Origin of the sequence: Vibrio sp. ArtGut-C1 (genome assembly GCF_002105475.1) — a bacterium.
Taxonomy (GTDB): domain Bacteria; phylum Pseudomonadota; class Gammaproteobacteria; order Enterobacterales; family Vibrionaceae; genus Vibrio; species Vibrio diabolicus.
The window spans coordinates 115,344-198,293 of the sequence record NZ_NCTH01000008.1; the positions used below are offsets into that span (position 1 = coordinate 115,344).

Below are 82,950 nucleotides of genomic sequence, written 5' to 3' on the forward strand. Positions count from 1 at the left end.
GAGAAGTTAATTGGGATTTCCAATGGTCGAGTCTACTAACTGGTAAAGCTGAGTTTGCCGTACGCTTTGGTCGTGGTAGTGAAATGGACGTTCGTGGTCGCGGTTTTGTTGGCTATAGCTTGAGTGGTGGTCCTTATGCCAAAAACTTAGTTGCCTCGATTCCGGCAGTAAAAGTTGTTGAGCAAGCACGTCTCCCTGTGCCCGTCGGCGTTGATGGGCAACTTGAGTTAAATATTCGTCATGCGACTTATGCCGCGCCTTGGTGTAAGAATGGTGAAGGCACTTTGGTATGGAATGCGAGTGGTATTCAAAGCCCTGTTGGTAGCCTTGAACTCGGCCCTGTGATTGCCGTTCTAAACTGTCAGGACAGTGTGTTGACAGCGACTGGTGAGCAAAGCAGTAAACAAGTCTCAGCGGCGTTCTCAGCAGAGCTTATGCCTAATCAGCGATACTCAACCAAAGCCTGGTTTAAACCAGGAGCTGAGTTCCCATCCAGCATGAGTGAGCAACTGAAATGGTTGGGCAAGCCGAACCCTCAAGGTCAATACGAGTTTAATTACCAAGGTCGCTTCTAACCTATCGCGACAAAAACCAAAATTCTCAAAGAGCTGCGATTGTGCAGCTCTTTTTGCTTTTGGATCATAGTAGGCGAAACCCTCTATTCGCTGTACAAAGATCGTGGTGATAATAGAATACAATTCTAAGATTCTGATTTTGAGGGATCTGTTTTCTTGTGTTCAGCACTTTAAGCGATTGGAACATAGTAGGCCAAATGCTCCTAACGCTGTACAAACAGGTCAAAAAGAAAAGGCCACGAACATATTCGTGGCCTTTCAATTGCTAGTACTTAGGCGCTAACTTTACGGATAGAGCGCTTAATCTTTGCGTTGTAAAATCTCATTCCAAGGTAAATCCGCGTCACCAAGCACAATAAAGTTTGGGTTCTCTAGCGTTTCCCGCTCGTTATATGACAGCGGCTCCAATTGCGTGCTGAGAATGCGACCGCCCGCTTCTTCAACAATGCACTGTGTCGCGGCGGTGTCCCACTCACCTGTTGGACCTAGTCTGAGATAGCAATCCACAGCGCCTTCTGCAACAAGACACGCTTTTAATGCCGCAGAGCCGAGCGGAATTAAATCGTAATTCCAAGCACTGCTCATGCGGCTAGTGATGCGATTGATATCTTGACGGCGGCTAATAGCAATCGCGATGCTTTGCCCTGGCTGCTCGTGTTTGTGCGTATGGATTTTTACGCTGTCCGACATGTCGGGAATTTTCCAGGCACCTTTGCCACTATAAGCGTAATAAGTCACGCCAGAGACAGGGCCATAAACGACCCCCATGGTTGGTTTATTGTTGTCGACCAGTGCAATAATAGTCGCAAAGTCGCCGCTGCGAGCGATGAATTCTTGAGTACCATCGAGAGGGTCGACTAACCAATACCGTTCCCACTGAGCCCGTTGCTCGAGGCTGATGTCTGCGTCTTCTTCTGACAATACGGGAATGTCGGGTGTGAGTTCACTCAAGCGTTCTGTGATGAGCTTGTGAGCCGCGATATCTGCGCTCGTTACCGGAGTCTCGTCACTTTTTGTGTAGGCCTCGTACTGTTTTTTTTCATATATTTCGAGGATCATTTGCCCGGCACTACGGGCAATTTCGATGACTTGAGGAAGCAGGTGAGATAGATCTTTTGTCATTGGCATAAGTGATAGTCCTTACTCACAGTATTATTCGGTTCTCATGACCGTTATTGGTTATGTTTGTGAGTGGTGTTTGGTAAGTGTTTCAGTGCCAACATTAGCGCGGTGATGCTTCGTGCTTCACAGAAATCCATGTGAGTTAATAACTCTTCGGCTTGCGCAAGTGGCCAACGCACAATTTCCAGTGGCTCAGGCTCATCGCCTTCTTGCTTCTCTGGATAAAGCGCCTGTCCTAAAAATAGAGTCATTTTGCTCGAAAAGTAAGACGGCGCGAGGATAACTTGTTTCAACGGAGTCAGCTGATTGCAGCCAAAGCCGATTTCTTCTTTTAACTCTCGATCCGCAGCTTGGTGTGGGGTTTCACCTGGATCAATCAACCCCTTCGGGAAGCCCAACTCGTAGCGTTCAGTCCCAGCGGCGTATTCACGTACCAGTAATAAATCGCCTTGCTCAGTCACAGGAACCACCATCACCGCATCGCGTCCACTTGGCTTCATGCGTTCATAAGTACGGTGTTCACCATTAGAAAAACGAAGGTCGAGCGCTTCCACGGCAAACAGTTTGGATTTTGCGACCGTTTGGCATGAGAGTATCTCTGGTGGGGTCCGTTTCGACATGGCGCTGGCTCCTTGGTGTCGTTGGCGTTTACGAGATGCGTAAGATTCTTAATATATGAGAACTCCGCCTGAGTTTCTAGCGGATTTTACGGGCAGAACTAAGCATCTCAAGGTTACCTCAGTATCGATACAAAAATGGGAGACCGAAGCCTCCCATTTTCTGACCGTATTTACTCTTAGTAGTAAGAGTGATCACCACGGTCATGTTCTGTTGCATCACGAACAGCGGTGAGTTCACCAACGAATTGGTTTAGCAGTTCTTTCTCGATGCCTTCTTTTAGTGTTACGTCAACCATAGAACAGCCATTACAGCCGCCACCAAATGCAACAATAGCAATGCCGTCTTCAGTGATTTCAACCAAGTTTACGTGACCACCGTGGCCAGCAAGCTGTGGGTTGACTTGAGTTTGGATAACGTATTCAACGCGCTCAACCAGTGGCGCGTCGTCCGCAACTTTACGCATTTTAGCGTTCGGAGCTTTTAGCGTTAGCTGAGAGCCCATTTTATCGGTAACAAAATCGATTTCAGCGTCTTCAAGGAATGGCAGACTTAGCTCATCCACGTAAGCTGAAAAACCGCTGTAAGGGATTTCAGTGTCGGTCGCTTCTACTGCTTCTGGTGGGCAGTAAGACACGCCACACTCAGCGTTTTGTGTACCTGGGTTCACAACGAAAATACGAATGTTAGTCCCTTCAGGCTGTTGACCTAAAAGGTTAGCGAAATGCGTTTGCGCAGTTTCTGTAATAGTAATATTTGACACGACGAATACCCGAGTAAATTTGTAGGTTACTGCTGCTATTCTACTCTTGTTGACGTATGGGTCTAGTCTTTTTGATGCTAAGGCATGGCGAAGCGATCTAGAGAGAACGAGGAGCAGGTGTTCTGCAGATGCAGTAAATATCGATGCTTTCTACGCCAACTTCAAGTAGTAAATGACATAATTGTCGGACGGTACTGCCTGTGGTGACCACATCATCGACGATGGCAACGTGGGAAGATGGCGGTCGCTTATTGAGAACAAATGCGCCTTTTAGGTTTTGTTCACGGCTCGCTTTAGTATTGCCGCGCTGTGATTGGGCGAGTCTGACCCGGCGAAAGACCTTCGCGTCGAAATTGGTTTTCAATTGCTGGGCGAGGTGTCGGGCTAAAACATCACTTTGATTAAATCCCCGGCGTAGGTAGCGCTGCCAGTGCAATGGTACACTGGTAATGATTGGAGCTGGTGTTGTAATGTGCTGCGCCAGTTGCTGGGTTAGTGCTTTTACATGCCAAGACTCTCCGTGATCTTTAAAGCGTTGTACTTCCCGTGAAAGGGGAAAGTCGTAATCGCCTAACGTATATAGTCTTTGCCATGGCGGTGGTTCTGAAAGGCATTCACCACAAATACTATCCGTACTCATTTCTTCTTTCTGTAACGTTAAACCGCAACGTTGGCATCGCTTGATTGGAGTTAGGTGTTGTAAACAGTGCTCACACCAACGCAGAGCATGCGTGTGGTTTGGTGTTTGAATCGGGAACCGACACAGACCGCATTGACTGCTCAACACGCGATGCATGATGTTTTGCCAGTGATGAGATAACATAGCGCTTATTCATGGTGATATTTTACTCAGCCTAACGCTTGGCTGATGGCGTAGGGAATAAAATAAGTGGGAGAGATTGAGAGCATGAGCACGAAATTACATTGGCAGTCGTTTGGTGAAGGACCTGATCTGGTGTTGTTACATGGTTGGGGTATGAATGGCGCGGTTTGGCAGCAAACCGTCGAATCACTTCAAACCGATTTCCGTGTTCATGTTGTTGACCTTCCGGGCTATGGACACAGTGCCGAGCATCATGGTGAAGATTTAGACCATATTGCTAACTTGGTCGCGCAAAGTGCGCCAAAGAAAGCGATTTGGCTTGGTTGGTCCCTCGGAGGTTTAGTGGCGACGCATGTGGCGTTAAATATGCCCGAGCGTGTGGCTAAGTTGATTACGGTTGCCAGTTCACCAAAATTTGCCGCAGAAAAACCGTGGCGCGGCATTCAACCGAATGTACTGAGCGCGTTCACCTCTCAGTTGTTAGAAGATTTTTCACTGACCATTGAGCGCTTTATGGCGTTGCAAGCGATGGGCAGTCCATCTGCACGCAAAGATGTGAAACAACTCAAGCAAGCGGTACTGTCGCGCCCTCAGCCAAACCCTGAGTCGCTGTTGGTTGGACTAAACATCCTTGCTGATGTGGATCTGCGCGATGCGTTGACGTCTCTTTCTGTACCAATGCTGCGTCTTTATGGTCGTTTGGATGGATTGGTGCCGATTAAAGTGGCGAATGATTTAAGTGAACTGTTACCTCATACCCAGCAGTTTGTTTTCAATCAGTCCTCTCATGCGCCCTTTATGACCGAACATGACGAGTTTTGTGCCCAAATTCGAGAGTTTGCTCACGATTAATCAAATACGAGCGGAAAAAGCTCAAGCTGTTTAAAAAGTGGTCGACATAAAGGTTGGTGAGGTTTTATTAGCCAATAAAGCTAAGCCATATTGACGAGTTGGGCGACTCTGAGGAGGGTTCGCAATGATTGTGTCACCGACCAACGTAAGTGTGCCACTGATCGCCCCATCCGTGAATGTGCAGACGGAACAAGCAGCTCGCGACAATAAAGTCCGAGAGCCTGTGACGCCAACGGTCGCATTGGCCAAAACCAATGCAGAGCGAAAAGTAAAAGGCGATGACAAGCGCCGACGTCAGTCTTCTTGGGATCCTTCAGAGCATCCTGATTATGACATGGAAACAGAAGTCGACACGCGTTATCAAGAAGAGCCGGAAGATACACTAGAACGGCTTTTTAGTTTGCTTGCGCTCAAGTCGTACAGTGAAGACCAAGGTAAGGGCTACGCAATTCGTTTTCGCTTACCAAAGCGCATTTTGGATGCTGCGATCAATGAAGGATTAATGGAAAAGCGCAGGAAGGTGATCAAGTTTCATTATGGTCATGCAGTCGCTCCCCATACCCCGTCAGAAGTGATAGCAGTATTATGACGACTCAATATCCTACTCAAACAAAAACGCTCCAAGCAGATTGAACTGATTGGAGCGTTTTCTTTTTAGCTATGAAAGCTCGTTAGCGGTGAGCCTAGGCGAGATTACTTTTTCGCTTTAGCAAACGCTGCCGCAAAAGCACCGCCCATTGCACTGTTCGATGAAGACTCATCGCGGCGAGGCTGACGACGTTGTGCTTGGTCATTACGACGCGGTGCGGCTGAAGAGCGTTGGCTTCGGTTATCTTGACCCGGTTCGTCTTTCATACGCATCGATAGACCAATACGCTTACGCTGTACGTCCACTTCCATCACTTTCACTTTTACGATGTCGCCCGCTTTCACCACTTCACGTGGATCCGACACATAACGATCTGTCAGTGCAGAGATGTGTACTAGACCATCTTGGTGAACGCCGATATCAACAAAGGCACCAAAGTTGGCTACGTTAGACACCACGCCTTCTAGGATCATGCCCGGTTCTAGATCAGAAACTGAGTTTACGCCTTCTGCAAACGTAGCGGTCTTGAATTCAGGACGTGGGTCACGACCCGGTTTATCCAGTTCTTTGATGATATCGGTAACCGTTGGGACACCAAAGTGTTCATCGGTATAATCCACAGCGTGTAAGCCTTTAAGGAATGCTGAGTCACCAATCAGTGCCTTGATGTCTTTACTGTTTTTCTCAGCAATTGCTTTGACTACTGGGTACGCTTCCGGGTGGACTGCTGAAGCATCAAGTGGGTTCTTGCCGTCCATAATACGTAGGAAGCCCGCACACTGTTCGAACGCTTTAGGACCCAAGCGAGGTACTTTCTTCAACGTCGTACGTGCTTCGAAGCGGCCATTTTCGTCGCGGAAGTCGACAATGTTCTGCGCGATGGTGCTTGATAAGCCCGCTACACGCGTTAATAGTGCGGCAGAAGCCGTGTTCACATCAACCCCAACCGCGTTTACACAGTCTTCCACAATCGCATCTAGGCGTTTTGCCAACATAGATTGGCTTACATCGTGCTGGTATTGACCCACACCGATCGATTTCGGATCGATTTTCACGAGCTCAGCCAATGGATCTTGCAAACGACGCGCAATCGACACTGCACCACGCAGTGATACATCCATATTCGGGAACTCTTTCGCTGCGAGTTCAGAGGCCGAGTACACCGATGCGCCTGCTTCGCTGACGATGATTTTCTGAACTTTTAGGTTGCCGCGTTTGATTACGTCTGCGACAAAACTATCGGTTTCACGAGAAGCCGTGCCGTTACCAATCGCAATTAAATCCACGTTGTACTTACGCACTAACTGGTCAACGATTTGCGCTGATTTGTCGTATTGTTTTTGCGGAGGGTGAGGGTAGATGGTTTCCGTAGCGAGAACTTTACCCGTTGAATCGACAACCGCGATTTTTGAACCGGTACGCAGACCAGGATCGAGACCAAGTGTTGCACGAGGGCCTGCTGGCGCCGCCATCAACAAATCTTTTAGGTTGGTCGCAAATACTTCAATCGCTTCAATTTCAGCACGCTCTTTCATTGCGCCCATTAGCTCGGTTTCCATGTGCATCGATACTTTGATGCGCCATGCCCAGCTGATCACTTGTTTGCGCCATGCATCTGCTGGTGCGCTACTTAACGTCACGCCATAATGGTCGGCAATGATGGTTTCACAGTAAGATTGGCGAGCACCTTCTTCCTGCTCTGGATCAGCGTTCATGGCTAAAGTCAGGAAGCCTTCATTGCGGCCGCGTAACATCGCAAGTGCACGGTGAGAAGGGACTTTGCTCAGCGGTTCGTTGTGATTGAAGTAATCTTTGAACTTCTCACCCTCTTGCTCTTTTCCTTCAACGACTCGTGAGACAAGTTCCGCATTACGATTTAAGTGGTTACGGATTTTTTCCAGTAAGTTTGCGTCTTCAGCAATGCGTTCCATGATGATCGCACGGGCACCGTCTAGGGCGGCTTTGGTATCTGTGATGCCTTTGTCGGCATCAAGATATTTGCTTGCTTCGCTTTCTGGCTCGGTTTGCGGATGATTCCACAGCATGTCAGCTAGCGGTTCTAGGCCGGCTTCAATGGCGATTTGGCCTTTAGTGCGGCGTTTAGGTTTATAAGGTAAGTAAAGGTCTTCAAGACGAGTCTTGCTATCGGCTTGAATAATTTCTTGCTCAAGCTCAGGCGTCAGTTTGCCTTGCTCTTGGATCGATTTGAGAATGGTTTGACGGCGGTCATCCATTTCACGAAGGTAAGACAGACGGCTGTCCAGAGTACGCAGTTGGGTATCATCAAGGCCACCCGTCACCTCTTTGCGGTAACGTGCAATAAAAGGGACGGTGTTACCGTCATCAATTAGGGTGACAGCGGCGTTGACTTGCTCAGGGCGAACATTCAGTTCTTGAGCAATCATACGACAGATAGCTTGGCTCATCCGTGTTTTCTCTTTCAATTCGGTTTGGGTTGTATAGAACATTGGGGTCGTTCGAAGAATTTGCAATGTTTTAAATTAACGAGACAAAAATTTACCGGGCGCTGGTGGACATCAGTCAGATTTGTGTCAAAACTGTAATTAAATTGAGAACTTATATCCGCAACTATCGACTAACCTATATCCACGGTTATTGATATAACTAAATGTACCTCGGCTTATACGGATAATCATGATGAAAAAAATGTCTTTGGCGTTAGCGCTTACGAGTGCCTTACTTGTCGCCCCGCTTAGTTGGGCACAATCCATATCAGCAACCACACAAGACCCTGTATATCAGCTTGATGACAAGTTGGTGCTTGGACGAGTGGAGAGCGTTTACTACAGTGATATTCCAGAGCTAAAAGCGGTACCATTTATTGGCAAGATTGATACTGGTGCTGACACCACGTCTATGCATGCAGAGAACATCCATGTCAGTAGCTCTCATCCTGACTACCAGAACTTGAAAGACAACGAGTTGTTGTGGGCGATTGTCGATGATTTAGGTGGGACGAAGGCGAAGTGGGATGCCGATACTTTTAAACCATATCAAGTGAAGGTGAGCTTTACGGTTCCTCATCCTTACACAGGAAAAGAAATACAGATTACCGACGATCTGGAGCGAGTGAGCGCCATTCGTAGTCGAACAAGCAAAAAGCCTATTTTACGCCCGACAATAAAAATGCCGATGACGATTGCAGGCCATACCGTTGATACAGAAGTGAACCTGACCAAGCGCACGCAATTCTCTTCTCCTATCTTGATTGGTAAAACCTATCTCGATAACAATGCGTGGGTATTCGCTGGCTACGATTATCTTCAAGAGCAACCAAGCGCAAAAATGATCGGCAAAAAAGAGACGGTTGAAGTCGAGGGCGTACCATACAAGATCAGCATCTCAACCACCAGCCGCTACACCAACGTTCACGCACTGGATATCAAGGTTGATAAAAAGAACAATGAAGTTTCTTTCACGCTAGAAGGTGAAAACGGCAAGCGCCATCCAATGACGTTACCTTTGGTACGCATGCTGAAAACCACCAAAAGCGAGCGTCCGTTGGTCTACTTACCAGTGAAAATCGACGAAAACGAAACTCAACGTTGGTTAGTCTATTTACGTGACCGCAGTAAGTTCAGTTCACAAATTCGCTTGGGTCAGGATGTCGCGAGCCAACACTTTGTGATTGATACCGACAGAGAAAACCTATTGGGCGGTGTTGAAAAAACGTTCAAGAGCGCACTCAAGTCAAAGCCCCTCGTGATTTCACCGGAAGAACAAGTCACCATTGATGGTTATACCGTTCCTGCTTACCCCACGTTTACGGTGAAAACGCCATTGCTGCGTGTAAATGGCTTTGAAGTAACAGAAAAAGGTAAGGATGAATCCGTCACGTTTTATTTAATGAACGATGAGGGTAAAGAAGAAAAAATTACCAAGCCTGTGGTGAAAAAGCTCAAAGTGGGTAGCACTGTGCGTCCCGTTGTTGATGGCGATTTCCTTTTCGGTAGCAAAGAGACATCAATGGAATTTGCACTCGACGTGCTAGATGCAGACGAGACGCAACCATTTTTCGTCTTTGGTCATGATATCGCCAAAGGCGGTGTGCTGCTGAATACTCGCGCCGACCATTTACTAGATGCAAGGCCACTTTTCAAAGCTGGTCATATCGAAGTGGCTGAAGTGGAAGGGATGTCTTTCCCTGTTAAATTGGACACTGGTGCTGACGTGAGCTCGATTAATGCCAAGGACATCAAGCGCTTTCAAAAAGATGGTAAAGATATGGTGAGCTTTACTTATGAAAACGATCTAGGCATGACCAAAGCGTTTACCCGTGAGGTAGTGGATGTCATGCGTATAACGGCCAAAAAAGGAGAAAAGGCCAACGAACGGCCTGTAGTAGAAATGCACGTTAAGCTTGGCGAGTTAGAGAAGAAGATCCGAGTCAATTTGCAAGACCGAGGTCGCTTCCATTACAGCATGATTTTAGGTAAAAACTTCCTAAAACATGGCGCGGTTGTTTCGAGTGATACGAATTACATCGTGACGCAAAAACCAGATTACGAAAAGTAGCACTCTGGCCGCCTTATTATCTTGATACCCAAAGCCCGAACGAAGCCAGTGCTTTGGGTATATCATCTCCTTAATGCTGCTCAAGAGCGGCATTTTTTAGTTGAGATAGGAGTTAACTTGAAAACTAAGCTGATTACCCGTGAAGGTTATAACAAACTCAAACAAGAGCATGATTACCTTTGGAATGAAAAGCGTCCTGAAATCACCAAAATCGTCACTTGGGCGGCGAGCCTGGGCGATCGCTCAGAAAATGCGGATTACACCTTCAACAAACGTCTGCTTCGTCAGATCGATCGTCGTGTTCGATTTCTTCGCAAGTTTCTGCCTGAAGTCACGATCGTTGACTATTCTCCGCAGCAAGAAGGCAAAGTCTTTTTTGGTGCTTGGGTTGAAATAGAAAATGAGGCTGGAGAGGTGAAGAAGTTCCGCATAGTTGGGCCTGAAGAGATTTATGGAGATGCGAAAGACTACATCTCTATCGATTCACCTATGGCGCGAGCGATGTTGAAAAAGCAAGTGGATGAAGAATTCACGGTACGCACCCCAGAAGGTGAAAAAGAGTGGTTCATTAACTCGATTGAATACAACAAACCAGCCTTGGAAGACTGAGGCTTTATCACTGATTCAAGTCTCTTGAAGTTCACTAGAAGTGACTTGAGTCTCAACGTCAGCTTATTGGATACAAAGGCATGGTGCCTTTATCGGAGAAGTAAAATGAACAAAGCAGTCATGTGTGGTGCTGCACTAACAATAGGATTCTCACTCTCAGTTTTTGCTCAAGATGAAGTGAAAGGCTGTGACGCCAAAGAGTTAGCGGTAGAACAGCAGCTTGAGTATGCGAAAGCACAAGGTAATGAACATCGAATTAAAGGCTTAGAACAGGCACTTACCGCTATCCAGAATGAATGCTCGGAAGGTGAACTGCGTCAAGAGCTGCAAGCGGAAGTGGACGAAAAGGCGCGAGACGTTGAGGAGCGTGAGCAAGAACTAGCGGAAGCGCAGCGCTCAGGGAAAGCAGACAAAATCGAGAAAAAACGTCACAAATTGGCAGAAGCACAACAAGAGTTACTTGAGGCCAAACGTGAACTGGAATGGAATTATGGCCAATAGTAGGTGCTGAAAATACCTACTAGAGAGAAAATAAAGCGCTTAAGATAAAAAGAGTAACAATTTGCTTGAGCACGTTAGGAAAAACAGTGATACATTTTCGACAATAGATGCTTCTGAAAGGATGTTTCAATGCAAGAAAATCATAAAATTTTAGTGGTTGATGACGATGCTCGTTTACGTGCTCTATTGGAGCGTTACCTTTCTGAGCAAGGTTTTCAGGTCCGAAGTGTCGCCAATGGCGAACAGATGGATCGCCTACTAACGCGCGAAAACTTTCACTTAATGGTGCTGGACCTAATGTTGCCAGGTGAAGACGGTTTGTCGATTTGTCGTCGCCTACGCCATGCAAACAACATGCTGCCAATCTTAATGCTCACCGCGAAAGGTGATGAAGTGGACCGCATTGTGGGTCTGGAAGTGGGGGCGGATGATTATTTGCCAAAACCATTTAACCCACGTGAATTACTCGCTCGCATTAAAGCCGTATTACGCCGTCAAACCGTAGAGTTGCCGGGCGCGCCAAGCACCGAAGAAAAAGTAGTGGAGTTTGGTGAGTTCCGACTCAATCTAGGCACTCGCGAGATGTTCCGCGGTGACGAGGCAATGCCACTGACCTCAGGAGAGTTTGCTGTCCTGAAAGCGCTCGTGACGAATGCGCGAGAGCCGATGTCACGAGACAAATTGATGAACATGGCACGTGGCCGTGAATATTCTGCGATGGAACGTTCTATTGACGTGCAAATCTCACGTTTGCGTCGCATGTTAGAAGACGATCCAAGCAAGCCACGCTACATTCAAACCGTGTGGGGGTTAGGTTACGTTTTCGTCCCAGACGGCAAAGAGGTGTAATCTCCTCACTCCATAGCCAGCACTTGGCTATAGCAACTTCAGCCTTCAAGTCCTTCCCTTCGAAGGCTGAAATTTCGCGATTAGGACCACCAGGAACGTTCCATGCGCATCCGAAGTTCACTGACACAATCTATCCTACTGTTCATCTCTTTGCTCCTCGCTAGCCAAGTTTTCTCTTACTACGCCGTTTTTAACTACGCGTTGATGCCGAGTTTGCAGCAGTTCAATAAAATTCTAGCCCATGAGCTCAATTTGGTGCTTGATGATGAAGGGCCATTAAAATCTGATGCACCGCTGAGACGTCAATTATTAGAAAGGCTGGGGGTGACGGTTCACAGCCTCGACAGCGATAAAGCGGTTGAATTTCATCACGCGATGTCGATTGATTTGATGTCTGAAGAAATGAGCCAAGAGCTAGGCTCGCCCACCGAAGTGCGCTTATTGCTTGGCGATGAAAGTTACATCTTGTGGATGCACATCGAAAAGTTGCCGAACTCCATCATTCGTATTCCTTTATCTGAGCTGCAAGAAGAAGATTTTGCACCGCTGTTTCGTAACAGCTTGATTATGGCGCTGCTGATCATTGCTGGTGGTTGGTTGTTTATTCGTTTACAAAACCGCCCACTTTTGGCTTTAGAGAGAGCCGCGAAAGACGTCGGTCGGGGTGAAATCCCGCCACCGTTGGCAGAAAAAGGCGCATCGGAGATTCGCTCTGTAACCCGAGCGTTTAATCAAATGTCCAAAGGCATTCAGGAGCTCGAAGAAGATCGCGCCCTATTAATGGCGGGGATTAGCCATGACTTGCGAACACCGCTGACGCGCATTCGCTTAGCGACAGAAATGATGTCTCCCGAGGACAGCTACCTTGCTGAAGGGATCATTAGCGATACGGAAGAGTGTAATGAGATCATTAGCCAGTTTATGGACTACCTCAAACCGGTGAACAAAGAATCGTTTGAACCTGTAGATATCAGTACGATTGCCAGTGATGTAGCCAGTTCGGAAGGTGGTTATGAGGCTGAAATTGAAACGGATCTTAATCCTAACCTGCCACCAGCCAAAGGAAGCGCCATTGCGATTAAACGGGCGATCAGTAATTTAGTTGTCAATGCACTGCGTTACGGCAATGGCTGGGTCAAAATCAGTACCGGTGTGACGGCAGATAAGCAGCTAGTGTGGATATCGGTAGAAGACAACGGACCGGGTATCGAGCATTCTCAAATCGCAAAATTATTTGAACCCTTTACGCGTGGTGATACAGCTCGTGGCAGTGAAGGTACAGGGCTTGGGCTGGCGATAGTGAAGCGTATAATCAGCCAGCACTCAGGCTCTGTGGTGATGCGTAATCGCAGTGAAGGCGGTTTAATCGCTCAAATCAGCTTTCCTACCAAGTAAGTCGGTGACTGTACCATTTAAAACAAAAAGCCCAACCTAAACAGGTTGGGCTTTGCTTTTCTCTACAATCTTATTAAGACTCTTTCACTTCTTGAGGAAGTTCATCTTCGTCTTCCAGTTTCTCTGGCAGAAGTAGGTTTAAAATGATCGCTGTGATACCACCTGCAGCAACGCCAGTGGAGAAAATACTCTTAATAAATTCTGGCATGAATTGCAGAATCTCTGGTTTTTGCGCGATACCAAGCCCCATTGAGAAGGATAAGGCCATGATCAGAATTGCGCGGCGATCGAGCTCAACACGAGAGATAATACGTACACCAGCGGCAGCAATCGTACCAAACATGACAATCGTTGCGCCGCCAAGTACTGGCTCAGGAATCAGCTGAACAAAGCTAGCGACACCAGGAAACAAGCCAAGAATCACTAACATGCCAGAAATAAAGTAACCCACGTAACGGCTCGCGACCCCTGTTAGCATGATGATGCCGTTATTCTGGCTAAAGGTGGAGTTCGGGAAACTGTTAAACACGGCTGCGATTGCAGAGTTTAAGCCGTCTGCTAGTACACCACCCTTAATGCGTTTCATGTACACTGGGCCTTTGACTGGCTCGCCAGACACTTCGGATGTGGCGGTAATATCGCCGATGGCTTCTAGTGCGGTAATAAAGAAAATCAGCACCAGCGGAATGAACAGAGACCAGTCAAACGATAAGCCATATTGCATTGGTACCGGTAGTGCTACAAGCTCGGTTGTGCCTAGCTGAGAAGTATCTACCATCCCCATAAAATACGCCATGATGTAGCCTACTAGCATCGCAATCACAATCGAAGCCACACGGATGTATGGGTTTTTAGAGCGGTTTAATATCACAATTAAGCCAAGTACCGTTCCTGCGAGCGCAAGTTTGTCTAAGCTGCCGAATGTGCCTTCATTTAATGCTGCGTAGCCACCGCCCATTGATACTAAGCCGACCTGAATCAGTGTGAGGCCGATAAGAGTGACGACAATGCCTGAAACGAGCGGAGTGATAATGCGACGAGCATGCTCTAATACGCGAGATAGGAAAATTTCTGCAAATGATGCGACTAAAATCGTACCAAAAATGGCTGCCATCATGGTGCTGATGTCTGCACCACCAGCTTTCAGCGATAGGCCTGCACCAATAATAGGGCCTAAAAAGTTAAAGCTGGTGCCTTGAACAGAGAGTAAACCAGAGCCAATTGGGCCAAAGGTGCGAATTTGAATAAACGAAGACACGCCTGACGCAAATAAAGACATGCTGATGATGGTATTCGTTTGGTCTGCTGGTACACCCAAAGACTGACAGATGATCAGTGACGGAGTGATAACCGCGACGAACATCGCCAATAAGTGCTGAAGTGCGGCAAAAATGGTTTGAGGCAAAGGTGGTCGATCATTGAGTTGATAAACCAGTTCCGAAGATCGGTTTGAAGTTGTCATTGTTTGTCTCGCTAGTCGCAATATATTCCCAGATCTCGCTGAATGGGAGAGCAGGGTGGAGTTGACGTCGTTACCTGTGATTGCTGTTAATCAGAGTCAACTCAGGTTGGTGGAGTGTGATGCAACACACTTAAAAATTTGTGCGCGATTATAGAGAGATCTACCTAAAAAGCAAACGATTGCTTTGGTTTTTAGCGTATTAAAAAACGAGCCATTTGGCTCGCTTTTAATCACTATGCTTTGGAGTAAATATCCCGCTCCCCCAACCAGCGATCAATAATTGCTGTTGCGTTAGTCGGGTAATTGTCATGAATATGACGCGCAATGCGCTGAACTTCGGGAATCAGACGTTGATCTCGAACTAAGTCTGCGATTTTGAAATCAGCAAGACCAGTCTGTTTTGTACCCAAGAGTTCGCCTGGGCCACGAATCTCTAAGTCTTTTTGTGCAATGACGAAACCATCGTTACTTTCACGTAGTACTCCGAGACGTTTTTGCGCGGTTTTCGACAGTGGAGAGTGGTACAGCAGCACACAATGGCTAGCAACGGAACCTCGGCCCACGCGACCTCTCAACTGGTGTAATTGTGCCAAACCAAGACGTTCAGGGTTTTCTATGATCATCAAGCTAGAGTTTGGCACATCCACGCCAACTTCAATCACTGTTGTTGCGACCAGCAAATGCAGTTTATTGTCTTTGAAATCTTGCATCACCGCTAGTTTCTCTGCCGGCTTCATTCGGCCGTGTACTAGACCAATTTTTACGTCCGGTAGCTTACGTTGAAGCTCTTCAGCGGTATCAGCCGCGGCTTGCGCTTCTAATACTTCCGACTCATCAATCAGAGTACACACCCAATATGCCTGCTTACCTTCGTTTAAACAGGCATTTCGGACACGCTCGACGATGGCGTCACGTTTTGTGTCAGGAATGGCGACGGTTTGAATCGGCGTTCGACCCGGAGGCAGTTCGTCAATCACGGAAGTTTCCAGGTCAGCGTATGCGGTCATCGCTAACGTGCGAGGAATAGGCGTTGCCGTCATGATCAACTGATGTGGGTAGGCGCCTTGTTTTGCGCCTTTTTCACGTAACTCTAATCGCTGATGGACACCGAAGCGGTGCTGTTCATCAATGATGACCAAAGCAAGGTGATGAAATTCAACGTGCTCTTGGAATAGCGCGTGAGTACCCACTACCATTTGTGCTTCACCACTGGCAATGCGAGCCAGCTCGGCTTCCTTTGCCTTACCTTTGAGTTTGCCCGCTAACCAACCGACTTGAATGTCCATTGTTTCAAACCAGTTGGCGAAGTTGATCGCGTGTTGCTCAGCCAATAGTTCGGTTGGTGCCATGAGTGCCACCTGATAGCCGTGCTCAATGGCACGAACGGCGGCCAGAGCGGCAACCAACGTCTTCCCCGATCCCACATCGCCTTGCACTAATCGCATCATTGGGTGGGGTTTTTCTAAATCGGTTTCAATCTCTTGTACTACTCGGGTTTGAGCGTTTGTAGGAGAGAAAGGCAGTTGGGCTAAAAGCTGCGTTTTTAGTTTATTGCAAGGACCGAGAGGTAACGCTGAATCCTTCTGGCCTTTGCTACGCACCGCCAGCATCGATAAGTTTTGTGCGAGCAACTCTTCCATGATCAAGCGGATTTGAGCAGGATGTTTGCCTTCGTCAAACTCATCTAAATTAATGGTTGGTGGTGGGCGATGAATGGTGTGCAGCGCTTGCGACATCGTGATTTGATGGTTATACAGCCCGGCTGGAAGTAATTCCTGCACTGCGGTTTTATCAAGCAGCGCTAAAGCTTGTTCGGTAAGGTTGCGCAATGTGATTTGGCGTAAACCATCTGTAGTGGGATAAACAGGGGTTAAGCTCTGTTCTACATCGGGCTTTTGATCGCTGACGTAAAACTTGTAGTCAGGATGAACAATTTCCAAGCCCATGCCACCGCGCTTAATTTCACCGTAAGCATGTACTAACTTACCTTGTGTGAAATTGTTCTTCATGGCCGCGGTAAAGTTGAAAAAGCGCAGCGTGATAGTGCCATTACCGTCGCTGATTTTTACCGTTAACATTTTGCGCTTACCGAAGATGGTGTCGACTGCCATGACCTTGCCTTGCACGGCCGCCCAAAGGCCAGCATGCAGTTTAGCAATAGGATAAATACGGGTACGATCTTCGTAGCGCAGTGGAAGATGAAACAGCAAATCTTGAACGCTATGTAAGCCAACTTTGGCGAGTTTTTCTGCGACTTTCGCGCCAACCCCAGAAAGGGAGGTTAATGGGACGGCAGATAACATTTGGGCGGACATAGAGGGCTCAAGAAAATGGTTAACATAGCAGTATGTTAACCATGGAGCTGTGTTTTTGTACAGGAAAAAATAGTCATGCTTTAGTTAGTGTCATGATCTGACTGATAACCTGTCATTCCGAGGAGCCTAGCGACATCAGGAATCTATTTCCAACAAGTATGTCGTTGAAGTTAACACTATCAGCATCTGTATATTTGAGAATTAGATCCTGAATCACGCTCCTTCGTCGCTGTTCAGGATGACGAAAGTCTGTTACTTGCTTTGCATCTCTTGCCACCACGCATCATCGGCGATGATTTGGCCTTCGTCATCGAGTGGCGGGTAAGCGAGCCTTTTGCGTTTCGCGACTTTTGCCAGCACTGGGTGACCACGTTCAAAGAGAATACGGTTGATTGTCTCTTTAGGTAGAGCGCTTTCTTCTCGGTCGTACATGCCTGCGGCTTCACGTTGACGTTGCGCTTCATACAAAATTACGGCACTGGCGACCGATACGTTTAGTGACTGCACCATGCCCACCATCGGGATAATTATGTCTTGATCGGCAAGTTGTTTGGCTTGCTCTGAAGCGCCAACTTTTTCGCTGCCTAAAATGATTGCCGTTGGTTTGGTATAGTCGATTTCGCGAAAGTCGACGGCGGTGTCCGAAAGGTTGGTCACCAAAACCTGCATACCTTGCGTTTTAAGTTCGGTAATCGCAGTTTCAATCGAATCGTGAGTATCCACTTCAACCCAGTTACGCGCGCCAGCTGAGGTATGGCTCAGCGTACGCATTTTGTCAGGCCAAATGGCATGAACTTTGTGTAAACCTGTCGCGTCAGCGGTGCGGATCACGGCAGAGACGTTGTTTGGCTTATGCACTTCTTCGAGACAAAGTGTCAGATCAGTTTGGCGAGTTTTTAGGACTTGGTGAATGCGGTTGTAACGTTCTAGGTTCATATTTATTGAGGTATAAAAAATCGCCACCTAACAGAGTAGGTGGCGATAGAGGTTAGTTCTTTCTGCGTCTGACTCGGGTTGCTTGAGGCATTGCCTTAATCTTACGCATGATGCCAGCAAGGTGGACGCGATCTTTCGTCGTCAACAGCACAGTCACAGTGTACAAACGACCATCACGCTCTTCCGTTGAAAGACCATGAATGTTTGACCCTGTTTTCGAGATCACGTTGGTCAGTTCTGCAAGAGCACCTTGGTTGTTAAGCATGTCGACTTTAAGTTCAGCAATGAACTCTTTATCGTAGTCGTCAGACCAAGCGACAGCCATATAACGGTCTGGCTCTTTCTGATAACCGCGAACGTTCGGACATGTTTCTCGGTGAACAACCAAACCACGACCAGGCGATACGTGAGCAATAATGTGATCATCTGGGATAGGATGACAACAATTTGCAAACGTCAGCAATAAGCCTTCTGCGCCACGAATCGGAAGCTTCTTCTTCGAGTCCGTTGGGATTGAGCTTGTTGTCGTGAGTTCTTCGGTGTCACCAAGGAGACGACGTGCGATCACAATGCTCATCAACTCACCCAATCCAATAGCAGCCAATAAATCATCGATGCTTTCTAGGCGAAGATCATTCAAGACTTCTTGGATATTTTCTGGATAAATTGAATCAATCGAGTGGCGGCCAAGTGCGTGATTAAGTAGGCGACGACCTAAAGTAATCGACTCTTCACGACGCATCGTTTTCAGTACTTGACGAATCTTAGTGCGGGCACGAGAAGTCACGACATAGTTCAGCCATGCCGCATTCGGACGCGCACCAGGGGCACTGATAATTTCCACCGTCTGACCGTTTTTCAATGCCTTACTCAATGGGTAAGGGTTACGGTCAACACGAGCACCAACACAAGAGTTGCCTACATCGGTATGTACGGCATAGGCAAAGTCGACAGCCGTTGCGCCTAAAGGCAATTCAACGATACGACCTTTTGGTGTGAAGACGTAAATCTCATCTGGGAAAAGATCGGATTTTACGTTTTCAATGAATTCGAATGAGTTACCCGCGCTTTGTTGTAGCTCTAACAGGCTTTGCATCCAACGCTGAGCTTTCACTTGCGCAGTGGTGCCAGACTTGTCGCCTTTGTCTTTGTAAGACCAGTGTGCCGCGACACCTTTGTCTGCCATTTGATCCATATCTTCAGTACGGATCTGAACTTCAACAGGTACGCCGTGTGGGCCAACCATAGAAGTATGTAGCGACTGGTAGCCGTTCGCCTTTGGTACCGCGATGTAATCTTTCATGCGACCAGGACGTGGCTTATACAAGCTGTGTACTTGGCCTAAAACGCGATAACAAGTATCAGCGGTATCAACAACGACTCGGAACGCATAGATATCCATGATGGTGTGAAAGCGCTGTTCTTTGGTTTTCATCTTGTTGTAGATAGAGAACAGGTTTTTCTCACGACCAACGACGCGAGCATTCAAGCCGAATTCTTGCAGACGGCCTTCTATTTCGCTGTGAATGCGTTGGATCATCTCTTTACGATTGCCGCGTGCCGCTTTTACCACTTCTTTTAGTACGCGGTAGCGGTTGGGATATAGCGCTTCAAAGCCCAGCTCTTCGAGTTCGGTTTTGATATTGTGAATACCAAGACGATGAGCGAGTGGCGCGTAAATCTCTAACGTTTCACGAGCAATACGACGCTTTTTATCTGGTCGAAGCGCGCCAAGCGTACGCATGTTGTGCGTGCGGTCAGCCAGTTTGATCAGAATGACGCGGATATCTTGCACCATGGCCAGAACCATCTTACGAAAGTTCTCGGCCTGAGCCTCTTTCCTATCGCGGAATTTGAGTTTGTCCAGTTTAGATACACCATCAACCAACTCTGCGACAGTGTTGCCGAATTTCTCTTCGAGATCTTCTTTAGTTACATCACAGTCTTCAATGACGTCATGCAGCAAAGCAGCTTGGAGGGTCTCGATATCAAGGCGCATTTCGGCCAAGATACGAGCCACAGCGACAGGGTGGATGATGTATGGTTCACCGCTAGAGCGGGTTTGCCCTTCATGGGCATCTCTCGCTACCACATAAGATTGACGCAGAGCCTCAATCTGAGGCTCTGTTAGGTATTCTTGGGCAACGTCTTTGAGGCTATCGAATAGATACAAATTATAGGCCCGGGAGGTTGTTGAATTCTAAAGTCAGAATTAACGGTTGTGAGCGATGCTGCTTACTGCCGCTAGCTCTGCCGCTTCTTGCTCTTGCTGTTCTTGACGTTCACGAGCGTCTAGAACTTCTTTAGTAATTAAACCTTCTTCGATTTCGCGTAGAGCGATAACCGTTGGCTTATCGTTCTCTTCTGGCACTAGTGCATCTTTACCGCCAGTTTGCATTTGACGAGCGCGGCGAGCCGCAATCAGTACTAGGTCGAAACGGTTGCCAACTTTTTCAACAGCGTCTTGAACAGTTACGCGTGCCATGAGGACTCCAAATAGTTAACTAAAATTTTAGAATGACGAGAAAGTATACAACCTAACTACTTTATTTACTAGCAATTAGACAAGCCACCGTTTGTGGACTTTCTCAGGTAGTTTATTGTGTTTTTCGCACTGAGCAAAAAACGAGAAATTCTTTATGTTTTACAGCGTGACTTTTTTGAAGTTACTCTGCTAACAACGCGTCAAGCATACCTTTATATTTAGCAGCTTGCTTTTCTTCCTTCAATCTCTCTGCACGCAAGATGGCTTTAAAGTCCATCAAAGCGGTATCAAAATCGTCGTTTACGATCACGTAGTCGTATTCGCTGTAATGAGAGATTTCTGACTTGGCTTCAGCCATACGTTTTGCGATCACTTCATCGCTATCTTGACCACGAGTGTTCAAGCGACGCTCTAGCTCACCGTTTGATGGTGGCAGGATGAAGATGCTTTTGGCTTCAGGCATTTGCTCACGGATTTGGCGTGCGCCTTGCCAGTCGATATCTAGAAAAACGTCGATACCTTTATTTAGCGTTTCTTCAATCCACACACGAGAGGTGCCGTAATAATTGCCAAACACTTCTGCGTATTCTAGGAAATCACCTTTAGCGATCAGGGCTTCAAACTCATCTTTCGCTACAAAATGGTAGTGGACACCATTTTCTTCACCAGGTCGCATGTTACGCGTGGTATGAGACACAGACACTTTCATTGCGTAGGTTGGATTGCGTTCCAACATCGCTGAGATCAAGCTAGATTTACCTGCGCCGCTAGGTGCAGATACGATATAGAGAGTACCTTTGCCCATTGTACTGTTCCACTTTTGATTGGATTGATTGAGTGCCGAAGGAAAGTCCGACATTCTTATAACGATAGCACTGGCAATGATAAATCAACCACCAAAGGGATGGATATTGGTGATAATTCCGCCAGAAAAATGGAGGCGAAGAGTATCATGATCTCTATTTTGTTACCAGTTGATCTTTTCGTCTTACTTAAATGTTGAAAAGAGCTCGCATGCGCAAAAACAAACGAAAAAAGGGGAAGCTTTCACTTCCCCAGGCGTGCGACTGACTCACACTTAATCTTCAAATTATCCTTGGGATTCTAGGAAATTTATCCAAGGGCTAACGGTAGACCTAAATTTTGGCGATTGAGCCGCGCCTTTCATTGCCTGTAAGGCCTTTTGTGGCTGCTTAAGCTCGAAATAGGCCATTCCGCGAATGTATTCAAGTTCTGCCTTTTGCTCTTTAGAGGCATTCGATGCTGCGTTTTCTACAAAGCGAGTCGCTTCAGAATACTGCTTGTCTTGTACCATTAAGCGAGCAATCTGAATTTGCGTTTTAGCAGAAGGAGCGATGTTATATGACTTTTTATAAGCGAGAATCGATTTATCTAGCTCTTTAGCTTGCTGCCAGAAGCTGGCCAAGCGATCATAGTTTTCCTTCGTCTTTTCAATGTTTCCAGCTGCCATCTCCTTCTCAAGAGTTTTGGCCGCTTTATATGGAATACCTTGGTAAGCTAAGAAGTTTACAAAACGTAAGTACTCTTTCTCTCCTTCCAGTTTCCCCATTTTGTAAACCATTTCTAAGGTTGCTAAAGAGTTTTGCTCTTGACCCAACTCCATATAAACGCCAGAAAGTTGCATCCAGTAACGCTTTTTCTGAGGGTACTTTGAAGTAAGGGTTTTTAGCACACTGGCAACGCTTTTCAGCTGGCCTAACTCGTAGTGAGAGGCAACGAGAATTAAGTACCAAGACTCACTTGGGTTCTTGCTCATCGCAATTGCTTTTTTGGTTGGTGGGATTGCATTTCTGTAATCTTCCAACTGGACATAAGCGCTTGCTAACGTGATATAAGCATGAGCTTGAGGTTTTTCTTTGGTTGTTTCTGCTACCTTGAACCATTCCTTCATCGTTTTTACAGACAACGTGTACTTCTCTTCAGCTAGGTAAAGCTGAGCTAAGCTGTAGCGAACTTGTTGAGCGACTGGAACGGGAAGCGCATCGAGCTTTAATGCTTCGGCAAAGTATTTCGCGGCTTGCACATAATTGTCTTGTAGCGAATACAAAAAGCCCGTTTGCTGAAGTAAAACTGCTCGGTCGTATTTTTTCGAACTTGTGCTTTCTAAAGCGCTTGCTAGTTTTTCTTTCGCCGCTGAATATTTTTCAGTTGCGATCAACTCTTGCACTTTGTTGACGGTTCGAAATGTCCGATCTGATAACTGAGGAGCTTCTTTTGCCATCGTAGGAGCGGCAAATGCCACTCCTGCGAAGAGAATTAAAGAAGCCACTTTGCTTTTCCATAAACTTTTCATCGTGACTCCTTAATTGGTTGAGAACTCTATTTCTTGCGATAGGCGCGAGCTAACAGGTTTCCCGTCAACCAATTTTGGTTTAAATGTCCATTTAGAGACTGTTTTTCTTGCCGCTCGACCGAGGCCTAAGCGTCGTGGTTGCTCTTTAAGAACTTTGATGTCCTCTACGGCACCACGTGCATTTACAGTAAACTCTAGTAAGACAACCCCTTTTTCAATTCCTGCTTTCGCAGCCTTTCTAGGCATTTGAGGCTGGAATGTTGCAAGAGGGGTCGGACCTCCGCTACCCGCTAATTGTGCACCTCCACCCTGGCTATAATGTCCAAGCACCGAGCCACCTGTAACATTTACGGGTAGGTCAAGTTTTGGCATGTCCATTGGGGTCTGCTCCATCACCGGTTTTACTGTCGCTGTCACTTTCATTTCTGGTGGCGGCGGCGGACGCTTAGGTGGTGGTGGTTTTGGAAGTTCGCGTTTTTTCTCCTGTATTTTTTCTTCTGGTTTAATGCGAATAAACTCGACCATACGCAGGTCATCATTCGACACTAACTCGTGGCGCTCTTTGTTTACTAGCTTGTCCATCCCCCAGAACAACCCGAGGGAGACAATGAGCGCCAGTGCAATTGAGGCCAGATACCGCATAAGCTTAATCCTTATTGGTTGCGGCAATGGAGATGCTTTCTACACCTGCCATTTTGATCTGGTCCATAACCTTCACGACTACGCCAGCATTTGCTTCAGTGTCGGCTTGGATAACAACTGCGCCATCAGGACTTTCTGCACGAAGACGTTCAATGTTCGCGCGAACCGCGTCCACTTCGATGCGGCGTTTATCAACCCAAACATCACCCGCCGCACCAACTGCGACCATGATGTTACCTTTCTTAACGGTTTGCGCTGAGCTTGCCGTCGGACGGTTTACTTCCAGACCTGCTTCTTTTACGAACGATGTTGTTACGATAAAGAAGATCAACATGATAAATACGATGTCGAGCATCGGTGTCATATCGATAGCGGTTTCATCACTGCTATCACTGCTATAGCGTCTTTTCATGACCTATACCTCTAATTCCATTTACTCAGGCAATATGCTTTAGCTTATCTTCCAGCTTTTGCGTTGTGACTTTGGCTAAATGATCAAGACGTGAACTAAAGAACAGTCCTGATAGAGAAGCCACCATCCCGGCTAAAGTTGGGATTGTTGCCTTTGAGATCCCCGAGGCCATTGCTCGAGGGCTTCCTGTTCCTGTTACCGCTAAGATGTCGAATACTTGGATCATGCCGACAACGGTGCCGAGTAGACCCAGTAGGGGACAAAGTGCAATCAACACTTTCACGATTGGTAGTCCCTTTTTATTCTCAATATCCTGACGAGAAACGATTTCTTGTCGGATCATCTTAGCGTTCCAACTTTGATGCTCTGAGCGCTCTTGCCATGAGCCAACGGCTTTTTTCATGGCTTTTGGAGCGACGGCAGCAAAATAGAACCAACGTTCTAACAATACTGCCCACAGCATAAAGCTGAGGATGAAGATGGCGACGAGTACATCGCCACCCATTCCCAAGAAGCGCCTAATTGATTCAAGTTCTCCAACTAACCACCACATAACGCCTCCTTAGCTTTCGGCTTTATGCAGTTTTTCCTGATAGCGAGCGATGAAGCCTGCACTCTGTTCTTCAAGAGTTTGAACCAAACGACGACCTTTGCTGTGTACGATGGTGTAAAGGAACAGCAATGGAATTGCGACAACCAGACCTAGCATAGTGGTAACAAGAGCTTCAGAAATACCGCCAGCCATCAGTTTAGGGTCGCCGGTACCGAACAGAGTAATGGCTTGGAATGTGCCGATCATACCCATTACCGTACCCAGTAGACCAAGTAGAGGCGCTACAGAAGCAAATAGCTTGATTGAGCTGATGAAGCGTTCAATGCTTGGAGCATTACGTAGAATGATTTCGTCCAGCTTCGCTTCCAGATCTTCAAGGTTGTCACCTTTGTGCTCTTGGTAAGCTTGGATAACTTCACCCAATGGGTTGCCAGGAATCACGGTTTCTGATTTTGCTTGCTTACGCATTTTGCCGCCAATCACTTGAAGGCGTAGGAAGCAAATTAGAGCAATGATAGCGCCAACTGCACCCATACCTAGAATGACGTAGCCTACGATGCCACCTTGATCAATACGTTCTTGAACGGTAGGACTTTGCACAAGTAGAGACAAAATGACGCCACGGGATGGGTCAATAAACAGTGGCTCATAGCTGTTTGACGCTGACTCAAATCCTGCAACATGACGTGTAATATTGGTGCGAGGCTGTCGAGAGAGTTCTTCGAACTTACCTGTTTGAGGTACATAAGTGACGTACTTACCATCGGCAATCGCGTTAAACTCACCGACGAGAGTGACATCGCGAACCGCTTCTTTACCTTCGCCATAAACAACCGTTGCTTGGGTTGTTGCAGTTTCGCCAGAAGCAACCACTTGTTGAAGAATGGTATGCCAGAAAGCTTCTAGCTCTTGTGTTGACGGCAGTTCTTTACTTTCAGCCAGTTTCGTTAGTAGAGCGTCACGCTCTGGGAACTGAACAGCGTTTTGAGAGGCTGCAAATAAGCCCTTAAACTCTCCCGCATACTGGCGGACCACACCAAACATTTCGCCCAAAGTACCAGAGCGAACACGTAGGGTTTCTGTTAGTTCAGTTAGCTGCTTATCGTTTTCATCAAAGGTTGCTTTAAGTTGATCGCCCAGAGCTTGCTGCGCAGCTAACTCTTCGCGAGCTTGTTGCAATAATGCCGCTTGCTTATCGCGGTTGTTCTTGAACTCAGCTTCACGGGCTTTGTTCTCTTTCGACTCAACGATGCTTTCTGATTTTACGTTTTTAAGTAGTTCAGATAAGTTTTTAGGCGCTTCTGCTTGTACGCCAGAAACCATAAATAAGCTCGCTAGTAGGCCAGCGGCTAGAGTTTTGAATCCTTTCATCTCTTATTCCTCCCCAGCAAATACAGGCAGTTTGATTAGCGCTGGTGGCGCTTGCTTCTTCGCGATACGAAGGCCTTGCTGTACCGCGATGCGGTAGCTTTCTGGTAATGTTTCCCATTGACGTGTTTGTTGGTTCCACATACCTGTCTCACCACCGTCTGGAGATTGGAATAGAAGTGCTGTGCGACCAATACGTAGGAAGTTGTAAGTCACGATTTCACCATTTCGGTCTAGGCTAGCTTTGTAAGATTCGATTGAGCGAGAGAAGCCTTCTTCAATTTGGTACGCTTCCATTACTTTACGGAATTTTTCTGAAGTTGTTACGTCGGCGCGATCCATGAGACGACGCAGTTCTTGAACTCGCTTATTACGCTCTTTTTTCTGGAAAGGCAGATCGAGAGTCACAAATTCGTCGAGTGCATCGATCATTTTTAATGTAAGTGGCACCACTTCTGTTGCCGTTTGATCGATTTGAGCAATTTGGTTATTTAATGAGTCCAACTCGCCTTGCTGCGATTGAACCATACGGTTAATTTGCTCGTTGTAGACTTTCATACTGTCGATTTGACGAAGTAAGCCTTTGTATTCTGCCAACATGCCTTCAGTGCTTTCGGCATAGTTGTCGATTTTTTGTTGCGAAGCTTCTGAAGATTGATTTGCTTTTGCTTGTGTGGAAACGACAGCACCAGAGTTGGCCGCTACAGAGCTACTACTGATAGTAAGCAATGCTGCAGCTATGGCACTGAGACCAAATTCCTTGAATTTCATGGTTGCATCCTTGTCAGTGTTTTAGTCAGTCGAAAAGGGCGCGGAAAACCCGCGCCAAATATTTTTTAGAAGTCGTATGATGCCTCGATGTAAAGCTGACGGCCGATTGGATCGTCATATCCAGTTGCATAGAATGGAGAGGTATCATTTAGAGGATCGGCAGGCGGTACCTTGTCAAACATGTTGATAGCACCAAGAGTTACACGACCACTCTCGTTGAATTGGTAAGAAGCCGTTAGGTTCCATGTTGTCATGCTCGCGATTTCTGCTTTGTAACCAGCTTTCTTAGCAGAGTCACAGTCATCAAAGTAGTAACGGTTCGCATAGCTTGAACACATACGGTCGCGGTATTTACCAAATAGGTTGATAGCGACATCTTCGTATGCCCAGCCAAGGTTTAACGTTGCGGTGTATTCAGGCATGAAATCTCTTTCATCTGTTACTGGCTCACTGTCGTTTTCTTGATATTCAGCAATCAAGATCTTAGTTACAGCTACGCGCGTATTGAATGAACCGAACTCATTAGTGTCGTAAGCATATTTCACAGCAAGGTCAACACCAGAACGCTCTTCATATGACTGGTTGACTGGGCCGTAAGATACGGACTTGATTGTACCGTCTGTATTACGAACTACTTCTGTGCCTGGGTATTTACCTGGATCGTTAATTACGTCTTGGTAAGTTGGTGCTGTTACGACGTCTTCCATCTTGATGTGGTACCAGTCAACGGTTACGCCAAGGTCATCCACAGGTTCCCAAGCTAGACCCAAGTTAATGTTTGTACTTGTTTCTTCTTTCAGCTCAGAGTTAGGGCCGTTAAGCGTATCGAAGTATTGAGTATCACACTCTGGGTACTTATCTTTATCTTGTGGGCCGCTACCACCAGCGTTGGCACAAAGCACAGGGTCAAAACCAGAGCCAAAGCCTCGAGTTTGATCGCCAAATAGTCGTTTCAAGTCTGGAGCTCGGAAACCTAGACCGTAGCTACCACGAAGCAATAGAGTGTCAGTAGGACGGTATGCTAGTGCTACTTTAGGAGTGAAGGCTCCGCCTGTTGCCGAGTCGTCGAAGTAGTGGTCATAACGACCAGCGACAGTCATTTCCAAATCTTCAATGATAGGAATTAGGGCTTCGACACCAAGACCAATCTGATCACGGTCACCGCCACCTGATGTTCCGCCTAGACCAGAGAAACCACCAGCCGCTGTTGTCGCATCAATCGTTTCGTTGTAGTCAGTACGGTTCCATTCACCATAAACAGCAAAGCCAGACATACCAGCAGGCAGTTCAACCAAATCACCGGCCAGTGAGCCGTTAACAGAGTAAAGCTTTGAGTAGGCTTCTTTGCTTGATGTGCCGCTGTATTTGTTTACAACGTCTTGAGAGATAGGCCCTAGAAGATCGACATCGCCATTTTGTACGGCTTGATCAAGAGTTAGGAAGATTGCTGGATTGCTTGTTTCAACGCTTTGCTCAGAGTAACCAGCTGATAGGTCCCAATCATACGTATCAGCAAGCAGGCCGTTCAAGCCTAAGGTTAAGCCAAAAGAATCGGCTTCAGTGTTACTTTCGCGTGGGCCAAATTCGACCATACGGCGAGTGTATTCACCTTCGCCGCGGAAGTGAGTGGCATCAACTTCTACGCTGTAAGGGTTAGGTTCGAATTCAGATTCTGTAGACTTGTAGCCAAAACGGGCTTCTGCCATGGCAGTGACATTGTCGTTAATGTCCATTTCACCACGTAAAAGCAGGTCTACTTGTTTATTTTCTGGTTTCAACGTTCGGTATGCAGAGCGGTTAACACCACACTTGCCATCCGCTCGTTCAATAGCGGCATCACCAACGACTTCTTTACATGAAGAACCAACATCAGCTGGTGTTAGAAGTGTTCCGTTTGCGCCTTCAAAGTTTGCACCGTAGCTAGAGTAACCACTTAGCTGAGAACGGCTTGAACCGTCATCGCCAGCCCAATCATCTCGGTCAGATTGCTTAAGCATTTCGTTGCCCGCAAATTGGCCAACGAAGAGAATACGTTTATCGTCAAAATCTTTACCGGCAACAACGTCTAAACGGCCATTTTGGTAGCCACCATCTGTTGCGTCACCCGCACGTACTTTTACAGAAACGCCATCAAAGTCTTTCTTTAAAATGAAGTTTACGACACCGCCGATCGCGTCGGAGCCGTAGATAGCGGAACCTGAATCAGTCATTACTTCAACACGCTCGATAGCGGCAACAGGGATTTGACCAATGTCTTGGAAGTTAGATGTGCCATCTTGAGCCAGTGGATATTGAGGAAGGCGACGACCATCGATAAGAATCAATGTGCGTGAAGCGCCAAGACCACGTAAGTTGACTGACTGTGCCGCAGGTGTGAATGAGAAAGAGTTCGTTTGAGCCATTACACCACCGGTGTTTTGAGTCAAACTGTTCAACACGTCTTGCGCGCTGTTAAAACCTTTAGATTCAATATCTTTACTATTAATAACAGTAACTGGTGAAGGACCTTCCATATCCGTCGTGGAGATACGCGAACCAGTAACTTTCATCTTTTGAAGTTTTTCAACTTGTTGCTCTTCTGCCAGTGCTGTTGCTGGGGCTACGACTGCTGCTGTCCCTAACGCAAGGCTTATCGCAACAGATAAAGCGGTTGTGTTTTTATACATCCTTGTTGCTCCGATTATTATTATTTCCTATGTCTGGCCGCATAGCGGCCAATTGTGACGTTAATATTTCGTTAACGTTCGGCCAATGTATAACCGAGATGAAAAAAGGAAGTCAAACCAGTGGTAAACGGGGATGCTTAAATGTAAAAAAGATGTAAATAACCAGGGTTAGTTTAAAACGCGGAATAAAAAACTAAATAGCCTTACCAGGGCGACATCAAATTTCAATAAAACACCGTATTTTGTGTTTCTTATAAACTTTAATGACTTATCTTGCCTATGGTTTTTTAGTGGGTAATTGAATCTGAAAAAAGATATTTTTCCAGTGAATTGTTCTGAGATGAGTTTTATATCGAATCCATACTTTGGTGACTCGAACTTATAGGGTGGTATCAAAATATGATACCCATTGCTGTAAAAGGGCTCACTCGTATTTTTAGGTCAAATATACATGTGGTGGATATGTCTATTTATTCCATGTATTTGCATTTTTATGTAGGGTTTTGGCTCTAAACAGCCTAGATTGATATTCTGTGTGAATTATTTTTGTGGTTTTTTATAATTTTTTACAAAAACATTTCTGTTTTTCGACTTCGGAGGAAGTTTGTCATGTTTTGGTTTCAAACACTTGAAGCTGATGTGGATTCAAGATAAATATGACGCTGAAATTATTGCAGTAGTAGAAAAGTCTGGTTCTTGAAACGCAGGGAGTGTGTTTCAACAGTTTTAGTTACTACGAGATAAATATGCACCACTTTGGGCGGGGAACTTCCTCTTTCACTCCGCCTGAACTGGACAGTAGACAAGGAGCAAGTTGTATATGCTGTCGTACTTTTTACGCCGTTTGGCGTTGGTGATACCAACGTTTCTCGGGATAACTATTCTTATCTTTGCTATCACTCGTTTCGTGCCGGGCGGACCTGTTGAACGCATGTTGTCACAAATGCAGTCTCAAGGGGATGGTGCCGCATCAATGACGTCTGCTGGTGGCAATACCGCCCTTTCTGATGATCAAATCGCTGAGCTAAATGCGTTTTACGGTCTTGATAAGCCAGTGACAGAAGCGTATGTGGAGTGGCTAAGTCGCTTGGTCGTGCTAGACCTTGGTGAGTCAACACGTTACTACGAGCCTGTCTCTGACATGATTGCAGAGCGTTTACCTGTGTCTTTATTTTATGGCGGCATGACCTTTTTTATCAGTTATTTTATCTCGATCCCTCTTGGTTATTACAAGGCGCTCAAGCACGGCTCTGTGTTTGATTCCGCTTCTTCAATACTCATCTTTGTGGGCTATGCCTTGCCTGGCTATGTGGTGGGTGTATTGCTCATCACGCTATTTAGTTATCACTTGGAATGGTTTCCGATGGGAGGCTTTGTCGGCGATGACTTCGACGATTACGAAACTTTCTTTGAACGCGCCAAGGACATCATGTGGCACGCGGTGTTGCCTTTAATCTGTTACCTCATTGGCGACTTTGCAACACTGACAATGACGATGAAAAACAACCTGATGGAAAACCTTTCTTCAGACTATATCCGTACAGCTATCGCGAAGGGCTTACCTTTCAAAAAGGCGGTTCGTAAGCACGCGTTGCGTAACAGCTTAATTCCAATCGCGAGTCATTTTGGTAACTCTTTGTTGTTCTTCATGACCGGTGCCTTCCTGATTGAAGTTATCTTCAATATTGATGGCATTGGTTTATTGGGTTACGAATCAATCATGGAGCGTGATTACCCTGTTGTTATGGGTATTGTCGCCATTAATGCGCTGTTGCTGCTCATTGGTAACATTATTTCAGATATTTGTGTTGCTTTAGTCGACCCACGTGTGAAGTTTGGAGCGTAACATGATTAAAGTTAGTCCATTAACTCAAAAGAAAATTCGCCACTTTAAAGAGATCAAACGAGGTTATTGGTCGTTTGTCATTCTCTCAATCATGTTGATCCTGTCGCTCTTTGCTGAACTTCTGATTAATAGTAAAGCGCTAGTCGTCAAGTACGATGGTAGCTACTATTTTCCTGTTGTCAGTGATGTCCGTTTAGGCAGTGAATTCGGCCAAGAGTCATCCAGCGAAGCGGATTATCGCGTACTGAAAAAAGCGTTTGAGGCCGAAGGGAGCGACAACTTTGTTATTTTGCCGCTTGTGCCATGGAACCCATATGAACAGGATTTTAGTGGTGATTTCCCGCCAACAGCGCCTAGTGCCGAAAACAAGCATTATTTAGGTACAGATGTGATAGGTCGCGATATTTTGGCACGACTTGTCTACGGATTCAGAACGGCAATGGGATTTGCGTTGCTCACCATGGCAATTTCCTACGCGATCGGTACCGCAGTTGGTTGTGCTATGGGTTTTTGGGGCGGTAAATTTGACTTGTTTGTACAGCGACTTATCGAAATCTGGTCAATGGTACCGTTTTTGTACGTCATTATGATTCTTGTCTCAATCGTTCAACCGACGTTCGCTCTCTTTGTCGCTATTAACGTGCTTTTCACCTGGATGGGGATGACATGGTACATGCGGACCATGACTTATAAAGAAGCGGCACGAGAATACGTAATGGCGGCACGTGCTTTAGGGGCATCGACGGGACGTATTTTGTTTAATCACATCCTACCGAATACGATGGTGATGATCGTGACATTGGCGCCGTTCACTATTGCAGCAAACATCACTGCGCTGACCGCTTTGGATTATCTAGGTTTAGGTCTGATGCCACCAACGCCAAGTTGGGGGGAACTGCTACAACAAGGTAAATCTAACCTAGACTCGCCATGGATTGTTGCCTCAGTGGTGACGTCAATTGTACTCGTGTTGGTAATGGTGACCTTTATTGGTGAAGCCATTCGAGCGGCCTTCGACCCGAAAAAATTCACACGCTATGTTTAAGCGAGCATTGTGAGCAAAACATAAAAAAGGGAAGTTTTATGAAGAAATTATTTTTAGCGTCCACGCTGAGCGCCCTGAGTTTTGGTGCAATGTCAGCAACGCTTCCGACTGACTTAAACTGGCAAACAAACTGGGATGAGCCTCAATATGGTTCGCCTGAAGCGAAACGTGGAGGGACCTATCGCACCTTCATGTCAAGTTTTCCACAGACGTTACGTAGTGTTGGCCCAGACGCTAATGCGGGGTTGCGTTCCTTTATCTTGGATGAAACCCCTGGATTGGTGGTTCGACACCCAGACACTTTAGAGTTCATCCCTGAACTTGCTAATGAGTGGGCGTTAGCTGGCGACAATAAAACCGTCTATTTCAAACTCAATCCAGAAGCCAAATGGTCGGACGGCAAGCCTGTGACTGCCGACGATTTTGTATTCATGCTTAAGTTTTATCGTTCTAAGGATATCCTAGAACCTTGGTACAACGATTATTACAACAAAACCATTGCGGACGTTATTAAGTACGACGCTCATACGTTTGCTGTTAAGGCCGCGAAAGAGTTCAATCCGGAAGAATTATTGCTAAGAATGGGGGCTTTACGCCCTCGTCCCGCACACTTTTATGCCAATCCTTCAAAGGACGAAAATGGTGATGGTATTCACGATAATTTTGTCCGTTACTACAACTTTAAAAGTGAACCAACGACCAGTGCGTACTACCTAGATGATATCAAAAAAGGTAGAAGTGTGACTTTCAAACATGTTGGTGAAGATTGGTGGGGTTACAGCAATAAGTACTACCAAAATCGCTACAATGTCGACAAGATTCGCATCACAGTGATCCGCGATAGCGATATTGCGATGAAGCATTTTGAAAAGGGTAAGTTGGATGCATTTGGTCTGGTTCTGCCAAGTCTATGGCACGATAAATCGAACACAGAACCGTACCAAAAAGGCTATATTCAAAAGTTCTGGGGTTACAACCAATTTCCAGTCGGTGCGGGCGGCGTATGGATGAACACCGCGATGCCTTTACTGGATGATTTAAACGTTCGCAAGGGCATTACTTACGCAATTGATTTTGATGGCATGATTGAGAATATCATGCGTGGTGACTACTCCCGTAAGCCAAACCCGACGGGTTATGGCCATGGTAAATACACCCTACCAGACGCGAAAGCACCGAAATTTGACCCCGCAAAAGCGGCCGAGGCATTCGAAGCCGCAGGCTTTAACAAAATTGGTTCCGATGGTATTCGTGTCAATGATAAAGGTGAGCGTTTAAGCTTCGAGCTGACCTACGGAACACCTGTTCATACTCCTCGTATTGCTTTTTTGCGTGAGCAAGCCAAGCTAGCAGGGTTGGATATTGAGCTCAAGTTGGTTGATGGCTCATCCATGTTCAAATACGTCCGTGAGAAAAAGCACGATTTGGCTTTCTTAGATATGGGTACGTCCGAGATCCCAACGTATTGGGAGTACTTCCATTCAGTCAATGCGAACAAGCCGCAAACTAACTCTTTCACAAACTACAGCACGCCAGAGCTGGATGAAAAGATCATCGAGTATCGTTTTAGCATGGATATGGATAAAAAGATCCAGCTAGGTCATGAGATTCAGCGTGACATCATTGATGCGCACGTTATCGTAACAGGCTACATGATTCCTTATGTCCGCTACGGTCACTGGCGCTGGCTAAAGTTTCCTGATAAGCCAATGAATCGCATGACAGAGGCGTTGTTCAGTGGTGGCATCATAGGGGATGGCACTTACTGGATTGATAGCGATATCAAGAAAGAAACCAAACAAGCGATGAAATCAGGCAAAGCTTTTGAACCTGTCGTCGTCGTAGATGACACTTATAAGCTGTAAGGATTGGTTATGGAAAACGATGTAATCCTAAGTGTTAAAGATCTCGAAGTTGAATTCACCACCGATGATGGACTAGTGAAGGTGCTGCATGGTGTGAACTTTGATGTGAGAGCTGGACGTACACTCGGTCTGGTGGGAGAGTCAGGCAGTGGGAAGAGCGTAACCTCAATGTCGATCATGGGGCTACTGCCTAAGCCATATGGCAACATCATCAAAGGTGAAGTGAATTATCGCGGCACCAACCTAGTTGATTTGCCTGCGGAAGAGATGTACGCCATGCGTGGCGATCGCATTTCGATCATCTTCCAAGATCCGATGACGGCGCTCAATCCAGTACACACTATTGGTCGTCAAATATGTGAAGTGCTTGAACTCCATCGACCAGAGCTCGACAAAAAGGAGCGGGAGGCTTTCTCGATTGAGATGCTGGCAAAAGTCAAAATCCCAATGCCAGAGAAACGATTGAATGAGTATCCCCATAACCTATCTGGCGGTATGCGCCAGCGTGTCATGATCGCGATGGCGTTGGCCTGTAAGCCGGACATTCTGATTTGTGATGAACCGACTACGGCGTTGGATGTTACGGTTCAGGCGTCTATCCTTGAACTGATGAACGAGCTTCAGGAAGAAACGGGCATGGCGATGATCTTCATTACTCACGACCTCGGGGTTGTGGCAGAAGTGTGTGATGATGTTGCCGTGATGTATGGTGGGCGTATTGTCGAAAAAGCAGAAATTTTTGAGTTGTTTGATAACCCGCAGCACCCATATACAGAGCGTTTGATGGGGTTGATGCCGAGCTTAGATAATGAGCCGAAGCAGATGATCGATATCAAGCCTATTGATGCCAGCATGTTTGCCAGTTAACTGGGCAAAGTGAACGAGTCATAAAAGAGGATGTTATGGCAAAAGAAGTATTAAGAATTGAAAATCTTAAGCAGCACTTTGTTTCTGGTAAAGGGCTGTTCAAGAAAGGCTACACCATCAAAGCGGTAGACGGGGTTTCACTGTCTGTTTCTGAAGGTGAAACACTGGGACTAGTTGGTGAGTCAGGTTGTGGTAAAAGCACCCTTGGGCGCACGATCTTAAAGTTATACGAGCCAACGGAAGGTAAGATTTTCTTTGAAGGTAAAGACATCACTAAACTGTCTGTCAAAGAGATGCGATCGCTGCGTAAAGACATGCAAATCGTCTTTCAAGACCCAATGGAATCACTCAATCAGCGTCATACCATCGGTATGATTCTAGAAGAACCGTTTGTTATTCATAAAATCGGTACGCCAGCCGAGCGCAAACAGTGGGTAAAAGAGCTTTTAATCAAGGTGGGTTTGCCAGAAACGGCAGTCAACCGCTATCCACATGAGTTTTCAGGCGGCCAACGTCAGCGTATCGGTATTGCTCGCGCGATTGCATTGAAGCCTAAATTACTGATTTGTGATGAATCGGTATCTGCACTAGATGTATCGGTACAGGCACAAATTCTGAACCTATTACTACAACTGCAACAAGAGATGAACTTGGCGATCATCTTTATCTCTCACGATCTCTCTGTGGTGAAACACGTTTCAGACAAAGTTGCCGTGATGTATTTTGGTAAAGTGGTAGAAGCAGGCAGCGCGAAAGAAATTTATGCAAACCCGCAAAACGAGTACACCAAGAAACTCCTATCTGCGATTCCGATCACCCACCCTAAATATCGGAAGAAAAAGCGCCTGGCTGAAAAAAAGCAGCAAGTGGCGTAAGTGATGCCACAGGTCCTATAACACAAAAACGCTCCGCCAAATAAGCGGAGCGTTTTTATAGGCCTATGTTAGGTCTTGGTGTCGATTGGCGCTTGAGTATTATGATTGATTGAAGATCGTTGCATGCTAAACTCAAGGCCTATCTTATTTGTCTGGATAATGGACCATGCCGTCGAATTTACCGAAATCCTTTAGTCGACCGTTCCTGAAAATCTTCCATATTTTGGAGGCGGTATTATTAGTCTCTATTACCTTGGCGACGTTGTACGCCATGATGCAAGAGTTTGTACACGTATTTGTCGAGAAGCGTGTCTTACTCACGGATATTCTTTTGATGTTTATCTATCTGGAAGTGCTCGCCATGGTGCAGCAGTTCGTGATGAACGGTAAAATTCCGGTACGCTATCCTATCTATATCGCGATGATGGCGATCGCCCGCTATATCACACTCGGAATGAAAGAGCTGGATGCGGTTTTGGTTGTGTGGTTATCTCTGGCAGCGTTTATCTTAGCTGCGGCAACGTTGCTCATCAGAGTCGGGCATCATTATTGGCCCTACGTTGATAACAGAACCTTGGAAAAAGATGAATAAAAGAAAGCCCCGCACTAGCGGGGCTTTTTTGTTTCAATACTCGTGACTTTTAGATCATTCAATGTTTTGGATCTGCTCACGCATCTGTTCAATTAGAACTTTCAGTTCAACGCCCGATGCGGTGATGTCGGTGCTGATGGATTTCGACGCTAGCGTGTTCGATTCACGGTTGAACTCTTGCATCATGAAGTCCAGACGACGACCCACTGCGCCACCTTTTTTCAGAATGTTTGTGGTTTCTTTTACGTGAGAGTCCAAGCGATCGAGCTCTTCAGCAACATCCGATTTTTGCGCTAGCAAAATCAACTCTTGCTCGATACGAGATGGATCCAGTTCCACTTTAGCGTCTTCGAACTTCGAGAATAGTCGCTCACGTTGCCATTCTAAAATTTCTGGCATGCGGGCACGCACTTTTACGACTTCTGCAGATATGGCGTCTAAACGCTGTTCAATCAGCGCTTTCATGTTCTCGCCTTCACGAGCGCGCGCTTCAATAAATTCATCCATTGCGCCATCAAACGCTTCTAGTAGCACTTTATTTACTGCATCCATGTCTTGCTCTGGCGTTTCCATTACCCCCGGCCATTGCATGACTTGAAATGGATTGATTCGGCTCAGTTCACCAGTCATGTGCATGACTTGTTCAGCGGCCTTAATTACCTGGCTAGCAAGCGCTTCGTTGATGCTAAGCTCACCTTTTGCGGCAGGGTTTGCTTCAAAGCGCAGATTACATTCCACTTTGCCTCGCGCTAAGCGCTTACGAAAACGCTCGCGTAAAACGGGCTCTAATCCGCGAAATTGTTCTGGCATGCGGAAGTATGTTTCTAAATAACGCTGGTTCACGCTGCGGATTTCCCATACCGCAGAACCCCAATCGCCTTTTACTTCTTTGCGTGCATACGCTGTCATACTGTAAATCATCGAATTTTCCTGTCTTCATTTTTTGAAAATTACTTCAAGAGTGTATCACGCTGCGTCGATAGGTGCGCGGGATGTATGGATTGTTTATGTTGTGCCAGCGGCGTAACCTATGAATCCGGAATCGATTCCGTTATAATCTTCGCCCAACCAAATCGTCTTCTCCTCATATTTAAGGTAGATGCCCATGCGTCCAAACGATCGCAAGGCGGATCAAGTTCGCCCTATCAAAATTACTCGTAACTACACAGCTTACGCTGAAGGGTCAGTGCTAGTTGAGTTCGGTAACACCAAAGTGTTGTGTAATGCGACCGTCGAAGAATCTGTGCCACGTTGGCTAAAAGGTCAAGGTAAAGGCTGGGTTACAGCTGAATACGGCATGCTACCTCGAGCAACACATTCTCGTACTCGTCGTGAAGCAGCAAGTGGAAAGCAAGGCGGCCGTACGATGGAAATTCAGCGTCTTATCGCGCGAAGCCTACGTGCTGTTGTCGATCTAAAAGCCATGGGTGAGTTCATGATCACCGTTGACTGTGACGTTATCCAAGCTGACGGTGGTACCCGTACTGCATCTATCAGCGGCGCAAGTGTTGCAATGGCCGATGCGTTCCAACACCTAGTGGATAGCGGTAAGCTAAAAGCGAATCCAATGAAAGGCCACGTAGCGGCAGTTTCAGTTGGTTTGCTAGGCGATGATGTTCTGTGTGACCTTGAGTACGTTGAAGATTCAGCGGCAGACACAGACATGAACGTTGTAATGACAGAAGAAGGTAAGATGATTGAAATTCAGGGCACCGCAGAAGGTGAACCGTTCAGTCACGAACAGCTGATGGCATTGCTCGAGTCGGCGAAAATCGGCATTACGGAAATTGTCGCAGCGCAGAAGGCGGCGTTAGAAAATTAATGATTTATTTAAATAGCTTCCCCGAAAGGAAGCTATTTTTTTGCATATTACTAGGTCCTAGGACCTGATCCCCACACGAAAAGAAAATTGAGAGAAATCCATGAAAGCATACCAGCGTGAGTTTATTGAGTTTGCACTTGAGAAAGAAGTTCTTAAGTTTGGTGAGTTTACTTTGAAATCTGGCCGTAAAAGCCCGTACTTCTTTAACGCTGGTTTTTTCAATACTGGTCGTGACCTAGCGCGTCTTGGTCGTTTTTACGCAGCAGCGCTTGCAGATTCAGGCATTGAGTTTGATGTGCTGTTTGGCCCGGCGTACAAAGGTATCCCAATTGCGACGACAACAGCAGTCGCGCTGGCGGATCACCACGATATCGACACGCCTTACTGCTTCAACCGTAAAGAAGCGAAAGATCACGGCGAAGGCGGTAACCTTGTAGGCTCTGCGCTTGAAGGTCGAATCATGCTAGTGGATGACGTAATCACAGCAGGTACTGCGATTCGTGAATCGATGGAAATCATTCAAGCAAATGGCGCAGACCTTGCTGGTGTACTGGTTGCTATCGACCGCCAAGAGAAGGGCAAGGGCGAGCTTTCTGCGATTCAAGAAGTTGAGCGTGACTTTGGTTGTGCCGTGATTTCAATTGTAAGTTTGGGTGATCTTGTGACTTACTTAGAAGAGAAAGGTGACGCTGCTGAGCACTTGGAAGCAGTTAAAGCCTATCGCTCGGAATACGGCATTTAATTCGTTACTTTTTCTGAAAAAGTAAAAAGGGCAGATGGATATTCATCTGCCCTTTTTTGTTTTTGGATTTATCGCCTTGACGACTTACTTATAGCGAATGCCTTTCTCGACATGCTCATCTTGCATGGTTTTGTAGCGTTTATGGAGCCACATCCATTGCTCTGGAGCGCGCAGAATGACCTCTTCCACATACTTGTTCATATAAGCGGCAGCGGCGACTTCGTCTTTTTGTGGATAGTCGGCTTCAATGCACTTATCGGCGATGATGTCGTATTTCCCTTCACCATTGCGAAACCCTGAGCCTGGGATGATCGCACATTTTGAGGTATACGCCAGAATGCTTGTACCAGTTGTCGTACACGCATCGTCTACGGCAAAGAAGGGCACAAATACAGATTTTTTGCGACCGTAATCGTGATCCGGCAGATAGAACAGACGCTCACCACTGCGTAATACACGAATCATCTTTTTCACATCTTTACGATCAATCAGTTTATTACCGTTATGTGTCCGTCCCCAATACTGGATAAAGTTATAAGCAGGATTATTATGCGGACGAAACGCGCCGTACCCGGCCACGCCTAACACGGCGAAAGCACGCGCAGTGATCTCTAGATTAAGAGCGTGGACACAACAAAGTAGGACGCCTTTACCTTCTTTGGCTTTTTCACGCAGTGCGCCGAGATCTTTCTCGACGATAAGTTTTTTAAAGCGCCAAGTCGGCCAGAACCAAGTGATCCCGGTTTCTATGAGTGCCATACCGGTATTTTTGAAGTTCTCTTCAACAATATGTTGAATCTCTCCAGGTGTTTTCTCTGGAAAGGCCAATTCTAAGTTACGTTGAGCAACGTGGACACGCTTTTTACCGTAGCGCATGCCAAGTTTGCCGAGTGAACGACCTAATGAAAGCAGCAGCCGATAAGGAAGAATATTGACCAGGATGGCCAACAGACCAAACCCAAGCCATACGCCCCAGTTACGAGGGTGAAGAAGTGAAAGAGAAAACTCGGGCTGCGTGTATTTGTCTTTACTCATAATCTTTTACTTTATTTGTGCACTCAAAAGCGCCCAGTACTCGTCAAAGTTTGCAGTCGGCTGGTATTTAAAGTCGCTACGCACAAAGCGGTTTAGGCTACCCTCAACTTGTCCCAGAATTTGCGCGGCTAGGATGCGCTCTTCGACAGGGAAAGACTTCCCTTCACGAATCTTACGTTCACGCAGGATCTGGCGCAATTGTGTTTCTATGCGCTCAAAGAGTTGATTGATGCGTTCACGTAGGCGTTCATTTTCAAACATTAGAGCATGGCCCGACAAAATGCGTGTCAGACCAGGGTTACGTTCAGAGAACGCCAAAATAAGGTGCATCACCATACGAATACGCTCTAGTGTATCTTTTTCGTCGTCTAGAATACGGTTGATACGTGTCATCAAGGCTTCTTCAATGAACTCAATCAACCCTTCGAACATGCGCGCTTTACTTGGGAAATGACGATACAGCGCGGCTTCTGAAACGCCGACTTGCTTGGCCAGTTTTGCCGTAGTAATACGTGAAGCGCCTTCTGTTGATTCAAGCATTTCTGCTAATGCTTGTAAGATCTCTTCACGACGGTTGGATTTTTTACTGCCGGCCATTAGTTACTTCCTTTCAAAATACAAAGTTGAGCGGAGGGGATTATAAGACGCTATTTCGCCTCAAACTAGATCACTAAGGGTGGAATGGGAGATTTAACACCCTTAGTTGTCATGTTTGTACCAAATTTATGCCAGCTTTTGTGAAAAGTTGGCAGGGTTTTCAAACGTTAGTTACATCAATTGATGCATTTTTTCGAGAATTTTAAAGCTCAATGCTTCTTTTGATTCTAAATCGAGCGCAAGTTCACCCTCAGGCCAGTACAGGGTAATCGCGTTGTCGTTGCTGTTAAATCCTTGCCCTGCAACCGAAACGTCGTTTGCACAGATCATATCGAGGTTTTTCTTTGTTAACTTGCCTCGAGCGTAGGTCTCTACGTCATTGGTTTCAGCCGCAAAGCCGACGGTAAACGGACGCTTCTCCGTCATTGCTGCCACAGATGCAACAATATCAGGATTTTTAACCATATTAATGACCATTTCGTCGTTGTCTTCTGTCTTTTTCAACTTTTGAGACGCGATCGTTTGTGGGCGGTAGTCGGCAACGGCAGCGCAGCTAATAAAGGCATCATGCTGGTTTGCATGTGTCATAACGGCTTCGTGCATCTCTTGTGCACTGGAAACATTTATGCGCTCAACACCTACGGGCGTATTTAAACTGACAGGACCGCTCACGAGGGTGACTTTTGCTCCCATCTGCGCTGCGGCGCTCGCCAATGCATAGCCCATTTTCCCGGAGCTATGGTTCGTAATGTAACGCACTGGATCAATCGCTTCGCGAGTTGGTCCGGCGGTAATGAGTATCGACTTACCTTCTAGCAATTTTGGTTGAAAGAACTGTTCACATAGATGTACTAGCTGCATTGGTTCCAGCATTCGACCTGGTCCTACATCACCACAGGCTTGCTCTCCTGCAGCGGGGCCCCAGATGTGCATACCACGACGCGCTAACGTAGCGATGTTCTCTTGGGTTGCGATATTGCGATACATCTGTTGATTCATCGCAGGAGAAACAGCAACAGGGGAATCCGTCGCGAGCACGAGCGTAGTAAGTAAATCGTTCCCCATGCCTGCGGACATGCGCGCGATTAAGTCCGCGGTCGCTGGCGCTAATAGCACTAAATCTGCCCACTTGGCCAATTCAATATGGCCCATAGAGGCTTCCGCCGCTGGGTCTAATAAACTGTCCGAGACAGGACGGCCCGAAACGGCTTGCATGGTTAAAGGGGTAATGAACTCTTTTGCTGCTTTCGTCATTACAACTTGAACTTGCGCTCCTCTCTCTATGAGGCGACGGGTTAGCTCCGCACATTTATACGCAGCAATACCGCCACTGATGCCGAGTAGAATTTTCTTTCCTGCTAGTGTTTGCATGTGAGATCTCCAATTTGATGACCGGATTTTAACACAATTCAAAGTCTGACCGCCCGAGCATATATAACGAGAAGATAATTCACATCAAACTCCAGAGTATTAATCTGACCGAGGAAGGGAAAATTCTCGCCTACCTCACAGACAAGTTGCGCGGAGTTTGCAAGTCTGAAAAGAAAAAGAGGTAGTGGAAACCATGGTGTTGAAAAGTCGAAACAAATTGCTGCTGATAACCCTAATTCCGCTGTTGTTGATCACCACGTTGATCTCAGTGGTGTATTACATCAACAGCAGTAAAAGTTTGGAAGCGGAGCTGGCAAGAGACAGACAAGAGCTCATCGAAACGAAGAAGAAAGAGCTACAAGCCTACATGATGATGGGCGTGACGGCGATAAAACCGTTATACGACACGGATGTAAATGGAAGTAATAAAGAGGCAGCAAAAGAAATTCTGAAAGCCATGCGCTTTGAAAGCGATGGTTACTTTTTTGCCTACGACTCTCAAGGTGTGAATACGTTACATGCCATCAAACCTTCTTTAGAGGGTAAAAACCTTTACGACTTAAAAGATGAAAATGGGGTCGCAGTTATCGCGGGCTTGATTGATGCTTCTCAAAAAGGGGATGGGTTCCTCTATTTCTCGTGGCACAAACCGACCATTGACGCACAAGCGCCTAAGCTAGGCTATGCAGAATATTTATCGAAATGGGACTGGGTTTTAGGCACTGGTGTTTATATTGATGACATCGACCAGCAAGTTGCGATGCACAGAGAGTTAAAGACTCAAGAGCTAAAAGAGCATACGTTATCTGCCGTGTTGATTTCCGTTGTTGGGTTGATCATTACCAGTGTTCTCACCAGTATCGTGGTGTCGAAAGGCATTCAGCCATTACAACATGTCGCGGCGTCATTGAAAGATGTAGCCGCAGGCGGCGGTGACTTAACGGCTCGTTTAAAAGTCGAAAGTCAGGATGAAGTCGGTGAAGTGGCGGCCGCGTTTAATGAGTTTATGGATAAGCTGCACCCACTGATGCAGGATATCCACCGCTCTGCGACGACAGTACAGACCGTTTCTCAAAGCCTGAACACTCAGACCAGCCAAGCGAGCGGTCAAATGCAGGATCACTGTTTAGAGACGGACAAAGTCGTGACTGCGGTGACACAAATGAGCATGACAGCGAAAGAAGTAGCGAGCAATACCAATGCGACTGCACAGGCGATTGAGGATGCCAACAGTCAAGTCACCGCCGCTCAGCATGAGGTCGAGCAAGCAATAGAAGGCATTACCGAACTCGTGACGGAGATAGATAGCACGTCAGATGCAATTTCTGAGTTGAGTTTACAGACCGAAAAAATAACCAAAGTGCTGGATGTGATTGGCGAGATAGCCGAGCAAACGAATTTGTTGGCCCTAAATGCGGCGATTGAAGCGGCTAGAGCGGGTGAGCAAGGCCGAGGGTTTGCCGTCGTTGCGGATGAAGTTCGCTCGTTAGCCAGTCGTACACAAAATAGTACTCATGAAATTGGCGACATGCTCAAGCAGCTACAAAATGGTGTATCAAGAGCGGTCAGTACAATGTCGGTGAGCCAAAAACGAGGTGTAAAAACGGCGGAAGAATCGGCGCTCATTCAGCAATCTCTTTCTGGTGTTCATCATTCTATCGGTACGATTCGAGATATGGGTATTCAAACCGCGTCTGCCGCCGAAGAGCAAAGTGCGGTTGCAGAAGACATCAACCAAAACTTAGTGGCTATTCAACAGATCGTGAACAACATTAATGAGACGTTGCAGCATGCCGAGTCAATCAGCACGCAGCTATCACAGTCTGGAACAGAAATTCACGGCTTGGTTGGCAACTTTAAACTCTGATGAACTGTTAAGTTGCATTGAAAGCACTGATGGTACGAAGAAAGCGAAAGTCACACTCGACTTTCGCTTTTTGTTTTGTGGAATAGGGGCACTTTCCATATAAAGAGACATCAGATGATACTGAAAGCTATGCCAACTGAGTCCATGCCCAGGGAGAAGCTGCTGCAACGAGGACCGCAAGCATTAACCGATGCTGAGCTACTGGCTATTTTCTTGCGCACGGGCACCCACGGAATGAACGTAATTGAACTTGCAGACTTCCTTATTCAAGACTTTGGTTCGCTAAGACAACTATTTTCAGCATCAGAGCAAGAGTTTTGTCGTCATAAAGGGTTGGGACAAGCCAAGTATGTTCAGTTGCAAGCGGTACTAGAAATGACGCAGCGCTATTTAGCGGAAACGCTAAAGCGTGGTGACGCCTTAACCAGCCCCGACCAAACTAAGTTATATCTTTCTTCTATTTTAAGGGATCGGCAAAGAGAGGCTTTTTATATTCTTTTTCTCGATAACCAGCACCGAGTGATAAAAGATGAAATTTTATTTGAAGGAACGTTGGATGCCGCGTCGGTGTATCCGAGAGAAGTCGTCAAGCGTGCTTTGCATCATAATGCGGCGGCTTTGATTTTGGCGCACAATCATCCTTCAGGCGTTGCTGAGCCGAGCCAAGCTGACAGAAGGATTACAAGGCGTCTCACCGACGCATTAGCATTGGTAGATATTCGTATTTTGGACCATTTCGTTATCGGAGATGGGGAAAGTGTCTCTTTTGCTGAAAGAGGCTGGATATAACTGTGCGTTTTTTAGGTTGTTAGTTGCTAAAAATCTGCTATCATCCACGCCACTAAATTTTTAACTGAATTCAGCTTGGACTGCTAAAAAAATCTGCTGTCTAAAAAAAGATCACGAAAACCTGTAAAAAGGATCTGTTCGGGTCTTGAGCAATGCATATCAAGTTAGTATAATGCGCGACCTTTGATAGCCTTGTATGGATTTTCCATAGCGGTTCTTAACCTCTAACTTCTTTTCGAGAGATAGAGAGGTTCGGCCACCAAGGTTGATATCGAGCTGAAACGATTTTGGAGAAGACATTCATGTCACGAGTATGCCAAGTAACTGGTAAGCGTCCAGTAACGGGTAACAACCGTTCACACGCACGAAATGCTACTAAGCGTCGTTTTCTGCCGAACCTACAAACTCATCGTTTCTGGGTAGAGAGCGAAAAACGTTTTGTTAAACTACGTCTATCTGCTAAAGGTATGCGCATCATCGACAAGAAAGGTATTGATACTGTTCTTGCAGACATGCGTGCACGTGGCGAAAACGTTTAAGAGGAAATAAGCAATGGCAAAGAAAGGCGTTCGTGAGAAAATCCGTCTAGTATCTTCTGCAGGTACAGGCCACTTCTACACAACTGATAAGAACAAGCGTAATATGCCAGGCAAATTTGAGATCAAAAAGTTTGATCCAGTAGTTCGCCAGCACGTTATGTACAAAGAAGCAAAAATCAAATAATTGGTTTCAGTCTCTTTGATGAATTGAAAAACCCAACTTTCGAGTTGGGTTTTTTATTACCTGAATAAAAGTGCTGAAGAAAAGGTTCAGTACGTCATCGGATTATAAAGTACTGCCGAAGTTATTTTACTGGTCCGACTCTATACTCGAATTTTTTGATTGATCGCTCTCTGCCGCTTAGTTACCACTTCCCTACACACTTGCACACCGTTGTTCTAGTCAAGCTCAATACTCTTTGGTAGTTTACTCATAACTATAAGAGAGTAGAGATGGTTATGCGTGTGAGTCCGGCTCGTCGCCGCCGATGGAACAATATTCTTATTCTGGGCATTATCGCGTTTATAGTGATCTTAAATGCGCCGATGTGGATCAAAACTTACCTATTAACAGACCAAGCAGACCCCTACCCAAATGTACTTCGCTCCGACTATACGGTGGAGTCTTTGTACTATAGTGGCTGGGAGTTCGAACTGCATAATGGACGATGGCAATCCAACATCAAAGTCGACGCACCGATCAGTGAACTTGTATCACGTTGGCAATCATTGGAAGGGACCGAGCTTACCTCAGAACAGTACGATCACTTAAAACCTAACCTGACGGCACCTGAAACGGTAGAAGTCTGGTATCAAGATCTCGAAGAGCCGCAGCGGGTGACTTTCTTTCGTTTACCTGATTTCTGGCTATTTAAAACCTGGCAAGACAAATGGGTCGCTATCTCCGTCGATGAAAACTACCTTATGCCAGAGTAAAGCCTTTTTGCGTCTATACCCCTAATAAGCTTCCCTATTTATCGTTTTTCTTTTCGATTATGCTAGCAGCGAGAACTATTAGCCGGTGAATTGGAGAATCTAATGCCTGAGTTGCCAGAAGTTGAAGTCAGTCGTATGGGAATTAGCCCCCACATGGTTGGACAAACGATCCAGTCGTTTACTTTTCGAACGCCTAAATTGCGCTGGGATATTCCTATAGAGCTTAAAAAATTGGAAGGGCAGGTGATCCGTGCGATTAGCCGTCGCGCGAAATACTTACTGATCGAGACAAACACAGGTACAGCCATTGTTCACTTGGGCATGTCGGGGTCTTTACGTGTCCTAGATGCCGACTTTCCGCCAGCAAAGCACGATCATGTGGATCTCAAACTAAGCAGTGGAAAAATACTGCGTTATAACGATCCGCGTCGTTTTGGGGCATGGCTGTGGTGTGCTCCTGGCGAGTCACATGCTGTACTAGCAAACATGGGGCCTGAGCCTTTAACTGAAGAGTTCAATGCGGAATATGTAGCGGAGAAAGCTAAAAATAAGCGTGTCGCCGTCAAGCAGTTCATCATGGACAACAAAGTCGTGGTTGGTGTCGGGAACATCTACGCGAATGAGTCGTTGTTTAAATCTCGAATTCACCCTTCAAGGCCTGCAGGTAAGCTGACTTCTCAAGAGTGGGGGTTACTTGTTGAAAATATCAAAATGACACTTGAGATTGCCATTACGCAAGGTGGGACTACGCTGAAAGATTTTGCGCAAGCCGATGGAAAGCCGGGTTACTTTGCACAAGAGTTACTAGTTTACGGAAAAGCCGGAGAGCCATGCCCAGAGTGCGGCGAACGACTTCAAGAACTAAAGATTGGCCAACGTAATACCTTCTTCTGTAATGATTGTCAGAAGTAAGACGAACTAATATAGAGTTTAAGTTGTTGTAATCTTGCGCTCGAGCCTCAATAATTCAATCAGTTTCGAATAACTTAGTAAATTATATGAAAGTCATTTATCCGGGCACTTTTGATCCAGTGACTAATGGTCACCTCAATCTAATAGAACGTACTCACGAAATGTTTGATGAGGTTGTGATTGGCGTAGCCGCAAGCCCATCGAAGAACACCATGTTTTCATTGGAAGAGCGCGTTGCACTGATGCAGGACGTTGTAGCGCATTTACCTGGTGTGACGGTAAAGGGGTTCTCTGGGTTATTAGTGGATTTCACGAGAGATGAGCAAGCTAAGGTTCTTATTCGTGGTTTGCGAACAACGGTAGACTTTGAATACGAGTTTGGACTGACCAACATGTACCGAAAGCTATTACCAGGTATCGAAAGTGTATTTTTGACACCTGAAGAAGAGTTTGCGTTTCTATCGTCGACTATCGTGAGAGAAGTGGCCATTCATGGCGGAAGTATCGATCAGTTCGTTCCCAAGCCAGTAGCCATCGCGATTGGGGAAAAACTGAATGAAAGACAGTAAATTCCCTTATTATTTCTCAAACGCTCTCTCGATACTTATCCCTCGTTTTGTATATCGAGCACAAGCAAAGCGTTTACTTTCGAATTTAACTGAAGCCGAGAAGCAACTCTGCCTTGAGCGGGTGAACTATTACAACAAGTGTGAAACGCCGTTTTCAGTCGATAGCCGAGAACAAAGTTACGCGACAGTCGATACATTTAAAAAAACGAAAGGTTGGACGTATTTTTTCGATCTTCTCCAAGTTGTACGCTATTTCCCTTCCAGTTTTGCGTTTAACTACATCAACGGCGATGTTACACACATTCCCAATGTACCGAGTTTTATAAAAAGCCGCCCTATTTTGGGTAACAACCAAAATTCAGTGGTGTTGAAACTTAATCAAGTTCGTCATTTTAAATTTATTGATGATTCTGTTCGCTATCAAGATAAAAAGGACATGGTAGCGTGGCGCGGCGTGGGTTTTCAGCCGCATCGTCAAAAGGTGATTCATGCGTTTTACAACCATCCGCAATGCAACATTGGCCAGACCCGCCCGGTAGAAGGGCAGCCTTGGGAAAAAGGCTTTATGAGCATTGAGGAGCAACTTCAATACAAGTTCTTGTTGTGTATAGAAGGCAATGATGTGGCCACCAACCTTAAGTGGGCTATGTCGTCTAACTCCTTGGTTATTATGTCAAAGCCAAAATATGAGACTTGGTTTATGGAAGGTAAGTTAGAGGCTGGTGTCCACTATGTTGAAGTGAAGGATGACTATTCGGATTTGCCCGAAAAGATGGACTATTATCTAGCGAATGAGCAAGAAGCATTAGCGATCATTGAAAATGCGCACCAGTGGGTTGAGCAGTTCAAAGATAAACGTAAAGAGCGTTTGATCTCATTGATGGTTGCCGATAAGTACTTCGTTTTATCTCAGCAACAATAAAAAAGGGGCGTTTCGCCCCTTTTTTATAATCTTAAGCTTCTAGAAATTGATCAACACCATTCTCACAGCGTTTAAGCTTGTTTTTAATGGTGTTCTCTAAAATCTCGTCATTTTGTCCGAGTGACGCACGAGAGTTTTCTACGTGGTACAAGTGGTAGCCTACACCTGCGAATTTTAGGTAAAGACGTGACTTACCCGCATTCAACATGCGATGAACAAACTCGCTGTCTTCGCGTCCCCATCCAACAAAATCTTGGTTGAAGCCATTCACTTCGATGACATCTTGTCGCCAAAACGCCATGTTGCAACCGCGAGTGGCTTTATCGTTATTGCGCTCGTAAGAGAACCATTTCGATAGCAAAGCGTTGGTGATGCAGTTTTTACGATTGCGAATGCCTTTGCTGAAGATAGAAGGCACTAAGCCGTTTTCCATGATGGCCTTGCTGCAGCTTTCATCCGTTAACACACGTCCACCCTGTACAAACCAATTTGGTTTTGCGACTTGTTTATGTGATTCAATAAACGTTTGGGACAGCACCATGTCGCCATCAATCATGATGAGGTAGTCACCTGATGCTTTTGCGATAGCACGGTTGCGGCTCATTGAAAGTTGAAAGCCATTATCTTCGTGCCAGCTATGAATAAGTGGTACTGGAAAGCCGTCACGCAGTTGGTCGATCATTGCTTTGGTATCGTCTCGAGAACCGTCATCTGCAACGATGACTTCATCAGGCAAAACGGTTTGACGTTTCACGCTTTCTAACACCGCTTTTAATGCTTCTTTCCAGTTGTAAGTGGTGATAATTAAAGTCGTTTTCATGATTTTTTTGCCTGTTCACGTAAGTAGAGATCGATATATTTTACAAAAGTAGAGTGCATGCTTAGCCAAGCCAGAATAAAGCCATGCTTGCCATCAAGGAAGCCTCGTTTGAGCACATACATCTTCAAAAAGCTCGCAAGAGCGTGAACGATAGCGGTCGTTAAACCCGCTTTCTTTTTACCTTCACGTTCATCCGTCCAGGCCTTGAGGTAGCCAGTGGTTTTATTGATGTAATGATGAAGGTGCTCGTAAGTGTAGTGATGCAGTCGACCATCCAGTTTTTTAGTTTGATAGTTTTTCTCATCAACTTTTTCATGAACGAGCGAATCATTATATTGCGTATATTCGGTGCGATATAAGCGCACAATCCAGTCTGGAGACCAACCAGAATGGTAGATGAACTTACCAAACGCTGAGCTTAGTCGATTAAGTTTGTATAAAACGTTCGGCTTATTGGCTGATACCGCGTGTAAGATACTTTCTTTTAGCTCTGGAGTGACTTGTTCGTCTGCATCAAGCCATAAAACGTAGTCTGCCGTAACGTATTGCTGCGCAAGTTGGCGTTGTTTACCGAATCCTGGCCAATCTAGGTTGGTGTAAAACTTATCTGTGTATTGTCGGGCGATTTCTTCGGTACGATCAGTGCTGCCCGAGTCTAGAAGGACAATCTCATCGACCCAATCTTTTACTGTGTCTAGACAAGCTTGTAAGTGCTTCTCTTCATTTTTTACAATTAAGGCAACGGCTAAGGTTGGTTTGGACAAGGTCATTTCCTTCTTAACAAATCAAGACAGTAAGTTTACTGGTATTGAGGATACAAATCTTCTAAGACTTGATCGAACATGCTCATTACTTGAGAGTTAGTAATGCGGTTCATTGCCGTTTCATCTTTAGCGCGAGTTCGCCAGCTTAACTCGTGACTGTTTTTGCCTGTTTCCGCAAAGATCGTTTCTTCATAAGCCGAGACAACGTATTTTAGATAACGGTAAGGTCCCACTCGCAGCGGATTATGGTGTGCATAGAGTCCGATGATTGGTGTTTTCATTGCATTCGCCATGTGTGCTGGTCCGGTATCGGGAGCGATGACCATTTCAACCTTATCTATTAACGCAAGCATTTGCAGAATTGAGCTTTGCCCCACTAAATTTAGACATGGTTCTTCCAAGCGAGATTGAATGGCCTCTGCCAGGTCCAATTCTACCTGAGCAGGGCTGCCTGCCAGAATCACGTTCCAGCCTTTTGCTCTGGCGTGATGAATCACATCCACATAACCTTCCGCGTTCCAGTTTTTATAAGCTTTGCTCGCACCAGGCACAATCAGCAGGTTAGGTTTATTACGAGAAATATGAGACTCTGCCCAAGCTTGGTCGTGGTCTGAATAAGAAAGTACCCAGTCCAGTTCTGCCTTTGGTACCCCAATTTGATGGGCAAAGGCCATTAAGCCATCTGCGACATGCAGAGATTGCGGGGAAGGCACTTTGACATTGGTAAATAGCGTCTGAAAATCTTGGCTTCTATCAGAAGAGAAACCAAGTTTGTATTTTGCTTTAATACCCAACGTCGCGACACTCGCTCGAATCGCGTACTGCATATGCAATAGCGCATCAAACTCTCTGCCTTTCAGCTGTCGCCAAAGCGATTTGTAGCCATCGAGTCCCGCTTTTTTATCAAAAACAATCACTTCTACGCCATCAATGGCGGCTAATAACTGGGCTTCAAGTTTATCCGTTATCCAAGTAATCTGGGTCGAAGGCCAGTGTTTCTGAATAGCTTGAACGGTGGCGATGGTATTGCAAACGTCTCCAATAGCGGACAAACGCAAGATGCATAATGACGATGGGGCAGAAGTGAACATAATTATTGTCTGATTCGATGAATAGAGGCAGGTAAATTATGCAGACATCCCTAATAAATGTAAAATACACTGCTCGAATATAGCTAAGTACTGATAAGTGTTCTGCAATGTCAAAGACAACACCGCATCAATCGCAAGAATCTGGCAAACCGGGTAATACCGGGCTAAAGCGCATCGTTAAAGCGACGGGTTATTCGATCCAAGGATTAAAAGCGGCTTTTAAGCATGAAGCTGCCATTCGACAAGAGTTGGCTCTGTTGAGTATCGCTGTGATTTTGGCTTGGTTAGTGGATGTCGGCATGGTTGAGCGTATCTTAATGATCGGGGTCGTGGTGTTAGTCTTGATTGTAGAGCTTGTGAATTCAGCTATTGAGGCTGTGGTTGATCGTATCGGTATTGAGCGGCATGAACTCAGTGGTCGAGCTAAAGACATAGGCTCTGCTGCCGTTATGGTTGCATTGGTGTTCGCCGGATTTACTTGGTTGTATATATTAGCCAGCCGATATTTAGGCTAGAGGGTAAGCGCGTGACTCAACAGTATCAAAACAACAACCAAATGATCTGGTTTGATGACGAGATCGTTACAGACCCTAGCCAACCGATATTTGATGCGGAATACTGGCAGTCCTTAGACAAGGTGGTTGGCAGTGCGACGGGGCGAGGCACGACATGGTTTATCCAACTAGAGAACATGCAAGCAGCACTGCGTCATTACCGTCGTGGCGGTTTGTTTGGGAAGTTGGTTAACGATCATTATTGGTTCTCTGGCTGGGATAACACCCGTTGTGCGCAAGAGTTTCAGCTTTTGTTGGCGCTAATTGAGGCTGGGGTGCACGTTCCTCGTCCAATTGCAGCAAGAGCCGTAAAGTCAGGACTCTTCTATCAAGCTGATTTATTAAGTGAGCGAATCCCAAACGCCAGAGATCTGGTTAGTATCTTGCAAGAACAGTCTTTATCGGCAGAAATGTATCAGAAAATAGGGCAAGAAATTGCCAAGATGCATCAGGTTGGCGTTAACCATACCGACTTGAATATCCACAATATCTTGATCGACGACAAAGATAAGGTATGGATTATCGATTTTGATAAGTGTCGTTTTGAAACTTCTGGTGATTGGAAAGATCAAAATCTAAATAGACTCCTGCGCTCATTTAATAAAGAGCTTTCTCGTAAGAGTATTAATTGGAACGAAAAGGATTTTAAATTTTTGAAAGAATACTATGATATATATTCTGATAAAAATTAAATGTAGGAGTATAGCTGATCAAGTAATTAACTATACTCCTTAATTCTATTTACTATTAGAACAAACGGTTATATTAGGGAGGCCAAAAAGCCACTTATTGTAATAAGAGGTGTTTTTACCATAGGAATTATCAAAGAGATGTATATTTTTTCCTAATAAGCATGAAAAAATCAGTCCGTGTAGTCTATCAGTATGAACTTCATTATGCATATGAAAGTAATTTTCTGAACGAAACACTATCTCTTTTGATAGTCTATACCAAAGGTCATTAGCTTTCTTTTGTTTAAATTTCCACTTTTCTAGCGATGAATACTTTTTCTTGATATTAATATCTGAAATTGAAATAAGGTCATCCCAGTCAAAACCTTTTTTTTGTAGTCTCAAGTCATTATTTTGTGACTCAATATCTTTTCTAATCAGATTTAAAATTCGTCGTTGTTGAGGAAGTTCATCACAAAGTTCTTCTTTTTCGATCATCGGATGAAGACTATGAGCCATATCAGGAAGCAAATGATAGTTATTCGTGAATTTTTTCGAGATTTCGTAACTTCTTTCATCGCGAGTAATAAAGTGGAAATCTTTATGTTTAGAAAAAAGTTTGGCGCTAGCCTCCTCATTTGATATATCTTCAAAAAAAATTGTTTGTGGAAGACATATAATTCTTTTGGTAGGGAATTTAGATATGATATTTTCTCTTAGATTTTGGTGAACTTTATAAAGATCTCCAAAGTTACCGCCACCGTGTAAAACTATGACATCAGCTTCTTTAATCTTCTTAAAATCTAAGTTTTCACAACCACTACGATATATAACGTTAATATCATGTTCTTTAAAAAATTCTTCCGTTCCAAGGTATATAAGAAGATCCCCAACATTAAAATGTATCGGTATGTCTATATAAGCAATAGACTTTCCGTTTATCAGAGATGCAATAAGGTTATGCTGAGATTTTGCGCTATCCATAATCTCAAGCCACTTGTTTTCTCTTCTACTTCTACTCATAGCTCCTCCGGCTATATGAAACGATAATTAACCACTAAATACTTTGTATATTTTCATTTTTATTCTGAATAAAAATGAATCACTAATGTTGTACATTGACTTTATATGTTTTTCATATTTTTCATATGGTATTGATTCATTTTTTAGCTTTCTTAAATATTTAATGGCTGTTTTGTAAAAACTATACTTGAGTTTGTTACTGCCTTTCATAGTAGAATATGCAGAGTCAATGATTTTCACAAAATTATTTTGGTAATTAACATCATTAACTTTACTATTCATGATAGAATTTTTTCTAATTCTATAAAATATGATATTGTCACAGATAGAGTAGATTCTTAATTTTTTAGTAAATACCTGCCAATAAAACTCTTCATCTTCATGAATTAATCCGGGTACGAACCATATGTTGTCAAGCACTTCTTTTCGATACAATTTATTCCAAACTACGAACTCTAGGGAGAAAAATTTTTTGTCTAAATCTAATTTTCCTGTAATTCTTCTCTTTCTATAGTCTTCATATCTTTTATCTTCTTGATAAAACTTAGTTACTCTTCCTGAAACAATATCGTATCCAGTAGAATGCAACAATAATTTTTCAATTGCATCTTTTTCTAACCAGTCGTCTGAGTCTAGAAAAAACAAAAAATCTCCACGAGAGTTTTTTATCCCTGTATTCCTCGCTGCTGATAGCCCTTGGTTAGTTTGCTCTATGACTTTTATTCGAGGATCCTCATCTCGATATTGCTTAGCAATGTTTATGCTATTATCTTGAGAACCATCAATAATAGCAATTATTTCTATATTTCTATATGTTTGTTGTACGACGGAATCTAGACATTCAGGTAAATACTCTTCTACATTATATATAGGAACTATAATACTGACTAATGGATTGTTATTACTCATTTTTTATTCTCAAGGTTATATAGAAAATCAGAAAGTTGCTCGTATAACCTAAATATTTCTATATAGAGCTTATTCCATGCGGTGATACCAGATTTATCTTTTCGAGAACTGCCAATTGTTGATGGAATATCGGCTCTTTTGACAGTATCTGGCCTTAAAACATGCGTGGATACACCATGTTTATACGGTTTTTCCATGTAGTCATCTACAGGTTCTATAAACTGAGTTGCGTTTTTTATGAATTTGGAAGCTGCATGTGGAGTTAGAATATATCCCATAATACCGCATGTGCGTTTGTTGAAGCGTACAATATTAAGTTTGTTATTAACTGAAGATATAACTTTAAATGATTTAGGCTTGGTTGCAGCAAGTTTTAGAAAGTCGTATTGTTCCGCTAATGTGTCGAAATGTGAAAACACGTCAAAAAACTCAGGTAATAAGTCGCAGTTATCTTCTAGAACCAGTATTGGTTCGTTTACCTCCAAGCACTTTTCCCAGGCTAGGTGGTGACTAGAGAAGCAGGCAATTTCGTTCTCAACTAGCCTATAGCCAAATCGTTTTCGAGTAAGGTCATCATTGCTACGTTCAGAGTATAGAAAGTCTGGCGCAGAGGAATCTATCGCTTCTATAAATTCGAATGGTATGTTGGCTTTGTTGAGTGCATTTTCCATGCGAACTCTTCTATCAACTGAGCGTTTCAAGTTAATAACAAAAACTTTCATTTTATACTCTCAATACATCTAATTGTCTTAGTTAGCGCACCAACATTATCTTTGACAAAGTTAAGGAGGTTTTCTTGAACTACACTTTTTGCTAACGCATCTTGAAACATAGCTTCAACCTTTAGACTCATCTCGTTAGGTGACTCAATCAGTTTGATAACTTTCTTATGAAGCATTTTCGCAACCAGATCTTGGAAGTTGTAATAGCTTGGTCCCGTGATTACAGGTACTCCCAGTGCTGCGGGCTCTAAAACATTGTGCCCACCAACCTTATCTCCAACTAGGCTACCCCCCATAAAGCAGATGTCCGCTGCACCCATCAAAGTTAGCATCTCACCCATTGTATCGCCGAGATAGACTTGAGTATTTGTCTCTACTGCATGCATTGAAGTACGGCGAACAGTGCTAAAGCCTTGCTGTTGGCAAAGCGTGAATACATCATCAAATCGTTCTGGATGGCGAGGAACCAAAACGAGTAAAGCATTTGGATGAGACTTTAAAACTTGTTTATGTGCATCTAATACCTGTTCGTCCTCGCCTTTGTGGGTGCTAGCTGCAATCCAAATCGGACGATCGTTTCCAAGCTGAGCACGAAGCTGCTGTCCTTGCTGTTTCACTTGCTCTGATATTTGAATATCAAACTTAATAGAGCCAGTTACGGCTAATTTGTCTTTATCAACACCCAGTCGTTCAAACCGGTTTGCGTCTGACTCCGTCTGACAAAGGATTTGAGCTAGGCATGGCAACATAACGTTAAACAAAGGTTGAACTTTGGTGTAGTTACAGCATGATTTTTCAGATAGGCGCGCATTCACGACAGTTATAGGGATACCCGCTTTGTGAACATTGTGAAGCGTGTTTGGCCACAGCTCAGTCTCAATGATCAACATCTGTTTTGGTTGTACTGCTTTAAGAAAACCTTTGATAGCGAACCCAAAGTCAATTGGCATATAGCGGTGTTCAACTAAATCACCCAACTTAGCAATCTGTTCAGCTCCCGTACTCGTTGTTGTAGTAACTAGAATAGATTGTTCGGGGTTTTGTTCCTTAAGGGCTTTGATTAAAGGTGTTGCTGCTATGCTTTCACCAACAGATACGGCATGTATCCAAATAGGTTTGTCGTTGCTTTTTAGCTTGGGAGTTATGCCGAAGTGCTCTTTCCAGCGAGAGCCGAACTTAGGCTTATTTGGTTTGCTCTTGTACAAACCAAATAAAAGCAGCGGTGACGCGAGAGCGAGCAGTAAGGTATAAACAATACGAACTAACATGAGCTTATCGTAATGGCGTCAAGTTTTTGGATGCTATCTAGCACTTGCTTAGGCGAAAGTTCTGTCAAGCACTTAAGGTGTTTGTATTGACATTCACGCTGGAAACAAGGGCGACAATCAATATCGGTATGAACAATCTCCACTTTTTCTGCGAGTGGGGGGGTGTACTTCGGTGATGTTGAACCATATACGGCAACAACATTACAACCAACTGCAGCCGCCACATGCATTAAGCCGGAGTCATTCGCGACAACAGTCTTACATGCAGCAAGTAGGTCGACCGCTTCAATTAAGCTGGTTTGGCCTGCTAGAACATGAATGTGCTCATGGAATTGCGTCGGAACAAGTGCGCGGATATTGTTACAAGTCTCTAAGTCTTTTTGAGAACCAAACAACCAGATTTGATGCCCAGATCGAGCCATTTGCGTCGCAACTTCAGCGTAGTGTGTTTCGGGCCATTTTTTTGCGGGACCAAACTCTGCTCCTGGGCACAGTCCAATAATTGTTTGGTCTTGGGCTAAGTTGAACTTTTTGATCGTGGCTAGTTGCTCAGCCGCGTTGATTGCAAGGCGTGGGCGGGGCAAGGTTTCAAGCCCGCCAAGGGAGTTGGAGTCCACCATCTCTGCTTTTGGATAAGCTAATGCTACATAGCGTTCTACCATGTATTGAAAAGACTTCATGTTGGGGCGTAAGTCATTCAATAAACCATAGCGCATTTCTCCCTTCCAGCCAGTACGAAGAGGAATGTTGGCAAACCATGGGATCAGTGCTGATTTCGCTGATTTAGGCAAGATATAGGCGTGGTCATATTGCTTTTCACGTAATGATTTACCAATTTCCCTGCGGCCTAATAAGTTAAATTCACCATGACCGATAGGCATTTCAATCGCTTGGTGGATTTCTGGCATACGCTCAAGAATCGGTTTACACCATCCTGGAGCGATAACGTCAATTTGGCTATCTGGATGACGTTGCTTTAATACGATATATAACGATTGCGACATTACCATATCGCCGACCCACGCAGGGCCAATAATTAAAATCTTTTTCATTTATTTACTTGCCAATCAGTATCATATCTAGGCTTAAAGATATTGTAATAGTTATTGCCGTCTTCTTGAGAGTGCAGCAACTGCAGTACCCACATATATTGTTCGGGTTTATCACCGACAAAATATTCAATTGCTTCATTACAGGTACGAGCGTCTTGCTCTTCGCCTTTATCCAGCTCAAACGCCGGTAAAATCTCAATATCAAACGTACCATCTTCAGTGTTCATCGACGCAAATAGAGGCAGTACTTTTGAGCGTGATAGTTTCGCAATTTTGCCTAAACCAGGTAGCGTTGCTTTACGTGTAGCAAAGAAATCTACGAACACACTATGCTCTGGGCCGTGATCTTGATCGGGTAGATAATACCCCACATAGCCATCTCGAATGGATTTCAGAAAAGGCTTAATGCCACCTGAGCGTTCATAAACACGACCACCGTATTGAACTCTTTGCTTGTGCATCAGCCAGTCAGCAACATCATTCTTTTGTTTCTTCGCCATTGCAGAAACTGGCATTCCCATTGAAGCGAGCAAGATAGCAGGCACATCAATTGCCCAAGAGTGGGGAACCATTAAAATCACATTTTCGTTGTTATCAATGTGCTGTCGTAAAATGTCTAGGCCGCGAATTTGGCAACGGTTCTGAAGCCACTTTGGTGAGCGTAAACTTAGTAACCCGAAGCGAAAAAAGAACATGGCCGCTGTGTAGAGTGTTTTTTCTATCAAAGCTTCACGTTCTTGGAACGACTTTTCTGGAAAACACAGCTCAAAGTTAACCCTCGCTCGGTGAGCTGGCCCTTTGTGGGATTTAGACAGTTTTTTGGCAATGGTTTTCGCCAACCACTTTTGTAAACTTAGTGGCATTAATGATAAAGGTAAAAATAAGAGAACACCTAACCACGTGCCCCAGTACTTAGGCGACAGGAAGTGGCGCTTAAACTCAGGGTTATATGCTTTAGGGTCGAAGTCATCACGTTTTATGGTCATGGCGTGTCTAGTTACCTATTCGTGTACTGGCGAAGTGGTTTAAATGAGAAAAAAGATATTAAGGAATGATACAGGCTATTGCACTTGAGTAAAGGTGGCAGGCTATGGTTCTGCCACCTTGTGGTGCTTAACGGTTTTGGATAGTTAAGTATTCGGCAACGCCTTCTGCAACCGTCTTGAACTCAACATCACAGCCTGCGGCGCGCAGTTTGGTCAGATCGGCTTGTGTGAATTCTTGGTAAGCGCCTTTTAGATGCTCAGGGAATGGGATGGTTTCAATTTGGCCTTTGCCATGATGCTTGATAACCGCTTTTGCTACCTCTTCAAAAGATTCAGCACGGCCAGTACCGCAGTTAAAAATGCCTGATACGCCGTTTTCTAAGAACCATAGGTTCACTTTGCATACATCACCAACGTAAACGAAGTCGCGTTTAAATGATTCGCTGCCCGCGAACAACTTAGGATTTTCACCTGCGTTAAGTTGGTTGTTGAGGTGGAACGCAACTGATGCCATGCTACCTTTGTGGTCTTCACGTGGGCCATATACGTTGAAGTAGCGGAAGCCGGTGATTTGAGAAAGGGTCTCACCATGTTCTTCAGCGTCTTGCCATAGACGACGAACGTAGTTATCAAACTGCTGTTTCGAGTAACCGTATACATTCAGTGCGCCTTCGTATTCGCGTTCTTCAACGAAAGTATCTGTATCGCCGTAAGTGGCTGCTGAAGAGGCGTAAAGGAATGGAATTTCACGATCTAGACAGTAATGAAGCAACTCTTTTGAGTACTCATAGTTGTTTAGCATCATGTACTTGCCGTCCCACTCGGTCGTTGCAGAACAAGCACCTTCGTGGAAAATTGCCTCAATCGGACCAAAATCATCGCCCGCCATGATTTGGGTCAGAAAGTCGTCACGATCCATGTAATCTGTGATGTCCAGATCAACTAAGTTCTTAAACTTTTTACCATTTTTTAGGTTGTCGACAACCAGGATATCGTTAATACCAGCTTCGTTTAGTGCTTTAACAATGTTGCTGCCGATCATGCCAGCGCCACCAGTTACGATGATCATAGAACTTCCACCATAGATTAAAATTTTCTCAGGAATTCTAGCAAGAAACGAAAAGTAGCGCTATTGGAAGCAGGAAGATAGGTTTTAGTCTTCTATGACTCAGTATCTGGATATGAAAAGGGAGCCGCAGCTCCCTTGATTACTTTATTATTCCACATCCGAACGGTTAGGTCTTTGGTACCAAGGATTTCGTTCGTCGGTTAACTCAATTAAGCTGTATTTGCGGCCGAGCTTCTGTCCTCCGTCACGAGTAAGAGGCTGCCAACTAAAGTTCGCACGATTGTTACTTGGCTTAACAGTCATGATGTCAAACGGAATCGACAAGTAGAAGCCTTTGGTAAAGCTACCTTCACCAAATTCATCCGCAGACAAGTCTGTAAATGAGGCAAAGGCGCCAGCAATTACGCCACTCTTGAACTGCTTAGAAACATTGATTTGTGTACCAACATCACCAGCTAGGAACTGACCAACATCGACTTGGATCATCAAATCTTGTAGGAAATCCCATTGAGGGTAGTAGTAACCAGATATAAAACCAGTGAAGCCTTTATCAATAACTTGGAACGGACGTCCATATTCTGGCACGTTTTGCCATTTCTCATCGTAAACACCGAAGTAACTTTGTGGATCACGTTGAGAAATTAAGTTGACGTCAGCGCCAATCGCCCAGTTAGCTCCTTGTGGGCGGTAAAGAAACTCGGTACCGACTCCAGCAAACATGCTCTCCAGATAACCCGCGTAGAATTGCTGATCCATGGTATTGGAATACTCTTGGAACCAAGTCAATTGTAGGTTTGACATGGTTACAGCATGTTCATTTTGGTAAGCGCGGAACATGGTGCGAACACGAGGAACGGTAGTGCCATCAGGTGGAGTGACATAGATAAACTTATCGTAGTTGTTATACCAATCCCAGTATAACGAACCGCCAATTTCAAGGTTGTCCGTTAGCCAGTATGAGGCATTACCGCTTAGCCCTACACTAAAGAGATAGAAATCTTCAGCGTTTCCGAGAGTTTGAACAAGCTTAGGTGCAAAGCCCCAATCAAAACGTTCAAAACCATCATAGACAGATTCTCCACTTGGCTTATTGCTAGCTTTTGCGGTTGCATCTTCTATTTTGGGGTTGATGTAATTAACTTGGGAAAAGTCGCGATATTTCTCCTTGGAAATAATCGTTTGTTCGCCGACTAAGCCTCGGCTACGTTCATTGATCGCATAGGTATCAATATCGTCAGGCATTTCATTATGAAGTACAGCCGCCGCTTTTTCATGTGCCTCTGTACGGTCACGATATTTCTTTTGCTCACCAACGACAGTTACGGTGTTGTCATCAACATAAATGCGCGTGTTTTGGTAACCTGCAATTTTGTCTAAATCTTCTGTTACACGTTCCCAGTCAACATCAGACAGTTCTTCTGGCTGATTGCTTTCTACTTCTGGTGTTGGTGTGTCTCGCCAGAATGATGGCATGTCATTGAAATTAGTGTTTAGCGTTAAGCCCGCGACCAACGTGTCTCCACGTTCATAACTTAAACGAAAATCAGCTATTCCTAGACGATAGAGCACACCAAAGTTCCATGGTGTATGGGGGGTCATATCAACGTCTGCGCCCACAACTGCATAGTCTGTAGAATAATCATTGCTGTCGTACTCAACTTTAAATCGTAAAGGAGTATGCAAAGTCTGGAATTCTACGCCACCAAATAAAGCCGCGGGCCCTTTGAAGGCTCTGTCAAAATTAGTTGTTCCTCCAGAGTCAAGAAACTCTTCAGACCGATCACAAAATCTCTCTGAAGCTTTACAAAATGGATTGGTTATATTGTCTCTGGTTCCTAAGTAGCCCCAGCCCATACCGAGAGTAAAGTCGAATGTTCCAAGCTGAGGAGTTGAGTATCGTTTGGTCGCGGCAATATATTCTGCATCAAACAGGCCAGTACCAGCGAAGTCTCTTACCCCAATGGCAATTTCAGGCGCATATTGGGATTCTTCCCATATTCTAAACTTAAAATCTATTCCTTTGTCTGTGTACTCATTGTCTACATCAGGAAGTGATGTGGAGTATGGCAAGTCTTGAACTCGAGTATACCGAATAGTTGTTTCTAGCCAAGGTAGTACCTGCAAGGTTACATTGTAAAAAAGGTATTCGTTACTCCCGGTAACAGAAAAGTTGAACTCCCCTTCAGGAGCCATACGTCCGGTTGGCATCTGCATTAAGCCAACACCACCAAAGTCAGATTGAGAAGGCTGTAACGAGGGAGCTTCAAAGGGTATTTCTTGAGCCCAAACCAATGCTGGACCCATTAAAGAAAGGGTTAAGCTTTTTCTAATTGGCATCATTGTGGTCTCTTTGTGGAATTTGGTATCAGTTGAGTGAGTAGGCGGACAATATCTTGGTCCATTTCGGAGTATTCAAGATCATCAAATGGGACATATACCAATGTCAGAGGTGGTAAGTAATATTGTGTTGTTAACCAAGCTCCGTGATGCGGCTTAACTACATGACCATCTGGGTAGATCAACACTGGCGGCGTTGATAACGTACCAATATTACTTTTCAAACTCTCTATTTGTCTCTGCAAAGGGATGCCTGCCTGCCCCTTAACGGAATAAACGCTATTTAGGTTTCCTAAGTAAAATACTTTTTCTTCGCGTAGAGGGCTTACTAGAACGTAATTGCCGTGCAAAAGCGGATTGTCGAATTTATTTAGTCGAACTTTATCAACATCGATTGCAGACAGTACTCGTGGTGCAAAGCTTTGCTTCTGAATGAATTTGTAGAATGGATGTGCAACCAAATTGTGTTGAATCATTTGATTGAGCACCGAGTTCTTTAAAGCGGTAGAGGTTTTCTCGGCGCGTTCCGATTTATCAAACAAAGTCGTACCCAGAGGATATTGCTGCGAGAAGCTTTGCTCCTTAGCAAGTGTTAACACACTTTCTAAACGAGTCGGCCCTTGAAATTGCAGCTGTTTTCCTACTTCTAGCAACTCAACATTTAATGACTGTGTAGTAGAGGTTTCTGTTTGAGCGAAGCTATGTGAGCTAAAAAGTGGCATGACCAAACCGAATAATGTGAGTAGTCGCTTGCTCATGATTTGCTATACCCCTTTAAAATGGTTAACTCAACCGGAATCATATTTGGCCCTAAATGTTGTAAGGTTTTAACAACCTGACCCTGTTCATTGACCCAATAGTAGTTTTCGACCGATTGAGAAAGGCTGCTAAACTCAACAACTTCTTTATATACGTCGGTCATGGCGTTAGAAATAGGTGTCGTCAACGTTTCTTTGCCTGCATAAAAGCGATTCACATTTGCAGGAAAGCCATAACGATATTGTTTTGTCCAATCGTATGAGAGCGTGTAGTTGACAGAAGCCGAGTTTGAAGAAAAGTCTGGCACATCACCATAAACGCCCGCTAAGTCTCCATTCTGTAGTCCAATCGTTTTGACGATATGCCCATTCTCTGTAACGAGCATAGCTTTGTCAGCACTTACCCATTTCAGTTGTATTTTTCCATTGAGAGAGTTTCGTTCTGCAAAAGCTAAAACAACAAAGACCTGTTTTTGATTCCCAAGCTTCAAATAGGCACTGGCATAAGGAACGGCATTTATTTCTTCTGGGGTCATCTCTACATCGATGTAGTTACCATATGCTTCTTGGACTGTGGCTGATACATCATTGAACTTTTGTGTGCAACCAAAGAGTAAGGAGAATAGCGGAAGAGTGAGAACTGTGCGTAGCCATTTAGACGTTCGGAAGATATTCATTGATCCCTCTTATCAAATAAAATCGCCCTGAGTGAATCAGGGCGATTGTCTTCTATCTACAAACTACAAAACAAAATTAGTTAGTAGTAGGAGCTGATGCTGAAGTAGACGTCGTAGTCGAATCGCTATCTGACGCTGCAACTGCTACTACAGTCACTGCTGCTGCCGCACCTACTGCTACAGCTGTTGTGCCTGTTGCAGAAGCAGAAGCTGCACCTGCTGAACCTGCTTCTTCTGCTGCAAATGCAGTTGATGCGCTTAGAGCCATAAGAATAGCTAGAGCTGTATTCTTCATTATTAATCCTTGTGTATCCGGTATAAAAACATCGATGTTTGGTAGCATAAAATATGCACCAAATTATATTCTAGATAAAAAAGCATTGGCATGTAAATAGTTTCTTATTTTGCCATGTCTGTCGTTCTCATTTCTAACACCAACGTGACATTACGCGGTTATCTTGCTCCGTTGCTTGCTGATAAACTACCAAGAGTGCATAATTTGTCGGCTCGTTTCGCTCAGTATTAGATTATTTGGGGTAAACAGGCCGTTTCACTTATACCATATAAAGAGCGATACAGTGGCTTACGCTCAACGCCTCGGGGCGGTAGCGTGCCATTTATGACGACAGCATTTAATGATCTGCATAGCAAGCTTAACTTTGCCTAGCAGTCCATAATTATTACCAGTACTAGGAACTTTTACGTGATAAGAAATCAGCATTGTTTGGGAATACTTAGTGCACTGGGCTTGAGCCTGAGTTCTTTTTCAGCGTCAGCCGATTTTTACGCGGGCGCTCTAGTGAGCTACTCAAATGCAGAATTGAAAAGCTCGTCTTCCGGGTCCGTGAAAGAGGGAAGTCCTTTCCTTCTTAGTGCGCAAGCTGGTTATTTCTTTAATGACTATATCGGCTTAGAAGGGCGTTATGGGACGTCGGTTCAACGCGACAGTGGTCTTGCGGTTGATAGTGCGATGAGTGGCTTTGTTAAGCTGAATATGCCGGTTTCAGGGCAAATTGCACTTTATGGTTTAGCTGGGTATTCAAGCGTTCAGCTCGATCTGCAAAATGTAGGCTCACATAAAGAACAAGGATTTAGTTTTGGGCTTGGTATGCACTATGCGTTGAACAACCAAAGTGCAGTGATATTTGAGTTTGTTGATAACGTATCGGAAGATCAGGTTCGCCTTAACTCGATTACACTGGGCTTTCAGCACCGATTCTAATTTAAATACCTAGAGCTCAAATTTGGGGCTAGGATTTTTTATTCAATTATTATAGTGACATACCATGTTTAAAGGATTTCTTTCTGTTGCCGCTTTTATACTAGCAAGTACGTTTGCGTCTTATTCGATGGCACAAACACCCACTCCAGAACAAATAAAAATGTTTCAAAACTTACCCGTCGACCAACAGCAGGCACTGGCGAGTAAATATGGTTTCTCAATTCCCTCTAGTTCGTCCTCAAACAAGTCTCCTTACGAAAACCCGCAAGTAATCAAACCTAGAGCTGAAGCTAGTGGTGCCTTATCTTCCAATATAGAAGAACAATGGCTAAAAAAAGGTGAGCAGGAAGAGTTAAAACGTTTTGGTTTAGATCTTTTTGCTGGTTCTCCAAGTACTTTTGCTCCGATCAGTGATGTACCTGTACCAGCAAATTATACCGTGGGAGCAGGCGATGAAATCATTGTACAGTTGTTTGGTAAGGAGAATGAAACACATCGTTTACGTGTAAATCGTGCAGGTACAATCAACTTTCCTTCTCTTGGTCCGGTAAATGTTGCAGGTATGCACTTTTCCGATGTTAGAGATTCTCTGACACAACGTGTAAAAGAACAAATGATAGGTGTTCGTAGTGATATCTCATTAGGTGAACTACGCACCATGCAAGTGTTTGTAATGGGGGATGCATATAAGCCTGGTGCCTACACGGTTAGCGCATTAACGACAATATCACAAGCTATCTATTACAGTGGCGGTTTTGGTGAAAGTGGAGCGTTGCGAGATATTCAGCTAAAGCGTGATGGTAAAATCATTCGTAAGTTGGATATGTATGACCTGTTACTAAAAGGTGATGCAAGTAATGATGTGCGCTTACTACCGGATGATGTTGTTTTAATTGGTTCTGTTAACGATACAGTATCTATAGAAGGCGAGATCAACCGTCCTGCAATTTATGAAGTCAAGCAAGGTGAAACATACCAGCAACTTATTCAGATGGCTGGTGGTTTTACTGCGAATGCTCATGTAGAGCAGTTGGAGATAAAACGCTACGCTTCACATGGCGCTCGTGAGGCTTTGACACTTGATTTCAATAAAACGCAAGATCGACAGAGTAAAGTTAAAAATGGCGACGCCATCAAGATCTTGAAAAAAAGTGAAGAGCTTACTCGTTACGTGCAGATAGAGGGGGATGTTCGTCATCCTGGCTATGTGGAATGGCGCAATGGTCTTCGTGTTGCCGATCTTTTCAAATCTGTTGACTCAGCTTTTAATTCTACAGCTGATGTTAACTATGCCGTTGTGGTAAGAGAGATTAATCCACAGCGTGATATTGAAGTGTTCCAACTAAGTTTAGCCAACGCGATTTTATCACCAAGTAGCCAAGACAACCTCCAGTTACAATCACGAGACCGTATATTGGTTTTCAACCGCTTTAATAACGAAGACTTGGATACATTGGCAACACAAGATGCTGTTTCAAAAGCAAAAACATTGGAGCAAGCGCAAGAGCAAGCTGAGTTGGAACAACAGAAAGAACAAGAAGTGATGAGCTCTTCTGTTGCGGTTTCGCATCCAGAAAACGGTATGCTGAACAACCAGAACGTCACAGAGCAGACTAAACCAGCTAAAATAATTTTCCGTGGTAAAGAGATTACAGAGGAAGACTTTGAAAAGCTGAAGCAAAATACTCGTCGCACTTTACTTGCACCAGTCTTGTTACAACTTCAGCAACAGTCTCGTTTGGGGCTAGCCCCTCAAATTGCTGAAGTCTTTGGTGAAGTGAAGCACCCAGGACGCTACCCGATCACTCCAAGAATGACGGTATCAACGCTTATTGAAGCAGCTGGCGGTTTGACTTACAACGCATTCACAATTAATGCCGAACTAGCACGAACCGCTATTAATAATGTGGATGAGCGTGCGTATATTGATGTTGAGCGTATTGATTTACGTAAAGCAATCCAAGGTAGTGCTTCAGACGATGCAATTATTGTAGGCCGAGATCGTTTGAACATCCTAGAAAAGCCAAACGTGAAGCTACAAAGCACAGTCACTTTACAGGGTGAAGTTCGTTTCCCTGGCACTTATACCGTGCGTCAAGGGGAGACTCTAAGTGAGTTATTGGGCCGAGCAGGTGGTCTCACAGAGTTTGCTCATCCTCAAGGAGCAATATTTACGCGTGAAGCATTGCGTTTACAAGAGCAGAAGCTTTTAAACCAATATGCCGCAGATATGCGCAAAGAAACCGCGAAGAAGACGTTCCGAGCCGATAGTAATATGGCTTCCGTAATTTCAGACCCAGAGAAAACGTTAGCGTTTGTAGAGGAAGCAAGCCGAAGCAAAGCACTTGGCCGTATGGTGGTACAGTTAAACCGTATTTTAAAAGGCGAGCGCTCAGCAGACTTTATGCTTGAGGACGGTGATTTCCTCTTCGTTCCAACTTTCCGAAACACAGTATCAATTATGGGAGAAGTTCAGGTTCCAATTACCTACTTGTTGGACAATAAACTTGACGTCGATGATTATCTGAACAAAGCGGGTGGTGCTAAAAAGCAAGCGGACGAAGATCGCATTTTTGTAGTGCGAGCGGATGGTTCTGTTTACAAGCCTTCATCAGGTTATTGGTTCGGAAATAATAAAGAAGGGTTAAAAGCCGGCGATACTATCGTTGTACCAATTGATACCGACTACCGTGATGCATTAAGTACGTGGACTGCAGCAACGCAGATCCTCTACCAAACGGGTGTTGCTATCAACGCACTGAAGTAATGACTTAAGCCACTTAACAAGAGAAAGGGGGAGAAATACCTCCTTTAATATTAATGGAAAATAATCAACTTGAACTAGATATTGGTGAGCTCATACGCTCACTTTGGCAACAAAAAATAATGATCGTTGCTATCACATTTATATTTGCGGTTGCGTCAGTGCTTTTTGCTATGTCAAAGCCAAATCTCTACAAATCTGAAGCTGTACTTTTTCCGGTAACAGACAATGCGCCTAGCTCAACCGTGGGGCAATTGGGTGGTTTAGCTGCGTTAGCGGGGTTTGGTAGCCAAGACAGTTCCAAACAAGCTATTGCTTTAGAGTCCCTACGCTCAAGAGTATTCTTAGGAGCATTCATTGAACGTAGAGATATTTTGATCCCATTAATGGCAATCGAGCATTGGGATGCAGCTACTGGAAAAGTATATATTGACCCGGAGATTTATGACGAAAGTACAAGCACTTGGACAAGAGTTGTTAGTGACGGAAAAACACCAAAGCCAACCATTTTAGAGGCCACGAAAGTTCTTAATGAGTTACTCGTTATCGATTCAAATAAAACGAGTGGTTCAACCATTGTTGCTTTGACGAACCAATCGCCAGTTTTAGCAAAACAATGGCTTGATTGGCTGATCTCAGACCTGAACGAATGGATGAAGAACAAGGACATCAACCAAGCTAAGAATAATATTCAATACTTAGAGAAGCAGCTGAATCTTACAAACCTCTCTGAAATGCAGAATGTTTTTTATCAATTAGTTGAAGAGCAAACTAAGAAATTAATGCTTGCTGAGGCACAAGAGAACTACATCTTCGATATTATCGATCCACCAGTGGTTCCGGAAGAAAAAGATAGCCCAAGTCGAGCTATTATTTGCGTTCTTGGTACTTTGATCGGTGGTATTTTGGCAATGGTTATTGCGTTGTTCCGTATTGCACTATCAAGAAAAAATGTTTAATTTGAGCCTTGATCCAAATAAACTCTTAGGGGTACATATGTACCTCTTTGCTATATTGGCCCCCCTTTCAGTAACAAAATGGAATAAGATAGTTTTAGTCCTCTTATTCCTATCAGCATTAATTACATTTTTCTACTACATCACTATTTCCAAGAAACTCACGTTTGATAAATATTCCTTTGGTGTAATTCTTATATTTTTGTCTGTCTTTCTTGTCTCATTATTTAGTATTTTGATAAATCGAGATTACCTTGTTGCTGATTACTTAAAGTCAGTAGTTATAGGCAGGATGTTTACACTAATAGCACTAACACTTAATTTGGTGCTATTTACAATTTGGTTGGCAGTAGCTGATGAAAAACGTGTGAAACTTATCCTTAAGCTTGGCTTGCTCACTGTATTTAATTTTATTTTGCTTGGGCATTGGCAAGTTATTTGCAATTTTATTGGTATCCCATTTTTCGTAGAAACTAGAGACTGGATGCATGGTGTGCCTGCAGCTTTACGCTCAATTTTTCCTTCTCGAGTGACCTCGATAGCGGAAGAGCCGAATTTCCTTTCCCCGGTTTTGATGGAGTGTATGCTGCTTATTACAGTATTAGTTGCAAAGAAAGCTATAAGACTAGCAATGTTGGGAATGACTGTTGTTATCGTCGTACTTTCTTTTTCTGGCGGAGCCTATGTTAACTTTGCTTTAATTTGTGCTTTTGTATTTTCTTTGATTGCCTTGAAGACAGTATTAACTGGAAAAACAAGAATCAGTCACTTTTTTGTGCTATTGCTGGTTTTTTGTTTATTGTTGGTGCTGACGTATTTAGGTACGTTGCTTTTAGATTTTATCTATTACAAGCTACAGCACGAAGCAACTGGCGGCTCTTCTCGTAGCCAATTTATGGTTTCATTTACTACTTTATTAGCAGAGTCTAACCTAGCGCAACTAATTTTTGGTCATGGACTTGGTACCATGTCTGTTTTAGATAGCTTTGGTATGCGAAGTGAGGATTATTTATTCAGAATTACGAATAACTATACATTGGATATGTTTTGGGAGGGAGGTGTTGTTGGCGTTGGTTTGATCTTGATTTTTTACTTTAAACTGATTTACCCAGGCTTGAAGTATGGTTTTAAGAATAACACTTACCTTATAGGTGCTATAATGTCATTCCACTTCCTAGTAACTTCCACATACCGTTCAGAATATCTAAGTACTCATTTTTTATGGGTGTTACTAATGATCTTTTCCATATATAAACTAGCAGAATTCCAGAGTAATAATGTTAACAATTAATGTTCTAATAAGCACTTTAAATGATGGGATTGAACGCTTGATGTTTGGGAATTTTCCTGAAGATGAAGCGGTGACATATATTGTTGTTCATCAGATAAAAGATAGCTATGTTTTAACGGAATCTATCAAGGAATGGTTAGAGAGTCGAGTTGACTTTTTATATTACAGTTCAAGTGATAGTGGGCTATCTAAAAGTAGAAACTTAGCTCTGAGTAAGTCATTCTCAGATGTGGTGGTATTTTGTGATGATGATGTTAGCTATGTAAATGAAGCTTTCGATATAATAAAAAGTAGCTTTGATGGGAATGTTGATATAGCAACATTTAAAGTAAAAACTCCGGATGGGTTAGACTTCAAAAAATATAATAGTAACGCGTTTGTACATACAAACAAGACAATATTTAAAGTGTCATCAATTGAAGTTGCTGCCAAGCGAGAATCTATCATGAAAAAAGAAGTGAAATTTGATGAACGCTTTGGTTTGGGGACTCAACTTCCAGCATCGGAAGAAAATATATTTTTATTGGATTGTTTTAACAAAGGTTTAAACTTAAAATATTTCCCAAAAACTATCAACTTACATCCAATAGAAAGTTCTGGTAGAGATTGGGGAAATAAAAGAATGCGTTCAAGTAAGTTATCGTTTATGTATAGATGTTTTAATGTTATTGGATTTTTTATATTTTTATTGTTTGCTATGAAAAAATATCCTGAGTATAGAAAATCAGTCAGCTTTTTTTCATTTTGTAAAGAAAATATAGATGTGTTTTTTAAATACTATAGAAATAAAAAATAGACGTTAACATCTGTAAGTTTCAATTAAGGGTAAATTATGAAAATTTTGGTAACGGGTGGCGCTGGATTTATTGGTTCAGCTGTTATTCGCCACATAATCAACAACACGGAAGACTCCGTTGTTAATGTAGACAAGCTGACATACGCAGGAAACCTTGAGTCTTTGTCTGATGTTATGGATAGTGAGCGTTATGTTTTTGAGAAAGTTGATATCTGCGATAGAGAGTCATTAGAGACAGTATTTTCAAAGCATAAACCTGATGCGGTAATGCACTTAGCTGCGGAGTCTCATGTAGATAGATCTATCGATGGCCCGTCTGCTTTCATTGAAACTAATATCGTAGGAACTTACGCATTACTTGAAGCTGCACGTAATTACTGGAATGGCTTGGAGCAGGAATTTAAAGAACAATTCCGTTTTCATCATATCTCAACAGATGAAGTGTATGGTGATCTAGAGGGAACTGATGATTTATTCACTGAAACAACGCCTTATTCTCCATCGAGTCCTTATTCCGCTTCAAAGGCATCAAGTGATCATCTAGTTCGAGCATGGCTACGTACCTATGGTTTACCCACAATCATTACCAATTGCTCTAATAACTACGGCCCTTATCATTTTCCAGAAAAGCTTATTCCATTGATGATCCTCAATGCCTTAGAGGGTAAGTCTTTGCCCGTATATGGCGATGGGATGCAAATTAGAGATTGGCTATATGTAGAAGACCATGCCCGTGCACTGTATAAAGTGGTAAGAGAAGGCTTGGTGGGCGAAACTTACAATATAGGTGGTCACAATGAGAAAGCTAACATTGAGGTTGTCAAAACCATTTGTACTATTTTAGAAGAGCTCGTACCAAATAAACCAAGTGGTGTTAAAGAATATGTAGATCTTATAACTTACGTCTCTGATCGTCCGGGTCATGATGTTCGTTACGCGATAGATGCGACAAAGATTGAGCGTGAACTTGGGTGGAAACCGGAAGAAACTTTTGATTCAGGTATCAGAAAAACGGTGGAGTGGTACTTGGAAAACAAAGTTTGGTGGTCACGTGTTTTAGATGGTTCATATGCCGGTGAGCGTTTAGGTGTTATCAAAAAGGGGACAAATTAATGAAAGGCATTATTCTTGCGGGAGGCTCTGGCACTCGATTGTTTCCTATTACGATGGGTGTATCTAAGCAATTGCTTCCGGTTTATGATAAGCCTATGATTTATTATCCTTTATCGGTATTAATGCTTGCTGGTATTAAGGATGTTCTAATCATAACGACACCTGAAGATAAAGACAGCTTCGTACGTCTACTGGGAGATGGTAGCCAGTTTGGGATATCACTAAATTATGAAGTTCAACCGAGGCCTGAAGGATTAGCACAAGCCTTTATTATAGGTGAAGAGTTTATTGGTGATAGTAGTGTGTGCCTTGTTTTAGGTGATAATATTTTCTACGGACAGGCGTTTAGCCCGAAGTTGAAACTTGCTGCTAGTCGCTCTCAGGGAGCTACGGTGTTTGGCTATCAAGTGAAAGATCCAGAAAGGTTTGGTGTTGTAGAATTTGATGACACCCAAAAGGCGGTTTCAATTGAAGAAAAGCCTGAAAAACCTAAATCTAATTATGCGGTTACAGGGCTTTACTTCTATGACAATGACGTTGTCAAGCTTGCGAAAGAAGTTAAACCTTCTGACAGAGGTGAACTCGAAATTACCTCTTTGAATGAAGCTTACCTAAAGAAAGGTCAATTGAACGTAGAAATGTTAGGGCGTGGTTTCGCATGGCTAGATACTGGCACTCATGAAAGTTTACTTGAAGCTGCTCAGTTTGTTGAAACGATTGAAAAGAGACAGGGCTTCAAAGTTGCTTGTTTGGAAGAGATTGCTTTTTCAAATGGTTGGTTAACAAGAGATGAACTTCTGCAACGAGCAGAGTTAATGGCCAAGAATAGTTATGGTCAGTACTTGAAAACTTTAGCTGGTTAACCGTTTGTGAGTGATACTCAAAGTAAAGCCAAAGCCGGCTTAAAGTGGAGCGCTGTAGAAAGGATTTTAACACAAGCTATACAATTGATAGTGATGTTGATATTAGGCCGAATGTTAGGGCCTTCAGCATTTGGTCTCATAGCTATGTTAACAATATTTATCGCCATTTCTCAAACAATGGTTGATAGTGGTTTTAGCAGTGCGCTGATACGCAAACAAGATAGAAAAGAGGTCGATTTTTCGACTACTTTCTACTTCAATATCTTGGTTTCAATTTCCTGTTATATACTGCTCTTTGGTAGTGCTCCTTATATAGCATCTTTTTATGAGCAACCTACGCTCACTTTATTACTTAGAGTATTGGGCATTGGTGTGGTTATCAATGCTCTTGCTGTCGTACAAAGAGCAAAGTTGACCATAGAGGTGGACTTTAAGACTCAAGCGAAGGCATCTTTTCTGGCCGTAGTATTTAGTGCTGCAATTGCTATAACTATGGCTTATTTAGGCTATGGGGTTTGGGCTCTAGTCGCTCAAACGCTTTCTTTTTATGCTGTCAGTGCCATTACACTTAATATACTTTCGCCATGGATACCTAAAACTGGCTTCTCAAAAGAATCTTTCACTGAGTTATTTGGCTTTGGGTCAAAGCTTTTACTTTCAAGTCTAATAGATACTATTTATAACAATATCTATCAGTTAGTGATTGGTAAGTTCTTTACTGCAAGCCAACTTGGTTACTTCTCTCAAGCAAAGAATTTATCTCATATTCCATCACTAACTCTTACAACTATTATTCAAAGAGTTAATTATCCTTTATTAAGTAAAATACAAGATGATAATGAGAAGTTAGAGAGTGCTTATGTGTTAACGCTAAGACTATCTTCCCTTTTTATATTTCCTATCATCTTAGGTATAGGGTTAATATCCACTCCTTTAGTCAATATATTACTCGGTTCTGCTTGGGGCCCTACATCTGAACTAATCTCAATATTGTGTTTTGGATATATGCTATACCCCATCCATGCAATTAACCTCAACTTACTTCAAGTGAAAGGACGTTCAGATCTTTTTTTGAAATTGGAAATTATAAAGAAAACTTTAATAACGATTATTTTGTTTGTAACAATACCGTTAGGAATTAAGGCTATTACCATTGGAATGGTCGTTCAGTCATACGTTTCTTTATGTATTAATACATATTATACAGGGAAGCTAACATCTTTGAGTTCCTCAAAGCAGCTTAGATTTCTCTTTCCAATTTGGAGTATAGCCATATTTAGTGCTTTAATATCATCTGTATGGTTCAACTTTTTAGATAGTGATATTTTTCAAATTATCATTGTTTTAAGTTCAGCACTATTTCTATACATTATCAGTATTAGAGTTATACAAAAAGACCTTTACTTGTATGTGGTGAACAACATTTTTAGGAAAAATTAAATGAAACCAATTACCGTCACCTCTCCACTTTTACCACCTTTAGAAGACTTTACTGCAAGCTTAGAAGACATCTGGGAACGGAAGTGGCTTACAAATAATGGGACTTATCATCAACAGTTAGAGCAAGCACTTTGTGAGTATCTAGGGGTTGAATATATCAGCCTTTTTTCAAATGGTACATTAGCGTTAGTGATCGCATTACAGGCTCTAGAGTTAGAGGGTGAGGTCATCACAACGCCTTATAGTTTTGTTGCTACCAGTCATGCGCTATTACTGAACAAACTTAAACCTGTATTTGTAGATGTTGACCCAGATACATTAAACCTTGACCCAGCCAAAGTTGAAGCAGCAATCACAGATAAAACTGTTGGCATTCTGCCAGTGCATGTTTACGGCACCCCATGTGATCACTCTCGCTTACAGCAGGTTGCTGATAAGCATGATCTAAAGATCATATATGATGCTGCTCATGCGTTTGGTGTTGAAGAGAAAGGTTGCTCTGTCCTAAATTATGGTGACCTTTCTATCTTGAGCTTCCATGCTACTAAGGCTTACTCAACAATAGAAGGGGGAGCTGTCATTTGCCATACAAAAGAGATGAAAGAGAAGTTAGACAAGCTTAAGAGCTTTGGTTTTGACTCTGATATTGAAGTATCTCTAATTGCGCACAATGCAAAAATGAACGAAGTGCAAGCAGCTTTTGGTTTAGCAACCCTGAACATCATAGATGATGCCATTGCCCAACGAAAGTTCGTTGCAAACGAATATCGTAGTCAGCTACGAGGTGTTAAAGGCATCAGTTTTCCTAAAGAGCTGCCAGATGTTAAATATAACTACTCATACTTTCCAGTTTTTATTGATGAACAAGAGTATGGAGAATCTAGAGATTCTCTATTTTCAAAGCTTAAAGATAGTAATGTATTAGCTAGACGTTACTTTTATCCAATAATTACTGATTATGCTGCTTATAAGAACAATCCTGAAATTGAAATTGTGAGTGATGAGATATCTCGAGGCATTTCAAAAAAAGTAATTTGCCTACCATTACATCATGAGCTGTCGATAGCTGACATTAATAAAATTGTTGAAATTTGTAAAAGTGAAAATAAAAAATGAAAATTGCAATCACAGGCCCACTAGCAGATAGAAATCTTGGTGATTATGGGATGTTTATTAACAACCTTTACGATATTTCACCAAAAAATGAATTTGTGGTTTTTTCTTACAATAGTTCGTTTGTTGAGCAACTAAAGAATGATTATCTGAAAGAGTTTAGTATTGATTTTGTCGACGTTGAACTGTCAGAGAAGAAAAAAGATAACCTCGATCCGATTGAGCAACTAAAAAAATTAAGAAGAGTTCTATTGGGTAAAGAAAAATCTTACTATCCAACACCACTAGAACTTTTGAATCGTTGTACCAATATCTCTGCGATCGAAAAAGAGATTGAAAGTTCAGATGTATTACTTGTTTCTGGAGGCGGCTACTTTAATGATTTATGGTTTGAGTGGACACGAAATGACGATCTCTTTAGAATCATTGTTCCTATTTTGATCGCTGCGAAGATGAATAAAAAAATTGTCTTTACCGCAAATGGATTTGGGCCATTTGACAGCAGTAAACACTTCTATGAAATGATTTTTGCCGAGGCTAAAGATGCGATCATCACTAGCCGAGACCGTAAGTTATCTCCTACTTATCTATCTGATATCGGGGTTAAAGACATTACCTATCTACCTGATGACCTATACATAATCAATGATGGAATTAACCCAAGAGAACAATCTAAATCATCTAAATATGGTAAATATGTAATTTTTGAGCAGTACGGAAACATCAATAAATTTAAAGAAAATATTGAGTCAATTCGCACATTGGTTACATTCTTTAAAAACAAAGGAATAAATGTTGTTTTTCTTACTTTTGATGTCGACGAAAAAACAATAAGCTATTTAAAAGAAGAAGTAAAGGAAGATAACTTCTTTATCTATGATTTTGAAACTGGGTATTTGAAAATTGATGAAGCGATTGAGTTAATTAAAAACTCTGAGTTAGTACTTTGTAATAGATATCATGCGTTAGTTTTATCCGTTACTAATCAGATACCCGTAATTAATGTAGTAAAACCAGTTTTTGATCTAAGATATTATTATAATAAAAATGCAGGATTGCTAGATAATGCATTTGAAGGAGTGTACTTTAATTATAATGAGTATATGCAAGAGTCTTTATCTGGTGCTATTCAATATGTCATTGATAATTATGAACATATCGTTAGTTATCAAAGTTCATTATACGCATCAAGTGAATTTTCTTCCAATAAAGATAAACTTGCGGACAAAAGAATTGAATTCTTTTCTACTCATTTCCAAGATTAAATACGATAGACTTTGATTATGATGAATGTTTTAGTTGTACCTTGTGGTACTGAAATTGCGCACGAAATTGTACGTTCTCTCAAAGATGTGAAAAATACCGTTGTTTTTGGTGCAAATGGCATCAAAGCCTATACAGAAATTCCGAGTGAGCGTGTTTCAAATAACATTCCTTTTATTGATGATGAAGGGTTTATTGAATCTATTGCTAGCCTCATTAAAGAATGGGGGATCACGCATATTATTCCAGCACACGACTCTGCAGCACTCAAACTATCAGAGTCTGCTCCAACACTATCTGCGAAAATTGTAAGCTCTCCTTATGAGACGAATATGGTGTGTCGTTCTAAAAAGTTGACATACGAGAGACTTACAAATGTTGTTAAAACGCCAAAGTTGTTTCAGCAGACTGATGAATTAGAGTTTCCACTTTTTGTTAAACCGGATGTCGGTCAAGGGAGTGTTGGGACAAGACTTGTTAGAGAAGAGAACTCTTTAGAACTCAATGATGATGAACTGTTATGTGAGTACCTGCCAGGCGAAGAGTTTACAGTCGATTGTGTTTCTAATCATCTAGGGGAACTTATCTTTGCAAGTGCTCGTAAGCGCAATCAAACTAGAAACGGCATTGCTGTAGAAACAGAACTTGTACAAGATCAAGAGCGCTTTAGAGAATTGGCTATTAAAATCAGCTCTACACTAGATCTTCGTGGTGGGTGGTTTTTTCAGGTAAAAGAAGCAAAAGATGGCGAGCTTTGCCTTTTAGAGGTTGCGACCCGAATTGCGGGGTCAATGATTACTAGTCGATTCAATGGAATCAACTTCACTGAATTATCGTTACTTGTTTCAAACGACATTCCGATCTCCGTATCTAACAATAACCTCAATGTAAAAGTATATAGGAATCTTAATTTTCAGTTTGAAACTAACTTAGATTTTGATGTGATTTACACTGACTATGATGACTGTCTTCTTCTAGAGGAACGATTTATAAATGCGGAGTTAGTGAAAGTTATTTTCGAAGCGATTAATGCAGGTAAAAAAGTAAAACTTATCACTCGCCACGCTGGAAACCTCAAAGAGTCACTAGAAAAATATCGATTAACAGAGTTATTCGATGAGGTTATTCACATTAAGGATAATGATGCGTTGAAATCTAACTTTATCTCAGATGAAAAAGCAATTTTTATTGATGACTCTTTCCGTGAGCGTAAAGATGTTTCGAGTCGATTGGGTATCCCGTGCTTCTCTGTTGATATGATTAGAGGTTTATCTTGTTTAAGAAACTAAGTGCACCAGCATCTGAAGAAAAAATCACTCGCTATTGGAAGCACACCGATAAAGTATATGTCAGTGTTGTTTGTCCTTGCTTTAATCAGGAAAATTACATTGCTGATGCCTTGGATAGTTTTCTGGCCCAACAATTGGACTACAAGTTTGAAATAGTAGTCCACGATGATGCTTCTACAGACTGTACACCCGAAATTTTAAAGGCTTATCGGAAAAAGTATCCTTCAATAATTCGGTTAATCTTACAAACAGAAAATCAGTACTCACAGCGAAAGCAAATCTCGACGATAGGCGTCTCTCATTCAAAAGGTGAATACATAGCCTTATGCGAAGGCGATGATTTTTGGGTCGATGAATTAAAACTGCAAAAGCAGTTATGCAGAATGATTGAAGAGCCAAAGTTTCAACTTTGTTATACCGCAGGTTATGGGCTGTATGACGATGGTAGCTACAAAGACATATCCAAATTTAGTAATACAGAATGTATTGTTGACACCTCTAGCGTAATTAGAATGGGAGGCGCGGGTATGCCGACGCCATCTTTATTAATGAAGCGAGAGGTTATCGAATCCATGCCAACCTGGTTTCAAGAAGCTGCGCCGGTAGGGGACTTTTATATGCAAATTATTGGTTCTAAGCCTGAAGGGGCTCTATTTTTACCTGATCAAACAGTTTGCTATCGTATTAATGCAGTTGGTTCTTGGTCTTCTGAGCGAAGTAAAATATCTGTTTCGAACACTCTAGATAATATGGCCAGACAGGAGAAGGCAATTCGAGGCTGTCTATGTGATTGGCAAGATGAGAGCGATCTCAAATATGCACTTTCAGTTAACTTATATAACACGGCTTTTACTCTTGTAACAAATAAAGAGTATGAATATGTAAAAGATCTTATCGTATGTTCCTGGAATCTTTACCCCAATGCGCATCGAGTTCAAGCGATCTTATACAGAACCCGACATATACCAAATATAGCAACCTATGTTTTTAGACTCTATCAGAGATTAGGAACAAAAATAAAAGCTAGAAGATAAGGTTGTTAGAGAGACTAACGAAAAATTTTAGCTAACTAGTAAAACGGTTTGAATAGATGCAGAATAACGAAGATGTAGTTTCTATTATCATGCCAACTTACAACTCTGAGCAAACGGTTGTAGAAAGCATTCAAAGTGTACTATCCCAAACGTATAAAAATTGGGAGCTTATAATAGTAGATGACAGATCTACCGATAATACTTGGAAAGTCATTCAAACATACGCTGATAAGTACGACAATATTCATGCATATCAGAATAAAGAAAATCTAGGTGCGGGAGCGAGCCGAAATTTTGCGATAAAAAAAGCAAAAGGTCGCTTTATTGCATTTTTAGATTCTGATGACTTATGGATGGAAAACAAACTAGCAGAGCAGATCCCATTCATGCTTGAGAATAACTATCCACTCACATACACCCACTATAGCCGTTTTAATAATGAAGAAGAGCTAAGTGTTGTAACTGCGCCAGAATATACAACGTACAAAAAACTCATGTACAGTAACGTTATCGGGTGCCTGACCGCCGTTTATGATACACAGGCGCTAGGTAAGCGCTATATGCCTCTTATTCGTAAACGTCAGGATATGGGATTGTGGTTAGATATACTGAAAGATACTCCCAAAGCATACTGTCTACCTAAGCCATTAGCAAAGTATCGTATGGATAGTGGTATGACAGCTAACAAATTTAGCGTTTTGTCATACCAATGGAAGTTCTATAGAGACGTAGTAGGTTTGAGTTTGCCAAGAAGTCTATTTACATTTTCTGTCTATGCCGTTAAAGGTACGATGAAACACCGAACTAAGCGCAAGTCTTAGTCTCGCTAATCTCCGTAGAACCTAGTAACACAAAATACGCATACAAAAAGAGCAGCTACCGTAAGGCGCTGCTCTTTTTTATACCTATGATCCGTTCGGTTGAATTCGCCGTTTTCTAGCGCCCCATCCCAAACAACACTGTTTTAACCGTAAGGAAAAGAATCTTCACTTCCATCATCCAGTTTTGGTGTTTGATGTAGTAGATATCGTATTTATGCTTCCAAATAGCATCTTCTACCGATGCGCCGTAAGGGTATTTTACTTGGGCTAGACCAGTTACCCCAGGTTTAACGGCGTGACGAAAGCGGTAGTAAGGAATGGCTTTTTCCAATTCAGAGATGAACACCTCGCGTTCTGGGCGAGGACCAACCATCGACATCTCTCCCTTTAATACATTGATTAACTGAGGGAGCTCATCTATGCGAGTTTTACGAATAAAACAGCCGACTTTCGTTACGCGAGCGTCGTTCTTGGTCGCCCATTGGGCACCGTTCTTTTCCGCATCGTTTCGCATCGAGCGAAACTTGATCACTTCAAATTCTTCATTATATTGGCCAGTGCGACGCTGCTTAAAGAATACCGGGCCTGGTGACTCAAGCTTAATGAGCAGTGCCGTAATAAGCCCTACTGGGATAGCAACCCACGACAGCATAAAAACAAACAAGAGATCGATGAAGCGCTTTTGCCAGCTGTTCTTACGATTAGAGAGGATAGAAAAAGCTTTTTGGTGTAAGAAGTAGCCGCTATGCAAGAGCTCAGTTTCAGTGTAGCCAAGTGAACGATCAAAGTAACTCACTAAAGGCTCAACCCAAGCACCTAGTTCTGTCGCAGCTACAAGAAACGCTTGCTGCTCAGGGTTTAGATGTGAGCTTTTGAAGTGGCAAAGCGTTTTACTCTTGAAATCCCTAAGGGCATAGTTATTAACTTGTGCGTTAATTTCAGGGTGTCTCTTAAGTACTTGAGCAATCTTTGCTTCGTCTTCTTTCGGACAGTAGATATAAAGGCAAGCGTCTGCTTCACTTGCGGATAACTCGTCCAATGCTGATGTTATGCTGATAGAATTATTTTTAGTTAATTCAGAAGCTTCTCGTTCTTGAAGCGTGTCGCTCATACTGTCTGTCATAGGAATGGAATAAGTTGTTTTCGACTAGCCAATTGCTTACAAGTCGGCGATTATAATTTAATTCGTATAGAAATTATATCCCTTAATCCAGAACATGCTTGTAACTTTGTTAATTTTCTTGAACCTGAGTCCTTACTTATGGCTTGTTTTTGAATCTTGACGTAACTATATCAATGAATTCGACAAACTATGTTTGCGATATATTATGTTGCCTCGAAATTAAATGATTGTCTAATTCACTATATTACGCAGTTATATCCGAGGTTGATTAGTTTTTGATAAAGCGCTTTTTTCGAATCTTCCTCACCATGTATAAGGTGAACCTCTTTAGGAGGAGTAGGAATGGCAGTTACAAATTGTATTAAGTCGTTCATATCGGCATGCGCAGAGTAGCCTGACATCGTATGAACTTGAGCTTTCACTTTCACGCGCTTACCTTCAATCAATACACTTTCTTCTCCATCCTGGATACGCCGACCTAAAGTCCCTTCCGCTTGATAGCCAGCAAATAGAACATCATTTCTTTCATCAGGTAGTAAAGCTTCCAAATAATTGACGACACGGCCACCTTCACACATTCCGGAGGCTGCAACCACGATAGCGGCTTCTGATGTACTTGCGAGACGGTTAACGAGCTGTAAATGGTCTGCGTGGCTTTCGATCGTAATGCATTGGTCAAACGCGAGAGGGTGTCGATGATGATCGAGTCGCTCTTTCGCTTCAGATCCCCAAAGTTTTTTAAATTGGCGATAGGTATTGGTCACCTTTTTAGCCAAAGGAGAGTCGAGAATAATAGGCAGTGAATCTTGCAAAGCGTGCTCATGTATAAGCTGCTCTATATCAAAGAGTAACTCTTGGGTTCTCCCGACACTAAAAGCTGGTATCACAATTACGCCACCATCCCCAAGGGCGTGCTCAATAATAGAAAGTAATCGCCTGCTGCGAGACTCTACATCCTCGTGAGTTTTATTGCCGTAAGTCGACTCGATAAACAGGTAGTCAGCTTTTTCCGGTGATAAGGGATCCGGTAGGAGAGGTGTGTTGCTAGGTCCCAAATCCCCAGAGAAAACAACAACCTCTTGGTTTGATAAATGAAATTCAACATATGCTGAGCCTAAAATGTGCCCAGCAGGTTGAAAGCGAAGAGAAGTACTCTCTTCTATTTCTACCCACACTGAGTAAGGACAAGGACGAATAAGCGCTCGAATAAAATCGAGCACTTTCTCTCTTTGATGACGCCGCATACCCAATTGGAGCTTTAAACCATCTTCTAACATAAGCGGCACGAGCTCAGCGGTGGCTTCCGTACAGTAGATAGGGCCCTTATAGCCAGCTGCTAATAGCCAAGGCAGCCTACCAATATGATCGATATGAGAATGGGTCAGCACTACCGCTTTGAGATGAGCGATAGAAAAATCGATATCCCAACTCTGCTGCTGAGCATGGTCTTGGCCTTGTAGCAAACCACAGTCGATCAGCACACTTCCATTTTGTAACACGAGCTCGTGACAAGAGCCAGTAACCGTATTTTTCCCACCGTGGTGCAGTACTTTCATAACAAAACGACGCTTTTACCTTTGCTAGCTTACGCTTGAGAGTATCTATTTTACACATAGCCAAACCTCCCTATTTGGCAGTGATTCGGTAAATCGCTCAGTAGTCAGGGTAAGCAGGCAGATAGTGAATAAGTGAGCGTATTGTAGGCAAGCAAAATAGGAGAAAGAAAATGGCAAAACTGAAAGTTTAGAGAGACTTAGATATTCGTCATAAATTTGACTACGTTTCATTGCAACCGCTTGTGATGCAATTCATATTATTGCAACTATTTTCATTTAAGATTTTGGAATCAGCGTCACTGGCTGTTTAGTGCTCGCTGCGTAAAGTGGATGTTTGATAATTATAATTTTATAAAACACGCCACATTTATGACGGTATAAGTGTCAGAAAAAAGACATTTTTTTGTAAGCTTTTTACACGTTCTACTTTTAGTTGCAACGTGTTTACTATACAATTCGTCTCCTGTTTGGAAATGCAACCGTTCACATTACGTGCAAAAACTTGCTTCTAGGAGCCAGACCTAGGGGCGGTAGCGTGCCCAAATCACCGTTGAAGCCTCCTTCCTAATAAAAGAAAGAGGTCAAACTAAAGAATTTTCAATAATAATAAGCACCTAAGTGCATTTCTGGCAAGATTGATTTATAAAAAACGAGAACTATTACAAATTTATGTAGTTCCCTTTTGTCAGAGGGATGCTCAAAGCTAACAAAGTGGCGAGCGAATGTTGGTTAGGCATAGGTTACAATTTAAATCTCCATTTCTCATACCTATCAAAACCAAGCACTAAGCGTGTAGAAGTAGTTAACTATCGACTCAAACCGTCAGTTAGCATATACAAGCTTTGTATTTGGCCTGCCTATAAAAAGCTGTGAACCCGTGACCGCCGTGAGCGAGTATCGGGGTGATTCAGTTACTTACATATTCAATATTAAAAATTAGCGTTTGCTTTGCGTTACAACCCATGTTGTCTAATGTGGTTTTGTCACGCCAAAAAATCACCTGCTTGTTCTTAAGTTCGGCTTATTCGGATATGAGCGAAACAGAAACAGCAGTATCGGACCTGTGATGCAATGGAATCCGTAAAGGAAATCAGTTGGATGCGTTATAGATTTACCTCAAACTTATTTAATAACACAGTTGGCTATCATGAATAATGCATATTTATACCCGTGATCATTGAAGATGCTTGATTTTCTTTAGAATCAGGATCATGCTACGAACTATGAAAATTACACTGACTCCTCAACAGAAACTGCA

77 protein-coding genes (1 of these 77 cut by a window edge) are annotated in these 82,950 nt (G+C 43.6%); 39 read left to right on the top strand and 38 right to left on the bottom strand.

Translation table 11 applies throughout. The annotated features are described in order from the left end of the window. Window positions 1-575: the 3' portion of a type II secretion system protein N gene (locus B7360_RS09465; RefSeq protein WP_085343384.1), read on the top strand. It extends 187 nt beyond the left edge of the window; only the last 575 of its 762 coding nucleotides appear in the window; the start codon falls outside the window, past its left edge; the stop codon is at window positions 573-575. A gap of 300 nt (window positions 576-875) precedes the next feature. Here B7360_RS09465 and cysQ read toward each other — a convergent pair whose 3' ends face one another. The 4 genes from cysQ to B7360_RS09485 form a co-directional block, all read right to left on the bottom strand. Next, entirely contained in the window at window positions 876-1,703 is an 828-nt protein-coding gene (gene cysQ, locus B7360_RS09470; protein ID WP_005394972.1) for a 3'(2'),5'-bisphosphate nucleotidase CysQ, read from the bottom strand. Window positions 1,704-1,747: 44 nt separating this feature from the next. Then, window positions 1,748-2,317 (bottom strand): ADP compounds hydrolase NudE, encoded by a 570-nt coding sequence (nudE, locus tag B7360_RS09475; protein WP_005394971.1) that lies wholly within the window; start codon window positions 2,315-2,317, stop codon window positions 1,748-1,750. A gap of 176 nt (window positions 2,318-2,493) precedes the next feature. After that, entirely contained in the window at window positions 2,494-3,078 is a 585-nt protein-coding gene (nfuA, locus tag B7360_RS09480; RefSeq protein WP_005394968.1) for a Fe-S biogenesis protein NfuA, read from the bottom strand. 97 nt (window positions 3,079-3,175) lie between these two features. Then, entirely contained in the window at window positions 3,176-3,901 is a 726-nt protein-coding gene (locus B7360_RS09485) for a ComF family protein (protein ID WP_085343385.1), read from the bottom strand. 84 nt (window positions 3,902-3,985) lie between these two features. Between B7360_RS09485 and bioH the strand changes: the two genes are divergently transcribed. Beyond that, window positions 3,986-4,753 (top strand): pimeloyl-ACP methyl ester esterase BioH, encoded by a 768-nt coding sequence (bioH, locus tag B7360_RS09490; RefSeq protein ID WP_085343415.1) that lies wholly within the window; start codon window positions 3,986-3,988, stop codon window positions 4,751-4,753. A gap of 124 nt (window positions 4,754-4,877) precedes the next feature. Next, a complete protein-coding gene (locus B7360_RS09495; protein WP_005379316.1) occupies window positions 4,878-5,342 on the top strand; it encodes a hypothetical protein in 465 nt (154 codons plus the stop codon). 104 nt (window positions 5,343-5,446) lie between these two features. Here B7360_RS09495 and B7360_RS09500 read toward each other — a convergent pair whose 3' ends face one another. Beyond that, window positions 5,447-7,768 (bottom strand): Tex family protein, encoded by a 2,322-nt coding sequence (locus B7360_RS09500; RefSeq protein WP_085343386.1) that lies wholly within the window; start codon window positions 7,766-7,768, stop codon window positions 5,447-5,449. Between the two features lie 229 nt (window positions 7,769-7,997). Between B7360_RS09500 and B7360_RS09505 the strand changes: the two genes are divergently transcribed. The 5 genes from B7360_RS09505 to envZ all read left to right on the top strand — a co-directional run bounded on the left by B7360_RS09505 (window position 7,998) and on the right by envZ (window position 13,232). Then, window positions 7,998-9,878 (top strand): RimK/LysX family protein, encoded by a 1,881-nt coding sequence (locus tag B7360_RS09505; RefSeq protein ID WP_101911835.1) that lies wholly within the window; start codon window positions 7,998-8,000, stop codon window positions 9,876-9,878. 117 nt (window positions 9,879-9,995) lie between these two features. Further along, window positions 9,996-10,487, top strand: a complete 492-nt coding sequence (gene greB / locus B7360_RS09510; RefSeq protein ID WP_005394962.1) for a transcription elongation factor GreB — start codon at window positions 9,996-9,998, stop codon at window positions 10,485-10,487. 105 nt (window positions 10,488-10,592) lie between these two features. Then, complete coding sequence (locus B7360_RS09515; protein WP_085343388.1) at window positions 10,593-10,988, top strand: DUF1090 domain-containing protein; 396 nt, start codon at window positions 10,593-10,595, stop codon at window positions 10,986-10,988. Window positions 10,989-11,117: 129 nt separating this feature from the next. Next, on the top strand, window positions 11,118-11,837 hold the full coding sequence (gene ompR / locus B7360_RS09520; protein WP_005394960.1) for a two-component system response regulator OmpR: 720 nt from the start codon (window positions 11,118-11,120) through the stop codon (window positions 11,835-11,837). Window positions 11,838-11,939: 102 nt separating this feature from the next. Continuing rightward, window positions 11,940-13,232, top strand: coding sequence for a two-component system sensor histidine kinase EnvZ (envZ, locus tag B7360_RS09525; protein WP_047009400.1), 1,293 nt, complete (start codon window positions 11,940-11,942; stop codon window positions 13,230-13,232). A gap of 73 nt (window positions 13,233-13,305) precedes the next feature. On the opposite strand, the gene B7360_RS09530 is transcribed toward envZ, so the two are convergent. The 13 genes from B7360_RS09530 to B7360_RS09590 form a co-directional block, all read right to left on the bottom strand. Further along, complete coding sequence (locus B7360_RS09530) at window positions 13,306-14,694, bottom strand: uracil-xanthine permease family protein (RefSeq protein ID WP_047009401.1); 1,389 nt, start codon at window positions 14,692-14,694, stop codon at window positions 13,306-13,308. A gap of 233 nt (window positions 14,695-14,927) precedes the next feature. Next, window positions 14,928-17,009 carry an ATP-dependent DNA helicase RecG gene (gene recG / locus B7360_RS09535; protein ID WP_085343389.1) on the bottom strand — a complete coding sequence of 694 codons (2,082 nt, stop codon included), beginning with the start codon at window positions 17,007-17,009 and terminating at the stop codon, window positions 14,928-14,930. Between the two features lie 252 nt (window positions 17,010-17,261). Next, window positions 17,262-17,945, bottom strand: coding sequence for a tRNA (guanosine(18)-2'-O)-methyltransferase TrmH (trmH, locus tag B7360_RS09540; protein ID WP_085343390.1), 684 nt, complete (start codon window positions 17,943-17,945; stop codon window positions 17,262-17,264). A 52-nt stretch (window positions 17,946-17,997) separates the two neighbouring features. Next, on the bottom strand, window positions 17,998-20,118 hold the full coding sequence (gene spoT / locus B7360_RS09545) for a bifunctional GTP diphosphokinase/guanosine-3',5'-bis pyrophosphate 3'-pyrophosphohydrolase (protein ID WP_085343391.1): 2,121 nt from the start codon (window positions 20,116-20,118) through the stop codon (window positions 17,998-18,000). Window positions 20,119-20,157: 39 nt separating this feature from the next. After that, window positions 20,158-20,430 (bottom strand): DNA-directed RNA polymerase subunit omega, encoded by a 273-nt coding sequence (rpoZ, locus tag B7360_RS09550; protein WP_005379346.1) that lies wholly within the window; start codon window positions 20,428-20,430, stop codon window positions 20,158-20,160. A gap of 181 nt (window positions 20,431-20,611) precedes the next feature. Continuing rightward, window positions 20,612-21,235: a guanylate kinase gene (gene gmk, locus B7360_RS09555; protein ID WP_005394946.1), complete on the bottom strand. Its 624-nt coding sequence runs from the start codon at window positions 21,233-21,235 to the stop codon at window positions 20,612-20,614. Between the two features lie 285 nt (window positions 21,236-21,520). Next, on the bottom strand, window positions 21,521-22,744 hold the full coding sequence (locus B7360_RS09560; protein WP_085343392.1) for a lipopolysaccharide assembly protein LapB: 1,224 nt from the start codon (window positions 22,742-22,744) through the stop codon (window positions 21,521-21,523). A gap of 9 nt (window positions 22,745-22,753) precedes the next feature. After that, window positions 22,754-23,386, bottom strand: coding sequence for an energy transducer TonB (locus B7360_RS09565; protein ID WP_006741809.1), 633 nt, complete (start codon window positions 23,384-23,386; stop codon window positions 22,754-22,756). A 4-nt stretch (window positions 23,387-23,390) separates the two neighbouring features. Next, the gene (locus B7360_RS09570) at window positions 23,391-23,798 is read right to left on the bottom strand and encodes a biopolymer transporter ExbD (protein WP_005379359.1); all 408 of its coding nucleotides are present in this window, start codon (window positions 23,796-23,798) and stop codon (window positions 23,391-23,393) included. 25 nt (window positions 23,799-23,823) lie between these two features. Beyond that, window positions 23,824-24,351: a MotA/TolQ/ExbB proton channel family protein gene (locus tag B7360_RS09575; protein ID WP_047103760.1), complete on the bottom strand. Its 528-nt coding sequence runs from the start codon at window positions 24,349-24,351 to the stop codon at window positions 23,824-23,826. 9 nt (window positions 24,352-24,360) lie between these two features. Then, window positions 24,361-25,722: a MotA/TolQ/ExbB proton channel family protein gene (locus B7360_RS09580; protein ID WP_005394940.1), complete on the bottom strand. Its 1,362-nt coding sequence runs from the start codon at window positions 25,720-25,722 to the stop codon at window positions 24,361-24,363. 3 nt (window positions 25,723-25,725) lie between these two features. After that, entirely contained in the window at window positions 25,726-26,490 is a 765-nt protein-coding gene (locus tag B7360_RS09585) for a DUF3450 domain-containing protein (protein ID WP_085343393.1), read from the bottom strand. A 65-nt stretch (window positions 26,491-26,555) separates the two neighbouring features. Next, on the bottom strand, window positions 26,556-29,156 hold the full coding sequence (locus tag B7360_RS09590; RefSeq protein WP_085343394.1) for a TonB-dependent siderophore receptor: 2,601 nt from the start codon (window positions 29,154-29,156) through the stop codon (window positions 26,556-26,558). Window positions 29,157-29,976: 820 nt separating this feature from the next. Between B7360_RS09590 and B7360_RS09595 the strand changes: the two genes are divergently transcribed. The 6 genes from B7360_RS09595 to B7360_RS09620 all read left to right on the top strand — a co-directional run bounded on the left by B7360_RS09595 (window position 29,977) and on the right by B7360_RS09620 (window position 36,246). After that, a complete protein-coding gene (locus tag B7360_RS09595) occupies window positions 29,977-31,002 on the top strand; it encodes an ABC transporter permease subunit (RefSeq protein WP_005394935.1) in 1,026 nt (341 codons plus the stop codon). A 1-nt stretch (window position 31,003) separates the two neighbouring features. Beyond that, the gene (locus B7360_RS09600; RefSeq protein ID WP_085343395.1) at window positions 31,004-32,047 is read left to right on the top strand and encodes an ABC transporter permease; all 1,044 of its coding nucleotides are present in this window, start codon (window positions 31,004-31,006) and stop codon (window positions 32,045-32,047) included. Window positions 32,048-32,085: 38 nt separating this feature from the next. After that, window positions 32,086-33,912, top strand: a complete 1,827-nt coding sequence (locus B7360_RS09605) for an extracellular solute-binding protein (RefSeq protein ID WP_005394933.1) — start codon at window positions 32,086-32,088, stop codon at window positions 33,910-33,912. Window positions 33,913-33,921: 9 nt separating this feature from the next. Further along, a complete protein-coding gene (locus B7360_RS09610) occupies window positions 33,922-34,779 on the top strand; it encodes an ABC transporter ATP-binding protein (protein ID WP_053084243.1) in 858 nt (285 codons plus the stop codon). Window positions 34,780-34,814: 35 nt separating this feature from the next. After that, entirely contained in the window at window positions 34,815-35,654 is an 840-nt protein-coding gene (locus B7360_RS09615; RefSeq protein ID WP_005394930.1) for an ABC transporter ATP-binding protein, read from the top strand. Between the two features lie 166 nt (window positions 35,655-35,820). Continuing rightward, a complete protein-coding gene (locus B7360_RS09620; protein WP_012841209.1) occupies window positions 35,821-36,246 on the top strand; it encodes a phosphate-starvation-inducible protein PsiE in 426 nt (141 codons plus the stop codon). A gap of 54 nt (window positions 36,247-36,300) precedes the next feature. Here the strand turns inward: B7360_RS09620 and B7360_RS09625 are convergent, their stop codons facing one another. After that, window positions 36,301-37,167, bottom strand: a complete 867-nt coding sequence (locus tag B7360_RS09625; RefSeq protein ID WP_005395766.1) for a YicC/YloC family endoribonuclease — start codon at window positions 37,165-37,167, stop codon at window positions 36,301-36,303. A 184-nt stretch (window positions 37,168-37,351) separates the two neighbouring features. Here B7360_RS09625 and rph point away from each other — a divergent pair, with 184 nt between their 5' ends. Continuing rightward, window positions 37,352-38,068, top strand: a complete 717-nt coding sequence (gene rph, locus B7360_RS09635) for a ribonuclease PH (RefSeq protein WP_046874111.1) — start codon at window positions 37,352-37,354, stop codon at window positions 38,066-38,068. A 100-nt stretch (window positions 38,069-38,168) separates the two neighbouring features. Further along, window positions 38,169-38,810: an orotate phosphoribosyltransferase gene (gene pyrE, locus B7360_RS09640; RefSeq protein WP_085343396.1), complete on the top strand. Its 642-nt coding sequence runs from the start codon at window positions 38,169-38,171 to the stop codon at window positions 38,808-38,810. Window positions 38,811-38,894: 84 nt separating this feature from the next. On the opposite strand, the gene B7360_RS09645 is transcribed toward pyrE, so the two are convergent. The 3 genes from B7360_RS09645 to coaBC all read right to left on the bottom strand — a co-directional run bounded on the left by B7360_RS09645 (window position 38,895) and on the right by coaBC (window position 41,813). Beyond that, window positions 38,895-39,845 (bottom strand): Kdo(2)-lipid IV(A) acyltransferase, encoded by a 951-nt coding sequence (locus B7360_RS09645; RefSeq protein WP_085343397.1) that lies wholly within the window; start codon window positions 39,843-39,845, stop codon window positions 38,895-38,897. A gap of 6 nt (window positions 39,846-39,851) precedes the next feature. Continuing rightward, window positions 39,852-40,442, bottom strand: coding sequence for a nucleoid occlusion factor SlmA (gene slmA, locus B7360_RS09650; RefSeq protein WP_005395778.1), 591 nt, complete (start codon window positions 40,440-40,442; stop codon window positions 39,852-39,854). A 171-nt stretch (window positions 40,443-40,613) separates the two neighbouring features. Next, window positions 40,614-41,813 carry a bifunctional phosphopantothenoylcysteine decarboxylase/phosphopantothenate--cysteine ligase CoaBC gene (gene coaBC / locus B7360_RS09655; protein WP_085343398.1) on the bottom strand — a complete coding sequence of 400 codons (1,200 nt, stop codon included), beginning with the start codon at window positions 41,811-41,813 and terminating at the stop codon, window positions 40,614-40,616. 193 nt (window positions 41,814-42,006) lie between these two features. Between coaBC and B7360_RS09660 the strand changes: the two genes are divergently transcribed. From B7360_RS09660 to B7360_RS09695, 8 genes are all read left to right on the top strand, one after another. Next, window positions 42,007-43,680: a methyl-accepting chemotaxis protein gene (locus tag B7360_RS09660; RefSeq protein ID WP_085343399.1), complete on the top strand. Its 1,674-nt coding sequence runs from the start codon at window positions 42,007-42,009 to the stop codon at window positions 43,678-43,680. A gap of 114 nt (window positions 43,681-43,794) precedes the next feature. Further along, the gene (gene radC, locus B7360_RS09665) at window positions 43,795-44,469 is read left to right on the top strand and encodes a DNA repair protein RadC (RefSeq protein WP_047009421.1); all 675 of its coding nucleotides are present in this window, start codon (window positions 43,795-43,797) and stop codon (window positions 44,467-44,469) included. A 302-nt stretch (window positions 44,470-44,771) separates the two neighbouring features. Continuing rightward, on the top strand, window positions 44,772-45,008 hold the full coding sequence (rpmB, locus tag B7360_RS09670) for a 50S ribosomal protein L28 (RefSeq protein ID WP_005384783.1): 237 nt from the start codon (window positions 44,772-44,774) through the stop codon (window positions 45,006-45,008). A gap of 13 nt (window positions 45,009-45,021) precedes the next feature. Beyond that, window positions 45,022-45,192 carry a 50S ribosomal protein L33 gene (gene rpmG, locus B7360_RS09675; RefSeq protein ID WP_004410866.1) on the top strand — a complete coding sequence of 57 codons (171 nt, stop codon included), beginning with the start codon at window positions 45,022-45,024 and terminating at the stop codon, window positions 45,190-45,192. 275 nt (window positions 45,193-45,467) lie between these two features. After that, complete coding sequence (locus B7360_RS09680; RefSeq protein ID WP_085343416.1) at window positions 45,468-45,944, top strand: hypothetical protein; 477 nt, start codon at window positions 45,468-45,470, stop codon at window positions 45,942-45,944. Between the two features lie 102 nt (window positions 45,945-46,046). Beyond that, complete coding sequence (mutM, locus tag B7360_RS09685; protein ID WP_047009422.1) at window positions 46,047-46,856, top strand: bifunctional DNA-formamidopyrimidine glycosylase/DNA-(apurinic or apyrimidinic site) lyase; 810 nt, start codon at window positions 46,047-46,049, stop codon at window positions 46,854-46,856. An 86-nt stretch (window positions 46,857-46,942) separates the two neighbouring features. Beyond that, a complete protein-coding gene (gene coaD, locus B7360_RS09690) occupies window positions 46,943-47,425 on the top strand; it encodes a pantetheine-phosphate adenylyltransferase (protein WP_085343400.1) in 483 nt (160 codons plus the stop codon). After that, the gene (locus tag B7360_RS09695; protein ID WP_085343401.1) at window positions 47,412-48,347 is read left to right on the top strand and encodes a glycosyl transferase family 90; all 936 of its coding nucleotides are present in this window, start codon (window positions 47,412-47,414) and stop codon (window positions 48,345-48,347) included. Before coaD ends, B7360_RS09695 begins: the two co-directional genes overlap by 14 nt. 31 nt (window positions 48,348-48,378) lie before the next feature. On the opposite strand, the gene B7360_RS09700 is transcribed toward B7360_RS09695, so the two are convergent. The 3 genes from B7360_RS09700 to B7360_RS09710 are packed head-to-tail and all read right to left on the bottom strand — an operon-like array spanning window position 48,379 to window position 51,022. Continuing rightward, window positions 48,379-49,167, bottom strand: a complete 789-nt coding sequence (locus B7360_RS09700) for a glycosyltransferase family 2 protein (RefSeq protein WP_017634986.1) — start codon at window positions 49,165-49,167, stop codon at window positions 48,379-48,381. Next, the gene (locus tag B7360_RS09705; protein ID WP_085343417.1) at window positions 49,164-49,931 is read right to left on the bottom strand and encodes a glycosyltransferase family 2 protein; all 768 of its coding nucleotides are present in this window, start codon (window positions 49,929-49,931) and stop codon (window positions 49,164-49,166) included. Before B7360_RS09705 ends, B7360_RS09700 begins: the two co-directional genes overlap by 4 nt. A gap of 35 nt (window positions 49,932-49,966) precedes the next feature. After that, window positions 49,967-51,022 carry a glycosyltransferase family 9 protein gene (locus B7360_RS09710; RefSeq protein ID WP_085343402.1) on the bottom strand — a complete coding sequence of 352 codons (1,056 nt, stop codon included), beginning with the start codon at window positions 51,020-51,022 and terminating at the stop codon, window positions 49,967-49,969. Between the two features lie 107 nt (window positions 51,023-51,129). On the opposite strand from B7360_RS09710, the gene B7360_RS09715 reads away from it, so the two are divergent. Together B7360_RS09715 and B7360_RS09720 are read left to right on the top strand one after the other, a co-directional pair. Next, complete coding sequence (locus tag B7360_RS09715; RefSeq protein WP_085343403.1) at window positions 51,130-51,537, top strand: diacylglycerol kinase; 408 nt, start codon at window positions 51,130-51,132, stop codon at window positions 51,535-51,537. An 11-nt stretch (window positions 51,538-51,548) separates the two neighbouring features. Continuing rightward, a complete protein-coding gene (locus B7360_RS09720; protein ID WP_085343404.1) occupies window positions 51,549-52,268 on the top strand; it encodes a 3-deoxy-D-manno-octulosonic acid kinase in 720 nt (239 codons plus the stop codon). Between the two features lie 45 nt (window positions 52,269-52,313). Here the strand turns inward: B7360_RS09720 and B7360_RS09725 are convergent, their stop codons facing one another. The 11 genes from B7360_RS09725 to B7360_RS09775 all read right to left on the bottom strand — a co-directional run bounded on the left by B7360_RS09725 (window position 52,314) and on the right by B7360_RS09775 (window position 63,343). Then, the gene (locus B7360_RS09725; RefSeq protein WP_053807583.1) at window positions 52,314-53,270 is read right to left on the bottom strand and encodes a polysaccharide pyruvyl transferase family protein; all 957 of its coding nucleotides are present in this window, start codon (window positions 53,268-53,270) and stop codon (window positions 52,314-52,316) included. Between the two features lie 27 nt (window positions 53,271-53,297). Then, a complete protein-coding gene (locus B7360_RS09730) occupies window positions 53,298-54,179 on the bottom strand; it encodes a glycosyltransferase (protein ID WP_053807582.1) in 882 nt (293 codons plus the stop codon). After that, window positions 54,176-54,901: a glycosyltransferase family 25 protein gene (locus B7360_RS09735; RefSeq protein ID WP_085343405.1), complete on the bottom strand. Its 726-nt coding sequence runs from the start codon at window positions 54,899-54,901 to the stop codon at window positions 54,176-54,178. Before B7360_RS09735 ends, B7360_RS09730 begins: the two co-directional genes overlap by 4 nt. Further along, window positions 54,898-56,169: a lipid IV(A) 3-deoxy-D-manno-octulosonic acid transferase gene (waaA, locus tag B7360_RS09740; protein ID WP_053807580.1), complete on the bottom strand. Its 1,272-nt coding sequence runs from the start codon at window positions 56,167-56,169 to the stop codon at window positions 54,898-54,900. Before waaA ends, B7360_RS09735 begins: the two co-directional genes overlap by 4 nt. Then, window positions 56,163-57,221, bottom strand: coding sequence for a lipopolysaccharide heptosyltransferase II (waaF, locus tag B7360_RS09745; protein ID WP_085343406.1), 1,059 nt, complete (start codon window positions 57,219-57,221; stop codon window positions 56,163-56,165). Before waaF ends, waaA begins: the two co-directional genes overlap by 7 nt. Beyond that, window positions 57,218-58,207 (bottom strand): lauroyl-Kdo(2)-lipid IV(A) myristoyltransferase, encoded by a 990-nt coding sequence (gene lpxM, locus B7360_RS09750; RefSeq protein ID WP_085343407.1) that lies wholly within the window; start codon window positions 58,205-58,207, stop codon window positions 57,218-57,220. The genes waaF and lpxM overlap by 4 nt, the downstream gene beginning before the upstream one ends. Window positions 58,208-58,334: 127 nt before the next feature. After that, window positions 58,335-59,276: an ADP-glyceromanno-heptose 6-epimerase gene (gene rfaD / locus B7360_RS09755; protein ID WP_048626024.1), complete on the bottom strand. Its 942-nt coding sequence runs from the start codon at window positions 59,274-59,276 to the stop codon at window positions 58,335-58,337. A 147-nt stretch (window positions 59,277-59,423) separates the two neighbouring features. Beyond that, the gene (locus B7360_RS09760) at window positions 59,424-61,616 is read right to left on the bottom strand and encodes a YjbH domain-containing protein (RefSeq protein WP_085343408.1); all 2,193 of its coding nucleotides are present in this window, start codon (window positions 61,614-61,616) and stop codon (window positions 59,424-59,426) included. After that, window positions 61,613-62,371, bottom strand: a complete 759-nt coding sequence (locus B7360_RS09765) for a capsule biosynthesis GfcC family protein (protein WP_053807657.1) — start codon at window positions 62,369-62,371, stop codon at window positions 61,613-61,615. Before B7360_RS09765 ends, B7360_RS09760 begins: the two co-directional genes overlap by 4 nt. Then, window positions 62,368-63,048 carry a YjbF family lipoprotein gene (locus B7360_RS09770; RefSeq protein ID WP_053807658.1) on the bottom strand — a complete coding sequence of 227 codons (681 nt, stop codon included), beginning with the start codon at window positions 63,046-63,048 and terminating at the stop codon, window positions 62,368-62,370. The genes B7360_RS09765 and B7360_RS09770 overlap by 4 nt, the downstream gene beginning before the upstream one ends. Window positions 63,049-63,124: 76 nt before the next feature. Continuing rightward, complete coding sequence (locus B7360_RS09775; RefSeq protein WP_025520696.1) at window positions 63,125-63,343, bottom strand: hypothetical protein; 219 nt, start codon at window positions 63,341-63,343, stop codon at window positions 63,125-63,127. Between the two features lie 408 nt (window positions 63,344-63,751). Here B7360_RS09775 and B7360_RS09780 point away from each other — a divergent pair, with 408 nt between their 5' ends. The 13 genes from B7360_RS09780 to B7360_RS09840 all read left to right on the top strand — a co-directional run bounded on the left by B7360_RS09780 (window position 63,752) and on the right by B7360_RS09840 (window position 79,013). Then, window positions 63,752-64,270: a porin family protein gene (locus B7360_RS09780; RefSeq protein WP_053807659.1), complete on the top strand. Its 519-nt coding sequence runs from the start codon at window positions 63,752-63,754 to the stop codon at window positions 64,268-64,270. Between the two features lie 64 nt (window positions 64,271-64,334). Beyond that, a complete protein-coding gene (locus B7360_RS09785; RefSeq protein ID WP_053807660.1) occupies window positions 64,335-67,037 on the top strand; it encodes an SLBB domain-containing protein in 2,703 nt (900 codons plus the stop codon). A gap of 53 nt (window positions 67,038-67,090) precedes the next feature. Further along, on the top strand, window positions 67,091-67,993 hold the full coding sequence (locus B7360_RS09790) for a Wzz/FepE/Etk N-terminal domain-containing protein (protein ID WP_053807661.1): 903 nt from the start codon (window positions 67,091-67,093) through the stop codon (window positions 67,991-67,993). Window positions 67,994-68,030: 37 nt separating this feature from the next. Then, window positions 68,031-69,281, top strand: coding sequence for a hypothetical protein (locus B7360_RS09795; RefSeq protein WP_254048119.1), 1,251 nt, complete (start codon window positions 68,031-68,033; stop codon window positions 69,279-69,281). After that, window positions 69,268-70,077 (top strand): glycosyltransferase, encoded by an 810-nt coding sequence (locus B7360_RS09800; protein WP_053807663.1) that lies wholly within the window; start codon window positions 69,268-69,270, stop codon window positions 70,075-70,077. The genes B7360_RS09795 and B7360_RS09800 overlap by 14 nt, the downstream gene beginning before the upstream one ends. A gap of 36 nt (window positions 70,078-70,113) precedes the next feature. Continuing rightward, the gene (rfbB, locus tag B7360_RS09805) at window positions 70,114-71,190 is read left to right on the top strand and encodes a dTDP-glucose 4,6-dehydratase (RefSeq protein WP_053807664.1); all 1,077 of its coding nucleotides are present in this window, start codon (window positions 70,114-70,116) and stop codon (window positions 71,188-71,190) included. Then, window positions 71,190-72,053 (top strand): glucose-1-phosphate thymidylyltransferase RfbA, encoded by an 864-nt coding sequence (rfbA, locus tag B7360_RS09810; RefSeq protein WP_053807665.1) that lies wholly within the window; start codon window positions 71,190-71,192, stop codon window positions 72,051-72,053. The genes rfbB and rfbA overlap by 1 nt, the downstream gene beginning before the upstream one ends. 6 nt (window positions 72,054-72,059) lie before the next feature. Continuing rightward, a complete protein-coding gene (locus B7360_RS09815; protein ID WP_053807666.1) occupies window positions 72,060-73,493 on the top strand; it encodes a lipopolysaccharide biosynthesis protein in 1,434 nt (477 codons plus the stop codon). Then, window positions 73,494-74,609: a DegT/DnrJ/EryC1/StrS aminotransferase family protein gene (locus tag B7360_RS09820; RefSeq protein ID WP_053807667.1), complete on the top strand. Its 1,116-nt coding sequence runs from the start codon at window positions 73,494-73,496 to the stop codon at window positions 74,607-74,609. After that, window positions 74,606-75,871 carry a polysaccharide pyruvyl transferase family protein gene (locus B7360_RS09825; protein ID WP_053807668.1) on the top strand — a complete coding sequence of 422 codons (1,266 nt, stop codon included), beginning with the start codon at window positions 74,606-74,608 and terminating at the stop codon, window positions 75,869-75,871. Before B7360_RS09820 ends, B7360_RS09825 begins: the two co-directional genes overlap by 4 nt. 18 nt (window positions 75,872-75,889) lie before the next feature. Continuing rightward, window positions 75,890-77,158, top strand: a complete 1,269-nt coding sequence (locus tag B7360_RS09830) for an ATP-grasp domain-containing protein (protein WP_053807669.1) — start codon at window positions 75,890-75,892, stop codon at window positions 77,156-77,158. Next, on the top strand, window positions 77,143-78,192 hold the full coding sequence (locus B7360_RS09835; protein ID WP_053807670.1) for a glycosyltransferase family 2 protein: 1,050 nt from the start codon (window positions 77,143-77,145) through the stop codon (window positions 78,190-78,192). Before B7360_RS09830 ends, B7360_RS09835 begins: the two co-directional genes overlap by 16 nt. Window positions 78,193-78,248: 56 nt before the next feature. After that, entirely contained in the window at window positions 78,249-79,013 is a 765-nt protein-coding gene (locus tag B7360_RS09840; protein ID WP_053807671.1) for a glycosyltransferase family 2 protein, read from the top strand. A gap of 115 nt (window positions 79,014-79,128) precedes the next feature. Here B7360_RS09840 and B7360_RS25335 read toward each other — a convergent pair whose 3' ends face one another. Both B7360_RS25335 and B7360_RS09850 read right to left on the bottom strand, forming a co-directional pair. After that, window positions 79,129-80,136 carry a sugar transferase gene (locus tag B7360_RS25335; RefSeq protein WP_053807672.1) on the bottom strand — a complete coding sequence of 336 codons (1,008 nt, stop codon included), beginning with the start codon at window positions 80,134-80,136 and terminating at the stop codon, window positions 79,129-79,131. 239 nt (window positions 80,137-80,375) lie between these two features. Further along, window positions 80,376-81,692, bottom strand: a complete 1,317-nt coding sequence (locus B7360_RS09850; protein WP_085343411.1) for an MBL fold metallo-hydrolase — start codon at window positions 81,690-81,692, stop codon at window positions 80,376-80,378. Window positions 81,693-82,950: the final 1,258 nt, after the last annotated feature.

What these genes read in the sequence shown, in the direction of transcription:
- B7360_RS09585 (WP_085343393.1), bottom strand. Translation starts at nt 26,490, where the DNA reads ATGAAATTCAAGGAATTTGGTCTCAGTGCCATAGCTGCAGCATTGCTT.
- B7360_RS25335 (WP_053807672.1), bottom strand. Translation starts at nt 80,136, where the DNA reads ATGACAGACAGTATGAGCGACACGCTTCAAGAACGAGAAGCTTCTGAA.
- coaD (WP_085343400.1), top strand. Translation starts at nt 46,943, where the DNA reads ATGAAAGTCATTTATCCGGGCACTTTTGATCCAGTGACTAATGGTCAC.
- slmA (WP_005395778.1), bottom strand. Translation starts at nt 40,442, where the DNA reads ATGGCCGGCAGTAAAAAATCCAACCGTCGTGAAGAGATCTTACAAGCA.
- rph (WP_046874111.1), top strand. Translation starts at nt 37,352, where the DNA reads ATGCGTCCAAACGATCGCAAGGCGGATCAAGTTCGCCCTATCAAAATT.
- lpxM (WP_085343407.1), bottom strand. Translation starts at nt 58,207, where the DNA reads ATGACCATAAAACGTGATGACTTCGACCCTAAAGCATATAACCCTGAG.
- B7360_RS09790 (WP_053807661.1), top strand. Translation starts at nt 67,091, where the DNA reads ATGGAAAATAATCAACTTGAACTAGATATTGGTGAGCTCATACGCTCA.
- B7360_RS09590 (WP_085343394.1), bottom strand. Translation starts at nt 29,156, where the DNA reads ATGTATAAAAACACAACCGCTTTATCTGTTGCGATAAGCCTTGCGTTA.
- B7360_RS09785 (WP_053807660.1), top strand. Translation starts at nt 64,335, where the DNA reads ATGTTTAAAGGATTTCTTTCTGTTGCCGCTTTTATACTAGCAAGTACG.
- B7360_RS09645 (WP_085343397.1), bottom strand. Translation starts at nt 39,845, where the DNA reads ATGAGTAAAGACAAATACACGCAGCCCGAGTTTTCTCTTTCACTTCTT.
- cysQ (WP_005394972.1), bottom strand. Translation starts at nt 1,703, where the DNA reads ATGCCAATGACAAAAGATCTATCTCACCTGCTTCCTCAAGTCATCGAA.
- coaBC (WP_085343398.1), bottom strand. Translation starts at nt 41,813, where the DNA reads ATGCAAACACTAGCAGGAAAGAAAATTCTACTCGGCATCAGTGGCGGT.
- B7360_RS09770 (WP_053807658.1), bottom strand. Translation starts at nt 63,048, where the DNA reads ATGAATATCTTCCGAACGTCTAAATGGCTACGCACAGTTCTCACTCTT.
- B7360_RS09515 (WP_085343388.1), top strand. Translation starts at nt 10,593, where the DNA reads ATGAACAAAGCAGTCATGTGTGGTGCTGCACTAACAATAGGATTCTCA.
- B7360_RS09840 (WP_053807671.1), top strand. Translation starts at nt 78,249, where the DNA reads ATGCAGAATAACGAAGATGTAGTTTCTATTATCATGCCAACTTACAAC.
- rpmB (WP_005384783.1), top strand. Translation starts at nt 44,772, where the DNA reads ATGTCACGAGTATGCCAAGTAACTGGTAAGCGTCCAGTAACGGGTAAC.
- B7360_RS09580 (WP_005394940.1), bottom strand. Translation starts at nt 25,722, where the DNA reads ATGAAAGGATTCAAAACTCTAGCCGCTGGCCTACTAGCGAGCTTATTT.
- B7360_RS09730 (WP_053807582.1), bottom strand. Translation starts at nt 54,179, where the DNA reads ATGAGTAATAACAATCCATTAGTCAGTATTATAGTTCCTATATATAAT.
- B7360_RS09575 (WP_047103760.1), bottom strand. Translation starts at nt 24,351, where the DNA reads ATGTGGTGGTTAGTTGGAGAACTTGAATCAATTAGGCGCTTCTTGGGA.
- B7360_RS09485 (WP_085343385.1), bottom strand. Translation starts at nt 3,901, where the DNA reads ATGTTATCTCATCACTGGCAAAACATCATGCATCGCGTGTTGAGCAGT.
- nudE (WP_005394971.1), bottom strand. Translation starts at nt 2,317, where the DNA reads ATGTCGAAACGGACCCCACCAGAGATACTCTCATGCCAAACGGTCGCA.
- B7360_RS09725 (WP_053807583.1), bottom strand. Translation starts at nt 53,270, where the DNA reads ATGAGTAGAAGTAGAAGAGAAAACAAGTGGCTTGAGATTATGGATAGC.
- B7360_RS09530 (WP_047009401.1), bottom strand. Translation starts at nt 14,694, where the DNA reads ATGACAACTTCAAACCGATCTTCGGAACTGGTTTATCAACTCAATGAT.
- envZ (WP_047009400.1), top strand. Translation starts at nt 11,940, where the DNA reads ATGCGCATCCGAAGTTCACTGACACAATCTATCCTACTGTTCATCTCT.
- B7360_RS09800 (WP_053807663.1), top strand. Translation starts at nt 69,268, where the DNA reads ATGTTAACAATTAATGTTCTAATAAGCACTTTAAATGATGGGATTGAA.
- B7360_RS09850 (WP_085343411.1), bottom strand. Translation starts at nt 81,692, where the DNA reads ATGAAAGTACTGCACCACGGTGGGAAAAATACGGTTACTGGCTCTTGT.
- B7360_RS09495 (WP_005379316.1), top strand. Translation starts at nt 4,878, where the DNA reads ATGATTGTGTCACCGACCAACGTAAGTGTGCCACTGATCGCCCCATCC.
- mutM (WP_047009422.1), top strand. Translation starts at nt 46,047, where the DNA reads ATGCCTGAGTTGCCAGAAGTTGAAGTCAGTCGTATGGGAATTAGCCCC.
- recG (WP_085343389.1), bottom strand. Translation starts at nt 17,009, where the DNA reads ATGTCCGCCCAAATGTTATCTGCCGTCCCATTAACCTCCCTTTCTGGG.
- B7360_RS09600 (WP_085343395.1), top strand. Translation starts at nt 31,004, where the DNA reads ATGATTAAAGTTAGTCCATTAACTCAAAAGAAAATTCGCCACTTTAAA.
- trmH (WP_085343390.1), bottom strand. Translation starts at nt 17,945, where the DNA reads ATGAACCTAGAACGTTACAACCGCATTCACCAAGTCCTAAAAACTCGC.
- radC (WP_047009421.1), top strand. Translation starts at nt 43,795, where the DNA reads ATGATACTGAAAGCTATGCCAACTGAGTCCATGCCCAGGGAGAAGCTG.
- B7360_RS09595 (WP_005394935.1), top strand. Translation starts at nt 29,977, where the DNA reads ATGCTGTCGTACTTTTTACGCCGTTTGGCGTTGGTGATACCAACGTTT.
- rpmG (WP_004410866.1), top strand. Translation starts at nt 45,022, where the DNA reads ATGGCAAAGAAAGGCGTTCGTGAGAAAATCCGTCTAGTATCTTCTGCA.
- B7360_RS09565 (WP_006741809.1), bottom strand. Translation starts at nt 23,386, where the DNA reads ATGCGGTATCTGGCCTCAATTGCACTGGCGCTCATTGTCTCCCTCGGG.
- B7360_RS09775 (WP_025520696.1), bottom strand. Translation starts at nt 63,343, where the DNA reads ATGAAGAATACAGCTCTAGCTATTCTTATGGCTCTAAGCGCATCAACT.
- B7360_RS09700 (WP_017634986.1), bottom strand. Translation starts at nt 49,167, where the DNA reads ATGAAAACGACTTTAATTATCACCACTTACAACTGGAAAGAAGCATTA.
- rpoZ (WP_005379346.1), bottom strand. Translation starts at nt 20,430, where the DNA reads ATGGCACGCGTAACTGTTCAAGACGCTGTTGAAAAAGTTGGCAACCGT.
- B7360_RS09760 (WP_085343408.1), bottom strand. Translation starts at nt 61,616, where the DNA reads ATGATGCCAATTAGAAAAAGCTTAACCCTTTCTTTAATGGGTCCAGCA.
- B7360_RS09560 (WP_085343392.1), bottom strand. Translation starts at nt 22,744, where the DNA reads ATGAAAAGTTTATGGAAAAGCAAAGTGGCTTCTTTAATTCTCTTCGCA.
- B7360_RS09605 (WP_005394933.1), top strand. Translation starts at nt 32,086, where the DNA reads ATGAAGAAATTATTTTTAGCGTCCACGCTGAGCGCCCTGAGTTTTGGT.
- B7360_RS09715 (WP_085343403.1), top strand. Translation starts at nt 51,130, where the DNA reads ATGTCAAAGACAACACCGCATCAATCGCAAGAATCTGGCAAACCGGGT.
- rfaD (WP_048626024.1), bottom strand. Translation starts at nt 59,276, where the DNA reads ATGATCATCGTAACTGGTGGCGCTGGCATGATCGGCAGCAACATTGTT.
- B7360_RS09500 (WP_085343386.1), bottom strand. Translation starts at nt 7,768, where the DNA reads ATGAGCCAAGCTATCTGTCGTATGATTGCTCAAGAACTGAATGTTCGC.
- B7360_RS09710 (WP_085343402.1), bottom strand. Translation starts at nt 51,022, where the DNA reads ATGTTCACTTCTGCCCCATCGTCATTATGCATCTTGCGTTTGTCCGCT.
- B7360_RS09825 (WP_053807668.1), top strand. Translation starts at nt 74,606, where the DNA reads ATGAAAATTGCAATCACAGGCCCACTAGCAGATAGAAATCTTGGTGAT.
- B7360_RS09795 (WP_254048119.1), top strand. Translation starts at nt 68,031, where the DNA reads ATGTACCTCTTTGCTATATTGGCCCCCCTTTCAGTAACAAAATGGAAT.
- B7360_RS09820 (WP_053807667.1), top strand. Translation starts at nt 73,494, where the DNA reads ATGAAACCAATTACCGTCACCTCTCCACTTTTACCACCTTTAGAAGAC.
- gmk (WP_005394946.1), bottom strand. Translation starts at nt 21,235, where the DNA reads ATGGGCAAAGGTACTCTCTATATCGTATCTGCACCTAGCGGCGCAGGT.
- B7360_RS09660 (WP_085343399.1), top strand. Translation starts at nt 42,007, where the DNA reads ATGGTGTTGAAAAGTCGAAACAAATTGCTGCTGATAACCCTAATTCCG.
- B7360_RS09695 (WP_085343401.1), top strand. Translation starts at nt 47,412, where the DNA reads ATGAAAGACAGTAAATTCCCTTATTATTTCTCAAACGCTCTCTCGATA.
- B7360_RS09620 (WP_012841209.1), top strand. Translation starts at nt 35,821, where the DNA reads ATGCCGTCGAATTTACCGAAATCCTTTAGTCGACCGTTCCTGAAAATC.
- bioH (WP_085343415.1), top strand. Translation starts at nt 3,986, where the DNA reads ATGAGCACGAAATTACATTGGCAGTCGTTTGGTGAAGGACCTGATCTG.
- B7360_RS09735 (WP_085343405.1), bottom strand. Translation starts at nt 54,901, where the DNA reads ATGAAAGTTTTTGTTATTAACTTGAAACGCTCAGTTGATAGAAGAGTT.
- B7360_RS09830 (WP_053807669.1), top strand. Translation starts at nt 75,890, where the DNA reads ATGATGAATGTTTTAGTTGTACCTTGTGGTACTGAAATTGCGCACGAA.
- rfbB (WP_053807664.1), top strand. Translation starts at nt 70,114, where the DNA reads ATGAAAATTTTGGTAACGGGTGGCGCTGGATTTATTGGTTCAGCTGTT.
- B7360_RS09615 (WP_005394930.1), top strand. Translation starts at nt 34,815, where the DNA reads ATGGCAAAAGAAGTATTAAGAATTGAAAATCTTAAGCAGCACTTTGTT.
- B7360_RS09570 (WP_005379359.1), bottom strand. Translation starts at nt 23,798, where the DNA reads ATGAAAAGACGCTATAGCAGTGATAGCAGTGATGAAACCGCTATCGAT.
- pyrE (WP_085343396.1), top strand. Translation starts at nt 38,169, where the DNA reads ATGAAAGCATACCAGCGTGAGTTTATTGAGTTTGCACTTGAGAAAGAA.
- B7360_RS09505 (WP_101911835.1), top strand. Translation starts at nt 7,998, where the DNA reads ATGATGAAAAAAATGTCTTTGGCGTTAGCGCTTACGAGTGCCTTACTT.
- ompR (WP_005394960.1), top strand. Translation starts at nt 11,118, where the DNA reads ATGCAAGAAAATCATAAAATTTTAGTGGTTGATGACGATGCTCGTTTA.
- B7360_RS09625 (WP_005395766.1), bottom strand. Translation starts at nt 37,167, where the DNA reads ATGATTTACAGTATGACAGCGTATGCACGCAAAGAAGTAAAAGGCGAT.
- waaF (WP_085343406.1), bottom strand. Translation starts at nt 57,221, where the DNA reads ATGAAAAAGATTTTAATTATTGGCCCTGCGTGGGTCGGCGATATGGTA.
- B7360_RS09610 (WP_053084243.1), top strand. Translation starts at nt 33,922, where the DNA reads ATGGAAAACGATGTAATCCTAAGTGTTAAAGATCTCGAAGTTGAATTC.
- B7360_RS09680 (WP_085343416.1), top strand. Translation starts at nt 45,468, where the DNA reads ATGCGTGTGAGTCCGGCTCGTCGCCGCCGATGGAACAATATTCTTATT.
- waaA (WP_053807580.1), bottom strand. Translation starts at nt 56,169, where the DNA reads ATGTTAGTTCGTATTGTTTATACCTTACTGCTCGCTCTCGCGTCACCG.
- B7360_RS09765 (WP_053807657.1), bottom strand. Translation starts at nt 62,371, where the DNA reads ATGAGCAAGCGACTACTCACATTATTCGGTTTGGTCATGCCACTTTTT.
- rfbA (WP_053807665.1), top strand. Translation starts at nt 71,190, where the DNA reads ATGAAAGGCATTATTCTTGCGGGAGGCTCTGGCACTCGATTGTTTCCT.